The organism is Enterobacter cloacae complex sp. P6RS (assembly GCF_014982245.1).
Taxonomy (GTDB): Bacteria; Pseudomonadota; Gammaproteobacteria; order Enterobacterales; family Enterobacteriaceae; genus Enterobacter; species Enterobacter bugandensis.
The window spans coordinates 1-114,908 of the sequence record NZ_JADCLB010000020.1 but is presented as its reverse complement, the minus strand read 5'-3'; the positions used below and the strand labels follow the sequence as shown (position 1 = coordinate 114,908).

The following is a 114,908-nucleotide window of genomic DNA, read 5'->3' as shown; positions in this document are numbered from 1 at the left end:
GCGTCACTGAATACCGGGGAACACCATATTCAGGTGAGTAACGGGGTGCCGCTTGGAACACTGGGAACCGCGTATCTAAATCAAATTAGCCATCGCTGTTCTTCCTGGCAGTGCCAAATTTGGGGTGCCGGGGGAAGGCTTCGCTTAATGTTGTCCACGGAATAAGCAATTGGATCTTAATTTTAAGATTGCTTTACCTGTGTTTTCTCGGGAGTGCTACTATCGCTGCCCAGATTCATGCGTATTTGTCCTAATTCATCGGCAACGCGTTCTTTTCAGACCCGGACTGCGGGGCGAGGCTGATATACTCAACGCGTTATTTATTGCATAAAAGTTCAAAACTTGAACAGCTCAGGAGAATTTGAATGGCTGCCCTAAATTCGAAAGTCAGAAAGGCCGTCATCCCGGTAGCGGGATTGGGGACCAGGATGTTACCAGCAACTAAGGCGATTCCTAAAGAGATGCTGCCTCTGGTTGATAAGCCATTAATCCAGTATGTCGTTAATGAGTGTATCGCGGCCGGCATTACTGAAATTGTGCTGGTTACGCATTCATCTAAAAACTCTATCGAAAACCACTTCGATACAAGTTTTGAACTCGAAGCCATGCTGGAAAAACGCGTTAAGCGTCAGCTGTTAGAAGAAGTTCAGTCTATTTGCCCTCCGCACGTCACCATTATGCAGGTTCGTCAGGGGCTGGCTAAAGGTCTGGGCCACGCGGTTATGTGTGCACACCCGGTTGTGGGTGATGAGCCCGTCGCGGTTATTCTGCCTGACGTGATTCTGGATGAATACGAATCCGATCTTTCCCAGGACAACCTGGCTGAGATGATCCACCGCTTTGACGAAACGGGCTGCAGCCAGATTATGGTTGAGCCAGTTGAAGACGTGACCGCTTACGGTGTGGTTGACTGCAAGGGCGTGAACCTTGAGCCAGGCGAAAGCGTGCCAATGGTTGGTGTCGTAGAGAAGCCTAAAGCCGACGTAGCGCCGTCTAATCTTGCAGTGGTGGGTCGCTATGTCCTGAGTGCTGAAATCTGGCCTCTGCTGGCGAAAACGCCTCCAGGAGCAGGGGATGAAATCCAACTGACGGATGCCATTGATATGCTGATCGAGAAAGAGACCGTTGAGGCTTACCACATGAAAGGTAAGAGCCATGATTGCGGTAATAAGCTCGGTTATATGCAGGCGTTCGTTGAATACGGCATTCGCCATAATACGCTGGGTGAAGAATTTAAAGGCTGGCTCAAAGAGAGTATGGGTATTAAGAAATAATCCAGGCGTAAATCTATGAAACCGGTGTGGCGCTGCCCACCGGTTTTTTTATGCCCATAAAACGCCATGATCAGCCTGTTTGTAAGCGAAACTAAATAGCCGAATAACGCTTTATGACGGAGTGTAAGAGGATGTTAGTGATAAATTGCGGGCAAAAAAAATCCCACCAGAGGCGGGATTTTTCTGAATTCGGCTTGATTAATCCTTGATCAGGAAGTCATCCAGCTGTTTACCTTGCTCATCCATAGCTTTCTTGATTACAGCAGGAGTACGGCCCTGGCCGGTCCAGGTTTTAGTTTCGCCGTTCTCATCTACATAGCTATATTTAGCAGGACGGGCAGCGCGTTTTGCTTTGGTACCGGTTTTTGCAGCAGCAATGCTGTTCAGCAATTCATTTGGATCGATACCATCAGCAATCAGCATTTCACGATATTGCTGCAGTTTACGCGTACGCTCTTCGATTTCAGCTGCAGCAGCGCTTTCTTCTTCGCGACGTTCATTAACTACAACTTCTAATTTTTCCAGCATTTCTTCGAGCGTTTCAAGGGTACATTCTCTTGCCTGCGCACGAAGAGTACGGATGTTGTTCAGAATTTTAAGTGCTTCGCTCATTGTAGTAATCTCAAACTTATAATGGGGGGTGGTTTGTTGACCTAATAATAGAGCCATAAATTCAGATGTGCAATAGCCAGGAATGTAAGGAATTCAAAAAATACTAAATAAAGCCGCTATTATTAATTACGCTAACTTAAATTTCCTCTTTGGCAGTCTCGCTTGTTATCACGATAACCTGCTTAACCCCGCCGCTTGCATCTTTTTTTTGTGACATTTGCCGCAGGAATTATAGTTGCGGCGGATAAATATCAGCCTTTTGTATTAGTTCCAGGCGACGGTGTTAAGGCAGGAATAGTTAATAAATAGTGAATTTTAATGAACGCAGATTCCACTATAAAAAGAAGTGTTATGTTTGGTTAACCATATAACCTATTCACCAGCATGACCGTCATTACTCTCTGTTTTAGCGGATTATTTTTGCGAAAAGAGGGCGTTTTACACCTTTCAGCACGGCATCGTTTGTGCGGCGTGTCGCTGATGACCAGACAAAATATGGTACAATGAATCATCGGGAATATTAAACATTGATTAGGGTTTTACGGCCAATGGCACAACTTTATTTCTACTATTCGGCAATGAATGCCGGGAAATCCACCGCACTGCTGCAATCCTCATACAATTACCAGGAGCGAGGAATGCGTACCGTTGTTTATACCGCTGAAATTGACGATCGCTTCGGTGCAGGGAAGGTGAGTTCCAGAATAGGCCTCTCTTCGCCAGCCAGGCTGTTTAACCCGCAAACTGACCTGCTGGAGGATATCCGCGCTGCGCATGCGTCAGAGCCCATTCACTGCGTGCTGGTTGATGAGAGCCAGTTCCTGACGCGTGAACAGGTGCACGCGCTCTCTGAAGTGGTTGATGAGCTCGATATCCCCGTTCTGTGCTACGGGCTGCGTACGGACTTCCGCGGGGAGCTGTTTGCCGGAAGCCAGTATTTGCTTGCCTGGTCAGATAAGCTGGTTGAACTAAAAACTATCTGTTTCTGCGGACGCAAGGCCAGCATGGTGCTTCGTCTCGACCAGGCTGGAAAACCTTATGCGGACGGTGAGCAGGTGGTGATTGGTGGCAATGAACGCTATGTGTCGGTCTGTCGTAAGCATTATAAGGAAGCGTTGTCCGTAGGCTCGCTGACGGCGATCCAGCACGACAACAGAAAATAATATCCGCCGCTATTCAGACATAAAAAAACCCGCCATACAGGCGGGTTTTTTCCTCAGGCTGTCAGTTAAGCGCTTTTCTTCGCTTTCTTGTCAGCTTTAATGACAGGAGCTTCTGTTTTCACAGCTGCAACGTCACCTTCTTTGAACTCACGACCGTAGTAGGTATCCAGCAGAATCTGTTTCAGCTCGGAGATCAGTGGGTAGCGCGGGTTAGCACCAGTACACTGGTCATCGAAGGCATCTTCAGACAGCTTGTCTACGTGAGCGAGGAAGTCAGCTTCCTGAACGCCTGCTTCACGGATAGATTTAGGAATACCCAGTTCAGCTTTCAGGCTTTCCAGCCATGCCAGCAGTTTCTCAATCTTCGCAGCAGTACGGTCGCCCGGTGCGCTCAGACCAAGGTGGTCAGCGATTTCAGCATAACGACGGCGCGCTTGCGGACGGTCATACTGGCTGAACGCAGTCTGCTTGGTTGGGTTGTCGTTGGCGTTATAGCGGATAACGTTGCTGATCAACAGGGCGTTCGCCAGACCGTGAGGAATGTGGAACTGTGAACCCAGCTTGTGCGCCATAGAGTGGCAAACACCCAGGAAGGCGTTCGCAAACGCGATACCGGCGATGGTTGCTGCACTGTGGACACGTTCACGTGCTACAGGGTTTTTAGAACCTTCGTTGTAGGACGCTGGCAGGTTTTCTTTCAGCAGTTTCAGAGCCTGCAGAGCCTGACCGTCAGAGAACTCAGACGCCAGTACAGAAACGTAGGCTTCCAGCGCGTGAGTCACGGCATCCAGACCACCGAACGCACACAGAGACTTCGGCATTTCCATGACCAGGTTGGCATCAACGATAGCCATATCTGGCGTCAGCGCGTAGTCAGCCAGCGGATATTTCTGACCTGTTGCGTCATCTGTTACTACCGCGAATGGCGTCACTTCTGAGCCGGTACCGGAAGTAGTGGTGACGGCGATCATTTTCGCTTTCACGCCCATTTTCGGGAACTTGTAGATACGTTTACGGATGTCCATAAAGCGCAGCGCCAGTTCTTCGAAGTGGGTTTCCGGATGTTCGTACATAACCCACATGATTTTCGCGGCGTCCATTGGGGAACCACCACCCAGTGCGATAATCACATCTGGTTTGAAGGAGTTCGCCAGTTCAGCACCTTTGCGTACAACGCTCAGGGTTGGGTCAGCTTCAACTTCGAAGAACACTTCAGTTTCGACGCCAGCTGCTTTCAGCACAGAGGTGATCTGGTCAGCGTAGCCGTTGTTGAACAGGAAACGGTCAGTCACGATGAGCGCACGTTTGTGGCCATCAGTAATCACTTCATCCAGCGCGATTGGCAGAGAGCCACGGCGGAAGTAGATAGATTTCGGAAGTTTGTGCCACAACATGTTTTCAGCTCGCTTAGCAACGGTTTTCTTGTTGATCAGGTGTTTTGGACCAACGTTTTCAGAGATGGAGTTACCACCCCAGGAACCACAACCCAGAGTCAGGGAAGGTGCGAGTTTGAAGTTATACAGGTCACCGATACCACCCTGAGAAGCAGGGGTGTTAATCAGGATACGGGCAGTTTTCATCATCTGACCGAAGTGGGCAACACGCTCTGGCTGGTTATCCTGGTCGGTGTACAGACATGAGGTATGACCGATACCGCCCATGGCAACCAGCTTCTCGGCTTTTTCTACCGCGTCTTCGAAATCTTTCGCACGGTACATAGCAAGCGTAGGAGACAGTTTTTCGTGAGCAAACGGCTCGCTTTCGTCGACAACTTTAACTTCACCGATCAGGATCTTGGTGGTCGCCGGAACGGTAAAGCCCGCGAGTTCAGCGATTTTATAGGCTGGCTGACCTACGATGGCAGCGTTCAGCGCGCCATTTTTGAGGATGATGTCCTGAACCGCTTTCAGCTCTTTGCCCTGCAGCAGGTAGCCGCCGTGGCTGGCGAAACGCTCGCGTACTGCATCGTACACGGAATCAACAACAACTACAGACTGTTCAGATGCACAGATAACGCCGTTATCGAAGGTTTTAGACATCAGCACAGACGCAACAGCGCGTTTGATGTCAGCGGTTTCATCGATAACAACGGGGGTGTTACCTGCGCCTACACCGATTGCTGGTTTACCGGAGCTGTATGCTGCTTTAACCATACCAGGACCCCCGGTCGCCAGAATCAGGTTAATGTCCGGGTGATGCATCAGCGCGTTAGACAGTTCAACAGAAGGTTGGTCGATCCAGCCAATCAGATCTTTTGGTGCGCCCGCAGCAATTGCTGCCTGCAGAACGATGTCGGCTGCTTTATTTGTTGCGTCTTTCGCACGTGGATGTGGAGAGAAGATGATTGCGTTACGGGTCTTCAGGCTGATCAGCGATTTGAAGATAGCCGTTGAAGTAGGGTTAGTCGTTGGAACAATACCGCAAATGATGCCGATAGGTTCGGCGATGGTGATCGTCCCGAAGGTGTCGTCTTCAGACAGAACGCCACAGGTTTTCTCATCTTTATAGGCGTTGTAGATATACTCAGAAGCAAAGTGGTTTTTGATCACTTTATCTTCAACGATACCCATGCCAGATTCGGCAACGGCCATTTTAGCGAGAGGGATTCGAGCATCTGCAGCAGCCAGAGCGGCCGCGCGGAAGATTTTATCAACCTGTTCTTGGGTGAAATTGGCATATTCACGCTGGGCTTTTTTAACGCGCTCGACGAGGGCGTTCAGTTCAGCGATATTAGTAACAGCCATAATGCTCTCCTGATAATGTTTAAACTCTTTTAGTAAACCAGCGCTCGATACGTCAGACAGTATAGACAGTGCCAATACGACTTGCGTTACATAAAGTAAAACAAAGGGTTACTTTATGCTCCAGTACACTAATTTACTAAAAGAGCCTTACCTTAGCATCATCCCTTTTTGTCAGGTGACCTCCCTGGGGGCGTAATCAAGATTACTCACTTCTGAGTACGGAAATCATGATCTGCGTCAATTTTCCACCAAGCTGATACCTTTCAGCAGGGTTATTTAATGGATATATTTCCACTGTTAATTAATTAAGTAACTATTGGAAGTGACGCTATCATTGTCTCAACATATGTTTAACATTCTGAAATGCTAACGTTTTGGCACAGATTTCTGGTGAAGTATGCTAATAAAAAGCGTATCTTCAGCGCGATTTTTCCTAACAATGTAACTGTCCCGGGCATGCGCAAAAGCGGAGCAAAACGTGATCCAAACGCTCTTTGATTTTCCAACGTATTTCAAATTTTTTATTGGTCTGTTTGCCCTGGTCAACCCGGTGGGGATCATTCCTGTCTTCATTAGTATGACCAGTTACCAGACGGCGGCGGCCCGGAACAAAACCAATCTTACTGCTAACCTGTCTGTGGCGATCATTTTGCTCACCTCGCTTTTCCTGGGTGATGCCATTCTCCAGCTCTTTGGCATCTCGATTGACTCCTTCCGCATTGCGGGCGGGATCCTGGTGGTGACCATTGCCATGTCCATGATCAGCGGTAAGCTGGGTGAGGATAAGCAGAACAAGCAGGAAAAGTCAGAAACCGCCATCCGCGAAAGTATCGGCGTGGTTCCGCTGGCATTGCCCCTCATGGCCGGGCCGGGTGCCATCAGTTCAACCATTGTCTGGGGCACGCGTTACCATAGCCTCATGCATTTGATCGGTTTTTCTGTCGCGATTGCCGTTTTCGCACTCTGTTGCTGGGGCGTCTTCCGCATGGCGCCGTTGCTGGTACGCCTGCTGGGGCAGACCGGCATCAACGTTATTACGCGTATCATGGGGCTGCTGTTAATGGCGCTCGGGATCGAATTCATTGTTACGGGTATTAAAAGCATTTTCCCCGGCTTGTTACATTGATATTTCATACGAAAGAACGGCGCTTCGGCGCCGTTTTTTTTGTATCAATATCAGCAAATCATATAAATAAAGTTGAAAAGCTTACCTGTCATAATAAATTCTACTAATAATGTTCATTTCATATATTTCATAGAGTTATGAATTCATCTCAAGCCTGCCTGCACAGAAAATCTTCGAACGCACTGTTATTTTACTCACACGATAGTCTTGGGCTTGCTGCGGGATAACCGAAATGATATTAGTAATTTCAACATTTCGTTAGATGAATGTGCTAAATAATAATCAATTGTTAAATTTTCGTACAAAACTACGCGATGATAATGCAGAGACGCGCCAGAAGGGAAAATCTTCCATATTGGTTTGAATTTTAAACATTTTTTAGGGTGCTCAACGTATGGAAGGGCTGGTCAGGACGATACGGCCTGGGCCGTAAAAGAGAATTGCTTAACAAATTTGCAAAATGTATTGGCGCGTGTTTACGCCATTTGATACTTTCCGGCCTACTATTTTGCAGCCTAAAACAAGTAGATGAGAATTATTTTCATATAATCCTCTTCTCAGATATCCAGCACAGGTCTCAAACAGGGGAGGCCTGGCAAGAATCGACGCAAGACGGCCATACGAGCGGTCAGTAATAAAAAAGTCGGTGATAGCAAGCAGTAAAAAAAGAACCTGACAGCAGCAAAAAAAACTCCTGCGCTGTACAGGCCCCAACAGGGGATTAGACAGCTGGCGAAAGCCAGTAATTATAATGAGTGGAGTACCAACACAATGTCCATCATCACAAAAAAAAATCTGGTAGCGGCGGGGATTTTAACTGCGCTAATCGCGGGAAACGCTGCAATGGCTGCGGACGTTCCTGCAGGTGTTCAACTGGCGGAAAAACAGACGCTTGTACGTAACAACGGTGCGGAAGTGCAGTCTCTCGATCCGCATAAAATTGAAGGCGTTCCTGAGTCAAACGTTAACCGCGACCTGTTTGAAGGTCTGCTGGTGACTGACGTAGACGGCCACCCGGCACCGGGTGTGGCAGAAAAGTGGGAAAATAAAGATTTCAAAGTCTGGACCTTCCATCTGCGTAAAGATGCCAAATGGTCCGACGGTACACCGGTTACCGCCGAAGATTTCGTGTATAGCTGGCAGCGCCTGGCGAATCCAAATACCGCCTCTCCGTATGCGAGCTATCTGCAGTATGGCCACATCGCCAATATCGATGACATCATCGCCGGTAAAAAGCCGGTCACCGACCTGGGCGTGAAAGCGATCGATGCTAATACCTTTGAAGTGACGTTGAGCGAACCTGTTCCGTACTTCTATAAGCTGCTGGTTCACCCGTCCGTCTCGCCGGTACCAAAATCCGCCGTGGAAAAATTTGGTGAAAAATGGACGCAGCCTGCCAATATCGTAACCAACGGCGCCTATAAGCTGAAAGACTGGGTGGTCAACGAACGTATGGTGCTGGAGCGTAACCCGCAGTACTGGGATAACGCGAAGACCGTGATTAATCAGGTCACCTACCTTCCAATCTCTTCCGAAGTGACCGACGTTAACCGCTACCGCAGCGGTGAAATCGACATGACCTATAACAACATGCCGATTGAACTGTTCCAGAAGCTGAAGAAAGAGATCCCGAAAGAAGTTCACGTCGATCCATATCTGTGCACCTATTATTACGAAATCAACAACCAGAAAGCACCGTTCACCGACGTGCGCGTTCGTACCGCGCTGAAGCTGGCACTGGATCGCGATATCATCGTGAACAAAGTGAAAAACCAGGGCGATCTGCCGGCGTACAGCTACACGCCTCCGTATACCGATGGGATGAAACTGGTTGAGCCTGAGTGGTTCAAATGGTCGCAGGAAAAACGTAACGAAGAAGCGAAAAAACTGCTGGCTGAAGCAGGATACACCGCAGACAAGCCGCTGACGTTCAACCTGCTGTATAACACATCAGATCTGCATAAAAAACTGGCGATTGCCGTCGCGTCTATCTGGAAGAAAAACCTGGGCGTGAACGTTAAGCTGGAAAACCAGGAGTGGAAAACCTTCCTCGATACGCGTCATCAGGGGACCTTCGACGTGGCGCGTGCGGGCTGGTGTGCGGACTATAACGAACCGACATCATTCCTGAACACCATGCTCAGCGACAGTTCAAACAACACGGCGCACTATAAGAGCCCGGCGTTTGACAAGATCATCGCTGAAACCCTGAAAGTGTCTGACGATGCGCAGCGCGCAGAGCTGTACGCGAAATCAGAAGAACAGCTCGATAAAGACTCTGCAATTGTACCGGTTTACTACTACGTTAACGCCCGTCTGGTGAAACCATGGGTAGGGGGTTATACCGGTAAAGACCCGTTGGATAATATTTCCGTTAAGAATCTTTATATTATCAAGCATTAATGGCAATACGTGGGGCGAGCCTGGCTTGCCCCACTGTGTCTACTTTGTAACATTCATCAGGCACACGCCAGAAGGTACGGGCAATGTTGAAATTTATCCTGCGTCGCTGTTTAGAAGCGATACCAACGTTATTTATTCTAATTACGATTTCCTTCTTTATGATGCGTCTCGCGCCGGGAAGTCCATTTACCGGTGAACGTACGTTGCCGCCAGAAGTCATGGCCAACATCGAGGCGAAGTATCACTTAAACGATCCCATCACCACCCAATACTTCAACTATTTGAAGCAGCTGGCGCACGGTGATTTTGGACCGTCATTTAAATATAAAGACTATTCCGTTAACGATCTGGTGGCCTCCAGCTTCCCGGTCTCGGCAAAACTGGGTGCTGCAGCATTCATTCTGGCCGTCGTTCTCGGGGTCACCGCAGGCGTTATCGCCGCGCTCAGACAAAATACCAAATGGGATTATGCCGTAATGGGGGTGGCAATGACCGGGGTAGTCATACCCAGCTTCGTTGTCGCGCCATTGCTGGTGATGATATTTGCCATCACGCTGAAATGGCTGCCCGGGGGCGGCTGGAACGGCGGGGCATTGAAGTTCATGATTTTGCCGATGGTGGCATTATCGCTGGCGTACATCGCCAGTATCGCGCGTATTACCCGTGGTTCAATGATCGAAGTGCTGCACTCAAACTTCATCCGCACCGCGCGCGCGAAAGGGCTGCCGATGCGCCGGATCATCTTCCGCCACGCGCTTAAGCCGGCGCTGCTGCCTGTGCTCTCCTATATGGGACCGGCATTCGTCGGCATCATTACGGGTTCAATGGTTATCGAAACAATTTACGGCCTGCCGGGTATTGGTCAACTGTTCGTAAACGGGGCGCTTAACCGTGACTACTCGCTCGTTCTGAGCCTCACGATCCTCGTGGGCGCACTGACCATTCTCTTTAACGCCGTTGTCGATGTGCTGTATGCCGTTATCGACCCGAAAATTCGTTACTAACGCTGGAGCACGCCATGATGTTGAGTAAGAAAAACAGCGAGGCGCTGGAAAACTTCAGTGAAAAACTGGAAGTAGAAGGTCGTAGCCTCTGGCAGGACGCGCGCCGTCGCTTTATGCATAACCGTGCGGCGGTCGCCAGCCTGGTTGTGCTGGTGATCATCGCGTTGTTTGTCACCCTGGCGCCGATGCTGTCGCAATTTACCTATTTCGATACGGACTGGGGCATGATGTCCAGCGCGCCTGATATGGAGTCCGGCCACTATTTCGGTACCGATTCATCCGGCCGTGATTTGCTGGTGCGCGTGGCGATTGGTGGCCGTATTTCTCTGATGGTCGGTATCGCCGCCGCGCTGGTGGCGGTGATCGTGGGGACGCTTTACGGCGCGCTTTCCGGCTACCTTGGCGGCAAAGTAGACTCGGTGATGATGCGTCTCCTGGAAATCCTGAACTCCTTCCCGTTTATGTTCTTCGTGATTTTGCTGGTGACCTTCTTCGGCCAGAACATCCTGTTGATCTTCGTGGCCATCGGGATGGTTTCCTGGCTGGATATGGCGCGTATCGTGCGCGGCCAGACGCTGAGCCTCAAACGCAAAGAGTTTATCGAAGCGGCGCAGGTAGGGGGGGTATCAACCAGTAATATCGTGGTTCGCCATATCGTGCCTAACGTGCTGGGCGTGGTGGTGGTCTATGCCTCACTGCTGGTGCCAAGCATGATTCTGTTTGAATCCTTCCTCAGCTTCCTGGGGCTGGGCACGCAGGAGCCACTGAGCAGCTGGGGCGCGCTGCTGAGCGACGGCGCAAACTCGATGGAAGTTTCACCGTGGCTGCTGCTTTATCCGGCGGGTTTCCTGGTCGTTACCCTGTTTTGTTTTAACTTTATCGGCGATGGCCTGCGTGATGCCCTCGACCCGAAAGACCGTTAAGGAGCGCCGTCATGACAATTATTGAAACGGCCACCGCGCCACAGGCGCAGCAGCAGAGCAATCTTCTGCTGGATGTTAAAGACCTCCGCGTGACCTTTAAAACCCCGGACGGCGATGTTACTGCGGTCAACGATCTCAACTTTAACCTGAGCAAAGGGGAAACGCTGGGGATCGTGGGTGAATCCGGCTCCGGAAAATCCCAGACGGCATTTGCGTTAATGGGCCTGCTGGCCGCTAACGGCGTGATTGGCGGTTCGGCGAAATTCAACGGTCGCGAAATTCTTAACCTGCCGGAGCTCGAGCTGAACAAGCTTCGCGCCGAACAGATCTCAATGATTTTCCAGGATCCGATGACCTCCCTGAACCCGTATATGCGCGTCGGTGAGCAGCTGATGGAAGTCCTGATGCTGCACAAAGGTCTGGGCAAAGCGGAAGCTTTTGAGGAATCCGTTAAAATGCTGGATGCGGTAAAAATGCCGGAAGCGCGCAAGCGCATGCGCATGTTCCCGCACGAGTTCTCTGGCGGTATGCGTCAGCGCGTGATGATTGCCATGGCGCTGCTGTGCCGGCCAAAACTGCTGATTGCCGATGAACCGACTACCGCGTTGGACGTCACCGTGCAGGCGCAAATCATGACCCTGCTGAACGAGCTTAAGCGTGAGTTCAACACGGCGATTATCATGATCACCCACGATCTGGGCGTGGTTGCCGGTATCTGTGACAAAGTGCTTGTGATGTACGCCGGGCGCACCATGGAATACGGCAAAGCGCGCGACGTATTCTATCAGCCAGCCCATCCGTACTCGATTGGCCTGCTGAACGCGGTGCCGCGTCTTGATGCGGAAGGGGAGTCCCTGCTCACCATTCCGGGCAACCCGCCAAACCTGCTGCGACTGCCGAAAGGCTGTCCGTTCCAGCCGCGCTGCCCGCACGCGATGGAAATCTGTAACAGCGCGCCGCCGCTGGAAGCATTTGCCCCAGGCCGTCTGCGCGCCTGCTTTAAGCCGCAGGAGGAGCTGGTATGAACGCAGTAGATGAAAAACGCAACGTGCTGCTCGAAATCGCCGACCTCAAGGTGCATTTCGACATCAAAGACGGTAAGCAGTGGTTCTGGCAGCCGCCGAAGACCCTGAAAGCGGTAGATGGCGTCACCTTGCGTCTGTATGAGGGGGAAACCCTGGGCGTGGTGGGTGAATCCGGCTGCGGTAAATCCACCTTTGCGCGTGCGATTATCGGTCTGGTGAAAGCCACCGGCGGCAAAGTGGCCTGGCTGGGTAAAGATCTGCTGGGCATGAAGCCTGACGAGTGGCGCGACGTGCGCAGCGATATCCAGATGATTTTCCAGGATCCGCTGGCCTCATTAAACCCGCGTATGACCATCGGTGAGATTATCGCCGAACCGCTGCGCACCTATCATCCAAAGATGCCGCGTCAGGAAGTCCGCGACCGCGTGAAGGCGATGATGCTCAAAGTCGGGTTGTTGCCTAACCTCATTAACCGTTACCCGCATGAATTTTCAGGCGGCCAGTGTCAGCGTATTGGCATTGCGCGTGCGCTTATCCTTGAGCCGAAACTGATTATTTGTGATGAACCGGTCTCCGCGCTGGACGTGTCGATTCAGGCGCAGGTGGTTAACCTGCTTCAGAAACTACAGCGCGAAATGGGGCTGTCGCTAATCTTCATTGCACACGACCTGGCGGTGGTAAAACACATCTCCGACCGCGTGCTGGTGATGTATCTGGGCCATGCCGTGGAACTGGGAACCTATGACGAGGTGTACCATAACCCGCTGCACCCTTATACCAAAGCGCTGATGTCGGCTGTGCCGATCCCCGATCCGGATCTGGAAAAGAATAAAACGATTCAGCTTCTGGAAGGGGAATTGCCGTCGCCGATCAATCCGCCGTCGGGCTGCGTGTTCCGCACGCGATGCCCAATGGCCGGGCCGGAATGCGCGAAAACGCGACCGGTGCTGGAGGGCAGTTTCCGACATGCGGTTTCCTGCCTGAAAGTAGACCCGCTATAATCGCAAGGGCTGACATGATGTCAGCCCTTATTTTTTTGCGAGGTTACCGTGTCGCGTTTATTCACTTCAGCCCGTCGGCGGCTCTATCATCTTTTATTCGATCCTGAAACGGTATCGGGACGCCGTTTTGAAGGTCTGTGTGCGCTGTTTGCGCTATTGAGCGTAGTGGTCATCTTTATTGAATCGGGTGTGGGGACGCAATATCACCTGACATTTGAGGAATGGCATGCGTTTGTCTGGCTGGAACTTATTATTACCCTGGTCTTTACCGCTGAGTATATTCTGCGTGTTGTTTGCTGGCCCAACCCGGCAAAGTACGTCTTTAGCTTCTGGGGCTTTATTGATTTAGCGACGATCCTGCCGCTCTATGTGATGTGGCTGTGGCCGGAGATCAGCCTCAACTATGTTTTCGCCTGGCGAGCGATGCGCGTTATTCGGGTCTTGCGTATTCTGAAGTTACTGCGCTTTATGCCGTCGCTGCGCGTATTCTGGAGTGCGATCGTCAGCGCACGCCATCAGCTTATTCTGTTCTATTCGTTTATTGCCATCGTCATGATTGTTTTTGGCGCGCTGATGTATTTGATCGAAGGGCAGAAATATGGCTTCACGACGCTCAACGCGTCCGTCTACTGGGCGATAGTGACCGTTACGACCGTGGGGTATGGCGATATAACGCCCCATACGCCGCTGGGACGTATTGTGGCATCCGTGCTGATTCTGATTGGGTATTCGGTAATTGCCATTCCGACGGGGCTTATTACCACGCACATGAGCAGCGCGTTTCAGAACCATAAACAGCGGCGCAAATGTCCGAACTGCCACCAGGTCGATCATGAACACAGCGCGCGGTTTTGCAACCGCTGCGGAAGCGCGTTACCGGATTAAATAAAAAAGGCTGCTATCGCAGCCTTTTTTATTATTCGCGCCAGAGTATGTGGCACAGCTTGTGGTCTTTCTCACGACACAGCAGGACGCGCGCAAAAATGTCGTTAATTTCACCGCCGTCTTCATCAGCCAGCCCAATAACCACTTCGGCAAAGAAGTCAGGGTTCAGGTCGAAATCTACATGTTCGGCCCAGTCCTCTGAAGGGTCGAACAATTCGGCACCGCCGCGCTCTTCGAACTGCAGATTAAAGAGGATCACGTCTGCGGGATCGAGGTTATCAACCGCCAGTTCGAGAAAAATGTCATAGGCCTGCTCGAGCGTTTCGTCTTCGGTCAGGCGATTGTTCAGATCCATTTCCATGATGACTACCTGTTTAACATCGTTGGGCACGTTTTACAGCAACGGACTAAAGAAGTAAAACAGTCGTTCAGCTATTCGCTGCCATAACGGACGTTTTACCCACAGCCTGGCATCCAGCAGCCGCGAGCGGGAGATATAGTCATCCTGAACCGCCGCCAGGTCACCGCCAAAGCCGGCGTCATCAATCACCAGGGTGATTTCAAAGTTTAGCCACAGGCTGCGCATATCAAGGTTAACCGTGCCCACCAGGCTTAATTCGCCGTCGACCAGCACGCTCTTGGTGTGCAGGAGACCGCCTTCAAACTGGTAAATTTTCACCCCGGCGGCAAGCAGTTCGCTAAAGAAGGCACGGCTGGCCCAGCCCACCAGAAGGGAGTCATTTTTGCGTGGCAGAATGATACTGACATCGACGCCGCGCTGCGCTGCGGTACAAATCGCGTGCAGCAGATCATCGCTGGGGACAAAGTAGGGCGTCGTCATGATCAGATATTCACGCGCGGAGTAGGTTGCCGTCAGCAGCGCCTGGTGAATCAAGTCCTCCGGGAAGCCTGGTCCGGAGGCGATAGTATGAATTGTATGACCGCTGGCCTCTTCAAACGGCATAATATTGCCATCCGGCGGTGGCGGCAGGATACGCTTGCCGGTCTCTATCTCCCAGTCGCAGGAGTAAACGATGCCCATCGAGGTGGCAATCGGCCCCTCCATTCGCGCCATCAGATCCACCCATTGCCCGACGCCGGAGTCCTGTTTAAAGAAGCGCGGGTCAACCATGTTCATACTGCCGGTGTAGGCAATATAGTTATCGATCATGACCATTTTACGGTGCTGGCGAAGGTCCATCCGGCGCAGAAACACGCGCAGGAGATTCACCTTCAGTGCCTCAACCACCTCGATACCGGCGTTACGCATCATGCCCGCCCAGGGGCTACGGAAAAATGCCACGCTGCCCGCGGAGTCCAGCATCAGACGGCAGTGGATCCCCCTGCGTGCGGCCGCCATCAGGGATTCAGCGACCTGGTCAGCCATGCCGCCGGGCTGCCAGATATAAAACACCATCTCAATATTATGGCGAGCCAGCTGAATATCGCGGATTAACGCCTGCATGACATCATCGGACGACGTCAGAAGCTGGAGCTGATTGCCCTTAACGCCGCCAATCCCCTGGCGACGCTCGCAGAGCTTAAACAGCGAGGAGGCGACGCTGCTGTTCTCCTCGGCAAAGATATGCTTACAGGCTTTGAGATCGTTAAGCCACTTCGCGGTGGAAGGCCACATTGCGCGCGCCCGCTCGGCACGGCGCTTACCCAGATGAAGCTCACCGAAAGAAAGATAGGCAATAATTCCCACCAGTGGGAGGATATAAATGATCAGAAGCCAGGCCATGGCAGAGGGTACGGCTCTGCGCTTCATCAGGATGCGTAACGTCACACCCGCGATTAACAGCCAGTATCCCAGAATGACCAGCCAACTCACCACGGTGTAGAAGGTTGTCATAGATAAAAAAATCCTTTTGAAAGCGTATTGTTATGAGTGTACGCATCAGGATTCATCTGGCAAATAAAAACGCCAGGTAAAAGCGCTGGTTTGCTGTCGGGTTGGGTTTATAATGGCGGCTCTGTTTGAGAAAGAGTTGTAGACATGAAGCGCAGTAGAACAGAAGTAGGGCGCTGGCGTATGTTGCGACAGGTGAGTCGTCGCAAGGCTCGTTGGCTGGAAGCACAATCCCGCCGCAATATGCGTATCCACGCCATCAGAAAATGTGGATTGACCCGGCACCGCAATGCGTTGCTGTTCGCAGTCCAGGATATCTGAAACCCATGAGGGCACCGCAAGGTGCCCGCTGATTATATTGTGTCTTATTTTGCGAATATCGTTATTGCGGCGATATTCCGGTTATTTTTAGCAAAAGGAGGGAGAGGTGTTTGCGGAGTTTGGTGTACTGAATTTCTGGACGTATGTTGTTGGCGCATTTTTTATCGTGCTGGTTCCCGGGCCAAACACCCTGTTTGTGCTGAAAACGGGGATCGGTCACGGTGTTAAAAAAGGATATCTTGCCGCGACCGGCGTGTTTATCGGTGATGCGGTATTGATGTTCCTGGCCTGGGCGGGTGTTGCGGCATTGATCCAGACGACCCCCGTACTCTTTAATATCGTGCGCTATCTCGGGGCTTTCTATCTGCTGTGGTTGGGCGGAAAAATGCTCTGGTCGGTGATCACACGTCAGAATAATGCTCAAGAGAGCGGAACCGAGCCTGCCAGCACGATCATGAAACGCTCCCTCGTCCTGAGCCTGACCAATCCAAAAGCGATTCTGTTCTACGTTTCGTTCTTTGTGCAGTTTATCGACGTGAATGCGCAAAATACCGGTACCTCTTTCCTGATCCTCGCTACCACGCTTGAGCTGATTAGCTTTATGTACATGAGCTTCCTGATCTTCTCTGGGGCGTTTGTTACGCGTTATCTGAAAACCAAAAAGAAACTGGCAAAGCTGGGGAACGGGCTGATAGGGCTGCTGTTTGTCGGGTTTGCGGCGCGGTTAGCGTCACTACATTGATGTGAAAAAAGGCTCCTGCGGGAGCCTTTTTACCTCAGAACACTTTCTTATACGGTCGCACCGTCACTTTTGCATACACACCCGCCGCAACGTATGGGTCTGCGTCAGCCCAGGCCTGCGCCGCTTCAATAGACTCAAACTCAGCAATAACCGTGGAGCCAGAAAAACCGGCGGCTCCCGGGTCATTGCTGTCAACAGCAGGCATTGGACCCGCGGTCAGCAAACGGCCTTCGTCCTGGAGCAGCTGCAGGCGAGCCAGATGGGCAGGGCGAACAGAGAGACGTTTTTCGAGGGAATCAGCGACATCTTCAGAGTAAATCACGTAAAGCACGGTGAAGCTCCTTAAGCGTTATAAAGTGTCAGTTACGTTATGTGAAAGGGCAATTGACTGCAATGTAAAGATAAAAACAACGTTAATACCCCGATCTGGATGTCCTTTTTTTGACCACTCCTGCGCTTAAATTGCGCCAGAACAAAGCGTCTTATTGAATATGATTGCTATTTGCATTTAAAATCAGGGTCCGGTTTTTTAACGTTGATGATTATGACTTCGATGACCCTTGATTTACCTCGCCGCTTTCCCTGGCCGACGCTGTTGTCCGTCGTGATTCACGGTGCCGTCGTGGCGGGTTTGCTCTACACCTCGGTTCATCAGGTTATTGAAATGCCCGCACCCGCCCAGCCGATCTCGGTAACCATGGTCTCGCCAGCGGATCTCGAACCGCCGCAGGTTGCGCCACCACCGCCACAGCCGGTTGCTGAGCCTGAACCGGAACCCGAGCCTGTACCGGAGCCACCGAAGGAGGCACCGGTGGTGATCCACAAACCTGAACCGAAGCCAAAACCTAAGCCGAAACCGAAGCCGGTGAAGAAGGTCGAGGAGCGTCCGAAACGTGAAGAACGCCCGGTTGAACCGCGCGCGACCCAGCCGGTCGAGAATACAGCGCCTTCGCGTCCGGTCATGAATAACAGCGCACCGGCGGCGAAGCCGACGGTTGCCGCACCAGCGGGCCCACGTGCGTTGAGCCGTAATCAGCCTCAATATCCGGCGCGGGCTCAGGCCTTACGTATTGAAGGTCGCGTACGGGTGAAATTTGACGTCACTGCGGATGGCCGTGTGGATAACGTGGAAATCCTGTCTGCGCAACCTTCTAATATGTTTGAGCGCGAAGTGAAGTCGGCGATGCGCAGATGGCGCTACGAACCCGGTAAACCGGGAAGCGGACTGATCGTGAACATTGTTTTCCGCCTGAATGGCGGGGCGCAGATGGAATAATAAAAGCCTCCGAAAGGAGGCTTTTTTTTGCCTGCCATTCAGGCTGGCGGAAGCTGACGAGGTTTACCGTCGCTATCGACAGCGACATAAATAAACAGCGCTTCAGTTGCTTTATAGCGCTGTCCAATCGGTTCAGAAGAGACTTTCTTCACCCAGACTTCAATGTTGATGGAGATGGATGTATTGCCGCGCTTTACGCAGCGGGCGTAACAGCAAACCACATCACCTACCGCAACCGGACGCAGGAAGGTCATTCCATCCACCCGCACGGTCACCACGCGTCCGTGAGCAATCTCTTTTGCCAGAATTGCGCCGCCCATATCCATCTGCGACATCAGCCAGCCGCCAAAAATATCGCCATTGGCATTGGTGTCAGCGGGCATTGCCAGTGTGCGTAAAACCAGTTCGCCCTGAGGGGCGTTATTTGTTGTCATTGTTTTAACTCATAACGGAAGACTTCAGGCGGGATGCTACTATGATTTCACAGCGGAGAGAATAGACCAGAACGCCTGTCGAACACGTTCTGGTCAGTCAGCAATCAGTGCTTGTCGTCCTGCGGCATGTGGCGATAGATATAAATGCCGCTTAGCAGGGTGAATATCAGCGTCAGGGCCGTCAGGCCGAAGACCTTAAAGTTGACCCAGATATTCTGTGGCAGCCAGAAAGCGATATAGATATTGGCAAGACCGCAAAGGATAAAGAACACGGCCCAGGCGATATTCAGGCGCGACCAGACCTCCTGAGGCAGCGTCAGCTCTTTGCCGAGCATGCGCTGGATCAGCGGCTTTTTCATCACCCACTGGCTGATGAGCAGCGCACCCGCAAACAGCGCGTAGATCACCGTCACTTTCCACTTGATAAATTCATCATTGTGGAAGAAGAGGGTAAGCCCACCGAATACGGCGACCAGGACGAACGTTACCAGCGCCATTTTCTCAACTTTACGGTAGCGCACCCAGCTGTAGATCAGCACAACCGCTGTCGCAATAATCAACGCTGTGGTGGCAGCATAAATGTCATACAGTTTGTAAAACGCGAAAAAGACCACCAGCGGTAAAAAATCAAGAAACTGCTTCATTCTGTGATTCCATCTTCTCTGTTGAGCCGGGCCCTGTCATGCACCCGGCATCAGGGTTACTGACGAATTAACGTATACAGGCGGAACAGATAGACAAGCAGCACCGCTGAAATCAGGTTGCTCAGTGTATTCGCGACCACCGCGCCAACGTTCGGGGTTAATACCGCAAAATTCGGAGCAAACAGGAGCAGGAGCGTTTTTGCCAGCAGCCAGCCCATCACGGCAGGAGCAACCAGACGCATGTTCGCCCATGCCAGCCTGATGCTGCTGCGCATCGCGGTAAAAATTCCCATTTTATCCTGCACGACCATTACTGGGGCAAAAGCGAGCACAATAGCCAGTAACACGCCCGGCACCACAACCAGCATAATTCCCATCTGCACCAGCATGGTGGTTAAAAAGATCAGGATAAACAGCTTAGGTAAGACCGGCGCGCTGGCGCCAATCGCCCGCAAGGCGCTGACCCGGTGGCCCGCCGACACCAGTTGGATCATCAGCAAAACGCCGCCCGCCAGAATGGCGTTACCAATCAGGCCAGAAAACGTGGATGCGGCAGACGCCCGCAGCAGAATTTGTTGCTGCTCTGGCGTCATGTTTTGTACCAGTTCAAATAGCCCCACGCTTCCTGCAAGATGGTCGCCCTGGCTCAGGCTGGCAATCTGTTCTTCACTCGGTGAGAACGCATGACCCAGCACCACAGTGATAAAGGCGCAAAGCAACGCGATCAGTAAAAAGGTAATGAACTGATTGCGGAAAAAATTTCCCGTGTCACGGTAGACAGACTTCGCCGTGATAGACATGCACTCTCCTTGCGTATTGCAGGTGTTAATTAGCCGGCAATTGTACACCGGATGAACCTGCTGTGGCAGCATCAAGGCTTGTATGGAAAAGCATATCTTTGTAAAGCGGCGGTAATCCAAAGCGCGCGCGGGCGCGATTACAGGCTTCGTTGACCTGCCCATCTTCCCCCGACATGGCAAATTCCCGGCACGGGCTGGGGCGATCCTCATAGATCGCGCACCGGGTCGAAACCCCGGGCTCACCTTGTAAGGCCGCGCAGCGGGCCTGCTTTTGATTGGTGCCGCTCATGCAGCGCAGAAAGGGGGTTAACGGCTCAGTAAGATGAACCGGAACGGTACCGCCGCCATCGCTGGCTTCAGCCCAATAGAAAGAGACTCGAAAATACGCACAACAGGCTCCGCACGTCATGCACGGGTTAACTTCACTCATGGCACACCTGCAAAAAAGAACGCATCAAATCAACTTGTGAGAGCGATAAATTATCCAGCCGACAGAGGAAGAGCAAGAGGGGGAAAAGAGAAAATTTTGTAACTGTGAAATGCCAAAAATTGACATAGAAACAACTTATTGCTTTTCAAAGCGCCACAAAAAATTAACCCAGATCAATGAATGTTAACTTACTGGTTTTAATGTGATCTGTGGCAGATCACTTATTACTCTTTTGTGAGTATATTCTCATCCGCGATTAAAACCACAACGATGGAGCGGATATGAAAAAATTAGCGGTGGCAGCCCTTGTATTAAGCAGTCTCTCTGGCGGCGCGTATGCGCATGAAGCAGGCGAATTCTTTATTCGTGCCGGTTCGGCTACGGTTCGCCCAACTGAAGGATCGGATAACGTGCTGGGGATGGGCGGTTTTAACGTCAGTAACAACACCCAGTTAGGTTTAACATTCACCTGGATGGCGACGGATAACGTTGGGGTTGAGCTTTTGGCGGCAACCCCGTTCCGTCACCGTGTCGGTCTTGGTGCGACCGGTGATATCGCCACGGTTCACCATTTACCGCCAACGCTGATGGCGCAATGGTACTTTGGCGATGCCAGCAGCAAGGTGCGTCCATATATTGGCGCGGGTGTGAACTACACCACCTTCTTCGATGAGAAATTCAACGATACCGGTAAAGAAGCAGGACTCTCCGATCTCAGCCTGAAAGACTCGTGGGGTATGGCTGGGCAGGTTGGTCTGGACTATCTGATTAACCGCGACTGGCTGATCAACGCCTCGGTCTGGTATATGGATATTGATACGGACGTACGCTTCAAGGCGGGCGGCGAGCAGCAAAGCATCAATACGCGTCTGGATCCGTGGGTGTTCATGTTCTCTGCGGGTTATCGTTTCTGATCCCCGTCAAACTGGCCACAGGGTGGCCAGTTTGCTTTGCTCGCTTCAAAACGACGGATAAACCGGCCGCTCGTCAAGCTTTACGCAGTGCCTCAGGATCTTTTCCCCATCATATAAATAGCTGAAAGCGTCGCTGTACAGGGAATGGAAGAGAATATCACCGTTGGCAAACGGGATAATTTCGGTATCACCCACACGTTTATGACCCGCGCCGGTTTCAAAATGACCGCGCCATCGTTCCTGAGTATGGTCATAGACGTGCAGAATAACGTCGACAAGTCCTCTTTCCGGGCAATTAAGGCGCAGGAAGGTCGAAGAAAAATTCAGGGACAGCGCGTGGAAGGGAATCAATAAGGCGAAAACCAGTAAAGCTCGTAAATACATCAAACCGCGAAAACCTCCTTCAAAAGGGAAATGAGATTTTACTTAAGTCAAAAATCGCGTTTTTGCCGTGGATCAACATGGCTTATAATTCAATACGATAAAGGCCCCTTGCGAGGCCCTTAGCGATCATTTTTGAATCAGATAGCGAATGGTTGGCCCGTCCTGCTGGATATCCAGCACCGTATAACCGTGGTTTTTTGCATCCAGCGGAATGTTGTTGATGGATTGCGGACAATCGCTCACCACCTCCAGAATTTCACCTTTTTCCAGCTGCGGCAGTGCCTCAAGCGTGGCAACCGCCGGATACGGGCAGGGTTCACCGATCATATCCAGACGATAGTCGGGGACGATCTCTTTCATGCAGCGTTCTCCTGCGTTTCAGTTTTGACGACGGCACGGCGGAAGAAGCGTTTCTCCTGTGCGACAACCAGTAAAAAAGCGACCAGCAGCAGGGCATAAGTCACCAGCAGGCCGCCGAGAGGGCCGAAAGCGCTCAGCAGGTTAACCTTGTCCCAGTTTGTGGCAAGCACCGGGGACACGTCGTCCCAGAAGTATGCGAGGAGTGTGGATCCAAGGACATTCCCAAGCCCGACCCACCAGTAGTGCACCTGTCCCTCAACCGCGCGGTACATCCAGCCGGTTTCACACCCGCCCGCCAGCACAATCCCGAAGCCAAACAGCAGACCGCCAATCACCGCGTTCGGGCCAGCCCACATGATCTTCGGTTCAACACCGAGCTGAACATAGCTGAAGATGCCGATAGCGCTCACCGCCATGCCGGCAATGATTGCCTTCGCCATCATCGTCCTTCCGGTGATCCACATATCGCGAAACGCAGAGGTAAAGCAGATCTGCGCGCGTTCGATCAGCAGGCCAAAGCCGACGCCGAACAACATCGCCAGGCCAAGCTTCGGCTGATTCATCGCCGTGCAAATGGCCCATGCGATCATAGCAAAAAAGACCAGCATACCCAGGCGGAAACGGCGCTTTGCCTGCTCCGGTTTTTGGGTTAGCGGGGACGCCGCGCTGACTTTTGTCATTTTCACCGGAATGCGGAACAGCGGCAGAAGGGTGAATTTTGCTCCGAAGTAAGAGCCAATCGCCGTGGCCACGGCAAAAAACCAGGCATGAAGGGAGAACTGCGGAATCCCCGTAAAGAACGCGGCCAGATTACAGCCCATCGCCAGGCGGGCGCCAAACCCGGCAATCATACCCCCGACTACCGCCTGCATGATGCGAACGCGGCTTTTGGGCATGCGCAGCTTAACGTTGTTTGCCCACAGCGCCGCAGCGAAACAGCCGCCGAACATGCCGATAATCATCATTCCGTCGATGCGGGTAAGAGGGGTACCGTCCAGGTGAATGAGTTTGAAGTATCCCCACTCTTCGGTGTGTACGCCTGCGAGCTGCAGCAGTTGCCCACCCCAGCGGGTGAATTCACCGGTGACGGCCCAGAAGGTGCCGGTAATGCCGAAATAATAAGTAGAGAGAATGCCTGCCGCGATGACGGCCGGAACAGGTGACCAGAACTTAACCAGGTAAGTCTGTTTGAAGGATTGCCATGACATGAATAAGCCTCTGAACTCAGAAGGATTAGTGCTAAAAAGAGTCCAGATCATACGCTTACGCGAAAGTTTGAAAAGCTATTCACACCGAAAATATCGACGGGATCAATTTTGACGTAATCCTTTGGAGAGGATGGAGAAGGAGGAGTAACCGTCTGGCAGGGTTGCCAGACGGTGGAGGGGTCAGGCTTTACGCGTCGCCGCCTTCATGGCAGTCACAAACGCCTTCAGCTCGGCCAGCATCTGCTCGGGCTTGTCCACGTTCTTCTCGATGATCTTCACAATCGCGGAGCCGGAGATGGCACCCGCCGCCTTCGCCTCAATTGCCGCGGTGACCTGATCCGGAGAGGAGATCCCGAAGCCCTGCAGCGGCGGCGCGGCATGGTACTCGGCCAGCTTTTCCACCAGATGATGCAGCGGCAGGGCCGCTTTATTCTCGGCGCCGGTCACGCCCGCGCGCGAAAGCAGATAGGTATACCCGCGTCCGTAAGAGGCTATCTGGCGCAGCAGTTCATCGTCCGCGTTAGGCGGGCAGATGAAAATAGGGGCGACATTGTGACGCATCGCAGCCTGGCGGAACGGCGCGGACTCTTCCACGGGCACGTCTGCTACCAGGACCGAGTCGACACCAACTCGCGCGCATTCGGCATAGAACTCGTCAACACCACGGTTGAACACCAGGTTGGCGTACATCAGCAGGCCAATCGGAATGGTCGGGTGCTTCTGGCGGATCGCCGCCAGCATTTCAAAGCACTGGGTTGGGGTCACGCCTGCCGCAAAGGCGCGCAGGGTGGCGTTCTGGATGGTCGGGCCATCCGCCAGCGGATCGGAGAAAGGAATACCCAGCTCCAGCGCGTCGGCGCCGGCTTCAATCAGGGCGTCGATAATCTTCAGAGACTGCTCAGGGCCAGGGTCGCCCAGGGTAACGAAGGGGACGAACGCGCCTTCCTGGCGGGATTTCAGTTCTGCAAATACGTTATCGTAGCGTTCCATCAGATTTCCCCTCGTGCTTTCAAAATATCGTGAACGGTGAAGATATCTTTGTCACCGCGACCGGAAAGGTTCACCACCAGCAGTTGCTCTTTTTCCGGGTTTTCTTTCATCATTTTCAGCGCGTGCGCCAGCGCGTGAGAAGACTCCAGCGCCGGGATGATCCCTTCGCTGCGGCACAGCGCTTTGAAGGCTTCCAGCGCTTCGTCATCGGTAATGGAGACATAGTCCGCGCGGCCGGTACTGTTCAGGAACGCATGCTGTGGTCCGACTGACGGGAAGTCGAGGCCGGCAGAAATAGAGTAAGACTCTTCAATCTGGCCCTCATCGGTTTGCATCATCGGGGATTTCATGCCGAAGTAGATCCCCACGCGGCCATGCTTCAGCGGCGCGCCGTGTTCACCCGATTCAATGCCGTGACCGGCAGGCTCGACGCCAATCAGCCCAACGCGGGTGTCGTCGATAAAGTCTGCGAACATGCCGATGGCGTTAGACCCGCCGCCGACGCAGGCAATGACTGCATCCGGCAGGCGACCCTCTTTTTCAAGGATCTGCGCTTTGGTCTCTTCACCGATCATGCGCTGGAATTCGCGCACGATGGTCGGGAACGGGTGAGGACCTGCCGCGGTGCCGAGCATATAGTGCGCCGTTTCGTAGCTGCCGGACCAGTCGCGCAGCGCTTCGTTACAGGCATCTTTCAGCGTCGCAGAACCGCTGTGCACCGGGATCACTTCCGCACCCATCAGGCGCATACGGAACACGTTCGGCGACTGACGCTCAACGTCTTTAGCACCCATATAGATGCGGCACTTCAGGCCGAGCAGGGCGCTGGCGAGCGCAGAAGCCACGCCATGCTGGCCCGCGCCGGTTTCGGCGATGATTTCGGTTTTACCCATACGCTTTGCGAGCAGCGCCTGGCCCAGCACCTGGTTAGTTTTATGCGCGCCGCCGTGCAGCAGGTCTTCACGCTTAAGATACAGCGTGGTTTTGGTGCCTTCGGTCAGGTTGCGGCATTTGGTCAGCGCGGTTGGACGCCCGGCGTAGTTTTTCAGCAGGTCGGTAAACTCCGCCTGAAACGCCGGATCTTTCTGCGCGCTCACGAACGCTTCTTCCAGCTGGCGCAGCGCGGGCATCAGGATTTGCGGAACGTACATCCCGCCGAACTCGCCAAAATACGGGTTAAGTAATGTCGTCATCTTCTCTTCCTTAATATGCACGCAGAGTTTTAAACACCGAGGCCAGCTTGCTGGCATCTTTGATACCCGGTTGCGACTCTACGCCTGAATTGAAATCGAGGCCTGCGCAGCCGGTTTTCGCGGCTTCCACACAGTTATCCGGGCTTAGTCCGCCCGCCAGCAGGACGTTGTCCAGCTTTTCGCCGTTCAGCAGCGACCAGTCAAAACGTTGTCCGGTGCCGCCCTGGCCGTTGTCGAGCACGTATTTGTCAACGTGGTGAAGATTACGTGCGGGCAGGGTGGTGCCCACGCTTTGTGCTTTCCAGATTTGAACCTGCGGTGCCAGCGCGTCGCGCAGGGCATTGATATACGCCTGATCTTCATCGCCATGGAGCTGAACGGCACTCAGGGATAACGCGTCGGCTTTTGCCACAACATCCGCGACATCCGCATTGCGGAACACGCCAACATAGCTCAGCGGGGCCGCCGCGATTACCTTGCGGACCTGTTCCTCATTGACTGCACGAGGAGAGGTGTCGACGAAGATTAAACCGCCATAGATTGCTCCAGCCTCATACGCGGCCAGCGCATCCTGTTCGCGGGTTAGGCCGCAGACTTTGTTTTCACCCAGCAGCACGCGACGCACCGCCGCATTGAGGTCGTCATGTTCCATCATGGCGGAGCCAATCAGGAAACCGTTGGCGAAGTGGCTCAGCTCGCGCACCTGGGCGTAGCTGTTAATGCCGGACTCGCTGATCACCGTGACGCCCGCACCCAGACGCGGCGCCAGCTGGCGGGTACGGTTCAGGTCAATCGACAAGTCGCGAAGATCGCGGTTGTTGATGCCGACCACTTTGGCTTCCAGCGCGATGGCGCGCTCAAGCTCTTCTTCGTTACTCACTTCGGTCAGCACGCCCATTTTCAGGCTGTGCGCCACGGCAGCAAGCTGCCGATACTGTTCGTCGTCCAGTACCGAGAGCATCAGCAGGCAGGCATCGGCCTGGTAGAAACGCGCCAGCCAGATCTGATACGGGTCGATAATAAAGTCTTTGCACAGGATCGGCTGCGGTGCGATGCCGCTGACGATCGGCAGAAAATCGAAGCTGCCCTGGAAATATTTCTCATCCGTCAGCACGGAGATTGCCGACGCATGATGCTTATAAATACCGGCGATACGCGCCGGGTCGAAATCGTCACGAATAACGCCTTTTGAGGGAGAGGCCTTTTTGCACTCCAGAATAAAGGCGGTACGTGCACCCTGCAGGGCGTCATAGAAACGACGGCTGCTTGGGACGACGTCATTCTGGAAACTGGCAAGCGGCTGCTCTGCTTTGCGTGCTTCCACCCAGATGGCCTTATCGGCAACGATTTTCGCTAAAACGGTCTGCATTCTTTACCCTCTTGCCGCAAGTGCGGTAACGCGATCGTAAGCTGCACCGGAGCGCAGTACATCCAGAACTTTTTGAGCATTGGCTTTCAGGTCTTCCTCACCGTGCAAACGCATCAGCATGGCGACGTTGGCAGCCACGGCGGCCTCATGAGCGGCCTCACCTTTACCTTGTAGTAAGCGCGTCAGAATGTCACGGTTTTCTTCCGGCGTACCGCCTGCCAGCGCTTCCTGATGGTACGGCGTTAAGCCGAAATCAGACGCCTCAAGCTGATAGCTGAGTACTTCACCATCGTTAAGCTCGGCCACCAGCGTCGGCGCATGCAGCGAAACTTCATCCATTCCGCCGCTGTGCACCACGGCGGCGCGTTTGTAACCCAGCACGCGCAGCGTCTCGGCAATCGGCAGGACCAGCTCAGGGCTGTAAACGCCAATTAATGCCAGCGGCGGATGGGCCGGGTTGATCAGCGGGCCGAGCACGTTAAACAGCGTGCGGGTTTTAAGCTGCTGGCGAACCGGCATCGCGTGGCGGAAACCGGTGTGGTACTTCGGTGCAAACAGGAAGCAAACGCCCAAATCATCCAGCGCTTCACGCGAACGCTCGGCATTCATCTCCAGATTGATGCCAAACGCGGCCAGCAGATCGGACGAGCCTGAACGGCTGGAGACGCTGCGGTTACCGTGCTTGGCCACCTTCAGGCCGCAGGCCGCCGCCACAAAGGCGCTGGCGGTCGAAATATTGATGCTGTTGCTGCCGTCGCCACCGGTCCCGACGATATCCGCAAACTGATAGTCCGGACGCGGGAACGGGGCGGCATTTTCCAGCAGCGCGGTGGCCGCACCGGCGATCTCCTGCGGGCTTTCGCCGCGCACTTTCATGCTCACCAGCGCAGCGGCCAGTTGCTCAGGCTTCAGCTCGCCGCGCACCACGGCAGAAAAAAGCTGGTGGCTCTCCTGCTGGCTCAGGGTCTGGGCCTGATACAGTTTTTCCAGAATCGGCTGCAGGGTGTTGGTCTGCTCCAGCTTCTGTAACGCCCAGTCAAGGGTCTGCTCAAGCAGGCGGGCGCCATTGGATGTCAAAATAGATTCCGGGTGGAACTGCATCCCGCAGACGCGATCCGCATCGTGGCGTACCGCCATCACCATCCCTTCAAACGAGGCGTTGATGGTCAGCCCGGCCGGAATGTTGCTGCCGACCAGCGAATGATAGCGCGCGACCGGGAGCGGATTCGGCAGCCCGGCAAACATTGCCTGGCCGTCATGTTCAATGCTGGAGGCTTTACCGTGCAGGATCTCGCCCGCCTGGCCGACGTAACCGCCGTAAGCTTCCACAATTGCCTGGTGACCAAGGCAGATACCGATAATCGGCAGCTTGCCGCGCATGCGGGTCAGCAGTTCGGGCATACAGCCCGCTTCGCTCGGCGCGCCCGGCCCCGGGGAGAGCATCAGCACCGGGTTTTGCATGGTCGCCAGACGGTCAATCAGGGTCTGAGCCGGAACGTGGTTGCGGTAGATAACGACGTTGTGACCATTCGCACGCAGCTGATCTGCCAGGTTATAGGTAAAGGAGTCGATGTTATCGAGCAGCAGAATGTCAGCCATCAGAAAATCTCCTGTGCGTGGTGTGCGGTAGCGATGGCGCGCAATACCGCGCGTGCTTTACTGCGGGTTTCGTCAGCTTCAGACTGCGGAACAGAGTCAAGAACAATCCCGGCGCCGGCCTGAACGGTGGCAATACCGTCTTCGACGTAGGCGGAGCGGATCACGATGCAGGTATCAAGGTCGCCGTGTGCGGTGAAGTAACCTACCGCGCCGCCGTAGCTCCCGCGCCGACGTCCTTCCGCTTCGGCGATAAGCTGCATGGCGCGTACCTTCGGTGCGCCGCTCAGGGTGCCCATATTCATGCAGGCGCGGTAGGCGTGCAGCACGTCGAGGTCGCTGCGCAGTTCACCCACCACGCGGGAGACCAGGTGCATCACGAAGGAGTAACGGTCAACTTTGGTCAGGTCTGCCACGTAGCGGCTGCCCGGGGTGCAAATGCGCGCCAGGTCGTTACGCGCCAGGTCAACCAGCATCAGGTGTTCGGAGAGCTCCTTGTGGTCGGTTCGCATTTCAAGTTCGATGCGGCTGTCCAGATCGCGGTCCAGCGAGCCATCGGCACGACGGCCACGCGGACGGGTGCCCGCAATCGGGTAGATCTCAATCTGGCGGCTGGTGGCATCGTACTTCAGCGAGCTTTCCGGCGAGGCGCCGAACAGCGTGAAATCATTGTCCTGCATAAAGAACATATATGGGCTCGGGTTGCTTTTCTTCAGCACGTCGTAAGCCGCCAGCGGTGACGGGCAGGGCAGCGAGAAACGGCGGGACGGCACAACCTGGAAAATCTCCCCGGCGCGAATAGCCTTTTGCATCTGGCGAACCACGGCCCCGTATTGATCGTCGGTCTGGTTAACGTCGCATGTCATTTTTTCCACGTGCTGTACCGGCAGCGCAGGCGGCGCTTCCGTCATCTGCTGCCGGAGCTGAGCGATGCGATGCTCAAGGCGGTTTTTCTCAAACGCAGAGGGCGTGAACAGGCTTGCCTGGATGCGGGTATATTTTTTCTGATGGTCGATCACCAACAGGGTTTCGGCCAGGTAGAAACAGTAGTCCGGGCAGCGGTTGCCCTGCTCGGTTTCCGGCAAATCTTCAAAACCGGCGACCAGGTCGTAAGCAAACAGCCCGCCGAAGAACATTGCTTCGCGCTCATCTTCCGGCACGGTGACAAGATTTTGCAGCAGGCGGAAGGCATCGAACACGGACAGCGAGCAGAGGCGCGCGTCTTCGTCCAGCAGTTGGCTTACCGGCGGGAAATGCAGAATTCGCAGGTCCGGGTGACGTTCATTGTCGATGCCCGCGGGCAGAGCAGCATCCAGCAGCGGCAGCAGCGATGCGCCATTATCAGAGAGCGCCTTAATGGTGACGGTGTCACCTAACGCGGTAATGCGCAGCGCGCTGTCGACCAGCAGCAGGCTTTTCAGATCGTCCTTACTGTCGATATCCGCAGACTCCAGCAGCAGCGTCGCCGGACGCGCGCCGCACACCTGATGAAACAGCGCGGTCGGGTTGTGGCGATAGACCGCCTCGCAGGTCAACAGTTCGAGATGAGGTTTGGCTGTTTGCATGTTGTGATTCTCATTTATTCTGTTCAAAAAAAAGCCCGCTGGGTAGCGGGCGGGTATCTGTTTGCATTTCGCAGATGCGTGACACTGCCCGAAGATCAGGAAGTGCGCCACCAACCGTGCAGAGTGAAATGTGCTGTCATTTTCAGATACCTTTCTCGTGTGAACTTGCGTACTAGTTAACTAGTTCGATGGCGTATTGTCAACCCTTGATTTCAGAATTTCACGTTAAGTCGGTATCATGGCGTTTTCGGATGTCTCCAACCTGTTATGGGAAGTGCTTTGAGCGATACCACTTACGCGATTATTTATGATTTACACAGCCATACTCAGGCCTCTGATGGCCTGCTGACACCCGAAGCCCTGGTTCATCGCGCGGTTGAAATGCGTGTCGGCACGCTGGCGATAACCGATCACGATACCACCGACGCCATTCCGGCAGCGCGCGCCGAGATTGCCCGCAGCGGGCTGGCGCTGAATCTGGTGCCCGGCGTCGAGATCTCGACCGTCTGGGAAAACCATGAGATTCATATCGTTGGCCTGAACATTGATATAGAACATCCGGCACTTCTTGCCTTTTTGCAAGAACAAAAAACGCGCCGCAACCAGCGCGCGGAGATGATCGGCGAGCGTCTGGAGAAGGCGCATATTCCGGGCGCGCTGGAAGGTGCGCAAAAGCTGGCGAACGGCGGGGCGGTCACCCGCGGTCATTTCGCCCGCTTTCTGGTTGAAGCGGGCAAAGCGACGACCATGGCGGATGTCTTTAAAAAGTATCTGGCGCGCGGGAAAACCGGATACGTTCCGCCACAGTGGTGTACAATAAAACAAGCTATTGATGTCATTCATCATTCTGGCGGTAAGGCCGTGCTGGCCCATCCGGGACGGTATAATCTTTCTGCTAAATGGCTGAAACGGCTGCTGGCGCACTTTGCCGAATGCGGTGGCGAGGCGATGGAAGTCGCCCAGTGTCAGCAGGCGCCCAACGAGCGCGCGCAGCTCGCGACTTACGCTCGCCAGTTTGGCCTGCTAGGGTCACAGGGCTCTGATTTCCACCAGCCCTGCGCGTGGATCGAGCTGGGACGCAAGCTCTGGCTACCCGCTGGCGTTGAGCCGGTCTGGCAGCTCTGGGAGCAGCCGCAGCAAATTGAAGAGAGGGAAGTATGAGTCAGTTTTTCTATATCCATCCGGACAACCCGCAGCCACGTCTGATTAACCAGGCCGTGGAGATCGTCCGCAAAGGCGGCGTGATAGTCTACCCGACCGATTCCGGCTACGCGCTGGGCTGTAAAATTGAAGATAAAGGGGCGATGGAGCGAATATGTCGCATCCGTCAGCTGCCGGACGGCCATAACTTTACCCTGATGTGTCGCGACCTCTCTGAGCTGTCGACCTATGCGTATGTCGACAACGTGGCGTTTCGCCTGATCAAGAACAACACGCCGGGTAACTACACCTTCATTCTGAAAGGGACGAAGGAGGTGCCGCGTCGCCTGCTGCAGGAAAAGCGTAAGACTATCGGCATGCGCGTGCCGTCAAACCCGATTGCCCAGGCGCTGCTGGAAACCCTCGGCGAGCCGATGCTCTCCACCTCGCTAATGCTGCCGGGCAGCGAGTTTACCGAGTCCGATCCGGAGGAGATAAAAGATCGTCTGGAGAAGGTAGTGGAGCTGATTATTCACGGCGGTTATCTCGGCCAGCAGCCGACTACGGTTGTGGATCTGACTGAAGACGCGCCTGAAGTGATTCGTGAAGGCGTGGGTGATGTTAAGCCTTTCTTGTAAAGGTGTAAGCAGATATACTACGCGGCCATCAAAGCAGGGCTCGGCTCTGCTTTTGACCTGATTCGACGCCTGTGAAGGCGACACCTGAGGAAGCTCAATGAGCGAGAAGTTACAGAAAGTGCTGGCGCGCGCCGGCCACGGTTCACGCCGTGAAATCGAAGCCATTATTGAAGCGGGCCGCGTGAGTGTGGACGGTAAAATCGCCACGCTGGGTGACCGCGTAGAAATCGTACCGGGGCTCAAGATCCGCATTGACGGTCATCTTATCTCCATGAAAGAGTCCGCGGAACAGATCTGCCGCGTGCTGGCGTATTACAAGCCGGAAGGCGAGCTGTGTACGCGCAACGACCCGGAAGGTCGTCCAACGGTGTTTGACCGTCTGCCAAAACTGCGCGGCGCCCGCTGGATTGCGGTGGGTCGTCTGGACGTGAACACCTGCGGTCTGCTGCTGTTCACCACCGATGGTGAACTGGCAAACCGCCTCATGCACCCAAGCCGTGAAGTTGAGCGTGAATACGCCGTTCGCGTCTTCGGCCAGGTCGATGAAAATAAACTGCGCGATCTGTCGCGTGGCGTGCAGCTGGAAGACGGCCCTGCGGCGTTCAAAACCATCAAATTTACCGGTGGTGAAGGGATTAACCAGTGGTACAACGTGACCCTGACCGAAGGCCGTAATCGCGAGGTGCGTCGTCTGTGGGAAGCGGTAGGCGTGCAGGTTAGCCGCCTGATCCGCGTTCGCTACGGCGACATTCTGCTGCCGAAAGGTCTGCCACGCGGTGGTTATACCGAGCTGGATCTTACCCAGACTAACTACCTGCGCGAGCTGGTTGGCCTGACGCCGGAAACCACCTCTAAAGTGGCGGTGGAGAAAGATCGTCGTCGTATGAAGGCGAATCAGATCCGTCGTGCGGTGAAACGCCACAGCCAGGTGAACAGCAATCGTCGCTCTGGCAGCCGGAATAACAACGGTTAATTGAAAAAGCCCGGTGAACTCACCGGGCTTTTTCTTTAGTAATCAATGCCAATTTGTGCTTTGATGCCTGCATCAAACGCATGCTTGACCGGACGCAGCTCGCTGACGGTATCTGCCAGCTCCATAATCTCACGATGACACCCACGACCTGTAACGATAACCGTCTGGTGCGCAGGGCGGTTCTTCAGTGCATCCAGCACCTCCTCCAGCGGCAGGTAGTCGTAGGCGACCATATAGGTGATCTCATCCAGCAGCACCATATTTAATGTCGGGTCAGCCAGCATCCTTTTTGCGTGCTTCCACACGGCAAGGCAGGCTGCGGTATCGGTTTCCCGGTTCTGCGTATCCCACGTAAACCCGGTCGCCATCACCTGAAACTCAACGCCGTGAGGTTCAAGCAAATTACGTTCGCCGTTGGGCCATTCCCCTTTGATAAACTGGATGACCCCCACTTTTTGCCCGTGGCCGACGGCGCGCGTAGCGGTGCCAAACGCGGCAGTAGTTTTGCCTTTACCATTGCCGGTAAAAACGATGACGATCCCTCGCTCGTCCTGGGCTGCCGCGACGCGCGCGTCAACCTGTTCCTTCAGACGCTGCTGTCGCTGCTGATGACGTTCTTCACTCATTGCGAAATTCCCGGTTTGCGGCCCGGCTGGGCATCAAAGGTCATTCCGGTTTTGCGGCGGCTGTCGTCGCCCATCAGCCAGAGATAGAGCGGCATAATGTCTGCCGGGGTTTTCAGCTTCAGCGGATCTTCCGTCGGGAACGCGCTGGCGCGCATGCTGGTGCGCGTACCCCCCGGATTAATGCAGTTTACGCGCAGATGGCGGCTCTGATACTCATCCGCCAGCACCTGCATCATGCCCTCGGTCGCAAATTTTGAGACAGCATAAGCCCCCCAGTTTGCGCGACCCTCGCGGCCTACGCTGGAAGAGGTGAAGACCAGAGATCCAGACTCGGATTTGAGTAATAAAGGAAGCAAGGCCTGCGTGAGGAAAAAAGTACCGTTAACGTTAACCTGCATCACCTGCTGCCAGATTTCAGGATCCTGTTCATCCATTGGACGCACTTCACCTAACAAACCGGCGTTGTGCAGTACGCCGTCAAGACGTGGGTAGTGGGTACTGATACGGTGAGCAAGCTCCTGGCAGAGCGCTGGGGTGCATGTCAGCAAATCGAGCGTGTACCAGGGGGCTGGTGTGCCGCCTGCGGCCTCAATTTCCTGAGCGACCCCTTTGAGCTTTTCTTCGTTGCGCCCAATCAGAATTACGCTTGCGCCATATTCAGCGTACGTCAGGGCCGCTTCGCGACCAATACCATCGCTGGCGCCGGTGACAAGAATGATTCGGTTCTGCAGCAGGTTTTTTTGCGGTTGATAATGCACGGTGACTCCTCAGGCGCACGGTGTCTCAATCACGCCTTCATAATGACTTTTCGGCTTTATGCCCGAATTAGCGTGAGAATTCAATCAGTCTACAGGACGCATTGCTGCAAAATTAACAATTTGCAAATATTTAAACCGCAGCGCGGGGATTCCTGAAGACGGCTCGCAGAGGTAATGTCACGGGCGAGACGCAGGGGCAGGGCTGTTGTACACTGCCGTGAAAGATTCGTGGTTAAATCAAGGTGGAACGCGTGGAATTACTTTCTCAATATGGGTTGTTTTTGGCCAAAATCGCGACGGTGGTGATTGCCATTGCCGTGGTTGCCGTTCTGATTGTCAACCTGACGCAGCGCAAGCGTCAGCGTGGGGAGTTACGCATCACCCGCCTGAGCGAGCAGTATAAAGAGATGCAGGAAGAGATGTCCCTCTCGCTGCTCGATAGCCATCAGCAGAAGCTGTGGCTGAAAGCCCAGAAGAAAAAACACAAGCAGGAAGCCAAAGCCGCGAAGGCGAAGGCAAAGCTCGCGACGCCGCAGGGCGACGCAAAACCCCGCGTCTATGTGCTCGATTTTAAAGGCAGCATGGATGCGCATGAAGTCGCTTCGCTGCGCGAAGAGGTGACTGCGGTTCTGGCCGTGGCAACGCCGCAGGATCAGGTGGTGGTGCGTCTTGAGAGCCCGGGCGGGGTGGTTCACGGTTACGGGCTGGCCGCTTCACAGCTGCAGCGTCTGCGCGAGAAGCAGATCCCACTTACCGTGGCGGTAGATAAAGTCGCGGCGAGCGGCGGCTATATGATGGCCTGCGTGGCGGACAAAATCGTTGCGGCGCCGTTTTCCATCATAGGTTCCATTGGCGTGGTCGCACAGATCCCTAACTTTAACCGCTTCCTGAAAAATAAAGAGATTGATATCGAACTTCACACGGCGGGTCAGTACAAACGCACCCTGACGCTGCTGGGGGAAAACACGGAAGAGGGGCGCCAAAAATTCCGTGAAGACCTGAATGAAACTCACCATCTCTTTAAAGACTTCGTACATCGCATGCGTCCAACGCTGGATATTGAACAGGTGGCGACCGGGGAGCACTGGTACGGCATCCAGGCGCAGGAAAAAGGGCTGGTGGATGAAGTGGGTACCAGTGATGACCTGCTGCTCAACCTGATGGAAGGCCGGGAACTGGTAGGCGTGCGCTTTACACAGCGCAAACGGCTGATGGACCGCTTTACCAACAGTGCGGCGGAAAGCGCGGACCGCCTGCTGCTTCGCTGGCTACAGCGCGGACAAAAACCGCTGCTGTAAACAAAAACGCGAGGCATATGCCTCGCGTTTTGCATTAATCGACCAGGTGATATTTCTCTGAAAGCGTATGCGCCAGGTATTTAAACATATTAAACACGGCAGTGCTTTTCGGGGTCGGTAACCCCTGCTCGTCAAGGAAGTATTCGCCGCTGAAAACCAGCACGCCATTACGTTGCTCAACGCCGGTGGCTTCAATGCCTGCCAGCGTATCTTCATGGTCACGAATAAGCTTGTTTGCTTCGATAAGCAGAGAGGCTCGGTCAATGGGTTGGGTCGTATTCTGCATAATCCACTCCTTAAACAGTGACAATAGTCTACGCCGGGGGCGCTTTGGGGGCAAATTTTCCCTGTTATGTGAGGGGATAAGATGCAGAGGGCAGGTTGGCGGGATTTGCTTTTGCATGCTAATAAAGTTGCGTAACGAATTTTATCAGGTAGAGTGTGCGCTTTCGTCATTCTGGCAACAGAATTGCTTGACATTCGACCGGGAATTCGTCACGAATTATACGAGATGTGAGAAAAATACCCGAAAACTCAATGACCTGGATGTCGCCATTCTGACGTTCGGTAAGACATAGGGGTTGATATCCCCTGACGCAGTCGCAATATCATTGGCTCGTCGTCAGCGGAAGGGAAATCAACGTGCGGCGTATTCCTGGAAGAATTAAATTAGGTAAAGGTGAATATGGGTAAAGCTCTCGTCATCGTTGAGTCCCCGGCAAAAGCCAAAACGATCAATAAGTATCTGGGTAATGACTACGTGGTTAAGTCCAGCGTTGGTCACATCCGCGATTTGCCGACCAGTGGCTCAGCCAGCAAAAAGAGCGCAGACTCTACCTCCACCAAAGGGGCTAAAAAGCCTAAAAAGGATGAACGTAGCGCGCTTGTCAACCGCATGGGGGTTAACCCATGGCACAACTGGGATGCACAATATGAAGTGCTGCCCGGGAAAGAAAAAGTCGTTAACGAGCTGAAGCAGCTGGCTGAAAAAGCAGACCACATCTATCTCGCAACCGACCTTGACCGCGAAGGGGAAGCCATTGCGTGGCACCTGCGGGAAGTGATCGGCGGGGATGACAAACGCTACAGCCGCGTAGTGTTTAACGAAATTACAAAGAATGCGATTCGTCAGGCGTTTGAGAAGCCGGGCGAGCTGAATATCGACCGTGTGAACGCCCAGCAGGCGCGTCGCTTTATGGACCGCGTTGTGGGCTACATGGTTTCTCCACTGCTGTGGAAAAAGATTGCCCGCGGCCTGTCTGCAGGACGCGTGCAGTCTGTAGCCGTGCGTCTTGTCGTTGAGCGTGAACGCGAAATTAAAGCCTTCGTGCCGGAAGAGTTCTGGGAAGTTGACGCCAATGTCACCACCCCGGGCGGTGATGCGCTACCGCTGCAGGTAAGCCATCACAACGATAAGCCTTTCCGTCCTGAAAACCGCGATCAGACCATGGCCGCCGTGGCGCTGCTGGAAAAAGCGCGCTATCAGGTACTGGAACGCGAAGATAAGCCGACCAGCAGCAAGCCTGGCGCGCCGTTTATCACGTCCACACTGCAACAGGCGGCGAGCACCCGTCTGGGTTACGGCGTGAAGAAAACCATGATGATGGCCCAGCGCTTGTATGAAGCGGGTTACATCACCTACATGCGTACTGACTCAACGAACCTGAGCCAGGACGCGGTGAACATGGTGCGCGGCTACATCAGCGATAACTTCGGTAAAAAATACCTGCCGGAAAGCGCCAACCAGTTCGCCAGCAAAGAGAATTCTCAGGAAGCGCACGAAGCGATTCGTCCCTCTGATGTCTCTGTTTTAGCCGAGTCGCTGAAGGATATGGAAGCCGACGCCCAGAAGCTGTATCAGCTGATCTGGCGTCAGTTTGTCGCGTGTCAGATGACACCAGCGAAATATGATTCCACTACGCTGACCGTTGGCGCGGGCGACTTCCGCCTCAAGGCACGCGGTCGTATTCTGCGCTTCGACGGCTGGACGAAAGTGATGCCTGCACTGCGTAAAGGTGATGAAGACCGTACGCTGCCTGCGGTAAACAAAGGCGACGAGTTGTCGCTTGTCGACCTGGTTCCGGCCCAGCACTTCACCAAGCCGCCTGCGCGCTTTAGTGAAGCGTCGTTGGTTAAAGAGCTGGAAAAACGCGGGATTGGCCGTCCGTCAACCTACGCGTCAATCATCTCTACCATTCAGGACCGCGGTTACGTTCGCGTAGAGAACCGCCGTTTCTATGCCGAAAAAATGGGTGAGATTGTCACTGACCGTCTGGAAGCTAACTTCCGCGAATTGATGAACTACGACTTCACCGCGCAGATGGAAGACAGCCTCGACGAAGTGGCCAGTCACAAGGCGGAGTGGAAGAAGGTTCTTGATAGCTTCTTCAGCGACTTTACCAACCAGCTTGAGAAAGCGGAGAAAGATCCTGAAGAGGGCGGCATGCTGCCTAACCAGATGGTTCTGACCAGCATCGACTGCCCGACCTGCGGCCGCAAGATGGGGATCCGTACTGCGACAACGGGCGTGTTCCTTGGCTGTTCAGGCTATGCGCTGCCACCAAAAGAGCGCTGCAAAACAACCATCAACCTGGTGCCGGAGAACGAAGTTCTCAACGTGCTGGAAGGTGATGATGCGGAAACCAACGCCCTGCGCGCGAAACGCCGCTGCAAAAAATGCGGCACGGCGATGGACAGCTATCTGATCGATCCTAAACGTAAGCTGCACGTGTGTGGTAACAACCCAACGTGCGACGGGTATGAGATCGAAGAGGGTGAGTTCCGCATTAAAGGCTATGACGGCCCGATTGTGGAGTGCGAGAAGTGTGGCTCTGAGATGCACCTGAAAATGGGGCGTTTCGGTAAGTACATGGCCTGCACCAACGACGAGTGTAAGAACACGCGCAAAATTCTGCGCAATGGTGAGGTTGCTCCGCCGAAGGAAGATCCGGTTCCGCTGCCAGAATTGCCGTGTGAAAAATCCGACGCGTACTTCGTGCTGCGTGATGGTGCCGCAGGTGTCTTCCTGGCCGCCAACACCTTCCCGAAATCGCGTGAAACGCGCGCCCCGCTGGTGGAAGAGCTGCATCGCTTCCGGGATCGTCTGCCTGAGAAGCTGCGTTATCTGGCCGATGCGCCACAGCAGGATCCTGAAGGCAATAAGACGGTGGTCCGTTTTAGCCGTAAAACGAAGCAGCAGTACGTTGCGGCAGAGAAAGAGGGTAAAGCGACCGGATGGTCCGCCTTCTTTGTCGATGGCAAATGGGTTGAAGGCAAGAAATAATCTTTCTTAACCGTAGCTTACCCGTGAAAGGGCCGGACTTCCGGCCCTTTTTTATTACCTTATTATTATTTTTTGTTCCGTACTATACAGTCAGGCTATAAGTGATATAGTGGTTATAGTTAACCCTTTTTTTATTATCAAATCGTCTTAAGCGATTGACCGCGTGCGCTAAATCGGATGGTCTGGCATGAAATTACAACAGCTTCGTTATATCGTTGAGGTGGTGAATCACAACCTTAATGTCTCTTCCACCGCCGAGGGGCTATATACCTCGCAACCGGGCATCAGCAAGCAGGTTCGCATGCTGGAGGATGAATTAGGTATTCAGATTTTCGCCCGCAGTGGTAAGCACCTTACCCAGGTGACGCCAGCGGGGCAGGAAATCATCCGTATTGCGCGGGAAGTCCTTTCCAAAGTCGATGCGATTAAGTCTGTGGCGGGGGAACATACCTGGCCGGATAAAGGCTCGCTGTATATTGCCACGACGCACACCCAGGCGCGCTATGCGCTACCGGGCGTTATCAAGGGCTTTATCGAGCGTTATCCGCGCGTCTCCCTGCATATGCACCAGGGATCGCCGACGCAAATTGCGGAGGCGGTGTCGAAGGGCAATGCAGATTTTGCCATCGCGACGGAAGCGCTCCATCTCTATGACGATCTGGTCATGCTGCCGTGCTATCACTGGAACCGCTCCATTGTGGTGACCCCGGATCATCCGCTGGCGGGCAAAGGGTCGGTGTCAATCGAAGAGCTGGCGCAATATCCTCTGGTCACCTACACGTTTGGCTTCACCGGACGATCTGAGCTTGATACCGCCTTCAACCGGGCCGGGTTAACGCCGCGGATTGTCTTTACCGCCACCGATGCCGACGTTATAAAGACCTATGTACGGCTTGGCCTGGGGGTAGGGGTGATCGCCAGCATGGCGGTCGACCCGGTGTCAGACCCTGACCTGGTGCGTCTTGATGCGCATGATATTTTCAGCCACAGCACGACAAAAATTGGCTTCCGCCGCAGTACCTTCCTGCGAAGCTATATGTATGATTTTATTCAGCGCTTTGCACCGCATTTAACGCGTGACGTGGTGGATACCGCCGTGGCATTACGATCAAATGAAGATATCGAAGAGATGTTTAAAGATATCAAACTCCCTGAAAAATAATCACACCCGGTATCTTTCCCTGAGGGAAAGATACCGAAATATTGGCTTAAAGCTAAATTAGAATTATCATCATCTGCACTTCCCCTGCCATATATTGTCATTATCCTTTTAATTTGTGTGGCTTTAATGTCGTGAATTGGCGACAAAAATAGAAACTAATTAACGGCTACGCAAATTTTTCTTTTCAAATATTTATTTCTGGTCAAAAGATTGAATATTTCATGCCTCTTGATGCGTAAATTCACTGGCTTTTCGGCTAAAGTTTCTTTAGGATTTATCTCAACAGATGATTAATTGTACCAATTGTTTGGTCCTAAATGATAAGCGATATCGATTGTATGAGGTTAGCAATGCCTTCAGGAAGTGAAGAACCGCAAAGGGATCCTGCGCTCAAGCGTAAAGCCTGGCTGGCGGTCTTTCTCGTTTCCGCCCTGTTCTGGGTGATGGTTGCTCTCCTGGCCTGGAAATATTGGGGTTGAATATGGCAGTGACGGTACGTACAGAAACAGCAAAGCGGATGTGTCAGCATCATGACACTGTTCACAAGGGACGCAAAGCGCCTGCAACAGCAGTGCCAGCATCCTGGAAACTGACGCCGCAGCAGCAGGCTTTTATTGATGTGTTCGCGGAAGACGAACCCAAAAAACAATAATTTAGTTTATTGCGTAATGATGCAGTTAGTCTGAATAATGACTATGCGCCTTTGTACTCTTTAATAAATACACATCAGCAATATAGCACGAGGACCTGCCTCGGAATGTTTAATAAATAATGCCTGGTGTCCCTATGATGAATAACATGATGTCTCAAAAATACTGGTCATGGATCGGCGTTTTTACCCTGTCGATTCTGTTCTGGAGTCAGCTCATCTGGCTGGCCGTCCACTAAATCATAAAACCTCGCTGCGGCGGGGTTTTTTGTTTTACCCTCCTCTGGACCATTCCTAAATTTATCAATTTGGGTTGTTATCAAAACGTTACGACATCTTTGTGTTATCTTTAATTACGGCCCTGATGATTGTCAGGACATCTCTGTAATTAAGGAGGAGCTTATGTCGTTAACCCTACGCGAAGCCAGTAAGGACACGTTACAGGCAGAAAATAAAACCTGGCACTACTATAGCCTGCCGCTGGCTGCCAGAACGCTTGGGGACATTTCGCGTTTACCCAAGTCCTTGAAAGTTTTGCTGGAAAATCTCTTGCGCTGGCAGGACGGTGACTCCGTGACCCTTGACGATATTCAGGCGCTGGCAGGGTGGCTTAAGAATGCCCATGCCGACAGAGAAATTGCCTACCGCCCGGCAAGGGTCCTGATGCAGGACTTCACCGGCGTTCCTGCCGTGGTGGATCTCGCCGCCATGCGTGAGGCGGTTAAACGCCTCGGCGGTGATACGGCTAAAGTGAACCCGCTTTCACCCGTCGACCTCGTGATTGATCACTCCGTAACCGTTGACCACTTCGGTGATGACGATGCCTTTGGCGAGAACGTGCGTCTCGAGATGGAGCGAAATCACGAGCGTTATGTCTTCCTGAAGTGGGGTCAGCAGGCGTTCAGCCGCTTTAGCGTGGTTCCACCCGGCACCGGTATTTGTCACCAGGTTAACCTTGAATATCTCGGTAAAGCCGTCTGGAGTGAATTGCAGGACAAAGAGTGGGTGGCTTATCCGGACACGCTGGTGGGTACAGATTCCCACACCACCATGATTAACGGCCTCGGCGTGCTGGGCTGGGGTGTCGGCGGTATCGAAGCGGAAGCCGCCATGCTCGGTCAGCCGGTCTCCATGCTTATCCCTGATGTTGTGGGCTTTAAGCTCACCGGGAAGCTGTCTGAAGGCATTACCGCCACCGATCTGGTGCTCACCGTTACCCAGATGCTGCGTAAGCATGGTGTGGTGGGAAAATTTGTTGAATTTTACGGTGACGGGCTGGATTCGCTGCCGCTGGCAGACCGCGCGACCATCGCCAACATGGCGCCAGAATATGGTGCAACCTGCGGATTTTTCCCCATTGATGACGTCACGCTGGAGTACATGCGCCTGAGCGGACGCAGCGAAGAGCAGGTGGCGCTGGTGGAGGCGTACACCAAAGCGCAGGGCATGTGGCGCAATCCGGGGGATGAGCCGGTATTTACCAGCACGCTTGCGCTTGACATGGGAAGCGTTGAGGCGAGCCTCGCCGGTCCGAAACGTCCGCAGGATCGCGTAACGTTAAGCGACGTGCCAAAAGCGTTTGCCGCAAGCAACGAGCTGGAAGTTAACGTGGCGAAGAAGGACCATCGCCCAATCGACTATGTTCTGAACGGACATCAGTATCAGCTCCCGGACGGCGCGGTTGTCATAGCCGCCATTACCTCCTGCACCAACACCTCAAACCCCAGCGTATTAATGGCTGCCGGCTTGCTGGCTAAAAAAGCGGTTGAGCTGGGGCTGAAACCACAGCCCTGGGTAAAAGCCTCCCTGGCACCGGGCTCCAAAGTGGTCTCGGATTACCTGGCGCAGGCCAGGCTAACGCCTTATCTTGATGAGCTGGGCTTTAACCTCGTGGGCTATGGCTGTACCACCTGCATCGGTAACTCTGGCCCGCTGCCTGAACCTATTGAAACGGCGATCAAGCAGGGCGATCTGACGGTTGGCGCAGTCCTTTCCGGTAACCGTAACTTTGAAGGACGTATTCATCCGCTGGTGAAAACCAACTGGCTCGCTTCGCCGCCGCTGGTGGTGGCCTACGCGCTCGCCGGGAACATGAATATCAACCTGGCTACCGATCCTATTGGTCACGACCGCAAGAATGAGCCGGTCTATCTGAAAGATATCTGGCCATCCTCACGTGAAATTGCGATGGCCGTTGAAAAGGTCTCCACCGAGATGTTCCGCAAAGAGTATGCGGAAGTGTTTGAAGGCACGCCGGAATGGAAAGCCATCAACGTTGTGGGCTCGGACACCTATGACTGGCAGGACGATTCCACCTATATCCGCCTGTCGCCGTTCTTTGATGAAATGCTGGCCGAGCCTGCACCGCTTCAGGATATTCACGGGGCGCGCATACTGGCGATGCTGGGGGATTCCGTCACCACTGACCATATCTCTCCGGCGGGGAGCATCAAAGCCGACAGCCCGGCGGGCCGTTATCTGCAAAGCCGGGGCGTGGAGCGCCGCGATTTTAACTCCTACGGATCGCGCCGCGGTAACCATGAAGTAATGATGCGCGGGACGTTTGCCAACATCCGCATTCGTAACGAAATGGTTCCGGGCGTGGAAGGGGGGATGACGCGCCATCTTCCGGGGACGGAAGTCGTGTCGATTTATGACGCAGCCGTCAAATATCAGCAGGAAGGTACGCCGCTGGCGGTGATCGCCGGGAAAGAGTACGGGTCCGGCTCCAGTCGTGACTGGGCGGCGAAAGGTCCGCGACTGCTTGGCGTTCGCGTGGTCATCGCCGAGTCGTTTGAACGTATTCACCGCTCGAACCTGATTGGCATGGGGATCCTGCCGCTTGAGTTCCCGCAGGGCGTCACGCGCAAAACGCTGGGCCTGACGGGGGAAGAGCAGATTGATATTAGCGGCCTGCAAAACCTGCAGCCGGGCAAAACGGTGCCGGTGAAGCTTACGCGAGCAGACGGGAAAAGTGAGGTACTGGAATGCCGGTGTCGTATTGATACGGCAACCGAACTGACCTACTACCAGAACGACGGCATTTTACATTATGTGATTCGTAAAATGCTGGATTGATAAAAAAAGCCCGGCATCTGTGCCGGGCTTTTTACTTTCACTCTTTCAGAAGATGGCCCATTTTGGCCGCCTTGGTATCAAGATAGTGGGCATTTTTCGGGTTGCGGCCGACAATCAGCGGTACACGCTCGACGATGTTGATCCCGGCTTCGGTGAGGATTTCCACCTTTTTGGGATTATTGGTCAGCAGGCGAACCTCGTCCACGCCCAGCAGCTTGAACATATCGGCGCAGAGGGTGAAATCACGTTCATCGGCGGCAAAACCGAGCTGATGGTTGGCTTCCACCGTATCGTAGCCCTGGTCCTGCAGCGCGTAAGCGCGGATTTTATTCAGCAGACCAATGTTACGACCTTCCTGACGGTGATAGAGCAGCACGCCGCGGCCTTCTTCGGCAATATGGGTAAGGGCAGCTTCGAGCTGGAAACCGCAATCACAGCGCAGGCTGAACAACGCGTCGCCGGTCAGACACTCCGAATGGACGCGGGACAGCACCGGCGTCTGCCCTGAAATGTCGCCGTAGACCAGCGCGACATGATCCTGTCCGGTTGCCAGTTCTTCAAACCCCACCATCAGGAAATCGCCCCATGGGGTTGGCAGTTTGGCTTCTGCCACACGTTTAAGCTGCATGTGATTCTCCAGAGTAGGCTGACACGTTTCGTGCCTTGCGCCTGTTTTGCTTTCTGTATTTGTCCATTTTGCCACAAGCTCAGCACGTTCGCCTAATGGGCGCCATGCTATATGAACGTTAAACGCACGATCCGACATATCCACCCATCGAATGAATTTCAGTTATGATTGTGAGGCTTAGCGAAAAAGGAGAAGACATGCTTTCAATCGCCAGACGTACGGCAGCAGGCGCGGCCATTTTACTGATTATGCCTTTGGCCGTGTGGGTCTCCGGCTGGGTGTGGCAGCCGGGGCAGAATGCCACGTGGCTGAAAACGTTATACTGGGTAACGGAGACGGTCACGCAGCCGTGGGGAATTATTACCCACGTTATCCTCTGCGGCTGGTTCTTGTGGTGTCTGCGCTTTCGACTGCGCGCGGCGTTGATGCTCTTTGCTATCCTCGGTGGCGCGATCGTTATTGGACAGGGCGTGAAGTCCTGGGTGAAGGATCATGTTCAGGAGCCAAGACCTTTTGTCGTCTGGCTGGAAAAAGCGCACCATGTTCCGGTGGATGAGTTCTACAATTTAAAGCGTAAAGATCGCGGCGCGCTGGTGAAAGAACAGCTTTCAGAACAGGAAGATATTCCAAAGTTCCTGCGTAAGCACTGGCAAAAAGAGACGGGATTCGCGTTTCCTTCCGGCCATACGATGTTTGCAGCCAGCTGGGCGTTGCTGGGCGTTGGGCTGCTTTGGCCTAGACGTCGCACCATGACCATCGCGATTTTACTGGTTTGGGCGACAGGGGTGATGGGCAGCCGCTTGCTGCTGGGAATGCACTGGCCGCGGGATCTGGTGGTCGCTACGCTGATCTCCTGGATGCTGGTGACGCTGGCAACCTGGCTTGCAGAACGGTTCTGCGGCCCGCTCACGCCACCGCCTGAAGAGAAAGAAGAGATCGCCGAAAGGGAGCAAAGCGACGCCTGACGGTTGATATTGTGCATTTTGCCCATAAATCCATGACGTGCGCGTTACTTTTTCCGTTTCGCGCCCGTCGCTAAAATGGTAGTTTATAAGGCTGATTGCGGTGAGTTGAACACACTTTATTCGCTTGAACCACATAACGGGAAGTAATGTGAAATATTTACTCATTTTCTTACTGGTATTGGCGATTTTTGTCATTTCAGTCACATTGGGTGCACAAAACGATCAACAGGTGACGTTTAACTATCTGCTGGCGCAGGGTGAGTATCGGGTCTCCAGCCTGCTGGCGGTCTTATTTGCTGCAGGCTTTGCCATCGGCTGGCTGGTTTGCGGTCTTTTCTGGTTGAAAGTTCGTGTTTCTCTTGCGCGCGCTGAACGTAAAATTAAACGACTTGAACAGCACATTGCGCCTGCGTCCGACATGCCGGAAAGTTCAGGTGTGCCGGTCGTGAAGGAATAATCGACTATGCTGGAGTTGTTGTTTCTGCTTTTGCCTGTAGCTGCAGCCTATGGCTGGTATATGGGCCGCAGAAGTGCGCAACAAACGAAACAGGATGAGGCTAACCGACTCTCCCGCGACTACGTTGCGGGGGTGAACTTCCTCCTGAGCAATCAGCAGGACAAAGCGGTAGACCTGTTCCTCGATATGCTGAAAGAGGATACGGGGACCGTCGAAGCCCACCTCACTCTCGGTAACCTGTTCCGCTCGCGCGGCGAGGTTGACCGCGCTATCCGTATCCACCAGACCCTGATGGAAAGCGCCTCCCTGACCTACGAACAACGTCTCCTGGCGGTACAACAGCTGGGCCGAGACTATATGGCCGCGGGGCTGTACGATCGCGCTGAAGATATGTTCACACAGCTGGTGGATGAAACGGATTTCCGTATCGGCGCGTTGCAGCAGTTACTGCAGATTTACCAGGCCACCAGCGACTGGCAGAAAGCCATTGATACGGCCGAACGTCTGGTGAAGCTGGGCAAAGACAAGCAGCGCGTTGAAATTGCGCATTTCTACTGCGAGCTTGCCCTTCAGCAGATGGGCAACGACGACATGGACAAAGCCATGGCGTTGCTCAAGAAAGGCGCCGCCGCGGACCGCAATAGCGCGCGTATCTCTATCATGATGGGGCGCGTTTTTATGGCCAGCGGCGACTACGCTAAAGCCGTTGAAAGCCTGATGCGGGTGATTGACCAGGACAAAGAGCTGGTCAGCGAAACGCTTGAAATGCTGCAAACCTGCTATCAGCAGCTGGACAAGCAGGAAGAGTGGGTGGCATTTCTGCGTCGTTGCGTGGAAGAGAATACCGGCGCGACCGCTGAGCTGATGCTCTCTGACGTGGTTGAGCAGTATGAGGGGAGCGACACCGCACAGGTTTATATTACCCGTCAGCTGCAGCGTCATCCCACGATGCGCGTATTCCACAAGCTGATGGACTACCATCTGAACGATGCGGAAGAAGGGCGCGCGAAAGAGAGTCTGATGGTACTGCGCGACATGGTTGGCGAGCAGGTGCGCAGCAAGCCGCGCTACCGTTGCCAGAAGTGTGGTTTTACCGCCTACACGCTCTACTGGCATTGTCCGTCCTGCCGGGCCTGGTCCACCATCAAGCCAATTCGCGGCCTGGATGGGCAGTAATTTTTTTAAAAGCCTTCATTTTAGTTACAACATACTGATGGCTTTTACCGCTTTCTCAACAGCGTGCGGCTTGCTGGCCTGGCAGGGGCATAAATGGATTCTGTCAATTTGCGGCGACGGCAGGTAGAATGCAGGCCGTTTATCTGTTCCGCGCCGCTGCGCGCCCATAGACGAAAAGGGCTGGTCATGACGTCTGTTACTTCCTCCACTTCCCGCGTTATTACGGATTCTCCTGTTGTTGTTGCGCTTGATTACAATAAGCGTGACGCAGCGCTGGCCTTTGTCGACGGTATCGATCCTCGCGATTGTCGTCTGAAAGTTGGTAAAGAGATGTTCACGCTGTTTGGACCGCAAATCGTCCGCGATCTGCAGCAGCGCGGTTTCGATGTCTTCCTCGATCTCAAATTCCATGATATCCCGAACACCACGGCGCACGCGGTTGCCGCCGCTGCGGAACTGGGTGTATGGATGGTCAACGTCCACGCGTCGGGCGGGGCGAGAATGATGACAGCCGCTCGCGAAGCACTCCTGCCGTTCGGCAACGATGCGCCATTACTGATTGCGGTTACCGTGCTGACCAGCATGGACGACAGCGACTTGCGCGACCTTGGCGTGACGTTGTCACCTGCCGGGCACGCCGAGCGTCTCGCGCGTCTGACGCAGAGCTGTGGTCTCGATGGCGTCGTTTGCTCCGCGCAGGAAGCGGTACGCTTTAAGTCAGAGTTGGGCAAAGATTTTAAACTGGTCACGCCAGGCATTCGTCCTGCTGGCAGCGACGTGGGCGATCAGCGACGCATTATGACGCCTGAGCAGGCGCTGGCAGCAGGCGTTGACTACATGGTTATCGGCCGGCCGGTGACGCAGTCTGCGAACCCGGCAGAGACGCTTAAGGCTATCAACGCATCACTGAAAAAGGGGGCGCAATGACTGATTCCAACAGTCGGCTGGTCTACTCGACGGAAAGCGGGCGCATAGACGAACCGAAAACGAAAGCAGAACGTCCGAAAGGTGACGGTATTGTTCGTATCCAGCGTCAGACCAGCGGGCGAAAAGGAAAGGGGGTCTGCCTGATCTCCGGGATTGATCTGGATGATGCGGAGCTGAACAAGCTGGCAGCAGAGTTGAAGAAAAAATGTGGCTGCGGCGGCGCCGTGAAGGACGGCATTATCGAAATTCAGGGTGATAAACGCGATTTAATTAAATCGCTCCTTGAAGCCAAAGGCATGAAAGTTAAACTGGCAGGCGGCTAAAATAAATAAGCCACGGCAAATGCCGTGGCTCGTGTTATATACGTGCGTTAGTCAGACCTGAAATGCGATGCTAAATCGCCTTAACGGGAAGGCTGAAAGAATAATTATTTGCCAACCTGGTGACCGATAATACCACCGACAGCAGCGCCGCCTAATGTACCCAGCGTACTACCATCCGTTAATACTGCACCACCGAGCGCACCAGCACCGGCGCCAATTGCGGTGTTACGGTCACGTTTAGACCAGTTAGAGCACGCGCTCAGGGACATTGCTACAGTGATTGCCAGAACAGCGGCGGCTAATTTTTTGCTGGTTAAGGTCATAATACTTTCTCCTGAATTATCGATTCACGGAAAGATGTACACATTAAGTATAGTCAAAATGAATACTCAATTCTTTTTTCCGTGAAAGCTGGTCGCGCAGGCGTTACGTAATCACGCAGGTGATAGTCACTTCCTGTTATATCGCTAACATTAATTTTACGACTTTACGGCAGGTTAAACAGGTAAAAACTCTTAAAGGATGGATAGGAATCCTCTCAGACGAAGGGGGCATATGCGCCCGGAATACGGGCGCAAATGGACTCAGGCGGGCGTTTTAATAATATCGACAATGAGACCGTCATCTTCCAGTTTATTACGATGTTCGTCGCTTAACCTTTCGTCGGTAATTACGCGGCTAAAGCGTGAGGCTGGACCCATGGTGTAAGGATGGACGGCACCAAATTTAGAGCTGTCGGTCAGCACAATGGCTTCACACTCTTTTTCCAAAACGGCATTCACAACGTCAGAACGCATCATATCCCGGCCGGTGAAGCCTGTCTCCGGCTGCCAGCCGTCAATACCGATAAACGCCTTACTGAAATGAACCTGCTGGACATACTGCCGGGTTAGCGGGCCTACCATGCTCTCACTTTTTTTCTGGTAAATGCCGCCCAGCAAAATCACCTCACAGCGCGTCTCTTTGAGCAAATGGGCGATATAGCTACTGACGGTGATGATGGTAACGTCTTTTTGTTCGGCGAGCGTACGTGCCAGAAGAGCGTTGCTGCTGCCGTTTTCAATAAAGACCGTCTCGCCAGGGTTTACCAGCGATGCAGCAAATTCTGCCAGTTCTCGTTTAAGCGCGTAGTTATTCATCATGCGCGTCTCAACGTCGTCGCTGTCCAGCGGCACGGCATAGCCATGCGCACGGCGCAGGTAGCTCTGTTTTTCCAGCAGATTAAGATCCTGACGGATGGTGACTTCTGAAACGCCGGTGGTTTTAGCCAGCTCAACGACGCTTACGCGCCCCTGATCGATGACCATCTGCAAAATGAGTTGTTGTCGGGAATTCATAGCATCCAATTAATAAAGCGAAACGAGGTCTGAGACAGTGGGATTAGACTTCCCACGGCGCTTTAGGCTGTCGGTTTTCGGGGGCATTGTCAGCGCCATCCTGAGCGAGAAGTTCAGACTTCAGGATCTCGAGATTACGGATCGCAGAGTGATAATCACCCGCCACCAGGATATCCAGCACGGTATCAATACGTTGTGCTACAGCTTGTGGATCAATAGTAGACATCATCTCTCCCCAGGAGCGAAAAGTTAATAATTTCAATGATGCAGAAAATAGGTTCAAAAGAGAAGGGAAAAAACGCCATAACGAAATTACCTATACGAAAGTGAACCTCTGTATGACGTTAACGTTGTTGTCGCGCTTGATATCGTTTTAGCCAGCGCTCGAATGCGGCAGCGGGCATCGGCTTAGCGAAAAGAAAACCCTGCCGTTCGTTGACGCCATTCTTGGTCAGAAAGGCATCTTCTTTTGCGTTCTCCACCCCTTCGGCAATCACCTGCAGGTTTAACGCCTGCGCCACTGCGACAATGGCGCGTACCAGAGACTGGGAGACAGAGTGCTTGTGAATATCTCTGACAAAAGCCTGATCGAGTTTAATGGCATCAATAGGAAAACGCGCCAGCTGGGAAAGGGAGGAGTAGCCGGTACCGAAATCGTCCAGATGAATTTGTGCCCCGAGCCGACTGAATTGCTGGATCACCGAGAGCGCCAGCTCTTCGTTTTCGATAAGACAGCTTTCGGTTAACTCAACGTCGATAGGGCAGTACTCAAAATGCAGATCCTTAAGCGCCTGCTTTAGCTCGCTGAAAATCGTCTGGTCGGCCAACTGACGTGCAGAGACGTTCACGGCCACGCGCAGGTTAATTCCCTTGTCACGCCATTTTGCCACCTGGCGAACCACATCAAGCATCACCCAGCGACCCAGCGGCACAATCAAACCGGACTCCTCGGCATAAGAGATAAATTCCAGAGGGGGGATCAGCCCGCGCTCGGGCGACTGCCAGCGGACCAGCGCTTCAAGGCTTCTGACTTCGCCGCGCCAGGTCATTTTCGGCTGGTAGTGGATCAGGAGCTGATCGTTATCCAGCGCTTTACGCAGGTTGGTGTCCAGCCACAGGTACTCAAACACGCGCTGGTTCATCTCGGGGGAGAAGACGCAGAATTTGCCACGGCCATTCTCCTTGGCGGTGTACATGGCGATGTCGGCATTGCGAATCACGCTTTCCCGATCGTTCCCGTGCTGCGGCGCGAGGGCGATCCCCAGGGAGCAACCGGTGTAAACCTCAATCAGACCGATTCTGAACGGCTGGCGCAGGCGGGTCAGAATACGCGACGCCATCGCTTCCAGCGAGCCCTGAGAGGTATTGGTGGCCATAACGATAAACTCATCGCCGCCGAGCCGCGCTAAAACCTGCCCCTCATCCAGACAACTCAGAAGGGCAAGTGCAACCGCCTGCAGGAGCTGATCGCCGAACATATGCCCGTAGGCATCGTTAACCTTTTTGAAGTTATCGAGGTCGAGGTACACCACGCCAACCTGCGTGTCGCCGCGGCTATTGATGGCGTCTGAAATCAGCTCATGGATCGCATTGCGGTTGGGCAGGCCGGTGATGGTATCGGTATTGGCCAGCACGCGCAGGCGCTCCTGTGCCCGTCGTTCTTCGGTAATGTCGGTCCCGGAGCAGATAAGGAAAATTTCATTTTTACCGCTGCCGCTGTGAACGAATTTATTTCTGAACAGAAACAAGCGTTGCCCTTTTCGCGTTTTAATCCAGCGTTCGACTTCGTAGGAGCTGCCGTTGCGAAAGAAACCCGCAATGTTGCGCTTCGAGGCTGCCGCTTCGCTGCGGCTCATGAACAGTTCAAACACGTTTTGACCAATGACTTCATGTTCTTTCAGACCGGTATACTCTTCGCTCAGGCGGTTAAAGCGCTGGATATTGCCGTTTTGATCGAGAATGACAATGACGGAATTCGCTTCAGAAACAACCTGTTCCGCAAAGGAGAGTCCCTGAGCCAGATCGCGTGCCACGGAGGGCGTATCGTTCCAGGCGGAAGCCGTTCCGGCCCACTCGTTTCGGGTGATTTTGCGTCCGACAAGATGGACGGGAACTTGCTCGCCGTAAAGAGAGAGGTTCAGGGAAATGCTGGTGGTCATTACCGTTAGCTGACGGATCTGTGCGGCCTGTTCATCATCCAGTACGATCTCCTGAGTCACGTCAGCATTTTCGCTGGCGGCAAGGTGCAGAGCGTTGCTGTCAGCCGACAATCGCCACCACGGGCTGTGAGTACCCATGTAACGAAACAGCAAATTTTGCTCAAGTTCGTCGATCATGATTTCTCCCGCCGCGACGCATTAGCGAACAAATTATTCATTAGTCGTCGACTTTTCCGTTGAAAATAGCGGCAAAGCCGCAGTGAAGGCATTGTTTTTCGAAGCTTTTTTATAATAAAACGCATCAGGCAGATAAAAATGCTGAGCGTATAAAATCCAGGTGCCCGAACAGGGCAGCACTCTTTAACTGTAGATAATAATGGCTATTTTGGGCGGGCTGGGGCGGAAAAAGTAAGAAAAATGATGCTTTTGCGGGGGGAAAGACAGGGAGAAAATTGTCGGCCTTTCTGAACGGAAATGACCGACAATTGAGCAGGTTATCAGGCGACAGGGCGCGCAATAATACTGCGGGTTTCCATGCGAACCTCAGCGATAGTTACATCAATCACGTCAGTGACTTTGTAAACCGTCTCGCCTTTAATTTGCACGGTGCCGCTTTCCTGACTGCAGACCAGTTCGTCACGAACGGCGTGCAGGAACGGGGCAGGGATAAAGGCGACCGCACCGTTATCCACCAGACGTACGCGCATTCCCCCGCGGCTGATATCAATAATTTCAGCCGCGAAGCGGGTATCGGTACCGGCTTTATCCTGCAGGAAGCGCGCGTATAGCCAGTCTCCGACGTCACGTTCCGCCATGCGGTTCAGACGGCGTCGCTCGGCCATCTGTAGGGTCGTGTCGTCCTGAGGACGGGCAATGGTTTCGCCCTTAATAATCGCTTTCAGCAGGCGGTGGTTAACCATATCGCCATACTTACGGATCGGGGAGGTCCAGGTGGCGTAGGCTTCCAGACCGAGGCCAAAGTGCGGGCCTGGCTCGGTGCTGATTTCCGCGAAGGACTGGAAACGGCGAATACGGCTATCCAGGAAACCGGACGGCTGAGCGTCCAGCTCGCGGCGAAGCTTGCAGAAGCCCGGCAGTGTCAGCACTTCTTCCGGATCAACATGCACATCGTGATTCTTCAGCAGGGCCGCGAGCGCTTCGGTATTGGCCGGATCGAATCCGGTATGAACGTTGTAAATACCGAAGCCCAGCCTGTCGCGCAGCACGCGCGCGGCACAGATGTTGGCGGAAATCATCGCTTCTTCGACGATGCGGTTAGCAATGCGTCGCGGCTCGGCCACGATATCCAGCACTTCGCCTTTTTCACCGAGAACAAAACGATAATCCGGACGATCCTTGAAGACCAGGGCGTGAGTCTTACGCCACTCGCCGCGGTTCAGGCAGATGCGGTGCAGTAGACGAATCTGTGCCGCGATAGCATCGGATTCAGGTTTCCAGCTGCCGGTGTTTTCCAGCCAGTCGGAGACATTGTCATAGGCCAGCTTGGCTTTGGATTCGATGGTGGCGGCAAAGAATTCGATATCGTCTTCAATCGTGCCATCTGCGGCAATGGTCATGCGGCAGGCGAGAACCGGGCGCACCTCATTTGGGCGCAGCGAGCACAGGTCGTCAGACAGTTCGCGCGGCAGCATCGGGATGTTAAAGCCCGGCAGGTAGTTGGTGAACGCGCGGATTTTCGCCGTTTCGTCCAGCTTGCTGCCTTCCACAATCCAGGCTGTTGGATCGGCAATGGCGACGGTCAAATGCAGTTTGCCATCGGCGCTCTCTTCAGCGTAGAGCGCATCGTCCATATCTTCTGTGCTGGCGCTGTCGATGGTGACAAACTCCAGCGTGGTAAGATCGCGGCGCGCCAGGCCTTCATCCTGCATCTCAGTTGCCACGCCGTTCGGCGCTTCTTTTTCAAGATTATGGCGCGCCAGCGTGACCCACCACGGGACGAAATGGTCGTCGCCAAAGGTGATGAACTGGGTCAGTTCAGCATAGAAACCGCGGTCGCCTTTCAGAGGATGACGGCGCATTTCTGCCACGGCCCAGTCACCTTCTTTAAAATCATGCTCAACGCCGCGGGCGGCGCGGCAGGGAATGGCATCTTTCAGCAGGGGGTGATCCGGCACGACAGAAAGACGATCGTCCTTTCTCTGCACTTTGCCCACAAAGCGGGTCAGGAACGGCTCGATCAGTTCTTCCGGCTCGGCGGATTCACGTTCCTTCTCGGTATGAATGACGGCCATGACGCGATCGCCATGCATCACTTTCTTCATCTGCGGTGGCGGAATGAAGTAGCTTTTCTGCGCGTCAACTTCAAGGAAGCCAAAGCCCTTTTCCGTGGCTTTCACGACCCCTTCTGCACGCGGCGTCTGGGAATGCAGTTGCTGTTTAAGCTGCGCTAGCAGCGGGTTGTCCTGAAACATAATGTTCTATTTTCGTAGCCATTGAGCGGCTGACAGTTTTACGCGATTCTCACTGCTACAGCAAGCGCTCTTTGGGGAAAGAGTGTGGTTATTCCGCTTTGCCGGACGCGACTTTTAGTCGATTGAGCCAGCCCTCCAGCGCGCATTGGCTGAGCAGGTTGATCGCCTGAACGGCAGTAAGTCCTTCTTCCGTGAGCGGGGTAAATTGTGCGGCGCTGAAGCGGTCCGGCGAGCGTGTCAGCAATTCGGCTGCTGCCGAAAGCGCCGGAGGAGGCAGCGAAACCGTTTCCCGGCTGTTTATCAGGATCTCCCCCATCAGATCGAGCAAGGTCGGTTCATGGCACAGGACCGGCGTCAGCGCCTCAAGCGTGGGCTCTGCCTGCCAGCGGGAGAGGGACTCAAGCTGATGCGCACTGGCATAGCGAAGCTCGACCACGGGCAGAAGCGAGATCCACGCGTCGGAGGACGTTGGCAGGGTGTGCGGCTGAATATGATGGCCCGGCAGCCAGCGGACGGGATGGCCGAGCAGCGCCTGAAAGACGGCGACCACGCGCGCCTGAAAACCGATAAAGCCGATTATCTGGTTAATCACCACAACGTCATAGATAGACAGACCTACCTCATCAAGCTGGTTTCGCGCCTTATCATCAATGACGTCAGGTGAGCTGGCGAGCTGGCGGGCGTACTGCGTGATTTGCGCCAACCGTCGGTTACTTTCGCGGGAGGAGTCAGGACCCGGCAGCGGGGCGAGGAGGGCGGCGTAGTGATTGCACAGCCGCTGAACGCCGCAGGCCTGCGCCACCGTCAGCGCGGTACTTAACCGATCGTAGGCGCTAAGCGTTCGCAGGCGGTTTACGGGAAGTGAGAGCGGGAACAGCTGGTGACATAAGGATCTGGCAGGAGCGAGCCAGCCGGTACAGGCGGCGACAATCTCATCTGGCAGGGCTAAATCGAGCAAAAAACGATCGTCGACGTTAGCGGCTTCGGGCACCAGGGGCAGCACATCCGGCTGCGCGTGGTTAGACTGGGTTTCGTGATACCAGTGGCCTTTGCCGGAAAAACGGCGTTGTTCCATGGGCGTTCCTTGATCTCAAAATGGCGATCAATATCCTGGCGTAAGGCAGATAAAGGGAAAAATATTGTTAGGTGATAACAAATAGCAGAACGGAATAACGAAGGGGAGTGCGGAGGGGGAAAGCTCTCTTCCCATGCGGGAAGAGAGCCACAGCTTATTTAATTTCCAGCTCGTTCATTGCAGCGATGTTGAAGCCGCCGTCAACGTGAACCACTTCGCCGGAGATACCTGCGGAAAGGTCAGAGCACAGGAATGCAGCAGAGTTACCCACATCTTCAATGGTAACGGTACGACGAATCGGGGTAACCGCTTCGCAGTGTGCCAGCATTTTACGGAAATCTTTGATGCCGGACGCCGCCAGGGTGCGGATAGGGCCAGCAGAGATGGCGTTAACGCGCACGCCTTCTGGACCCATTGCGTTCGCCATGTAGCGCACGTTGGCTTCCAGAGATGCTTTCGCCAGGCCCATAACGTTGTAGTTAGGGATAGCACGCTCTGCGCCCAGGTAGGACAGGGTCAGCAGCGCTGCGCCCGGGTTCAGCATTGCGCGGCAAGATTTCGCCATTGCAACGAAGCTGTAGGAGCTGATGTCGTGCGCGATTTTAAAGCCATCACGGGTTACCGCGTTCACGTAGTCGCCGTCCAGCTGGTCGCCTGGAGCGAAGCCGATGGAGTGAACGAAACCGTCGAATTTCGGCCATGCTTTTGCCAGTTCAGCAAACATGCCGTCGATGCTTTCGTCTTGTGCAACGTCACATTCCAGAACAATGCTGGAACCCAGCTGCGCGGCAAACTCTTCAACACGGCCTTTCAGCTTGTCGTTCTGGTAGGTGAACGCCAGCTCAGCGCCTTCGCGATGCATTGCCTGTGCGATGCCGTATGCGATGGACAGTTTGCTGGCAACGCCAGTCACCAGAATGCGCTTACCGGAAAGAAAACCCATAGCTTTAATCCTTATATTCATTGCTTATTTTGCCTTGTAATTCATAGCGTTACAGGCAGTATTTCAAAATCATTCGAAATTAGCTCGAAATTATAGCCCACTCACGGCCCCTTGTGTCACGATATTTCTCGTCGATCTCCGAAGAGGAATGCCCCAAAAGGTGAGGCGCGGGCTGGCGGGGGCTCAAAATTTCAGCATTCGTCCAGTATATCACCCGGCAGCAGCTTCGCCTCATCCAACCAGCAAGGTTCCGCGATCCATCAGCGGTATTCACACTTTCCTGGCGTTCTCAACGAAACGCGCAACGACAATAAAGAATACCGGGACGAAAAAGATCGCGAGAAGCGTGCCGCTGATCATGCCGCCAAACACCCCGGTGCCGATAGCGTGCTGCGTGCTGTCACTCGCGCCACGCGCCAGCATCAGTGGCACCACGCCTAACGTAAAGGCTAACGATGTCATCAGAATAGGGCGCAGACGCTGGCTTGCGGCCTGTATTGTTGCCGCCAGCAGGGGTTGTCCTTCCCGGTGGAGCTGCCTTGCAAACTCGACAATCAGAATAGCGTTCTTGGCGGACAGGCCTATCAGGGTGATAAGGCCGACCTTAAAGAAAACATCATTCGTCATGCCCGCAACGGAGACGGCAACCACCGCACCGATAAGCCCCAGGGGAACGACCAGCATGACCGCAAAGGGAATTGACCAGCTCTCATACAGGGCGGCGAGCACCATGAACACGACCAGTATCGACAGAACGATCAGACCCGGGAGCTGAGATTCGGATTTTCTCTCCTGCAATGAGCTCCCGGCCCACTCGCCGGCCATCCCCTGCGGTAAATCCCGTGACAACGTCTCCATGGCCTTCATTGCAGTGCCGCTGGATTTGCCCGGGGCCGCACTGCCGGTAATGCGGATAGCAGAATATCCCTGATAACGCGTCAACTGCTGCGGCGCAACGTTCCAGGAAAGCGTCGCAAACGTAGATACTGGCACCATCTGCCCCATACGGTTTTTTACCGATAATTTCAGGATCTGCTCAGGCTGCATGCGGTAAGGGGCGTCGGCCTGAATAATGACCTGCTGAACGCGGCCCTTGTTCGTGTAGTCATTAACGTAGTTCGACCCCATGGTGACCGAGAGCGTCTGGTTGATTTCATCAAATGAAACGCCCAGCGCTTCCGCTTTTTCCCGGTCAATCTGAAGGGCCAGGCTTGTTCCTTCCGGCAGACCGTCTATATACACGTCACTCAGTTCAGGACGTTGATTAGCTTTCACAACCAGCGCATCGGCCGCTCTCTTTAACGCCTCGTAGCCCAGTCCCGCCCTGTCCTGCACGTACCAGGTGAAGCCCGAGGAGGTGCCCATATCCGAAATGGCCGGCGGGAGAAGGCTCATCGTGACGGCATCAGAGACGTTAGCCATGCTGGCCTGTATATAGTCGGCTTCATTCTGTGCGGTCGTACCCTGCCGATCTTTCCAGTCCTTCAGCGTGGTGAAGGCCATGGCCGAATTCGGTCCCGAGCCTGAAAACCCAAATCCCAGAATCATAATGTTGCTTTCAATATCCGGCCGGGCCGCAATTTCCTCTTCAAATTTTTTAACCACTCTCAGGGTGCGCTGCATTGTGGCATCGGAAGGCAGCTGAATTGAGGACATAAAATAGCCCTGATCTTCATCCGGAAGAAAGGACGAGGGCAGCGAAGAAAGCCCCAAACATAGCGCAGCACATAGCGCAACGTACAACAGCAGCATCCGCCCGGTACGTCTCAGCACCGCGCCCAGCCCGGATTCGTACCACGTCGTGAGGGTACGAAAGCGGGCGTTAAACCCTGCTGCGAACCTGCCACCAACGTGCTTTGCTGCGCTGTGAGGCTTGAGTAACGTTGCGCACAGGGCTGGCGTCAGCGTCAGGGCTAGAAACGCGGACAGCAGTATGGAGACCGCCATGGAAATACAAAATTGTCGGTAGATAATTCCGACCGAACCCTCAGCAAACCCCATGGGGATAAAGACGGCAGTGAGCACCAGCGTGATCCCGATAATTGCCGGCGTGATTTCATTCATGGCCTTCCGGGTCGCGTCGCGCGGAGAGAGTTGTTTTTCTTCCATCAGGCGCTCAACGTTCTCCACGACCACAATGGCGTCATCTACGATAATCCCTATCGCCAGAACCATGCCGAACATGGTCAGAATATTGATGGAGTATCCACTCAATAGCATCACCGTGAAGGTGCCAAGCAGTGCGACGGGGGCAACAATCGCCGGGATAAGCGTACAGCGTATCTTATGCAGAAACAGCAGCATTACGAGGAAGACCAGAACCATCGCTTCCACAAAGGTCTGCACCACCTTCATGATGGAGAGCTTCACAAAAGGCGCGGTATCGAAGGGAACCGTAAACGTCATTCCTTCCGGTAACACCTGAGAAAGTTCGTCGATGCGTGCGCGTACGCCTGCAGCCGTGCTCATCGCATTGGCGCCAGGCGATAGCTGGACCGCCGCAGCCGTTGCGGGAACGCCATTTTCGCGGATACCGAAAGCGTAGCTTTGCAGGCCGGACTCAATGCGCGCGACGTCGGACAGCTTCAGCCTTGCGCCGGACGCCTCTGATTTCAGAGTAATATTCCTGAAAGCCTCTACGGAAGTGAGTTGCCCCTTCACGGTGATCGGATAGGTTACGCCTTGCCCTTCAGATGCCGGTTCATCTCCCGTTTTGCCGGGCGAAACCAGGGCATTTTGTTGGCCAACGGCGGTAAGCACATCGCTCACCGAAAGTACGTAGCTATGAAGCTTCATCGGGTCCAGCCAGATGCGCAGCGCTTTTTCGCCACCAAACAGCTGAATTTTCCCTACTCCAGGTACGCGGCGAAGCTCGTCGCTGACATGCCGGGCAAAGTAATCGCTTAAATCGGCTTCCTCAAATTTACCGGTTGTGGACTTCAGCCCCACCATCATTAAAAAACCGGAATTGGCCGCCTCGACGTTGATGCCATTTTGCCTGACCGCCTGTGGCAAACGCGGCTCCACAATTTTAATCTGGTTCTGAAGGTCCATCTGCGCCAGCTTGATGTCCGTGCCGGGCTTAAACGTCACGGTAATAGACGCAGAACCGGCTGTGTCACTGGATGATTCGAAGTAAAGCAAATTATCGACGCCAGATATTTCGCGCTCAAGTAACGACACCACCGACGTATTCATAATATCGGGGCTGGCGCCCGGGTAGGTGACAGAAATAATAATCCCAGGCGGTGCCACCGCCGGATACTGCGCAACCGGCAGCCGGGGGATAGACAATACACCCGCCAGGACGATAAAAAGCGCCACGACCCAGGCGAAAATGGGACGTTCAATAAAGAAATGAGGCATTAATTTAACTTCCAGATACGTGACTATTTCAGTGAGTTATTTTGTTCAAGATGGTGTGATGGAGAGTCTACAACTCGCCTGTTTAGCGGACATGGGCGGTTTATGGAGATAGTGTGGAGCGAAACAACGCGGTTGTTTAAATCATTCTCACGATGAGGTACAACGGTGAACCGCCAAAAAAGAGAATTAAATAACACTCATAGTAAAACACCAAATCGTTGAAATCTGGCGTAGCGTTCAGCAGCACAGTGAACGTAATAATGAGATAAACAAAAATCACCATTAGCCAGAAGGCGATGAGAAGTAATTCAGTGAACGCGCCTGCTTTGTTTTGTATTATCAGAGAGACAACCGACAAGGCAATGCAGCCATAGATAATGGGGGAAGAGAGTAGCGTTGCTGCGACTTTCTCATCCATTATATGCATCAATACCAGCCAGGTATAAAGTAATCCCCACGATAGCAGCAGGAAGAGAGAAAATATGCCGATTTTTTTAGGAGAGAAGTATTTCGAAAGTTCCATGTTCATTATCTCAGCCAAATTCAGAAAGCCTTTAAGCGACAGGGGTATTTACCACGTTAAACGAAAGACGGTTTAACTCCGAATAACTATTGTGGACTGACATTGTCGAGTCTTTATTGACAGAATGTGTAGGCTGTATGGAGAAATTGCCTGGCACTTAAATTAATCCAGGAAATTTTCGCGGTCACGGCACTTTTTCCCGGAGCCTGTGTCTTATTGTGCTAAAGATATCTGATAGCGTGCTCAAAGGGATTTCACCCGCGGAGATAAAATGAACAAAAATACTCTAATCCTTGTTGTTGAAGATGAAAACGAAATTGCCGAAATATTGATGAGTTACTTAGAGCGTTCTGGGATGAAAACGCTGAGAGCCCGGCAGGGCGAGCAGGCGATAGCGCTTAATCGGCTCCATAAACCGGATCTTATCTTGCTGGATATCCATCTGCCCGTTTGCGATGGCTGGAGCGTACTCACGACGCTCCGTCAGGAAAGTTCTGTGCCCGTCATTATGGTGTCCGCACTCGATCAGGACGTAGATAAGCTGATGGGGCTGAGGCTTGGCGCGGATGATTACGTCATCAAACCTTTCAACCCTTCCGAAGTGGTCGCGCGGGTTGAAGCCGTGCTGCGCAGAACCAGACCCGCTCTTCAGCAGGCGGGTGCCGTGCCTCTCAGGACGCCTTTTATTACGGTCTACCCGGACGATTTCTACGTTGAGGTCACCGTGGGCGAAGAGGTAGTCTCCCCAGTATTAACGACGACGGAATTTAAACTTCTTACTTACCTGGTGAGATACCCGCGAAAGGTCTGTTCCCGGGAAGAGTTACTTAACGCGTGTCTGCCGGAAGGCGATACGCTCGACAGAACGGTAGACAGCCATATGAGCAAGCTGCGTAAAAAGCTGGAGCTTGCAGGCCTTTATGGCGTTCCTGAGAGCATCAGGGGGATGGGCTATCGACTCGGGGAGAAAAAATGAACAGAGATTCTGTCCTGAGTCGGCAGATCTTAACGTATATGCTGCTGCTGACGTTTATGATCATTGCAATTGCGGTACTGGGCTCATGGTTTTTTTACTCTTTTATTCTCGATCACCTCCCCGGCGGTGCCGTTGAGGGCGATGACGAGCAAATGACGATGTGGGACTGGGTGTGGATCGGGACCGCGACAACAATCAGTCTGATAATCGCGATATTTTTAACGATAAAACTTTCTTCACGAATACTCACCCCGTTAAACGCGGTAGCGTCCAGCCTGAGAAAAATTTCTCAGGGCCAGCTGGATGCCCGTGCTTATTGCGCCAGCTCCCGTCTGGGAGAGGTCAATCATCTGGTCACGGATTTCAATGAAATGGCGGAAAAACTCCAGACGCTGGATATTCAGAGGAAATCCTGGAACGCCGCCATTGCCCATGAGCTGAGAACCCCGGTCACGATTTTACGCGGGCGGCTTCAGGGGCTGGTTGACGGCGTTTTTGAGCCGGATCCGCTGCTTTTTAATAATCTTCTCAAGCAGACTGAGGGGTTAACCCGTTTGATTGAAGATCTTCGGGTGATCAGCTCTGACGGCGGGGCGGGTTATACGCTGTATAAATCCAGAACGGACCTCAAAGGCACAATCCAGGATGCGCTTGATACTTTCATGCCCGAGTTCAAGCACAATCAGTTTGGGATTAAAACAGAGTTGAGGGAACAGCGATGCGTGTTCGATCCGTTGCGCATCAATCAGTGTCTGGCCGTTCTGTTTGACAACGCATTACATTATTCAACTTCGCGAAAACTCATCGTAAAAAATGGCGTCTCTGATAAAGGCAATTATATCCTTATTGAGGATGGCGGGCCGGGCATCCCCAGGGAATTTCATGATTTCTTATTTCAACCTTTCCAGCGGGATAAAGGTGCCAGAGATGTGAATCCTGAAGGATGTGGTTTAGGGTTATCGGTGGTAAAAGCCATCATGCTGGCTCATGGTGGCGATGTAACGTATACCTTATCGAAGCAAAACCACTCCCTGTTCAAACTGACCTGGCCCGATGCCTGAGCCCTGGCGGCAGGTCAGCCCGGCCTGCCCGCCGATAGCGGCAACTGCCATATATCGCCTAACTTTGTATCCCATTCCAGAGGGGTAATTCGCAGTTTGCCCCGTTTTGGGCTTAAGGTTATTTCACTGAAGTAAATTTCATCGCTTTTCAACATGAGGTCAACGCGGCAGTAGTCAAGACCCTTCGCCAGCTCCTGAGCGGCCAGCAGAGCCTCACGGAACAATTTCGGCTCGCCGGGCGCGACCGGCGTATTAGGATATTCCATCTGGAAGGGCTGTAAATTCCAGTGTCGGTCGTAAACGTTGATAAACTCTCTGCCGCGGTCATCTGTAAAATCGGCCTCAACATAGTGTGCGACCCCGTGAAAACAGTGAATTCTCAGCATTTCCGGCGTGCTGTTCCTGTCCGCATTATTGAAAAGATCGACATAGGGCTCACACAGTATAACGGGTGTAATATTTTTGTACTGCCACTCGCGCGTGGTGTAATACAAATTCTTCTTTAATGCGAGAGTGAGCTTTTTACGGGCCTGTCGGTAATTGAACTGGTTTTTGTTTGTACAGATTATTGTGCTTCCACTGTCATGATTGCACTTAAGGACGAATTGATCGGGCAGTATTGAAAAATCGATATGCGAAAACCTGCGGTAAACCCCAATCAAAGGCACCGCTTTTACTCGCGTTGTTCTGGACGCAACGTATTCGCGGACGGCGAGTTTATCGGCAAGCATTGTGTAGAGATTATTATGGTCATAGACCAGGCGATGACATATTTTTTCACTCAACGTAGTGGGTGATTTAATGTCAGGGGTTATGCCTGATGTCTTTTTGAGTTTTGCAGTATGAAAATTGAGGTCCGTCATGAAATATGAACGGCATTTTCTGATGAGATACTCCGTATATTTTAGAACATATGTGGTGGTGTTCATTTCTTCTCCTCCGTAATGTTCCGGTATTCTGGAGAAGAACTATTGATGGATATTGCTTAAAATATGGAGCAGGGATGGAGATAAAAATAAAAGGATTAAATAGCGCACGCAGGCTATTTAATCCTTATTTGAGCGGAGCAATCCGTGTTTACCGCCGCGCTTAACGGTCTTTTCTCCACGCATCGGCGGTCAATGCTTCACCGAAATGCCCGGCAATTAGCCTTTTCGTCAGCTCATGAAGCGGGGAGGCCATCACATCCGCCGTGCTGCCGCGCTCGACGACTTCCCCCTGGTGCATGACCATCACCTGATCGCTGATGTGCTTCATCATCCCCAGATGCTGGGTGACGTAGATGTAGGAGATACCCTGCTTTTCCTGTAATTCGAGCATCAGGTTAATCAGTTGCGAACGCATCGACATATCCAGCGAGGCAAGCGCTTCGTCTGCAACGATCACTTTCGGGCGCAGAATCAACGCGCGGGCCAGACCCAGACGCTGTTTCTGACCGGGAGCAAGCATATGCGGGTAGTAGCTTTCGTGATCCGGTAACAGCCCAACCATACGCAGTGTTTCGAAGATACGCTTGCGGCGCGCCTCTGGCTCCAGTTCGGTATTCAGACGCAGAGGGAAATCAAGGATCTGCGAAATGCGCTGGCGTGGATTAAGCGAGGTAGACGGATCCTGGAAGATCATGCGGATGCGCTGGCTGCGGAAAGAGTAATCGCCAAACTGCAGAGGATGATCGTCAATCAACACTTCTCCAGCAGTGGGCTCGACCATGCCGGCAAGCATTTTCGCCAGCGTGGATTTGCCGGAGCCGTTTTCGCCGATGATCGCCAGCGTCTGTTTTTCACGCAGGGTAAAACTCAGCGGCTTAACCGCTTCGACAGTCTGACGATGAAACAGCCCCGTGCGATAGCGAAAGGTCTTACTCAGATTGCGGACTTCCAGCAAGGTTTCGACCATTTCACTCTCTCTCCATGTTCAGCGGGAAATGACAGGCGTAAAGATGATTTTTGGCGCCGGTCAGGCGAGGCGTTTCGATACATTTACGCTGAGCATACGGACAACGCGGCCCCAGACGACAGCCTATCGGCAACGATTCCAGCAGCGGAATCGCTCCGGGCAGGGTATTCAGACGGCTCTTGTGCGGCATGGCGCTGCCAAAATCAGGAATTGCGCGGATAAGCGCCTGCGTATATGGATGGTGCGGCGCGGCGATCAACTCCTCACTCGGGGCAGTTTCGACCGTTTGCCCGCAGTACATCACGTCAATTTTATCCGCCCATTTGCTGAGCATTTGCAGGTCATGGCTGATCAGCAAAATGGTGGTGTTATTGTTCTGGTTCAGGCGCGACAGCAGGCGGAAAATTTGTGCCTGGGTGGTCGGCTCCATCGCGTTGGTGGGTTCATCCGCAATCAGCAAACGCGGCTGATTAGCCAGGGCGATGGCAATCATCACCTTCTGGCATTCACCGTCGGTCAGCTCATACGGGAAGCTGCGCATCGCGTCTTTATGGTCTTTGATCCCGACGCGGTGTAATAGCTCAATGGCGCGGCGCTTGCGCCAGCCGAAACGCTGCCACCAGCGGCCTTTATAGGTCCAGCCGGGAATGTTCTGCATCAGCTGTTTGCCTACGCGCTCGGACGGATCGAGGCAGGACTGTGGCTCCTGGAAAATCATCGAGACGTTATGGCCGACCAGCTTGCGACGCTCGCGCGGAGAGAGGCGCAGCAGGTCTATATCGTCGAACCGCATGCGGTCGGCGGTCACGCGCCAGTTGTCTTTCGCAACGCCGCAGATCGCTTTGGCGATCAGGCTTTTTCCCGAACCAGATTCACCCACCAGCCCGCGAATCTCGCCCTCGGCGAGAGTAATGCTGATGCGATCGACGGCTTTAACCCAGCCTTCACCGGTTTTGAATTCAATGGTGAGGTTGCGAATATCAAGAAGCGGCATTATTGCACCCCCGCGTTAATTGCACGGCGAATACCGTCGCCCAGCAGGTTGATCAGCAACACGCTTACCATAATCGCCGCCCCCGGCAGCATAACCGTCCACGGCGCCACGTAGATCAATTCCAGCGCGTCACCGAGCATCGCACCCCATTCAGGGGACGGCAGCTGCGCGCCGAGGTCGAGGAACCCGAGCGCAGCGATGTCCAGGATCGCCATCGACAGCGCACGGGTGATCTCGGTGACCAGCCCGGCGGCGATGTTTGGCAGAACGGCAAACCACAGAATATTGAAGGTCGTCGCGCCGTCCAGACGGGCCGCAACGACATACTCTTTTTCCAGCTCGTCATGCACCATGCTGTAAACCGAGCGCACGATGCGGGGGAGGATAGCCAGCCAGACGGCGAACATGGCATGCGACAGATGCGGACCGGCAAAGGCAACCACAATGATTGCCAGCAGCAGAGACGGAATCGACAGCAGCGTGTCCAGAATGTGGTTCAGCACCGCCGAGCGCAGGCCATGCGTGGAGCCCGCGAAAATACCGAGAGCCAGTCCACAGAGCGTCGCCGCGAGCGTCACGACAAACGCGCCGCCCACCGTCGGGGCAGCCCCGCTTAACAGACGGCTCAATACGTCGCGTCCGAGATCGTCAGTGCCGAGGAAGAATGAGACTTCGCCGTAGCGTGACCAGGAAGGCGGCAGCAGCTGATAGCCAAGGAACTGCTGATCGATGCCATAAGGCGCAAACCACGAACCAAAGAGGCAAAGCAATACCAGACCGGCGCAGCCATAAAGGCCGATCATTGCCGTGGTGTCACCATAGAACTTTCGCCACACGGTACGCAGCGCACCGGGCGTGCGCTTTTCACTGTAAACGTTATCGTAAGGCATACCATTCCTTATGCTTCAATGGGTTAGCCATCGCACCCAAAATATCGGACAACACGTTAACAATAATGACCAGCGAACCAATCACCATCACACCCGCTGAGATAGCAGCATAATCCTGCTGACGGATGGCGTTAATCAGCCAGCGTCCCAGCCCGGGCCAGCTAAAGACCATCTCGGTGATCATGGCCAGCGTAAGCATGGTGGAAAACTGCAGCCCCAGGCGCGGAATTACCGGCGGCAGAGCGTTGTGCAGGACGTTGCGGCGCAATATGGTCAGGCGCGACAATCCGCGCGTGGCGGCAGCTTTGACATAGTTCTGCTCAAACACCTCGATGGTGCTCAGGCGCATCAGGCGGATCACCTCGGTTGTCGGCGCAACCGCCAGCGTCAGCACCGGCAGTACCATATGACGCAGGGCGCTGACGATCATCTCATGGCGCCAGACGGAATCGGACAGCCAGGCGTCAATGATGGCAAAACCCGTTACCGTTTTAACCGTATAGAGCAGGTCAAAACGGCCAGAGACCGGTAGCCAACCCATCGTCAGCGAGAAGAACAGCGTCAGCAGCAGCGCCAGCCAGAATACCGGGATAGAGAAGCCGAGCAGGGCAAGGGCGCTGATAAACTTATCCTGCCATTTGTTGCGGTAGATCCCGGCCAGCATGCCCACGGGAATACCTACCATCAGGGCAAAGCCGAAGGCCAGAATGCACAGCTCCATCGTGGCCGGGAAAACCTCTTTTAGCTGATCGGAGATAAGCTGCCCGTTGATGCTCGACACGCCGAAATCACAGTGCAGCAGCCCGTTAAACCAGAACAGCCAGGCATCCCACAGCGACGAGCCCTGTAGCGGGGCATGCGGCGTGAAATAGCTCAGGCTGAAGCCGACAAAGTTCAGGAAAAAGAGCGTCACCAGCAGTAAAAGGAGCCGACGCAAGGTAAAAATAATCATGGTTTTTTCACCTCTTGTTCTTTTTCACGCGATACGCCGGCGAACGAGGCGTTGCCGAACGGGCTCAGCACCAGGCCTTTAATATCATAGCGGTAGGCCTGAAGACGCAGGGAAGAGGCCAGCGGAAGCACCGGCAGTTCCTGTGCAAGGATCTTCTGCGCTTCATCGTAAGCGTCAATGCGCGAGGCCAGCTGTTGGGAAGAGAGTGCATTTTGCAGCACGGCGTCGAACTCCCGGTTACACCAGTGGGCGTAGTTGGTCTGCGAATTTATCGCAGCACAGCTCAGCAGCGGCCGGAAGAAGCTGTCCGGATCGTTACTGTCGGTAGCCCAGCCTGTCAGGGTGAGGTCGTGATTCATATCCATCAGGCGCGCCTCCTGGAAACGACCCTCAACCGGTACGATGATCACCTTGACGCCCACCTGCGCCATATCCGCCTGTAGCAGTTCAGCGGTTTTCAGCGGGCTCGGGTTCCACGCCTGGGAGCTGGTGGGCACCCAAAGCTGGAGCGTCAGGTTTTCCGCGCCCAGCGCTTTCAGTTGTTCACGCGCTTTTGCCGGATTGTATTCCGTAATTTTAGCCTCACCGTCGTAGGCCCACGAGGCGCGCGGTAAAATTGAGGCGGCGGTTTCCGCCGTGCCGTAGTAGATCGACTGCATCAGACGCTGGTTGTTGATCGCCAGCGCCAGAGCGTGACGTACGGCAGGGTTGTTCAGCGGCGGCTTATCGGTGTTAAAGGCCAGATAAGCGATGTTCATCCCCGGGCGTAACGTCAGACGCAGACGCGGATCGTCGCGCAAAATGGTGAGCTGGCTGGCAGCGGGCCAGGCGAGCACGTCGCATTCCCCGGTGAGCAGTTTCGAGAGCCGTCCCGTTCCGCCAGACCCGAGATCGACCACCACCTGCGGCATCAGCGGCGTACCGCGCCAGAAATGTTCGTGGCGCTGCAGGCGAATATATTGCCCCGCGCGGTATTCGGCCAACTGGAACGGGCCGGTACCCACCGGCTGGCGGTCGAGCAGCTCCTGACGATCTTTTTTCGTCAGCTTCGCCGCGTATTCGGCGGACATAACGGACGCATAGTGGGTCGCCAGGTGCCAGAGGAAGGAGGCATCCGGGCGCGTCAGCGTAAATTCAACCGTCCGGCTATCCAGCTTGCGCACGCTTTTAACGGTGTCGGCAAACTGCAGGCTGTCGAAATAGGGGAAATTATTCCCGTTAACGTTATGCCACGGGTGGTTACGGTTAAAGATACGCTGGAAGGTGAAGACCACGTCATCCGCGTTCAGCTTGCGCGTAGGGGTAAACCACGGCGTACGCTGAAACGCGACATCATCGCGCAGGCGAAAACGGTAGGTTGCACCGTTATCCAGGACTTCCCAGCTTTCCGCAAGTTCAGGCACCAGGCGATAGGTGTACGGGTCGACATCCAGCAGACGGTCGTAAAGCTGCGCGGCGAGCGTATCCACAATCAGGCCGCTGCCCGCTTTTTGCGGGTTGAAGGTGTCCACCTGGCCACTTACGCAATAGACGAAGCCGCTGCCACGAATGTCAGGCTGCGTAGACTGCCCGGGCGCAGCAAACGCCAGGCCGCTGAACAGACCGAGTGCAAAAAAGGACGATAAAACCAGACGCATAATTTTTAAGGTTTTTAGGTTCGATCTGCAAAGTGTATCGCACTTACGCCTGCTTCGTAAAAATGTCTGCGGGTAAGTGCCGATATTGTCAGCGCATTTGATGCTTTTTAAGCAATGCCCGTAACTGATGGTAGGTCAGGCCCAGGAGTTCGGCCGCGCGTTTCTGGTTATATTTCGCCGCCTTCAGGCTTTGCTCCAGTAGCTGTTGCTCCTGCTCGTGCTGGAACTGGCGCAAATCAAGGGGCAGCGCGGGAGTATCGCCTGATGATGACGGGGAGGAAACCGGCGGCGCATTGCGCTGAAAAGGATCGATAATGATATTGTCCAGCTCCGTCTCGCTGCTGCCGTGGCGGTAAACAGAACGCTCCACAACGTTCTTCAGTTCGCGGATATTTCCCGGCCAGCGGTAGGCCAGAAGCGTCTCCCGCGCATGATCGCTGAAGCCGGGGAAAAGGGGGAGACCGAGCTCGCGGCACATCTGAATCGCAAATTGTTGAGCAAGCAGCATGATGTCGCTTCTCCTGTCGCGCAGGGGCGGAAGCTGAACGACGTCAAAGGCCAGGCGGTCAAGCAGATCGGCACGGAATTTCTCCTCCGCGACCATATCCGGCAGATTGGCGTTGGTGGCGCAGACCAGGCGCACGTTAACCTGCAGCGGCTGGCTGCCGCCGACGCGCTCCAGTTCACCATACTCAATCACGCGCAGCAGCTTTTCCTGCACCAGCATCGGCGCGGTGGCGAGTTCATCAAGGAACAGGGTGCCGCCGTCGGCGCGCTCAAAACGTCCCGGATGGCGCTTCTGAGCGCCGGTAAACGCGCCCGCCTCGTGGCCGAACAGCTCGGTATCGAGCAGGTTTTCATTCAGCGCCGCACAGTTTAGAGAAATGAAGGGGCCGTCCCAGCGTCCGGATAAATAGTGCAGACGGTTGGCAATCAGTTCCTTACCCGTGCCGCGCTCGCCGATAATCAGCACCGGTTTGTTGAGCGGCGCAAGGCGAGAAACCTGTTCCAGTACCTCAAGAAAGCTGTTGGCTTCACCGAGTAAGTTATCTTTGTATTGAGCCATGATGAAATTAACCACTCCTTAGCGATATTCACCAGGTCAGCATAGTTCTGTAGTGAATAAAAATCAATCACACCGTGTAAAATCAATAAGATAAAAAACTGGCACGGGAATTGTATTACCAGTACAGCAGGGCATAGCCCGATAACAGAACTATGAGGATTTGATTATGGGTATTTTTTCTCGTTTTGCCGACATCGTGAACGCCAACATCAACTCACTGCTGGAGAAAGCAGAAGATCCGCAGAAGCTGGTGCGCCTGATGATTCAGGAGATGGAAGACACGCTGGTTGAAGTGCGTTCTACCTCCGCCCGTGCGCTGGCTGAGAAAAAGCAGTTAACGCGCCGTATTGAGCAGGCCACCGCTCAGCTCAATGAATGGCAGGAAAAGGCGGAACTCGCCCTGCGCAAAGATAAAGAAGATCTTGCTCGCGCGGCGTTAATTGAAAAGCAGAAGCTGGCGGACATGATCGCTACGCTGGAGCATGAAGTCACGCTGGTGGAAGACACGCTCACCCGCATGAAAAAAGAGATTGGTGAGCTCGAAAATAAACTGAGCGAAACCCGCGCGCGTCAGCAGGCGCTGACCCTGCGTCATCAGGCGGCAAGCTCTTCCCGCGACGTGCGTCGTCAGCTGGACAGCGGCAAGCTGGATGAGGCCATGGCGCGTTTTGAGTCATTCGAGCGTCGTATCGACCAGATGGAAGCGGAAGCAGAGAGCCACGGCATCGGTAAGCAAAAGTCGCTGGATCAACAGTTTGCCGATCTGAAAGCGGACGATGAAATCAGCGAGCAGCTGGCGGCATTGAAAGCCAAAATGAAGCAAGATAACCAATAATAATGTTGCGGCACCTGAGCGTGCCGCTAAGCATCCGACGACAAGGAGTACACATGAGCGCGCTTTTCCTGGCCATTCCCCTGACGATTTTCGTGCTGTTTGTTTTGCCGATTTGGCTATGGCTGCACTACAGCAACCGTTCTTCAGGGAACGATTTATCCCAGAGTGAACAACAACGTCTTGCGCAGCTTACCGACCAGGCTAACAAGATGCGCGATCGCATTCAGGCGCTGGAAGCAATCCTGGATGCAGAACATCCTAACTGGAGGGACCGTTAATGTCAGGACTGAATCTGAACAAAAAATTGTGGCGAATTCCACAGCAGGGCATGGTGCGCGGCGTTTGCGCCGGACTGGCCCATTATCTCGACGTTCCGGTAAAGCTGGTTCGTGTGGTCACGGTGCTGTCGATATTTTTCGGCCTGGCGTTTATCACTTTCGTGGCCTACATAGTGCTGTCGTTTGTACTTGACCCGATGCCGGAAGGCGAACTGGCTGCGGAAGGCGCGCCTACCAGTAACGATCTTCTCAATGCGGTTGACGATCGGCTGGCTGAAGGGGAGAAGCGGTTACGTGAAATGGAACGCTATGTCACATCCGATACCTTTACGCTGAGAAGTCGTTTTCGTCAGCTTTAAGAGAGAATATACATGAAGAAAAACTGGCAACAGGCCGGTCAGAAGGTAAAACCCGGCCTGAAAATCGCAGGTAAACTGGTTCTGATGACGGCGTTACGTTACGGCCCGGCAGGTGTGGCGGGCTGGGCGATCAAATCTGTTGCCCGCAAGCCGGTCAGAATGTTGCTGGCCGTGGCGCTTGAACCTCTGTTGCAAAAAGCGGCAAAGCGGCTGTCACGCCGCTACTTATCCCGCTAATTCACGCTCGCGTTAGCCCTTTCTCTCCCCGGAAGGGCTAACGACATTTCATCCCTTTCCCTCACTTTCTTTGCGGCAGCTCACATTACTGCACAGAGCTGCTTTGTAATTGCGTTTTTCAGCCTTCCGGTTCGTTGACAGATATTTTTCAGGGGAGTAGATTGCCCTTCGTGGGACCGCTACCATGGAAAATAATGTGAACGCAAAAATTAAAAAACTTATCAATCATATTTACGGTGAATCATTTTCTGAAGCACATTTTAAAGTGTTATTAACAAAGCTTGAACAAGCTGCTGTTGATATTACAGAAAAGCGTAAATCAGGCTGGGATGAAAAAGACGTTGTTCTGATCACCTACGCCGATCAGTTCTCCGCGAAAGGGGAGAAAGCGTTGCCGGTATTTACCCGCTTTTATAATGAGTGGCTTGCTCGCACGTTTTCCCATGTCCACCTTTTACCTTTTTATCCGTGGTCCTCTGATGACGGATTTTCCGTTATTGATTACCACAACGTTGCGCCTGAAACCGGGACCTGGCAAGACGTTGCTGATTTAAAACAGTCTGCCAGCTTAATGTTTGATTTCGTCTGCAACCATATGTCAGCAAAAAGTGAATGGTTTGCTAATTATCTTGCGCAGAAACCTGGCTACGAAGATTTCTTTATTGCTGTCGATCCTGAAACTGATTTATCTGCGGTGACGCGTCCTCGCGCATTACCGTTGCTGACGCCATTTACGCTGCATGATGGCAGCGTGCGTCATCTTTGGACCACCTTCAGCGATGACCAGATCGATCTTAACTTCGCCTCGCCTCAGGTGCTGATTGCGATGGTTGACGTGCTGCTCCATTACCTGGCGGAAGGGGCGCGTTATATCCGTCTGGACGCCGTCGGATTTATGTGGAAGATCCCTGGAACAAGCTGCATCCATCTGGAACAGACTCACTGCCTTATCCAGCTTTTCCGTGCTATTACCGAGGCCGTGGCGCCGGGTACCGTGATCATTACTGAGACGAACGTTCCGCATAAGGACAATATCTCTTATTTCGGTGACGGTGAAAATGAAGCCCAGATGGTCTACCAGTTCTCCTTGCCGCCGCTGGTGCTGCATGCTGTGCACCGTCAGGATGTTAACGCTCTCTGTCAGTGGGCGGGATCGCTGGCGCTGCCTTCAACAAAAACGACCTGGTTCAATTTCCTGGCGTCTCATGACGGTATCGGTCTGAACCCACTGCGCGGCATTCTGCCGGAATCAGAAATCCTCGCACTGGTTGAGAAACTTCAGCAGGAAGGGGCGCTGGTCAACTGGAAAAATAATCCTGACGGTACGCGCAGTCCTTACGAAATTAATGTGACCTATCTTGACGCGTTAAGCGCGCAAAACAGTTCAGATGATGAACGCATTGCGCGCTTTATTCTGGCGCATGCGGTGCTGTTAAGTTTCCCAGGTGTACCTGCCGTGTATATTCAAAGTATTCTTGGCTCCCGTAACGATTATGAAGGGGTCGAGCGCCTCGGCTATAACCGCGCGATAAACCGCAAGAAATATACCGCCGGTCAGGTTGATCTCGAACTTAATAATAAAAATAGCATTCGTCATAAAATTTATTCCCGTTTAAGCGAGTTTATTGCGATTCGTCGTGGGGAAAGTGCGTTTCACCCTGATGCCCAGGCATTTTTTGAATCACTGGATGAACAAATTCTTAAAATTGTACGCGTGGCTGAAAACGGTGAGAGAATTACAGCCCTGTTTAATTTTAGTAATAACGTTCATACCGTTTATGGGGACACGCTTACTGGTATGGAATTACTATCAGGACAAGCTGTTAGCGGTAAAAAGCTGACCCTCAATCCATGGCAGGTTATGTGGATTAAAGCAAACTAAAAAGGACCCTAAAATGAAAATGCCCAAAATTGTGCTGTTATCAGCACTGGTTTCGTGCGCCCTGTTATCAGGCTGTAAAGATGATAAAGCGTCTGCTGTGACCATTGAGTTCATGCACTCGTCAGTAGAGCAGGAGCGCCAGGCGGTTATTACGAAACTGATCGAAAAATTCGAGAAAGAAAACCCCGGCATTACGGTGAAGCAGGTGCCGGTGGAAGAAGATGCCTACAACACCAAAGTGATTACGCTCGCCAGAACGGGCGCGCTGCCTGAAGTGATTGAAGTCAGCCATGATTACGCGAAAGTCATGGATAAGGAACAACTGCTGGATCGCAAGGCTATCGGTGAAGCCATTGAAGCGGTAGGCGAAAAGACCTTCTATGACGGGATCCTGCGCGTTGTGCGTACTGAAGACGGCACAGCCTGGACAGGGGTGCCGATGAGCGCCTGGCTGTCTGGCGTCTGGTATCACAAAGATGTGCTTGCCGCTGCGGGTATTCAGGAACCGCATAACTGGGAACAGCTGCTGAAAGCCAGCCAGAAGCTTAACGACCCGGCCAACAAACATTACGGTATTGCGCTGCCCACCGCGGAAAGCGTCATGACCGAGCAGGCGTTCTCCCAGTTTGCGCTTTCCGGCGGCGCGAACGTTTTTGATGCCAACGGAAACGTTGAAATTGACACCCCTGAAATGGCGAAAGCACTGGCGTTCTATAAAGCGCTGGCCGCGACCACCATGCCGGGCTCGAACGACGTCATGGAGATCAAAGATGCCTTCATGAACGGTTCTGCACCGATGGCCGTCTATTCCACCTACATCCTGCCAGCGGTATTCCAGGATGGTAACCCTGCCAACCTTGGCTTCGTTGTCCCGACAGAAAAGTCCTCTGCCGTTTATGGCATGGTCACCTCGTTGACGATCACCAGCGGACAAACCGAAGAAGAAACGCAAGCGGCTGAAAAGTTTGTGACGTGGATGGAGCAGGCTCAAAACGCAACCGACTGGGTCATGATGTCGCCGGGCGCGGCGCTGCCGGTGAACACGCTGGTCGTAGGAACGGATACCTGGAAAAACAACGAGGTGATTAAAGCGTTTGGGCAACTGCCTTATGAACTGATCGCCCAATTCCCGAACGTACAGGTGTTTGGTGCTGTCGGCGACAAAAACTTCACGCGCATGGGCGATGTGACAGGGTCCGGCATTATCAGCTCCATGGTGCATAACGTCACCGTGGGTAAACAAGATCTCAGCGCAACGCTTAGCAAGAGCCAGACGCGACTGACTGACCTGATTTCACAACGATAGGAGCGCTCTGCGGAAGGAAATTATGAAGACGTTGTTTTCTGGTCGTTCAGATATGCCTTTCGCCATGCTGCTGTTGGCCCCCAGCCTGATTTTGCTGGGGGGCCTGGTGGCCTGGCCAATGATTTCCAATATTGAAATCAGTTTCTTACGCCTGCCGCTTAATCCGCGTATTGATGCGGTGTTTGTTGGCCTGGATAACTACATCCGCATTCTGGGGGATGCTGCGTTCTGGCACTCGCTGTGGATGACGTTCTGGTATACGGCGCTGGTCGTGCTCGGCAGCACCGGGCTGGGGCTTGCCGTCGCCATCTTCTTTAACCGTGAGTTTCGTCTCCGGAAGACGGCGCGTTCGCTGGTGATTTTATCCTACGTGACACCCTCTATTTCCCTGGTATTTGCCTGGAAATACATGTTCAACAACGGCTACGGCATTGTGAACTATCTGGGCGTCGATCTGCTGCATCTGTATGACCAGGCGCCGCTCTGGTTCGACAACCCTGGCAGCAGCTTCGTGCTGGTGGTGCTGTTCGCCATCTGGCGCTACTTCCCGTATGCCTTTATCTCATTCCTGGCAATTTTGCAGACCATTGATAAATCGCTGTATGAAGCGGCAGAGATGGACGGAGCCAACGCCTGGCAGCGTTTCCGTATCGTCACGTTGCCCGCCATTATGCCTGTACTGGCAACGGTGGTGACGCTGCGAACCATCTGGATGTTCTACATGTTTGCGGATGTTTATCTGCTGACCACGAAGGTCGATATTCTGGGTGTGTATCTCTATAAAACTGCCTTTGCATTCAACGATCTGGGCAAAGCAGCCGCCATTTCTGTTGTGCTGTTTGTGATCATCTTCGCCGTCATTCTGCTGACCAGAAAAAGGGTAAACCTCAATGGCAACAAATAAACGCATACTGGGCCGTATTGGTTTCTATCTGGGGCTGGCGGTATTTCTGATTATCACGCTGTTCCCGTTCTTCGTGATGCTGATGACGTCATTCAAGAGCGCGAAAGAGGCCATATCGCTGAATCCGACTATTTTGCCGCAGGCGTGGACGCTTCAGCATTACGTTGACATCTTTAACCCGCTAATTTTCCCGTTCGTGGATTACTTCCGCAACAGCATGGTGGTGTCGCTGACGTCATCGGTAATTGCGGTGTTTCTCGGCACGCTGGGCGCTTACGCCTTGTCCAAGCTGCGTTTTAAAGGACGTGCGACGATCAACGCGAGCTTCTACACCGTCTATATGTTCTCCGGGATTTTGCTGGTGGTGCCGCTGTTCAAAATCATCACCGCGCTCGGCATTTACGACACTGAACTGGCGCTGATTATCACCATGGTGACCCAGACGTTGCCTACGGCGGTATTCATGCTGCGCAGCTATTTCGACACCATTCCGGACGAAATAGAAGAGGCCGCGATGATGGATGGTCTGAACCGCCTGCAAATCATCTTCCGCATTACCGTGCCGCTGGCCATTTCCGGTCTCGTGTCGGTGTTTGTTTACTGCTTCATGGTGGCATGGAACGACTACCTGTTTGCCTCCATTTTCCTGTCCAGCGCCAGCAACTTTACCCTGCCGGTCGGGCTGAACACGCTCTTTAGTACGCCAGATTATATCTGGGGTCGCATGATGGCGGCATCGCTGGTGACGGCGCTTCCGGTGGTCATCATGTACGCACTCTCTGAACGTTTTATTAAAAGTGGTTTGACCGCCGGTGGCGTCAAGGGCTAAGGCGGCCAATTTTTTATCAGGAGCAAGTTATGAAGAAGTTAGTTGCGACAGCGCCACGCGTAGCGGCGCTGGTGGAGTATGAAGACCGTGCTGTGGAAGCACATGAAGTGAAAATTCGCGCCCGCTTTGGCGCCCCGAAGCACGGAACGGAAGTCGTGGATTTCCGCGCGGCAAGCCCGTTCATTGATGAAGAGTTCAACGCAGAGTGGCAGATGTTCACGCCGCGTGAAGAGGGCGCTGCGCGCGGTATCGAATTCGGTAAGTTCCAGCTGGGCAACATGATCGTTGGCGACATTATTGAATGCGGTGCAGACGTAACGGAATACCAGATCGGCGACAGCGTCTGCTGCTACGGCCCGCTGCAGGAGACGGTCATCGTTAACGCGTTGAACAACTATAAGCTGCGTAAAATGCCGCAGGGCGCGTCCTGGAAGAATGCCGTTTGCTACGATCCGGCGCAGTTCGCCATGAGCGGCGTGCGTGATGCCAATGTCCGTGTGGGTGACTTTGTTGTCGTGGTCGGTCTGGGAGCCATCGGACAGATTGCGATTCAGCTGGCGAAAAAAGCCGGTGCGTCAGTGGTTATCGGCGTTGATCCGATTGAACACCGCTGTGAGATCGCTCGCCGTCACGGCGCGGACCACTGCCTGAATCCAATCGGTACCGATGTCGGTCTGGAAATCAAAAAGCTGACCGGGAAGCAGGGCGCGGACGTGATCATCGAAACCAGCGGCTTTGCGGATGCGCTGCAGTCCGCGCTGCGCGGGCTCGCCTACGGCGGCACCATCTCCTACGTGGCCTTCGCCAAACCGTTTGCGGCAGGCTTCAACCTGGGCCGCGAAGCGCACTTCAACAACGCTAAGATTGTCTTCTCCCGTGCCTGCAGTGAACCGAACCCGGACTATCCGCGCTGGAGCCGCAAGCGTATCGAAGAGACCTGCTGGGAATTGCTGATGAACGGTTATCTGAACTGTGAAGATCTGATCGACCCGGTCGTGACCTTCACCACCAGCCCGGAAAGCTATATGAAGTATGTCGATCAGCATCCGGAACTCAGTATCAAAATGGGCGTCACTTTTTAAGCTAAGGACAGCAAATCATGAAGATCGCAACACAAAACCAGGCCTTTTTCCCGACCAACATCATGGAAAAATTCGAGTACATCAAAGCGATGGGTTTTGATGGCTACGAAATTGACGGCCGTCTGCTGGTGGAAAATCTCGATGAAGTGAAAGCCGCTATCAAAGCCACGGGCCTGCCGGTGACGACAGCATGTGGCGGGTACGATGGCTGGATCGGTGATTTCATCGAAGAACGCCGTCTGAACGGATTACAGCAGATCGAACGCATTCTGGAAGCGCTGGCGGAAGTCGGCGGAAAGGGCATTATCGTGCCTGCTGCCTGGGGCATGTTTACCTTCCGTCTGCCGCCAATGACCTCTCCACGCAGCCTGGACGGTGACCGCAAAGCCGTAAGCGCCTCGCTGCGCTGGCTGGATGAGGTGGCCGCGCGCACCGGCACCACCGTCTACCTGGAGCCGCTGAACCGCTACCAGGATCATATGATCAACACCCTGGCAGACGCGCGTCGTTATATCGAAGAGAACGGCCTGAAGCACGTGCAGATCATCGGTGATTTCTATCACATGAACATTGAAGAAGACTCGCTGACGGACGCGCTGCATCAGAACCGCGATCTGCTGGGTCATGTTCACATTGCAGATAATCATCGCTATCAGCCGGGCAGCGGCAGCCTCGATTTCGCCAGCCTGTTCGATCAGCTGCGTGCCGATAACTATCAGGGATACGTGGTGTATGAATGCCGTGTTCGCGCCGAGGATCCGGCTAAGGCTTATCAGGACTCTCTCACTTATTTGCGTGAATGCTAAGGATGACGAGCGTGATGAGTGCTTCTACACCTTCGCCTCTGCGCGTCGCCATTATTGGCGCCGGGCAGGTCGCGGACAAAGTGCATGCCTCGTATTACGCCACGCGCAGTGATGTTCAAATGGTGGCTGTCATGGACAGCCGCCTTGAGCAGGCACAGGCGTTCGCGGAACGTTATGCTATTCCATCGGCATGGCAGGACGCTCACGAGATGTTGCAGGCAATAAAACCGGATGTGGTGAGCGTCTGTTCGCCCAACCGGTTCCATTTTGAACATGTGATGGCGGCGCTCGAGGCGGGTTGCCATGTGATGTGTGAAAAGCCCCCGGCGATGACGCCGCAGCAGGCTGATGAGATGCGTATCGCGGCGCGCAAGGCAGGAAAAGTTCTGGCCTATGATTTTCACCATCGCTTTGCCCTGGATACCCAACTGCTGCGCGATGCGGTAATGAACGGAACGCTCGGTGAGGTTTACTTTACCTCAGCGCAGGCGCTGCGTCGCTGCGGTGTGCCGGGGTGGGGCGTTTTTACCAACAAATCGCTACAGGGCGGTGGACCGCTGATTGATATCGGCATTCATATGCTCGACGCCGCAATGTATGTCCTGGGTTTCCCGGCGGTAAAACGGGTGACTGCGCACAGCTTCCAGAGGCTGGGAAACCGTAAAAGCACCGGTCAGTTTGGCGAGTGGGATCCTGCGCAATTTACCGTGGAAGATGCGCTGTTTGGCACGATTGAATTCTGCAACGGCGGCATTTTGCGTCTGGACACCTCCTTTGCGCTTAACATTCGCGAGCAGTCAATCATGAACGTCTCTTTCTGCGGTGAAAAGGCGGGGGCAACGCTGTTCCCGGCGCACATCTACAACGACGAGGCCGGTGTTTTAGAAACCCTTACCCAGCGCGAAGAGGCGGACGATCAGCGCCATCTGCGCAGCATGGATGCCTTCGTACGTCACGTGCTGGGAGAGCCCGTGATGATTGCCGATGCAGAACAGGGACTGGTAATTCAGCAGCTTGTTGGCGCGCTTTATGAATCCGCAGAAACAGGGGAAAGCGTAACACTATGCTGAACGTCTCTGTATTAACCGATCCGGGCTTTTGTCCACACAGCCTGAATAAATACGCCTCCATCATGGCATGCGGCAATGGCAACATGGGCATTCGCGCCGCGCATGAAGAAGAGTACACCCAGCAGACCAGAGGCATGTATCTCGCTGGGCTGTATCATCGCGCGGGGCGCAACGAGACCACCGAGCTGGTCAATCTGCCGGATATCACCGGTATTGATGTAGAGCTGGACGGCGTCAATTTCACGCTCCTTTCAGGGGAAATTCTTGAGTGGCAGCGCGAGCTGGCCTTTGCAAACGGCGAACTGCATCGTAACGTTGTCTGGCGTTCGCCCGACGGCAAGTGCTATCGGCTGGAGAGCCGTCGTTTTGTATCGCTGGACCAGCTGCCTTTAGTGGCTATGCAGCTCGCGATCACGCCTCTTGATGGCGCCACGCAGGCTGTGCTGAAAACCGGCATCGACGCAACGCAAACGAACAGCGGCAGACAGCATCTGGATGAAATCTCGGTCAGGGTCTTTGATCAGCACTATATGCAGGGGATGTATGAAACGCAGGATCGGGCGTCGGAGGTTGTTGTTTCGGCGTTTTGTCAGCTCTCCGCTAAGAGCGACAGCTGCTTCACCGCCAAAAATCGTCGTCTCAGCGTTCACCATTCGCTGACGATTGCGCAGGGTGACACTGTCACGCTTGAGAAAATCGTCTGGCTGACGCATCGCAGTGATAAAGCACTCTCCCAGGAGTCTTTCGCGCGCAACGCGCTGGCCGATCTCAAAGTCTCTGCCGCAAGAGGCTACGACGCATTGCTTGAAAGCTCAGCGTATGCGTGGAAAAACGTCTGGCGTGACGCGCGGGTGGAAGTGACCTCCGCTGAACATCAGGATCAGATGGCGCTGGATTATGCCGTCTGGCATCTCACCGCAATGACGCCAGCCCATGATGAACGAAGCAGTATCGCCGCAAAAGGGCTGACGGGTGAGGGGTACAAGGGCCACGTCTTCTGGGATACCGAAATTTTCCTGCTGCCTTTCCATCTGTTTACCCGCCCGCAGGTTGCCCGCAGCCTGCTGCGCTATCGCTGGCTTAATCTGGCTGGCGCACGGGAAAAAGCCCGTCGTAACGGCTGGCCGGGCGCGTTGTTCCCATGGGAAAGCGCCGCAAGCGGAGAGGAAGAGACGCCGGAGTTCGCGGCAATCAACATCCGCACCGGGGTACGCCAGAAGGTGGCTTCCGCACTTGCTGAGCATCACATCGTGGCTGATATTGCCTGGGCCGTCGTCGCTTACTGGCAGGCGACGCATGATGACGCCTTTATGCGTAACGAAGGCCTGACGCTGCTGATGGAAACGGCTTTGTTCTGGATGGGACGCGCAACGGACGTCAATGGTCGTCTGGAAATCCATGACGTGATCGGACCGGACGAATACACCGAGCACGTGAACAACAACGCTTACACCAACTATCTGGCCTGGCACAACGTTGCCTGCGCGCGCCAGTTTATGGCGATGTTTGGGCGTGAGGATGAGCGTTTTACGGAGAATGCCGCGCAGTTCCTGGCGCGCTTATGGCTACCGGAGGCCGATGCAGACGGTGTGATCCCGCAGGATGATACCTTCATGGCAAAACCTGCCATCGATCTGAGCCGCTACAAAGCCAAAGCGGGTAAGCAGACGATTCTGCTCGATTATTCCCGCGCGGAAGTGAACGAGATGCAGATCCTTAAGCAGGCCGATGTGGTGATGCTTAACTACCTGCTGCCAGAACGGTTTACGCCACAGCAATGCGCCGCCAATCTGGCGTTCTATGAGCCACGCACGATCCATGATTCGTCCCTGAGCAAGGCCATTCACGGGATTGTGCTCGCACGCTGCGGTGACACGCAGGGGGCCTATGCCTTCTGGCGCGATGGCATCGCCATTGATTTGGGCGAGGATCCGCACAGCAGCGATGAGGGCATTCATGCCGCGGCAACCGGTGCGATCTGGTCTGGCGCAATTCAGGGATTTGCTGGCCTGCGGATCATTGAAGGGGAACTGCATCTCGCGCCAAAACTGCCTGCTCACTGGCAGAAGCTCGCTTTCCCGCTGCGGTGGCGGAACGCAGCAATGCACTTCACGTATGAAAACGAGGTGTTAACCATCGAAACCACGGCGCCTGCCACGCTGACGCTGTGGGGCAAAACGCTACATATCCCGGAGCGAGAAGTCTTCGCGTATAACGATTTTCTTGCGTCCGTGAATGGGACCGCTACCACGGAGGGGCAACATGACGCTTAAGGCTGTTGTATTCGATCTGGACGGTGTGATCACCGATACCGCGCATCTTCACTTTCTGGCCTGGCGTGCCGTGGCGGAGGAAATTGGCATCACCTTCGACGAAGTGTTTAACGAACAGCTGAAGGGAATAAGCCGCATGGATTCCCTCCAGCGCATTCTGAAGCACGGCGGAAAAGAGGGGATGTTTAGTGAGGAGCAATGCCTTGCACTGGCGACGAAAAAAAATGCGCTTTACGTCCAGTCGCTGGCATCACTGACGCAGGATTCTCTGCTACCGGGGATCCGCGACGTGCTGGCGGAGATCCGTGCCGCGAAGGTCAAGATTGGGCTGGCATCCGTATCGCTCAATGCCCCAGGGATTTTGCACGCGCTGGGCATTCATCAGGCCTTCGATTTTTGTGCTGATGCTTCCCGCATTTGCCGTTCAAAGCCTGACCCGGAGATCTTCCTTGCGGCCTGTGCGGGGCTGAACGTGCGTCCTGAAGAGGCGATTGGCATTGAAGATGCCGCTGCGGGTGTTGAAGCAATCAACGCCGCAGGAATGCTGTCGGTCGGGATTGGGCCTGGCCTTAACCATGCGGGATTACAACTTCATTCAACGCGGGAACTGACCTGGAAATGCCTGACAGAATTCTGGGCGTCCCGGGCGTATTGATAAGGAATAAATTATGGCTCAACTTTCTCTGAAACATATTCAGAAAATCTATGATAACCAGGTCCACGTGGTTAAGGATTTCAACCTCGAAATTGAAGACAAAGAGTTTATTGTTTTCGTCGGTCCGTCGGGCTGCGGTAAATCCACGACGCTGCGAATGATTGCCGGTCTTGAGGAGATCAGCGCGGGTGAACTGATTATCGACGGCGTATGCATGAATGACGTGCCTGCCAAATCGCGTGATATCGCGATGGTATTCCAGAACTATGCGCTTTATCCGCATATGACGGTCTACGACAACATGGCGTTTGGCCTGAAAATGCAAAAAATAGCGCCCGCGGTGATTGAAGAACGCGTGAACTGGGCGGCGCAGATTTTAGGGCTACGCGAATACCTGAAGCGTAAACCTGGCGCTTTATCGGGTGGTCAGCGCCAGCGCGTGGCGCTGGGCAGGGCGATCGTGCGCGAGGCGGGCGTCTTCCTGATGGATGAGCCGTTATCCAACCTCGATGCCAAGCTTCGCGTGCAGATGCGTGCCGAAATCAGCAAGCTGCACCAGAAGCTTAACACCACCATGATCTATGTTACGCACGACCAGACGGAAGCCATGACGATGGCGACCCGCATCGTGATCCTGAAAGACGGCATCATTCAGCAGGTGGGTGCGCCGAAGCAGGTATACAACGAGCCGGCCAATATGTTTGTCGCAGGGTTCATTGGCTCTCCGGCAATGAACTTCATTCGTGGTGCTATCGACGATCGCTATTTCGTAACGGAAACGCTGCGTCTGGAGATCCCTGAGGACAAGCTGGCCGAGTTGAATGCGCAAGGTTACCAGCGTAAAGCGGTCGTCTTCGGGATCCGTCCGGAAGACATTCTTACCCTGCAGAGCAGCGGAGAAGATATCGCGGCGAAAGTCAGTGTCGCTGAGCTTACCGGTGCCGAATTTATGCTTTATGCCACCGTGGGCGGACATGAACTGGTTGTCCGCGCAGGCGCGGCCAATGACTACGTAGCCGGAGATACTATCGGCATTCAGTTCGATATGAATAAGTGCCATTTCTTCGACGCCGATACCGAAGCGGCTATTAGATAAGAAAGGTGTTTGCCGGAAATGCAAATTTCCGGTTTTTTTTGTTTGTTAATTATAAAGGGAATATTTAATGAGTACTCTACTAAGAAGTGCTGCGCTCGTTCTGTGCGCAGGGGTTAGCTGCGCGCAAGCAACAGAACCCGCAAAGCAGTGGGCGTTTAATATCGGTGCCATGTATGAAATTGAAAACGTCGAAGGTCAGAGCGACGATAAAGATGGATTATATGAACCCTCCGTATGGTTTAATGCAACATGGGATGCCTGGACAATCTCTCTGGCAATGTATCAGGAAGGGCCGGTTGATTATAGCAGCATGACGCGTGGCACCTATTTCGATCGCCCGGAATTTGAATTGCGCTATCGCTTTATCGGCACCGATGATTTTACGTTCGGTCTGACCGGTGGCTTCCGCAATTATGGTTATCACTTTAAAGATGAACACGGTGCCAAAGACGGCAGCGCTAATATGCAGCGTTACAAAGTTCAGCCTGACTGGGATATTAAATTAACCGACGACTGGCGCTTTGGCGGCTGGTTTGCCATGTATCAGTTTGCCAACGATCTGGATAAAACCGGTTATTCTGACAGCCGCGTCGAGACCGAAACCGGTTTTACCTGGACCATCAACGAAACGTTCTCTGCGAAAGTAAATTATTATTTAGAGCGCGGCTTCAATATGGACAGCTCACGTAATAACGGCGAGTTTTCTACCCAGGAAATTCGTGCCTACCTGCCGATTTCGTTAGGCCAGACGACGTTAACGCCTTATACCCGTCTGGGACTCGATCGCTGGTCAAACTGGGACTGGCAGGACGATCCGACGCGTGAAGGACATGATTTCAACCGTCTGGGTATGCTGTACGCCTATGATTTTAACAACGGTTTATCCATGACGCTGGAATATGCCTACGAATGGGAAAACCATGATGAAGGTGAGAGCGATCGCTTCCACTACGCAGGTGTCGGCGTGAACTACGCGTTCTGATCATGATTTACCAGGGGCGATTGCCCCTGGTTTTTAGCGCAAGGACGCCGCATCCGAAAAATGCGTATCAACCAAAATCTTATGCGGCGCAGGTTTACCCGCAATACGCTTAAACAACACGTTGCAGCTCTCTTCGCCGAGCTTTCTTGTCGGAATATCAAACCCGCCTGGCGCAGGGGTTAAAACGAGAGACAGCATCGGATCGCTGTAGCCTGCCATAGCAACCTGCTCGGGAACCATCAAATTTAACTCATCCGCTGCACGATAAAGACCCAACAATTTCATACTGTCAGTAGCAAAAACGGCATTGGGCGGGTTGTCAGACGAGAGTAATTTGCAGGCTGCCTGGAGCGCGCTTTCATGGGTATATCCGCCATCAATGACCCAGTCCGGGTTTATGTCGATACCCTGCTTCTCAAGGCTGGATTTATAACCCGCAAGGCGATCGATAGAAACGTGATAATCGAGCGGGGCATGCAGACAGGCAATTTTTGTTCGCCCATGTTTAATAAACGAATCGACCAGAATAGCGCTGTCGTGAAAATTGTCCGTATCAACAGAATAAATATTCTGGAACTTTCCTTCTACTTTTCCAATAACCACTACGGGCACACCGTATTCGTCCAGCGTGGTGAAAAAAGATTCGTTTGCGGGTGAACTCAGCATGATGATCCCTTTGATCATCTTCTGCTTTATTTTTCCCACGCACTTCTGCAGATCGTCCTCACTGCTTTTCGAGGTTTGTAAAATAACGTCAAACCCTTCCTCTTCCGCTTTTGCCGTAATGGCGTGAAGAACATCGGAGAAAAAAGGGTTACCGGCAGTAGTTTTGGTCGAGCGGGTCGAAATAACCATAATGGCATCAAAGCCAGAAGAGGTCAGGGCGCGGGCCAGTTTGTTGGGCTGATAATTTAATTCGTCTATCGCCTTAAGCACTTTGTCTCGCGCTTCAGGGGAAATATTCGTTTGTTTATTCAGAACGCGGGAAACGGTTGATTTCGATACGCCCGCAACCCGTGCGATATCATAGATGGTGGGTGACATACACCTTACTCACTCCGGACTGACAGCAATGTCGTTCATCTTACTGGAGAGAAAACGGCAATAGCAATAAATAAGAATTGATAATCAACGATCTGCCCCCATTTATTGTATTCTGAAGCCATACATTCCTGGCTTCCGGGCAATGAAGGATGGCGATGAAGCGATTTAAGAACGAACTCAATTCTCTGGTGAACCGCGGCGTTGATCGACATCTGCGTCTGGCCGTCACCGGCCTGAGCCGCAGCGGTAAGACGGCGTTCATCACCGCGATGGTAAACCAGTTGCTGAATCTGCACGCCGGCGCGCGGCTGCCGTTGCTCAGCGCCGTGCGCGAGGAGCGTCTGCTGGGCGTTAAGCGCGTTCCTCAGCGTGATTTTGGCATACCGCGTTTCACCTACGACGAAGGGCTGGCGCAGCTTTACGGCGATCCGCCCGCGTGGCCGACGCCAACGCGAGGCGTCAGTGAAATTCGCCTTGCGCTGCGCTTTCGTTCTAATGAATCGCTGATACGTCACTTTAAGGATACCTCAACCCTGTATCTGGAAATCGTCGATTATCCCGGCGAATGGCTGCTCGACCTGCCGATGTTGGCGCAGGACTACCTCAGCTGGTCCCGCCAGATGACGGGCTTGTTGCAAGGGCAACGCGCAGAGTGGTCAACGAAATGGCGACAGCTGTGCGAGGGCCTTGATCCGCTGGCGCCTGCGGACGAAAACCGTCTGGCGACCATTGCTGAAGCCTGGACGGACTATCTGCATCAGTGCAAACAGGAAGGGCTGCACTTCATCCAGCCGGGCCGTTTTGTCTTGCCGGGTGATTTAGCAGGCGCGCCCGCGCTGCAGTTCTTCCCGTGGCCGGATGTGGACGGCGCAGGCGAGTCGAAGCTGGCACAGGCCGACAAACACACGAATGCCGGCATGCTGCGCGAGCGTTACAATTACTACTGCGAAAAGGTGGTCAAAGGTTTTTATAAAAACCACTTTTTACGTTTCGACCGCCAGATTGTGCTGGTGGATTGCCTGCAGCCGCTCAACAGCGGGCCGCAGGCATTTAACGATATGCGCCTCGCGCTGACGCAGCTGATGCAGAGTTTCCACTACGGGCAGCGGACGCTGTTTCGTCGTCTGTTCTCACCGGTGATCGACAAGCTGCTGTTTGCGGCCACAAAAGCCGATCACGTTACGGTCGATCAGCACGCCAACATGGTTTCTCTGCTGCAGCAGCTGGTGCAGGACGCCTGGCAAAACGCCGCGTTCGAAGGCATCAGTATGGATTGTCTTGGGCTCGCATCGGTGCAGGCGACCCAAAGCGGCCTGATTGACCTTAACGGCGAGAAAATACCAGCATTACGCGGGAATCGACTCAGTGACGGCGAGCCGCTTACCGTCTATCCCGGCGAAGTCCCCGCGCGGCTGCCGGGCCAGGCCTTCTGGCAGAGCCAGGGCTTCCAGTTTGAAGCCTTCCGCCCTCAGACCATGAGCGTCGATCGGCCGTTACCGCATATCCGTCTGGATGCGGCGCTGGAGTTTTTGATTGGAGATAAACTGCGATGACGGAACCCTTAAAACCGCGCATAGACTTTACCGGAACGCTTGAGCCCGAGCGTCAGGACGCCTTTAAAACGGCGCAGACGTTCAGCGGCGCGCAGGCGGAGAACTTTGCCCCGGCGCTGCCGGACGATCCCGCCGTCGAAGACGGTCCGGCGGAGGCGGTCGTAGAAGCCGCTCTGCGTCCTAAACGCAGCCTGTGGCGCAAGATGGTCACCGCCGGTCTGGCGCTGTTTGGCGTCAGCGTGGTCGGGCAGGGCGTCCAGTGGGCGATGAACGCCTGGCAAACCCAGGACTGGGTCGCGCTGGGCGGATGTGCCGCGGGCGCGCTCATCGTGGGGGCGGGCGTCGGGTCGGTTGCCACCGAGTGGCACCGCCTCTGGCGTTTGCGACAGCGCGCGCACGAGCGCGATGAAGCGCGGGATCTCCTCCACAGCCACGGCACTGGCAAAGGCCGCGCCTTCTGTGAAAAACTGGCCAGTCAGGCCGGTATCGATCAGTCGCATCCGGCGCTCCAGCGCTGGTACGCCGCCATCCATGAAACCCAGAACGACCGGGAGGTGGTCACGCTCTACTCCCATATGGTTCAGCCGGTACTGGATGCCCAGGCACGACGTGAGATTAGCCGCTCGGCGGCGGAATCCACGCTGATGATTGCCGTCAGCCCGCTGGCGCTGGTGGATATGGCCTTTATCGCCTGGCGTAACCTGCGCCTCATCAACCGTATCGCGAACCTTTACGGCATAGAGCTGGGTTACTACAGCCGGCTCAGGCTGTTCAAACTGGTCCTGCTCAATATCGCGTTTGCGGGCGCGAGCGAGCTGGTGCGCGAAGTGGGAATGGACTGGATGTCGCAGGATCTGGCGGCGCGTCTTTCAGCCCGTGCAGCTCAGGGCATTGGCGCGGGCTTGCTGACGGCGCGTTTGGGTATCAAAGCGATGGAGGTGTGCCGTCCGCTGCCGTGGATTGATGGCGATAAGCCGCGGCTGGGGGATTTCAGGCGTGAACTGATAGGTCAGCTGAAAGAAACGCTCAATAAAAAACCGTCTCCTTAAGGCTTTGTTTACTAATCGTGCTGGCTGTCAATATTTGTTGACAGTCATCTTCCGGTTCACCGAGTTCTGACATATCATTTTAACGTTATTGGCTTAAAACGGTGAATTTCCCATGCGTCTTGAAGTCTTCTGTGAAGACCGTCTCGGTCTGACCCGCGAATTACTCGATCTTCTTGTTTTACGTAGCATTGATTTACGTGGCATTGAGATCGATCCTGTCGGGCGAATTTACCTCAATTTTGCCGAAATTGAATTTAACACCTTCAGCAGCCTGATGGCGGAAATCCGCCGTATCGCTGGCGTTACGGATGTACGCACCATACCCTGGATGCCCTCCGAACGTGAGCACCTCGCCCTGAGCGCGCTGCTTGAAGCGATGCCCGAGCCGTTCCTCTCTTTGGATCTTAAAAGTAAAGTCGAGCGCGTTAACCACGCGAGCTGCCAGCTTTTCGCGCAGAGCCAGGAGAAGCTCAGCAGCCACCACGCCGCGCAGCTGATCCCCGGTTTTAACTTCCAGCGCTGGCTGGACAGCAACCCGCAGAATACGCACAGCGAGCATGTGGTGATTAACGGGCAGAATTTCCTGATGGAGATCACACCGGTCTATCTGAAAGGAGAAGGAAATAGTCGCGTATTGACCGGGGCGGTGATCATGCTGCGCTCGACGCTACGCATGGGGCGCCAGCTGCAAAACCTCTCCAGCCAGGACGTTGGCGCATTCAGCCAGATTATTGCCGTCAGCCCGAAAATGCGCCACGTGGTTGACCAGGCGCGCAAGCTTGCCAGTCTGACCGCGCCGCTGCTGATTACCGGCGATACCGGTACCGGGAAAGATCTGCTGGCGCACGCCGTGCACCTGGCAAGCCCGCGTGCGGCTAAACCGTATCTGGCGCTTAACTGTGCCTCTATTCCAGAAGATGCCGTCGAAAGCGAGCTGTTTGGACACGCGCCGGAAGGCAAGAAAGGGTTCTTCGAGCAGGCCAACGGCGGCTCCGTGCTGCTGGACGAGATAGGCGAAATGTCGCCGCGTATGCAGGCTAAACTGCTGCGTTTCCTGAACGACGGCACCTTCCGCCGCGTCGGTGAGGATCACGAAGTGCATGTGGACGTGCGCGTCATTTGCGCCACCCAGAAGAACCTGGTGGAGCTGGTGCAAAAGGGGATCTTCCGTGAAGATCTCTACTACCGCCTCAACGTCCTGACGCTGAACATTCCACCGCTGCGCGATTGTCCGCAGGACATCATGCCGCTAACGGAACTGTTTGTGGCCCGCTTTGCCGACGAGCAGGGCGTTCCACGTCCGAAACTGTCTGCAGATCTCGGCACGGTGTTAATGCGCTACGGCTGGCCGGGCAACATTCGTCAGCTTAAAAACGCCGTTTATCGCGCGCTGACCCAGCTGGAAGGGTATGAACTGCGCCCTCAGGACATTCTGTTGCCGGATTACGACGCCGGGACGGTATCGGTAGGCGAAGAAGCGATGGAAGGCTCGCTGGATGATATCACCAGCCGCTTCGAGCGCTCCGTGCTGACGCAGCTGTACCGCAGCTACCCCAGCACCCGCAAACTGGCAAAACGGCTTGGCGTCTCGCATACCGCGATTGCGAATAAGCTACGTGAGTATGGATTGAATCATAAGAAAGGTGACGAATAACAAAAAGCCTCTGTAAAGAGGCTTTTTTAATGTTTATTCCTTCGCCAGCGGCGTGGTCACGATCTCTGTTTTTGTCTCGCCCTGAATCGACGCAATCCTGCTTTCGACGTCCTTCACCTGCTGCGCGCTGTGTAGCAGGGTATAGGTCAGGTCAAACTGAGCGCTGGCGCCTGGTTGGAGCTGCTTAACCCGCTTCTGCTCGCGTTCAATGGTGACGGGGTAGGCATAGCTGGTGCCTGGCTCAATCCCCGTGACGTAGCCCTGTTTTGGCGTATCGGTATTTTTCCACAGGGTCAGCACGGGCAGCTGGCGGGTATCAAACTGAATTGACGCGCCTTTGTCACCGGCTTTATTCACCACCGCCGCGAGGGTTTCATGATTGCTGTCCGCAAGCGGTTTGATGTTAAAGACCATCTCATCAAAGCCTTTTGTCGGCCCGGCGTAGGTTTGCCAGTCGTTAACGCCCGCTTTCGCGTAATCATTGAACGGGCTCACGCTTGCCGCCGGGGCAAGGAAGCGCGCGCCTTCTTCGAGGACAGGCGCCCCGAAGTTGCTGTGGTAGATAATCTGATAGTCATGAGGGTAATCGGCATGGTTCGTCAGAACGTCATGCAGGCTGAACTGGTTGGTTCCTGGAACGTAACGCAGTTCGGTCATGGTTTGCAGATCCGCTTTTTTAAAGGTGCTTTCTTTGATGAGACCGCGAATACGAATTTCATGCGGGGCAGCATCCGCAATTTCTACCTCCACCTGGGATGCCGGTGTATTCCCCGCCTTGCCATGCAGGGTGTAAATCTGGCCGTCAGCGGTGACCGGGTGCCCCGTCCATTCGTAGCCACAGCGGACCATCATCTCGTTGAAACCTTCCAGCCAGCCAAGTCCGTTTCGGCTTTCCAGATTGATATACGCCGGATTAACGACCTCTTTAACGGGGGAGTTCCAGCCCAGCCTGGTGCCAAAGCCCTCCACATGCAGAAGGTTCATCCCGCGCGTCGGGCTTAAGGTGATGGTCAGGCCGTTTTTACTGCTAATAACGATCGCTTTACTGCCTTCCTGCTTGCCGCCGTGCAACACTTTTTGCTCGATGCTGAACGTTCGATCGTTAATTTTCAGCTCATCGCTGGAAATCTTCCAGTTTCCTTTTTCCACGCTGCTTTCAGCGCTTGTCAGCACCCAGGTTTTTGCTGCGGCCTGGCCCGAAACCAGTACCGAAAGGAGCGTTAAAGCCAGTTTTATTTTCATATTTATCCCTTTTTGCTGAAACGATTATTTAACTTCGTAAGCAAATCTAATGTTTTGGCGATAAGGGAAATGTGATGCGCCTCACTGAGGGTAAATTCAGGATTGTTTAACGATCAATATGCGGGTCTGATCGCTATTTTGCTGAATTCCTGAAACTTATTTGCGTTAATTTTGTGACGCAAGCTCATTATTGCTTTAACGATTCAGCGTGTAACTAATAAAAAACCCCGCCATAGCGAGGTTTTGAAAAAGCGGTATAGAATGCTAAGTAGTGATTATGCTTTCAGCTTTTCCAGCGCGGCGGTGTAATCCGGCTCGGTAGTGATTTCATTAACCAGTTCGCTGAAGACGACAGTGTCGTTTTCATCAAGAACCAGTACCGCGCGTGCTGCCAGGCCTTTCAGAGGGCCTTCGGCGATGCTGACGCCGTAGTTTTCGAGGAAATCCGGGCTGCGCAGGGTGGAGAGGGTGATAACGTTGCTCAGGCCTTCAGCACCGCAGAAGCGAGACTGGGCGAACGGCAGGTCAGCAGAAATGCACAGCACAACGGTGTTGTCCATTTCAGTTGCCAGCTGGTTGAACTTACGCACGGATGCGGCGCAAACACCGGTATCAATGCTCGGGAAAATGTTCAGCACTTTGCGTTTGCCCGCAAACTGAGCCAGTGTGACGTCAGACAGATCTTTAGCCACCAGAGTAAAAGCCTGCGCTTTGCTGCCAGCCTGCGGAATGGAACCTGCAACAGCAACCGGGTTGCCCTGGAAATGAACGAGTTGTGACATAGATATCTTCCTGTTTACATATAGTTAACGTCGGGGCTAGTGTATGCCATCCGCGGATAACACGGCAAACCAAATTTTTTCGCCTTTCCGGGCTGCAAGGAGTCAGTGATGAGAAGCGTTAAGGTCTATGAAGAAGCCTGGCCATTGCATACCCCGTTTGTGATCTCCCGCGGCAGCCGAAGCGAAGCCAGCGTGGTGGTCGTTGAAATCGAAGAGGGCGGTTTTAAAGGCGTAGGGGAGTGTACGCCTTACCCGCGCTATGGTGAAAGCCTCGCGTCAGTGATGGCGCATATCATGACGCTGGTGCCAGACCTGCAAACCGGGCTCACGCGCGAGGCATTACAGCATCGTTTGCCCGCCGGGGCCGCACGTAACGCCATTGATAGTGCGCTCTGGAGTCTGGAGGCGGCGAAACAGCAGCAACCCCTGACAACATTACTGGGCGTGGTGCTGCCGGAATCGGTGGCTACCGCGCAAACGGTAGTGATTGGCGAGCCGGAACAGATGGCCGCCAGCGCCAAAGCGCTTTATGACGCCGGGGCCCGGCTGCTGAAGGTGAAGCTCGACGATCGTCTGATTAGCGAGCGTATGGTTGCCATTCGCGCGGCGGTACCCTCAGCCACGCTGATTGTTGATGCCAATGAATCATGGCATCCAGAAGGGCTGGCCGCCCGCTGTCAGCTGCTGGCCGACCTGGGGGTGGCCATGCTGGAGCAGCCTCTGCCAGCAAAAGATGACGCGGCGCTGAAGAACTTTATCCATCCGTTGCCCGTTTGTGCGGATGAAAGCTGTCATACCCGCGCGAGCTTGAGCGAGCTGCAGGGCCGCTACGAGATGATTAATATTAAGCTCGACAAGACCGGCGGGCTGACAGAGGCGCTGGCCCTGGCGGCAGAAGCCCGGGCGCAAGGTTTTTCACTGATGCTGGGCTGTATGCTCTGTACATCCCGGGCAATCGGCGCGGCGCTACCGCTGGTCAATCAGGTCCGTTTCGCCGATCTGGACGGCCCGACGTGGCTGGCGGTTGACGTCTCTCCCGCGCTCCATTTTACCAGCGGCGTGCTTCATCTCTGAGGCTGCCAGCGTAAAAGATCCACCATGGCTTTTAAGTATTTTTCGCTGGCCTCGTCGGAGGAGATCGGCGGGAATTCAGCGGTTATGCAGGGCAGGCTCAAATCGGCGCACCAGCTACCGAACGAGCCTGGCGTTTCATAGCCCACGCTGGTCACAAGCGGCAGGGCGAATGCGTCTGCCAGCCACGCGCCAAGCTCGGAGTGACGCGGATCTTCAATACAGGCCAGCGGATCGTGGAAGGAGACCACCCACGCGGGATGGATCTTATGGATAAGCTGGCACAGCGCCTGGGTTTCCGGCTCTGAGCCCGGCTTATCTCCCGTTAGCAGAACCACATCACGCTCCTCGGCGGAGCTGTTCCAGCGATACACCGTTTCCCCGGCGCGCCAGTTTGCTGATGGAAAATTACGGTTTAAGTCAACGCCTCGCGCATTGGCGCGAAGACCCAGCTGGCAGCCGTCCGGGTTAACCGCCAGAATCACGTGATGACGCCGTAATGACGGCGTCAGCGTCCGCAGCGCGCAGGAAAGCGTCACGATGGAGGAGTTTTCATCCCCGTGCGTGCCGGCAAGAATCAAGCCGCTTTCGCGGTCTGCGTCGGGGGCGGGGAACCAGATCAGCGATGCGCCTAAAAAGGAGCGGCCATATTGCTCAGCGCCCGGCGGAAAGGCGCCGCGTTCCGCTCTCGGTCGGGTGGTTGCCATACGAAATCCTGATAAAGAAGTCACTACTGGCAGTGTTGTGCAAAACCCGCTGTTAATCAAATAGTTTCCGTAATGGCTAAGAATTGCCTTAAATCACTATTCAGGCGTAAGTTATTTGCATTTCTCTTTGTCGAAACAAATAATTACGCATCTGCTTAATACCTGAATTCATTAAAGGGGATCTTATGAAGCATCCTGTTTCGCGTCTTTTTGCCGCACTGTGCCTGTGCGGGCTCTCTTCACTTTCTTTCGCAGCTGACGTGCCGCAGGGCACTGCGCTGGCGCAAAAACAGGAGCTGGTCAGGCATATTAAAGACGAGCCGGCTTCGCTGGACCCGGCGAAAGCCGTGGGGTTGCCAGAGATTCAGGTGATTCGCGATCTCTTTGAAGGCCTGGTTAATCAGAATGAGAAAGGGGAGCTGACGCCGGGCGTGGCGACACGCTGGCAGAGCAACGATAACCGCGTCTGGATGTTTACCTTACGCGATGACGCGAAATGGTCCGACGGCTCCCCTGTCACCGCCCAGGATTTTGTCTACAGCTGGCAGCGTCTGGTTGACCCGAAAACCACCTCTCCGTTTGCCTGGTTTGCCGCGCTGGCGGGAATTAATAACGCGCAGGCCATTATTGACGGCAAAGCCGCGCCCGATACGCTGGGGGTGACGGCGGTGGACGCCAGAACGTTACGCGTTCAGCTGGACAAACCGCTGCCGTGGTTCAGCAACCTGACGGCGAACTTTGCTTTTTATCCAGTACAAAAAGCTAACGTCGAAAGCGGTAAAGAGTGGACGCGGCCGGGCGCGCTGGTGGGGAACGGGGCTTACGTTCTGAAGGACCGCGTGGTGAACGAAAAACTGGTTGTGGTGCCCAATACGCACTACTGGGACAATGCCAAAACGGTACTGCAGAAGGTGACCTTCGTGCCGATTAATCAGGAATCGTCGGCGACCAAACGCTACCTGGCAGGGGATATTGATATTACCGAATCGTTCCCAAAAAACATGTATCAGAAGCTCATGAAGGACATTCCGGGACAGGTTTATACGCCGCCTCAGTTGGGAACGTATTACTATGCCTTTAACACCCAAAAAGGCCCGACGGCGGATGCACGGGTTCGTCTGGCGCTGAGTATGAGCATCGACCGTCGTATCATGGCAGAGAAGGTGTTAGGGACGGGGGAGAAGCCCGCCTGGCACTTCACCCCAGACGTGACGGCAGGGTTTACTCCGGACGCCTCGCCGTTTGAGCAGATGTCGCAGCAGGAGCTGAACGCCCAGGCCAAAACCTTGCTGCAGGCTGCAGGATACGGTCCTCAGCGTCCGCTAAAGCTGAACCTGCTGTATAACACTTCGGAAAACCACCAGAAAATCGCGATTGCGGTGGCCTCCATGTGGAAGAAAAATCTCGGTGTGGATGTCAAACTGCAAAACCAGGAGTGGAAAACCTACATTGATAGCCGTAACACGGGCAACTTTGATGTGATCCGCGCCTCATGGGTGGGCGATTACAACGAACCATCAACGTTCCTGTCATTGTTGACCTCCACTCACAGCGGCAATATCTCCCGCTTTAATGACCCTGCCTACGATAAGATCGTCCAGCAGGCGACGCTGGAAACCACCGCGAAGGCGCGCAATGCGGACTACAACATGGCGGAGAAAATCCTTATGGAGAAGGCGCCCATCGCGCCAATTTATCAGTACACTAACGGTCGCCTGATTAAGCCCTGGGTGAAGGGCTACCCCATCAATAACCCGGAAGACGTGGCATATAGCCGGACGATATATATTGAAAAGCACTAATCGGTACTGGCTTGCTGTTAACGCAAGGTAACCACGGCTAAATCCAGAGCTGGCGCGGCTGACAGCGCCAGTTTTCATTAGCGTCCTGAAAAGAGATTTCCTCAAATGACGGTTTTTAGCCATGACGCTATATCCTGGGTCGGCAGGTTATTCTGTACATTCCAGGTATCTTTCATCGGCCACCATACACCGTCTCCCCTGGCGAAGGCCGTGCGATAGCCTGTCATCGTATCATCCGGTTTCAAACGCAGCTCACCCAGTAACGCAGAGAGGGGTAATACGTCTTTAGTGAACGTTTGGCCGGTCACACGTTCAACGGTTTCTGCCAGTTTTCCGTATGAGGTTGTTTCACCTGCGACAAATATCACTTCATTTACGATCCGCGGCTGATGCAAATAAATTTCGGTGGTGAGTCGGCCAATATCCGCAGGTGATGTCACGGTGACCTGTGTGTCCCATCCTCCGAGCGCATTAATGGTTTTTTCGGATAAATTCACCACATCAAATGCCGGTTCGAAGAGAAAACTGGTAAACATGCCGGTTGAAACAATCACCCATTCCGTCGCGTTCTGTTCCCGCAGTAGCGTCCTGACATCATACTGCTCGTCCCAGACGGGCTGACCGCTCCCTTTGCCTACCACATCGTAATTCACGCCAAACTGCCAGGGAAAATAGCGTTTAACGCCAGCCTCCAGTACCGCGCGAGTAATCTTTATCTGAGTTCCCGCGCCAGCGACAAACCCCATGCAGTTGATAACAGTATCAAAATCCGCGAAGTGGTTTTTTAACGCGTCAATCGTGCTGGCAGCGACATCGACAGAGATAAATTTGGCCCCTGCATCAGCCAGTTTTTGATGCGTTTCGGACTGAAGCTTACCCCGGCTGTCCCTGGAGCCGGGCGATACGATAACGGAGACAGCGCCGTCGCGCTGCGTGACTGCCGGAACCAGATACTCCAGCACGGCAGCGCCCAATTGTCCTGCACCAAGCACTAATACTTTTTCGCCTGTCGTGATATCACGTTCTTTCATACTGAGCCTCTCTTTGTTTAATCGCTTGATTACTTCAACTTGAGCAAGGTTATGTCAGATGGCTGCATTCGATAAGACGACAAGCATAAGTTAGACTGTTCGTAAAAATGGGATAATCGATCTTTTCGGGCGCGGTGGGAATATGGATAAACTGGAATCAATGCGGGTATACGTTTGTGTGGTCGAAACCCATAGCTTCGCCAGGGCGGCAGAAGTGCTGGGGCTACCGCGCTCAACCGTATCGCGGGTCGTTAAGGAGCTGGAGACATACCTGGGCATTCAGCTTTTACAGCGCACCACCCGGAAACTCAGCGTGACCGCAGAAGGCCGACGTTACTATGACGAGAGCAAACGGCTGCTGGCGGATATTGCGACAATGGAGTCTTCCTTTCCCGGCAGATCCGCGCAGCCAAGAGGCCGTTTTAAAGTCGGGATGCCGCAGTCTCTCGCCCGACATTGCATTCTTCCCAGTCTCCCTGAATTTCTCCGCCAGTATCCCGAGCTGGAGCTGATACTCTGTTCCAGCGATAACGTGGAGGACATTATTCAGGAAGGGTATGACTGCGTGATCCGCACCGGGAGGATCGAAGATTCAACGACGCTGGTCGCGCGCCCTCTGGCGAACTTCAGATGGGTTGTTCTGGCTTCTCCGGGCTATATAGCCGCCTGTGGTAAGCCGGAAAATCTCGACCAACTGGAAAAGCATTACGCAGTCGGCTACCTGAACCACCGCACCGGGCGTACCATTGACTGGTTTTTTACGCGTGATGACGGCGATTGTGCAATCCGCATGAAGGAGACACTGCTCGTCGATGACACCGACGCCTATATCCAGGCTGGAATTCAAGGGCTCGGATTAATTCGCGTGGCCAGCTATCTGGCTGAACCGTATCTGAAGAGCGGGGCGTTGGTTCGCTGTATGGAGGACGTCTCTTTCGATTTACCGCTTTCGCTTGTCTATCCACAAAACCGCTATCTCCCGCCTTCGGTACGCGCCTTTTATGACTGGAGCAGAGCGGTGCTACACCAACATGGTGACTGACGGGCGAAAACCCTGATTTTGCTTAATAGCCGGAAATAAAAAAAGCCCGTCAGAGAACGGGCGAAATAAGCAAATGATTTAGTGATTCGTTATCAACATTGTTGGAGGATAACGCCGCGTATCTTACGTGGCTGAGGGCAATGCAGATACCTGACAAATTCGGTAGGTGAAACAATAAATTAAACATGCACTACAGTGCGTCAAAAGTGGGGTAGAGACTGTTTTCCAGATATTCAACGAAAAACCAAATCTCACCGCTGAAAATAAACCATAAGCCAAATATAATAAGCAATAAAATAATTAAGGTGAGTATTATTTCTGTCTTTCCCATTGTTGCCACAACCCACCCGTCGTTAATTTACTTAAGCTGGGCATTGTAGCGGGGCTTTACACGATACTCCAGTTTCATGCCGCAAGGACTTTATTACGCCCGTCGTTTTTGGCGCGATAGAGCGCATCGTCGACACGTTTAAACAGCGCGTCAATACTCTCTTCCGGGTCATGCCGAGCCACGCCAATACTGACGGTAAAGCGTGGTAGGCCTGGGAGGGTAATATGGGTGACTGCCGCACGTACGGATTCGGCAATCTTCAGCGCCGTTTCGAGAGACGTACGCGGCAACAGGATGATAAACTCTTCACCGCCCCAGCGGAACACCAGGTCATCTTGTCTGCTGCAGGCTTCCAGCGTTCGGGAGAGGGCGATGAGCACCTCATCACCCTTCAGGTGACCAAAGAGGTCATTGATGTTTTTAAAATGATCGGTATCCACCAGCAGCAGGCTAAATTGCTGCTGGGCGGAGAGGTGGCTCAGGTTGGTTTGGTCGATAACGTTATAAAACTGACGTCGGTTGAGTAACCCCGTCATCGAGTCACGTAATGCAGCATTTTCCAGCTCCTGCTCAAGCCTCTTTTGCTCAGTAATATCATGGATTATGCACAGCATCAGTTTGTCGCCGTAGATCTCAATGGGCCCCGCGTAGGTCTGGACGTGGCGGGTGGTGCCATCGGCAAGGCGGTGAATAAAATTGAGCGGCTTATGTCCGCCGGGCAGCGCGGCAATCTCCGTCATGATGGGCATGACGCCTCTGCCAAGCGTGTTAATTTCCCAGGTGTGCTTCTGGCACATCTCATCATGTGAATAACCGTAAAAGCTGAGCGCGGCCAGGTTTGCATCGACAATTTGCCCGTCACGGGCAGGATCAATTAGCAACATTGGTGCGCTGTTGGTCAGGAAAAAGCGGGCGTAAAACCCCTGTTTTTTGCGTTGATAGGTTGCGGAACGGCTGGCTTTCAGGCCTGAGGGGGCGTGCGAAGAGATCCCTTCGAAAACGATAACATCACCATCCGGCGTGACGTGGGTGAGGGAGAGGCGACAGCTTATCGGTACGTCCTGCCCGCCCCGGCTAACTGTCCAGATCTCGACAATATCGTGATCGTTTTTCAGTTCGGGAACATACATCGACAGTACGGTTTGCGCACTTGCAGAACAGGACCCTTTACGCAGGTCATTCAGCGTTTTATTACCCGTTAGCTGTATTGCGGCCACATTTGCAAAAATAATCTGTTCCGAAACAGGAGAAATGAGCCACACGGGCGTTTTAATTGCATTAAGCGCATCAAAACTATTTTGCGACATAGTATTTTCCTGTTCATCGGCACGATACGCCTGGCAATCATGGCAGAACTGACCCGCATGGACTCCCTTGAAACATACTCTACTCAATCCCGTCAGGCATGATTTTTTTGTGAAATAAATTCGGGGTCCGTTTGAATTTTACTTATGGGTATAATTTGTTTGTCTGAGTTTTTTTGTAGCAGCAGCCACGGAACCTGTTCAGCGGGCAAGGGGCGGGAGAAAAGGTAGCCCTGGAGATAGTCACAGCCGAGGCTGGTCAGTATTGCCTGCTGTTCGTCCGTTTCAATCCCCTCGGCAACGACAGTCATCTCCATGGTGCGGGCAATATTAATAATGGTTTCCACCAGCTTGCGGCTTTTTTCATTTCCCAGCATAGAGGACACAAAGCTCTTGTCGATTTTAAGCTCTTTTGCCGGAAGAACGCTCAGCATCAGCAGGTTGGAATAGCCCGTGCCAAAATCATCAATAGAGACGGTGATCCCCGCATGGTTAAAGGCGTTGAGCAGCTCGATGCTGCGATCGAGATTTTTTAGCGCGGTACTCTCCGTGACCTCCAGGATCAGCCTTGAGGGCGACAGATTATATTTATCCAGCATGGACGACACGATGTGAAAGATATCCGGCTGTTCGAACTGAACAGGGGATAAATTGAGCGATAACGTCCACTGGCTGAAACCTTGTTCAGTCCAGAAATGAAGCTGCCGACACGCGGCTTCAATAGCCCAGTTGCCAACCGGAATAATCAAACCCGTTTGTTCCAGAGTGGGTAAAAACAGACCTGGCAGCAAAACGCCTTGCTCTGGATGCCGCCAGCGCAGAAGAGCCTCAAAACCGTGGATTGTCTTCTCTTTAGCATGCCAGGTTGGCTGATACCACAGTTCAAACCGATCGCTTTCCAGCGCCTGATAAAGTTCCTGCAGAAAACCCGGCTGCGCCGGAACCGCCGTTGACATCTCAGGGCGGTAAAACGCCCAGCCGTTACGACCATCTTGCTTAACGTGGTGTAAGGCGGCATCCGCCTTAAACTTCAGTTCATGCAGCGTTTCTCCATCCTGAGGATAAAGGCTTACACCCGCGCTGAGGGTGGTACTCAGCGTATGTCCGCAAAGCGAAAGCGGGCGGCGCATATCCGCAAGCAGCGTCGTGAGCAGGGTAGTGAGCTTTTCTTCGTCGTATTCGGGAACCAGCAGGATAAAGGCATCCCCACCCAGCCTGGCCAGCGTCATCTCACGGGTAAGTAGGGAGGTGATGCGCTGGGCAATGGTAATTAATAACTCATCACCGACGCTGTGACCCCAGGTATCATTCACGCGTCTGAAGCGATCGACATTCAGAAAAATCACGGCAAATTGTTTGTTACTTAACAAGGCGCTGTGCAGACAATCCTGCATTCGGATATCCATCTGCTGGCGGTTTGCGAGGCCGGTGAGAGCGTCAAAGCGAACCTGTAGCTCAAGCTGACGGTTGAGTTGGCGCAGATTGTCCGTCAGCCGGCTGGTCCGCCAGTGCGAATCGATAAGCGAAATAATTAACATCATGCCGAGCAGGGCGAGCGTGGTGACGGAAACCCAGATGGATAACCCCAGCTCGCTGACCCCGCCGGGGAGCGTATGCGCCATCTCATGGAAATGCGCGGCGCTCATGCCCGTATAGTGCATCGCGCAAATGGCGGCGCCCATGACTAACGCGGCGAGAATGCGAGTCACAAAGACCCCTTTGTGCTTATCTCTAAGGCGAAAAGCCAGCCACAGCGCCACGCCGGAGGCGACCACGGCAATCATCACGGACACACCCACAATGCGCCGATCCCAGAGGATGCTTCCTTCCAGCATCAACGCGGCCATGCCGATATAGTGCATAGCGACCACGCCAGCGCTGAGGATAACCGTGGCGAAGAACAGCCGAAAGGGAGAGAGGTGTTTGCCCGTAACGGCAATATTTATTGCTATCGTGGAGGCAACGATCGCCACGCCGAGAGACGCAAGGGTTAGCCATAGGTCATAGCTCATCATCATCGGCATTTGCATCGACAGCATACCGATGAAGTGCATTGACCAGATCCCGATGCCCAGCGTGATCCCGCCGGCAATGCGCCAGAACAGAGACGCTTTACGGCTGGAAAGGGGAATTTTCCCGGCGCTGTCCAGGGCCACAAAGGAGGCGATAAACGCCACCAGATAAGAGACAGCGATCAACACAGGGTCCCACGATATATTGAGCATTATGCAATCCCACGCCTGAGAGGGTTACCGATTTTGCCTGCCGGCACGTCTTTATCTGGCAACGAACATGCGCATTCAAACCATATTAGTTATTTATCGTGGAAAAGAGCCACTTATATAAAAGGTCAAACTTACCCGAAATATAAAATATATTCTTTATGTTAATGCATTAAGTACTGCTAAACATAGTCGATAGATTGTAGCAAAGCGTCTTAAATATGTGTGCATGTACCGCAGATAATGGTATCGCTTCAGGGGGCTTTGGACCAGCAATACAGTATATGGGGTATGACATTTCTACTAAAACACCTTTTTCATCTGACTTAAGTTAAATGTAGGGTGGGTAACGGCGAAACGAGAAACCAGCGTATTATGTGAGGACAAACGCAAAAGTGAATGCTATAAATCTAAATGCCGACCAAAATATAAGTTGTGGGTAAAATCATGCTAAGAAATATTAGTGTCAGGACCTTCATTGCCTGGTTCTTGCTGTGCCTGTTTTTAGTGAATGCAGGTATCGTTGTTCTATTTTCCAGCAATCTTCCTCTTTTCGTTTCGATTAATCTGGTCAATTTCGTTGCGTTATTTTTGCTCTGGAGTTATATGACGAAGTTTCTTGTGACGCCGATCAATACTGTGAAAAAAAGTATTGAAGAAGTGACCGCAGGCAATTTAGGCGTCTCTATCCCCGAGTTTGGCAATAACTGCGCGGGGCGATTAATTCCCGGGATTAATACTCTTTCCAGCAACATCGCTACGCTGGTGCGTGAGATCAGGGCATCATCACAAAACGCCATGGCCTTGTCGGATCAGCTCTCTTCCCGCAGTGCTCAGCTCTCGGTGAAAACAGAGCAGCAGTCTTCATCTTTGGTGCAAACTGCGGCAAGCATGGAGCAGATGGCGGCAAGTACCCGAAACAATGCCGATAATACCCGGCTGGCGAGCGAGCAGGCGAATGCCGCGACGCTGCAGGCGCGCAAGGGCGGAGATCTAATGGAACAGGTTGCCAGCAATATGCAATCCATTACCGAGTGCGCGCAGCAGATGACGGAAATTATCTCCCTGATCGACGGGATTGCATTCCAGACGAATATTCTGGCGCTTAACGCGGCCGTCGAGGCCGCGCGGGCGGGCGATCACGGGAAAGGGTTCTCCGTGGTCGCAGAGGAAGTCCGAAACCTGGCTCACCGCAGCGCCGAGGCGGCGAAAAACATCAAAACGCTGATTGACGTTACCAGCAGTAATGTCACCCAGGGTGCCAGCGTAGTGTCGGAAGCGGAGAAGAATATGCGTGACATCGTGACCGGCTCCGGCAACGTCAGCCGGTTAATGGACGAAATTTCTACCTCAACCGCAGAGCAGGAGAAGGGCATTTCCCAGATCACGCTGGCGCTGTCCGAACTGGAGCGGGTCACGCAAAGCAACGTGGCGATGGCGGAGGAGCTCAACGGTTCCTCGGATGTGCTGCGTAATCAGGTGATCGAACTGCAGACACGGACCCGAAATTTCAGGCTGGACCAGGGGCACCCCCCGTCACCAGTAGCCAGCCCTGTCTCGTTTCATCCGCGCCCCGAGCACTCTCATTGACAGCTTCCCGAAGCCTGGCATGCCAGGCTTTTTTTTTCGTGTACAATTCCTGAGCGATTTCAGCGCGATGCGAAACATAGTTGTTGCTTAACCCCTGATGGAAGCTAGACTGACATCGAAAGAGCCAAACAGGGGAGGCGCTGTGGAGAGCATTAAAGGATCCGAACTTAACGTTCCTGACGCAGTTTTTGCGTGGGTGCTGGACGGTCGCGGCGGTGCCCGACCGCTGGAAGATAATGATGTCATTGATAAAGAGCATCCCTGCTGGCTACATCTGAACTATACCCACCCGGACAGCGCTGACTGGCTGGCCTCGACTCCGCTGTTGCCTAACAACGTACGTGATGCGCTGGCGGGGGAAAGCCTGCGGCCTCGCGTAAGCAGGATGGGTGACGGGACGCTTATCACCCTGCGCTGTATAAACGGCAGCACGGATGAACGTCCCGATCAGCTGGTTGCGATGCGCGTCTATATGGACGATGGGCTGATTGTTTCCACACGTCAGCGTAAGGTTCTGGCGCTGGATGACATTGTGAACGACCTCAAAGAGGGGACCGGACCGGTTGACTGCGGCAGCTGGCTGGTGGACGTCTGTGACGCCCTGACCGATCATGCGAGCGAATTTATTGAAGAGCTGCACGATAAAATCATCGACCTGGAAGATAATCTGCTCGATCAGCAGATCCCGCCGCGCGGCTTTCTGGCGCTATTGCGCAAGCAGCTGATCGTGATGCGTCGGTATATGACGCCACAACGGGATGTGTATGCCCGTCTGGCCAGTGAAAGACTCAACTGGATGAATGACGATCAGCGCCGCCGGATGCAGGACATTGCTGACAGGCTGGGCCGCGGGCTGGATGAGATCGATTCCTGTATCGCCCGAACGGCGGTCATGGCGGATGAAATCGCACAGGTGATGCAGGAGTCGCTGGCGAGAAGAACCTACACGATGTCCCTGATGGCGATGGTCTTTTTACCCAGCACATTTTTGACAGGGCTTTTTGGCGTCAATCTGGGCGGTATACCCGGCGGCGAATATCGGTACGGCTTCACCGCGTTTTGCGTCATGTTAGTTGTTTTGATTGGTGGTGTTGCATGGTGGTTGCATCGTAGTAAATGGCTGTAAATTTACGATTTTTTCACCTTTTTCGAGGATTAAAACGCTCTTTTAATTGAGCGAAGTCAATAAACATCACCCCCGTAAGGTGCAATATTACTCCCGCAGGTGAATGCAACGTCAAGCGATGGGCGTTGCGCTCCATATTGTCTTACTTCCTTTTTTGAATTACTGCATAGCACAATTGATTCGTACGACGCCGACTTTATAGTCGGCTTTTTTTTGCCTCCTGTTTCTCAGCGTCTACCCTAAAAGGGACGACAGCAAATTCTGGAGGGAAAGATGAGCATTTTACTCGCTCTGCTACTGCAACACGCGCGTCAGTCCGATCCTGTCCCCACCGATCCCGTGCCGATGCCCGATCCCATTCCGCGTCCGCAGCCGATGCCAGACCCGCCGCCGGACGAAGAACCGATTAAATTGTCGCATCGAACCCCGAGATCTGCGAGGATACGCGCCATCTGACCGTAAAGATGACCACGAGAGATTATTGTGACCGCTTTTTCTACCCTGAATGTTCTGCCTGCCGCCCAACTCGACAACCTCAACGAGTTGGGATACCTCACGATGACGCCTGTTCAGGCGGCCGCGCTGCCCGCTATCCTTGAAGGCCGGGACGTGCGCGTGCAGGCGAAAACGGGCAGTGGGAAAACGGCCGCTTTCGGTCTTGGTCTTCTGCAGCATATTGACGCGTCGCTGTTTCAGACCCAGTCACTGGTCCTGTGCCCGACCCGCGAGCTGGCAGACCAGGTCGCGGGTGAACTGCGTCGCCTGGCGCGCTTCCTGCCCAATACCAAGATCTTAACCCTCTGCGGTGGGCAGTCGTTTGGCGCACAGCGCGATTCGCTCCAGCACGCGCCGCACATTATCGTCGCGACGCCCGGCCGCCTGCTCGATCACCTGCAAAAAGGCACCGTTTCGCTCGATGCCTTAAGCACGCTGGTGATGGACGAGGCGGACAGGATGCTGGATATGGGCTTCAGCGATGCCATTGATGAAGTGATCCGCTTCGCGCCGGCCGGGAGGCAGACGCTGCTGTTCTCTGCGACCTGGCCTGAAGCCATCGCCGCGATTAGCGGTCGCGTGCAGAATAATCCGCTAACCATTGAGATCGACAGCGTAGATGCGCTGCCGGCCATCGAACAGCAGTTCTTTGAAACCTCGCAGCAGGGAAAAATCCCGCTCCTGCAGAAACTGCTGAGCCAGCACCAGCCTGCGTCATGCGTGGTGTTCTGTAATACCAAAAAAGACTGCCAGGCGGTTTGTGATGCCCTGAATGCGGCGGGGCAGAGCGCGCTGTCGCTGCACGGCGACCTGGAACAGCGCGATCGCGATCGCACGCTGGTGCGCTTTGCTAACGGCAGCGCGCGCGTGCTGGTGGCGACCGACGTGGCCGCACGCGGCCTGGATATCAAATCCCTTGAACTGGTGGTGAACTATGAGCTGGCATGGGATCCTGAAGTGCACGTCCACCGTATTGGTCGCACTGCTCGCGCCGGAAACAGCGGTCTGGCCATCAGCTTCTGCGCGCCGGAAGAGGCGCAGCGCGCCAATATTCTCTCAGAAATGTTGCATATCAAACTGAACTGGGTGAACGCGCCGGGCAACGTCAGGCTCGTGCCGCTGGAGGCCGAAATGGCGACGCTGTGCATTGATGGCGGCAAAAAGGCCAAGATGCGGCCGGGGGATGTGCTGGGCGCACTGACCGGAGATGTGGGGCTGGAAGGGGCGGATATCGGGAAAATTGCCGTTCATCCGGCACACGTGTACGTAGCGGTTCGCCAGGCGGTTGCGCATAAGGCGTGGAAGCAGCTGCAAAACGGCAAGATTAAAGGCAAAACCTGCCGCGTACATCTGCTGAAATAAGGCATAAAGCGTCTCAGAAGGTCTTTCTGAGACGCCCATCGCTTATTTCACTTCAAGCACGTTCAGACGCAACTCTTCGAACTGATTGTCCTCGTCTTCCGGCTGCCAGCCCGCAGGCTGCATTGGGATCTCTTCCCGGTCAAACGCCAGATCGCCACCATTCACCACCTCCGAGCCGTGGTTGATACCTTTGAAGTCGAACAGCTCTACGTCCGCGAGGTGGGAAGGAACCACGTTCTGCATCGCGCTGAACATGGTCTCAATACGGCCCGGATAACGTTTGTCCCAGTCGCGCAGCATGTCGCCAATCACCTGACGCTGCAGGTTCGGCTGTGAGCCGCACAGATTGCATGGAATGATCGGGAACCCTTTCGCCTGAGAAAAACGCTCAATGTCTTTTTCCCGGCAGTAGGCAAGAGGGCGGATCACAATATGCTTGCCGTCATCGCTCATCAGCTTAGGCGGCATGCCTTTCATCTTGCCGCCGTAGAACATGTTCAGGAACAGCGTTTGCAGGATATCGTCGCGGTGATGGCCCAGCGCAATTTTGGTCGCGCCCAGTTCCGTTGCGGTGCGATAGAGAATGCCGCGGCGCAGACGGGAGCAAAGCGAGCAGGTGGTTTTCCCTTCCGGAATCTTCTCTTTCACGATGCCGTAGGTGTTTTCTTCGACGATTTTGTACTCAACGCCCAGCTGCTCCAGATATTCCGGCAGAATGTGCTCCGGGAAGCCCGGCTGTTTCTGGTCAAGGTTGACCGCCACCAGAGAAAAATTCACCGGCGCGCTTTGCTGAAGATTACGCAGGATCTCCAGCATGGTGTAGCTGTCTTTACCCCCTGACAGGCAAACCATGATGCGGTCGCCTTCCTCAATCATGTTGAAGTCCGCAATGGCCTCGCCCACGTTACGGCGCAGGCGCTTTTGCAGTTTATTCAGGTTGTATTGCTCTTTCTTTGTATTAGATTGATTTTCTTGCATTTATTACTACCTTCGGAGCCAGTAGGGGCATAATAGGGGCAAAAATTTTTCAGCGTGCCAGCTTATCGTTAAGCATCAGCACCTGTTCGCCATTCATTTCTTCAATCCACGCACCGTAGACTTCATAAACCATTTGCGCGTTTTCATGCCCCATCTGGCTGGCTATGAAAGACGGGTTAGCGCCGGCAGATAAAAGCCAGCAAGCAAAAGTATGCCGCGTATGGTACGGATTCCGGCGGCGAATACCAGCACGTTTTACAGCTGCGTTGAATCTCGCACCTATGCTCGATAAAGAGTAGTAGGCTTTCTGTTCTCCCTTGCGCATCCTGGGTATGAAAACGAATCGCAGACTTTGATGTTCTACTGCGCCATACTCGCGATGATGAAAGACAATTTCGGTTTTAGGCTGCAGCGCCGTCAGCTTGCGCTGTGCTTTCAAGGCTTCAAGTGCCGGCTCTAAAAGGGTGATAACCCGGTTACCTGCTTCGGTTTTTGGTGGGCCGAACATGCCCAAGGCATTAAGGTTGCGCTGTATATGAGCCGTACCTTTTTCCCAGTCGATATCTTCCCAGGCAAGAGCTGCAAGCTCTCCATGACGGACACCAGTATAAACTGCGAACGTCCACATATTGAGGCTTTGGCCACGCTCGGATTCCGCAAGCAAACTAAACTCCTGCTTCGTTAAAGGATCCGGTTTTACTTTCCCTTTGTGTAGTTTCTTGATCCCTTCAAAGGGTTTGCCACTGATAAAGCCAGATTTGTGTGCAAACCGAAGAAGGGAGCACAGAAGCGATATATAGTTGTTCACGGTACGCACAGTGCGTCCCTGTTTGTTACTTCTGGGATTTGCCAGGTAAAGTGTCTCACCGTTCAACAGCTCCTTCCTGTATTTCAGAATGTCGCTGTGGCGTATAGTTGAAACAGGCGTATCTCCGTTAATGATGTGCATTAACGTACCGAGTTGTGAGCGAGTCTTACGCATCGTGTTCGCGCTAATTTCGGTTTCTTTAATGCTCGTCCATAGTTCACACAGTTCTGAAAAGGTTTGAACTGAAACAGTGGTTACGGTTTTTTTTGCTCTGGATGATGAAGGAAAGCGCTGGTTGTAATCAAACTCTCCAAGGTTGATCTCACTAACGATCACAGCCCGAAGATTCCCGGCTTTTTTGATGTTCGCCGGGGTGTTAATCCAACCTTTGAGAATTTCGCGGCAACGCTTTCCCCGGTACATAAACCAGATACAAATCTTATTGTTTCTGATTTCGACACCTGTAGGCAAAGCTGCCATCTTACGCATCCCTTATTAACTGATTAATTCTCGGATAGTTGTACCAGGTTGTGCCACGCAAGGTTTTTTCTCCGGAAGGAGAAACCCGTTTAAAATGGACACCTTCCACCCAACAGCCCTGGCGATACTTCTCAATCTGTCGTTCGGTCAGGCCTGTTTTTTCTGTGAGTCTTGCGCCAACAACCCATTCTTCGTTAAAAATTACCTGCGACATGGTTCACCTCAGGTAACCGGCATGAGTATAGATATGCCGGTCTGTAGTCGTTGATATTTCAGTTTCAGTTTGCTTGGCCGGGCAGGGAACGCAGTCGGCGGATGCCGGTCATTGCTGTGGCCACGTAGCTTGCCTTGCAGTTGACAACTTCAACCCAGACCTTCACGCCTTCCACTCTCACCGTATAGGTCTCTTTCATCTTGCTGCGCCCATAGTCACCATATCTTTGCTGGTGGGAGGCGAGCGCGATTTCACATGCCTGGCGAGCCAAAGGGGATTGATAACTGCCTCGATTAATTAGTTTCATACTGCACGCTCCGCTTGTTGCGCCTGTGGATTAATCCATAAGCATTCAGTACGAACTTTTGTGCCACGCCCAGCGCTGATGCGTGCTCCTCTTGTAAGCTTTGCCCAACCGTTTAACATGTCGTTATACAGATCAGTGTCGTAGCCACTGATCATCACCATTCCGAGCATCGCTCTTGCCGCTGAGAGCAAATGCACATGCTCCTCTGTAGTCATTTCATGTCTGTAATAACGGTTACCCTGTACACGGGTTTCAAGTACATAAGGTGGATCGATGTAATGCAGTGTGGTTTCAGCATCATGAGCGTGCATTACTGCCAGAGCATCTTTATTCTCGATAATGACCCCTTGGAGGCGCTGACCTACTGCTGCCAAATTTTCCGGATAACGGACCCAAAGGTGTGCAGCTGTCGCATATTTCCTTTTGCTGTCACTACGGAAGCCGGAATTACCACCGATTCCGGCTGCTGAACCGAAGCCCATGCTGGCGCGTACAATCATGCGCCTGGCCCGTTCAATCGGCTCGTCTGTTGCATCTCGGGCTGCGCAAAATTCGTCCCGAGAATAAGGTGTTAGCATGCACGCTTCCTGCAGACGTTGGTTCATCTCGACGTCGCGCAGCACGCGAAACAGGTTAACTACCTCGCCATCCAGATCGTTATAGACTTCTGCATAGCTTCGAGGTTTTTGCAGCAGCACGCCGGCTGCGCCGCCGAAAGGTTCTACGTAGCAAACGTGCTGAGGCATCTGTGGGATAATCCATGAAGCCAGACGGAACTTACCGCCGTGGTAGCGAATTGCTGGATGTTTTACACAGTTCTGATTTTGCATTCCTTTTCCGGGAGGGCTGACCCTCCCGCCTCCATTAGCCTACGTATTCCGGTTTCATATCCGCCAGGGTGATGCTGAACTGATCGTGTAGGTCCTCTCCCAGATGGCGTTTCACAGATGCCAGCACGCGTTCAGCTTCGCCAAAGCGTTCTGCTGCACCGGGTTCATCTGGAGATGGCAGGGAGTTGATTGCCGCTTCCACCTTGTTGCGTGCGTCCACCAGGTAATAACGCTTCACAGCTTTGTTCTTCAGTTCAGTGAACAGGGCAGAACCCAGCGTTGCTTTCACGGTTTCAATATCTGCGCGCAGAGCTTTAGCGCTATCCACATCCTGAGCCGCCTCGATGCGGTCACGGAAATCATCAGCAAGTGCATCAATATTTTGAGCTGATTCCTGAGCCGTTTGAGTCGTAGTGACGTTGTCACCTGAAATGTCTGCAAGGCTAACGTGCTGCGCCGGTGCAGGGTTTATCTCTCGTTCTTCTCGGCGATCATCCAGTTCATCAGGGGTGTAAACGCCCAGAATCACATCCGGGCAGAACAGTCTGGCCCAACGTTTGACAGCCAGATATGCCAGCTGCTGGCGTGGGTCGTCAGCCCACAGGGTAGAGTTTCGGGTTCGGGCCTGAGCCAGCAGCAAATCGAGTTCCCTTGGCTGATCTTCACCTTTCAGGGTTGCGCGGATAATAATGCCGATCCCGGCTTCGTCAGCCAGGGTCCAGCCCGGGACGCGGTACTCGCCTTTGTCGCCTTTACGGATATGGAATTTTCCAACTACCTTTTCCCATGGCCCGTACCATTCATATTCAAAGCGGCTGGCCAGCACGCCGCTGCGCGAAATGACTGCATTAACCAGCTGCGCTTCATACCCGAGCACACCGTTAATCAGGTGCGTCTTTTGGGCCACGGCGAAGGGATTCATCTGCCACTGTGCCGCTTGCATCGCTACAGCCATGCAGTCGGCCTGGTTGCCCTGCAGATGTTTAGGAACAGTGGCAGTGCCCTGGGCCATAATCTGCGCGAACGTGCTGATGGCGTTCAGATACTGGGAATCGAACAAAGCCACGTTGGAGTTAATAACGGTGTTCTGGTCAGCAACGGTAACGTTAGTGTTATGCATAAATCCCCCTTAAGCCTGAGCGCGCAGCGCTTCGAGGCGGCGCAGGTCGAAGTCGTTCAGTTCATCGGTGTAATCGGTAGTGATCGGCGCTGGCCATTCGCCCGTGTCGAATCCGGTTGCGATGGCGCGCATCGTTTTGCGGTACTCGAGCATGCCCAGTTCAAGCAGTTCGGTGGACGCCTCGATGATGGCGATCCAGTGGTAGTTCTCGTCTTTGTTGACGAAAATCCAGAAGAACTGATCCAGCGCCGCGGTCTCGCAATACATAGCCGCACTGAGGTGGTAGTCCCGATCAATGATTTCCCGGTGCAGCCTGGCGCGCAGGCTTTCCTGCTTCACATTCCACATGCTGATGGTTTTCAGGTCAGCACCGATGCGCACGCCGTCCAGTTCAATCTCGAGATCGGGGCGTACACGTACTTCTAATCCGGTTTCGTCGTCAAAACCGAAGTAGCTCACTTCAACGGCGCGGCTTGGATGTGTCAGCAGCATGCCGGCGGTCGGGTGCCCCAGGAGTGCAGACTGAATTGCCCGCGCTGTGGCCAACTGCTGGCGGGTAACCAGAATCTTTTCGCCAGGGTTGTTGCGCCAGGCATCCAGCAGTTCGTCGGCGAAGATGGCATCGGGCTTAACTGATTTAACTGCCTGGATCATGTCTGCTTTGGTACCGGACACTTTCAGCGGTGTCGGTTTCTGCGCTTCCTGCGCCACCAGGTCTGGATTGATGATTGCTAATTGCTCAAGTAACGCATCACGGCTGCCGCTGGTTTTAACCGGCGTCTGCAGAGTCGCGTTGAACTCTTTAATGCATGCCTTCATTGCCGTTGCTGTTTGCTTCTGGCCTTCTTCAATACGCTGGTACTCAGCTGGGAGAGCCATATAGCTTTGACCCGTTTCTTCCACGCTCGCGCCAAGCGGCACTGGAGCGGGAAGGGCTGCGTTATGTTCATCAAGCAACGCTTTAATCTCGTCAGCGCTCAGCAGTGCCGGCAGGCTGGCGTTGTACCCGTCGATGAACTCACGCAGAGTCGCGGTGGTGGTGAAAGCACCCTCCGGGATCTCAGGTTCTACGCTGAACTCTTCTTCGAGGTTTTCAGGCTGCAGTGCAAGGGCATGCACCAGGTTCCCCATGTCCAGCACTTTGGATGCTGTGCGCGGTATTGTTTTAGCCACATGGCGCGCGTTGAAGTACATCAGGCTGACGCGGGCATCTTTTACCTGGGTTGAGCTAATACCGTTTGCTGCGTGATAAACATCATTCGGCAGACCTTCGTAGCGGCCAGGCTCGAAGTAAGCCGGGTATTCGATTGCTGGCTCTGACTGCTGCTCTTCTGGCGCTATGGAATCTGTCTGCGAATTAGCTGCATCAGTGCTTTCGCCCGGTGGTACCGAACCAACATCTTCGTCTTTCTCTGGCTTAGCCGTTTCCATCTGCACATCGCTGGTGGTCTCCGCTGTGTTTTCCGTTTTTTCGACTTCATTTGAGGGGATATCGATGACCGGGGCGGTATTTCCACCCATCAGGCCATCGATGGAGAACACGCCGCTGCCGAGATTTTCAACCTGCGGTTGTTCACCTGGGGCTTCAGTCTCAACTGCAGGAGTAGGCAACGGCAGTAACTCCACAGCAGAGATAAACTCAGCCGTCATGGTTTTATTAATAAACTCAAGATGAGCCGCTGGCGTGTGGTGGATGTTTTCCGGCGCTATGCGGATCAGATTGAAGATTGCCGCACGGTTCACCGCCAGTACGCCGGGCTGATTACGCAGGATGGCGCTCCATGATTTCCATGGTTCTTCTTTCTTCGCCACGATTTCTTTGGCTCGTCGTAACACGCTCGAAGGAATTTCGAAGTGGTGGAAGTCCATAGGCAGTAGGGCGCATGCGATCTCAAGATCGAGGGTGTCCAGAGTATGATGCGCGCCTTCGCCGCGATCCGTTACATGGCCGCCGTCTGCATTGGTACCAGAATCAGTACGCTGAACATTACTGATGCGATTTCCGGTTGCCCATTCGCGAACGAGAATGCCGCGGTCAATGTAATCAGTCGCAGCCCAGATTCTGGTGAAACGGAGAACCAAAGCGAGTTCGTGACGCTTCTCCTGGCTGAACACCTTGCGAATGGCGTCGGTATAGCGCCAAAGGTCTTTGGTATCGTAACCCTTCACCTCTTCGCAGTTTTCTGCCGCCAGCAGCAGGTTCTGGACATAGCTGTTGTCAGTGTCCATCTCCAGCGCGCAGATACCTTCGTATTCTTCGCGGGTTAAGTGGTGGCGCAGTTCGTCGGCGGTGAACTGGGCGAGTAGCTGCTTGCGGAAGGGCATACGAACGACTGGATAACGAGTGGTTTCGTCATCATTCTCGTCAATCTGAATACCGTTTTCAGGTTCTGGAACCTGAACGGCTGTAACATCGGTATCGCTGGTGCTTTCTGATTTGAGAAGAGAAAGCTTTCCGCTTCTCCACTCTTCAATTAACTGATTGCGATCGCTGACATCTGCTCTCGCCCAGTCAGCCATGAATGCAGCGATAACTTCAGCTTCGTGCGTTTCATCTTGCGCGAAGACCTGCTTTATCGCCTGAACGAGTTTCCACTCAGCGTTCAGGCTGAGTTCGGCAATTTCAGGGATGTCGTTCTTCGCCAGCAGCAGGTTCTGGAGATATGTGTTGCCTTCATCCAGTGACATTTCGCTGGCAGCCAGCTGCTGCCCTTTACTGATGTGTGACTGGTATTTGTCGTAGGTCAGGTGAACGGCAAAACGGACCGCTGGAGTGCGGTTTTCAAGCGGGACACTCTCCACGGTAGTTTCGACTTTAACAGTCGGCTCCGGTGCGGCAGTTTTGTCCACGACCCCAGTAGACTCAGCACCAGCCTTTGGCAGCCAGGTGCGTCCATCGTCCTGCAGTTCGTAGCGTTTGCACCAGGTGTAATCCACTGTGCTTTCTTCCGGCAGGTCGTTGTAAACAGGGAAATCGGTGCGAACCGGTTTGGCATAATCCTTACCGCGGCCGGTTTCAATACCGGCATCTTCCAGCTCAACATCGAGCTGCAGGTTTGCACGGGCTTCAGATTTCGCGGTGAACCAAATCACGGCGTCTTCTTTGCCAGATTTCTGCGTAGCCTTAACTACAAAGAAAAATTCCATGTGAGATCCTCTTTTTTGGATGTAAGATCCCCGGGCCAGAGATAGCGCCCATTGGGTGAACTTTGGTTTTTTAAGTAGTTTTCCGGTGTAACTTTGGTCGGGAGCACCGGACGTACGGGCCGCCTTGCGCGGCTTTTACGTTATGCCTCGTGTGCCATCTGGTCGTACGAAGCACAACGTTCAGAGCAGTATTCTTTTTCTTTGCGCGCCAGCTGTGCGCCGTTGCGATAGAGAAGGGTACTTTTTACTACTTTCTCCGGTTCAACCGGCTTGCCGCAGTACCCGCATTTCGTTGAGTTACACATCTGGATTCCCCTTTTGCGCCAGCAGGTAGCACAGGCGGCGAAGAATCACCTCGAAGAAGTTCAGCTTTACGGCCTGCTGCCGTCCTGGTTTGCGTGCGAAATCAATCATTCTCACCCTCGTTTGCCTTATCGCCGGCCAGCGGAACATTTACACCTGATGCGCGTTAATCTCTCCACCTCATCCGACTGTTCGTATGCCGTCGGCGGCTACTTCGTGGGCGTCCTGCCTTGGTGGTTTACAGTGTCATCTAACAACTCAAGCATAAGTCTGGGGCTTAGCTAATGTCAAGCCTTGGGCGTAAAGGGGTTGTAATTCAAACTTTTTTCGTGATGTATGCAGCGATATACAGCTGAAAATTTTCTTTCAAGAAGAGCGAGGGGATGAGATGTAAGTACAGAACAATGAGGGAGGTCGTAAGAATCCTAGCAGGTAAACGCGTTTAGTTTTTGAGCTACCACGAGTCTGCGTATGAAGGGCTAGAGATTAAAATGTATTTATGTTAGTTGCTTATTTAGATCTCAGAAAGCAGTTTTAATGCAATTAACAAGATGAGTGTTCTACGGAAACTTATTGAATTAAAAGAAAAAAACCCGGCTTTACGCCGGGTTTTTCTTAGTTATTGGTCTGTTTTAAAACTACCTGTTGAGCCTGGGTATTGCCTTGCACAGTAAAATGCGCTGCTGCCAATGCCTTGTATGCGTTCTGAACTACTTGTTGTAAACTCATTAATCACCCTCTAGTTTCGACTAAAAAACCTATAATTCAAGTCCTTATCAAAATAGTGCTTTCTCTTTAACCACACGAATCCATCTCCTTTAGATAATACAGCAACATCTATAGGCCCGCCAACACTATCGCTGTCATTTGAGACTTTGCGCTTGAAGGCTGTGAGGTTTACAAGCGACTCTGCCATATAACCCAAATCGACTTTGGCTAATGAATCCAATATTGATAAAACTTTTTGTATATGGTTTTGCGCTGCATGAGTATCAATCATTGCTTTGGTATAAGCTAATTGATTCGGAATTACAGAATCAAAAGCAGTCTCAACAATTGTTCTTGTTAAGCTTGGATTTTGACTTGTTAAGATA

110 protein-coding genes, 2 pseudogenes and 1 other annotated feature (1 of these 113 running past the window's edge) are annotated in these 114,908 nt (G+C 53.8%); of the genes and pseudogenes, 57 read left to right on the top strand and 55 right to left on the bottom strand.

Annotated features, from left to right (window positions below; all coding sequences use genetic code 11):
* A protein-coding gene (rssB, locus tag INF73_RS14325; protein WP_193541868.1) for a two-component system response regulator RssB crosses the window boundary here: on the top strand, positions 1–165 show its final stretch. The gene continues 849 nt to the left of window position 1, outside the view; the window shows 165 of its 1,014 coding nt (coding positions 850–1,014); the start codon falls outside the window, past its left edge; its stop codon occupies positions 163–165.
* Between the two features lie 200 nt (positions 166–365).
* A complete protein-coding gene (gene galU, locus INF73_RS14320; protein WP_028013435.1) occupies positions 366–1,274 on the top strand; it encodes a UTP--glucose-1-phosphate uridylyltransferase GalU in 909 nt (302 codons plus the stop codon).
* Between the two features lie 198 nt (positions 1,275–1,472).
* On the opposite strand, the gene hns is transcribed toward galU, so the two are convergent.
* Complete coding sequence (hns, locus tag INF73_RS14315; protein ID WP_028013434.1) at positions 1,473–1,886, bottom strand: histone-like nucleoid-structuring protein H-NS; 414 nt, start codon at positions 1,884–1,886, stop codon at positions 1,473–1,475.
* Positions 1,887–2,434: 548 nt separating this feature from the next.
* On the opposite strand from hns, the gene tdk reads away from it, so the two are divergent.
* The gene (tdk, locus tag INF73_RS14310) at positions 2,435–3,049 is read left to right on the top strand and encodes a thymidine kinase (protein WP_028013433.1); all 615 of its coding nucleotides are present in this window, start codon (positions 2,435–2,437) and stop codon (positions 3,047–3,049) included.
* Between the two features lie 65 nt (positions 3,050–3,114).
* Here tdk and adhE read toward each other — a convergent pair whose 3' ends face one another.
* The gene (adhE, locus tag INF73_RS14305; protein ID WP_028013432.1) at positions 3,115–5,793 is read right to left on the bottom strand and encodes a bifunctional acetaldehyde-CoA/alcohol dehydrogenase; all 2,679 of its coding nucleotides are present in this window, start codon (positions 5,791–5,793) and stop codon (positions 3,115–3,117) included.
* Positions 5,794–6,271: 478 nt separating this feature from the next.
* Here adhE and INF73_RS14300 point away from each other — a divergent pair, with 478 nt between their 5' ends.
* The 7 genes from INF73_RS14300 to INF73_RS14270 all read left to right on the top strand — a co-directional run bounded on the left by INF73_RS14300 (position 6,272) and on the right by INF73_RS14270 (position 14,160).
* Positions 6,272–6,919 (top strand): YchE family NAAT transporter, encoded by a 648-nt coding sequence (locus INF73_RS14300; RefSeq protein ID WP_041909604.1) that lies wholly within the window; start codon positions 6,272–6,274, stop codon positions 6,917–6,919.
* A gap of 771 nt (positions 6,920–7,690) precedes the next feature.
* Positions 7,691–9,322, top strand: coding sequence for an oligopeptide ABC transporter substrate-binding protein OppA (gene oppA, locus INF73_RS14295; protein WP_028013430.1), 1,632 nt, complete (start codon positions 7,691–7,693; stop codon positions 9,320–9,322).
* An 83-nt stretch (positions 9,323–9,405) separates the two neighbouring features.
* Positions 9,406–10,326 carry an oligopeptide ABC transporter permease OppB gene (oppB, locus tag INF73_RS14290; protein WP_028013429.1) on the top strand — a complete coding sequence of 307 codons (921 nt, stop codon included), beginning with the start codon at positions 9,406–9,408 and terminating at the stop codon, positions 10,324–10,326.
* Positions 10,327–10,340: 14 nt separating this feature from the next.
* The gene (gene oppC / locus INF73_RS14285) at positions 10,341–11,249 is read left to right on the top strand and encodes an oligopeptide ABC transporter permease OppC (RefSeq protein ID WP_028013428.1); all 909 of its coding nucleotides are present in this window, start codon (positions 10,341–10,343) and stop codon (positions 11,247–11,249) included.
* Positions 11,250–11,260: 11 nt separating this feature from the next.
* Positions 11,261–12,274: an ABC transporter ATP-binding protein gene (locus tag INF73_RS14280; RefSeq protein WP_136485590.1), complete on the top strand. Its 1,014-nt coding sequence runs from the start codon at positions 11,261–11,263 to the stop codon at positions 12,272–12,274.
* Positions 12,271–13,275 (top strand): murein tripeptide/oligopeptide ABC transporter ATP-binding protein OppF, encoded by a 1,005-nt coding sequence (gene oppF / locus INF73_RS14275; RefSeq protein WP_041909608.1) that lies wholly within the window; start codon positions 12,271–12,273, stop codon positions 13,273–13,275. The genes INF73_RS14280 and oppF overlap by 4 nt, the downstream gene beginning before the upstream one ends.
* Before the next feature lie 48 nt (positions 13,276–13,323).
* Entirely contained in the window at positions 13,324–14,160 is an 837-nt protein-coding gene (locus INF73_RS14270; protein WP_193542348.1) for an ion transporter, read from the top strand.
* 31 nt (positions 14,161–14,191) lie between these two features.
* Here the strand turns inward: INF73_RS14270 and INF73_RS14265 are convergent, their stop codons facing one another.
* A complete protein-coding gene (locus INF73_RS14265; protein ID WP_006810881.1) occupies positions 14,192–14,521 on the bottom strand; it encodes an HI1450 family dsDNA-mimic protein in 330 nt (109 codons plus the stop codon).
* Positions 14,522–14,554: 33 nt separating this feature from the next.
* A complete protein-coding gene (gene cls, locus INF73_RS14260) occupies positions 14,555–16,015 on the bottom strand; it encodes a cardiolipin synthase (RefSeq protein WP_028013424.1) in 1,461 nt (486 codons plus the stop codon).
* 144 nt (positions 16,016–16,159) lie between these two features.
* On the opposite strand from cls, the gene INF73_RS14255 reads away from it, so the two are divergent.
* Entirely contained in the window at positions 16,160–16,333 is a 174-nt protein-coding gene (locus INF73_RS14255; protein ID WP_086379783.1) for a YciY family protein, read from the top strand.
* Positions 16,334–16,439: 106 nt separating this feature from the next.
* Positions 16,440–17,075 (top strand): leucine efflux protein LeuE, encoded by a 636-nt coding sequence (leuE, locus tag INF73_RS14250; protein WP_028013423.1) that lies wholly within the window; start codon positions 16,440–16,442, stop codon positions 17,073–17,075.
* 34 nt (positions 17,076–17,109) lie between these two features.
* Here leuE and INF73_RS14245 read toward each other — a convergent pair whose 3' ends face one another.
* Positions 17,110–17,406 carry a YciI family protein gene (locus tag INF73_RS14245; RefSeq protein WP_069732833.1) on the bottom strand — a complete coding sequence of 99 codons (297 nt, stop codon included), beginning with the start codon at positions 17,404–17,406 and terminating at the stop codon, positions 17,110–17,112.
* A 222-nt stretch (positions 17,407–17,628) separates the two neighbouring features.
* Between INF73_RS14245 and tonB the strand changes: the two genes are divergently transcribed.
* The gene (gene tonB / locus INF73_RS14240; protein WP_049138284.1) at positions 17,629–18,351 is read left to right on the top strand and encodes a TonB system transport protein TonB; all 723 of its coding nucleotides are present in this window, start codon (positions 17,629–17,631) and stop codon (positions 18,349–18,351) included.
* A gap of 38 nt (positions 18,352–18,389) precedes the next feature.
* Here tonB and yciA read toward each other — a convergent pair whose 3' ends face one another.
* The 4 genes from yciA to INF73_RS14220 all read right to left on the bottom strand — a co-directional run bounded on the left by yciA (position 18,390) and on the right by INF73_RS14220 (position 20,659).
* The gene (gene yciA, locus INF73_RS14235) at positions 18,390–18,785 is read right to left on the bottom strand and encodes an acyl-CoA thioester hydrolase YciA (protein WP_041909616.1); all 396 of its coding nucleotides are present in this window, start codon (positions 18,783–18,785) and stop codon (positions 18,390–18,392) included.
* Positions 18,786–18,889: 104 nt separating this feature from the next.
* Entirely contained in the window at positions 18,890–19,429 is a 540-nt protein-coding gene (locus INF73_RS14230) for a septation protein A (RefSeq protein WP_028013419.1), read from the bottom strand.
* Between the two features lie 56 nt (positions 19,430–19,485).
* Positions 19,486–20,229 carry a YciC family protein gene (locus INF73_RS14225; RefSeq protein ID WP_193542345.1) on the bottom strand — a complete coding sequence of 248 codons (744 nt, stop codon included), beginning with the start codon at positions 20,227–20,229 and terminating at the stop codon, positions 19,486–19,488.
* Positions 20,230–20,254: 25 nt separating this feature from the next.
* Positions 20,255–20,659 carry a YkgJ family cysteine cluster protein gene (locus INF73_RS14220; protein ID WP_052682991.1) on the bottom strand — a complete coding sequence of 135 codons (405 nt, stop codon included), beginning with the start codon at positions 20,657–20,659 and terminating at the stop codon, positions 20,255–20,257.
* Between the two features lie 281 nt (positions 20,660–20,940).
* Here INF73_RS14220 and ompW point away from each other — a divergent pair, with 281 nt between their 5' ends.
* Together ompW and INF73_RS14210 are read left to right on the top strand one after the other, a co-directional pair.
* Positions 20,941–21,573 (top strand): outer membrane protein OmpW, encoded by a 633-nt coding sequence (ompW, locus tag INF73_RS14215; protein WP_045260668.1) that lies wholly within the window; start codon positions 20,941–20,943, stop codon positions 21,571–21,573.
* A 144-nt stretch (positions 21,574–21,717) separates the two neighbouring features.
* Positions 21,718–21,927, top strand: coding sequence for a hypothetical protein (locus INF73_RS14210; RefSeq protein WP_028013416.1), 210 nt, complete (start codon positions 21,718–21,720; stop codon positions 21,925–21,927).
* Positions 21,928–22,083: 156 nt separating this feature from the next.
* On the opposite strand, the gene yedF is transcribed toward INF73_RS14210, so the two are convergent.
* The 8 genes from yedF to trpL all read right to left on the bottom strand — a co-directional run bounded on the left by yedF (position 22,084) and on the right by trpL (position 30,378).
* Positions 22,084–22,317: a sulfurtransferase-like selenium metabolism protein YedF gene (gene yedF, locus INF73_RS14205; protein ID WP_088205590.1), complete on the bottom strand. Its 234-nt coding sequence runs from the start codon at positions 22,315–22,317 to the stop codon at positions 22,084–22,086.
* Positions 22,314–23,525, bottom strand: a complete 1,212-nt coding sequence (gene yedE, locus INF73_RS14200) for a selenium metabolism membrane protein YedE/FdhT (RefSeq protein ID WP_048960531.1) — start codon at positions 23,523–23,525, stop codon at positions 22,314–22,316. Before yedE ends, yedF begins: the two co-directional genes overlap by 4 nt.
* A gap of 180 nt (positions 23,526–23,705) precedes the next feature.
* Entirely contained in the window at positions 23,706–24,515 is an 810-nt protein-coding gene (gene trpA / locus INF73_RS14195; protein WP_153655730.1) for a tryptophan synthase subunit alpha, read from the bottom strand.
* On the bottom strand, positions 24,515–25,708 hold the full coding sequence (gene trpB, locus INF73_RS14190; RefSeq protein WP_193542343.1) for a tryptophan synthase subunit beta: 1,194 nt from the start codon (positions 25,706–25,708) through the stop codon (positions 24,515–24,517). The genes trpA and trpB overlap by 1 nt, the downstream gene beginning before the upstream one ends.
* Positions 25,709–25,718: 10 nt before the next feature.
* Entirely contained in the window at positions 25,719–27,077 is a 1,359-nt protein-coding gene (trpCF, locus tag INF73_RS14185; RefSeq protein ID WP_193542341.1) for a bifunctional indole-3-glycerol-phosphate synthase TrpC/phosphoribosylanthranilate isomerase TrpF, read from the bottom strand.
* 3 nt (positions 27,078–27,080) lie between these two features.
* Positions 27,081–28,676 (bottom strand): bifunctional anthranilate synthase glutamate amidotransferase component TrpG/anthranilate phosphoribosyltransferase TrpD, encoded by a 1,596-nt coding sequence (gene trpD, locus INF73_RS14180; protein WP_028013411.1) that lies wholly within the window; start codon positions 28,674–28,676, stop codon positions 27,081–27,083.
* Positions 28,676–30,238, bottom strand: a complete 1,563-nt coding sequence (locus INF73_RS14175; RefSeq protein WP_045260663.1) for an anthranilate synthase component 1 — start codon at positions 30,236–30,238, stop codon at positions 28,676–28,678. The genes trpD and INF73_RS14175 overlap by 1 nt, the downstream gene beginning before the upstream one ends.
* A gap of 25 nt (positions 30,239–30,263) precedes the next feature.
* Positions 30,264–30,357, bottom strand: a sequence feature (Trp leader region).
* Positions 30,334–30,378, bottom strand: a complete 45-nt coding sequence (gene trpL, locus INF73_RS22290) for a trp operon leader peptide (RefSeq protein WP_106993556.1) — start codon at positions 30,376–30,378, stop codon at positions 30,334–30,336. It overlaps the preceding feature by 24 nt.
* A gap of 139 nt (positions 30,379–30,517) precedes the next feature.
* Between trpL and rnm the strand changes: the two genes are divergently transcribed.
* The 3 genes from rnm (at position 30,518) to rluB (ending at position 32,989) form a co-directional block, all read left to right on the top strand.
* Positions 30,518–31,399 (top strand): RNase AM, encoded by an 882-nt coding sequence (gene rnm / locus INF73_RS14165; protein WP_028013409.1) that lies wholly within the window; start codon positions 30,518–30,520, stop codon positions 31,397–31,399.
* Positions 31,396–32,016, top strand: a complete 621-nt coding sequence (locus tag INF73_RS14160) for an L-threonylcarbamoyladenylate synthase (protein ID WP_003856793.1) — start codon at positions 31,396–31,398, stop codon at positions 32,014–32,016. The genes rnm and INF73_RS14160 overlap by 4 nt, the downstream gene beginning before the upstream one ends.
* 97 nt (positions 32,017–32,113) lie before the next feature.
* Positions 32,114–32,989, top strand: a complete 876-nt coding sequence (gene rluB / locus INF73_RS14155; protein ID WP_193542339.1) for a 23S rRNA pseudouridine(2605) synthase RluB — start codon at positions 32,114–32,116, stop codon at positions 32,987–32,989.
* A gap of 35 nt (positions 32,990–33,024) precedes the next feature.
* On the opposite strand, the gene cobO is transcribed toward rluB, so the two are convergent.
* Positions 33,025–33,615: a cob(I)yrinic acid a,c-diamide adenosyltransferase gene (gene cobO, locus INF73_RS14150; protein ID WP_193532754.1), complete on the bottom strand. Its 591-nt coding sequence runs from the start codon at positions 33,613–33,615 to the stop codon at positions 33,025–33,027.
* Positions 33,612–34,373, bottom strand: a complete 762-nt coding sequence (locus INF73_RS14145) for a YciK family oxidoreductase (protein WP_028013406.1) — start codon at positions 34,371–34,373, stop codon at positions 33,612–33,614. Before INF73_RS14145 ends, cobO begins: the two co-directional genes overlap by 4 nt.
* A 251-nt stretch (positions 34,374–34,624) precedes the next feature.
* Here INF73_RS14145 and sohB point away from each other — a divergent pair, with 251 nt between their 5' ends.
* Positions 34,625–35,671, top strand: a complete 1,047-nt coding sequence (gene sohB / locus INF73_RS14140; RefSeq protein ID WP_041909637.1) for a protease SohB — start codon at positions 34,625–34,627, stop codon at positions 35,669–35,671.
* Between the two features lie 34 nt (positions 35,672–35,705).
* On the opposite strand, the gene INF73_RS14135 is transcribed toward sohB, so the two are convergent.
* A complete protein-coding gene (locus tag INF73_RS14135) occupies positions 35,706–35,957 on the bottom strand; it encodes a YciN family protein (RefSeq protein WP_003856804.1) in 252 nt (83 codons plus the stop codon).
* A gap of 399 nt (positions 35,958–36,356) precedes the next feature.
* On the opposite strand from INF73_RS14135, the gene topA reads away from it, so the two are divergent.
* The 6 genes from topA (at position 36,357) to acnA (ending at position 43,843) form a co-directional block, all read left to right on the top strand.
* Entirely contained in the window at positions 36,357–38,954 is a 2,598-nt protein-coding gene (gene topA / locus INF73_RS14130) for a type I DNA topoisomerase (protein ID WP_041909639.1), read from the top strand.
* Between the two features lie 187 nt (positions 38,955–39,141).
* A complete protein-coding gene (cysB, locus tag INF73_RS14125) occupies positions 39,142–40,116 on the top strand; it encodes an HTH-type transcriptional regulator CysB (RefSeq protein ID WP_028013403.1) in 975 nt (324 codons plus the stop codon).
* Positions 40,117–40,454: 338 nt separating this feature from the next.
* The gene (locus INF73_RS14120; protein WP_213743510.1) at positions 40,455–40,595 is read left to right on the top strand and encodes a YmiA family putative membrane protein; all 141 of its coding nucleotides are present in this window, start codon (positions 40,455–40,457) and stop codon (positions 40,593–40,595) included.
* Positions 40,596–40,597: 2 nt separating this feature from the next.
* Entirely contained in the window at positions 40,598–40,768 is a 171-nt protein-coding gene (locus INF73_RS14115; RefSeq protein ID WP_032644881.1) for a hypothetical protein, read from the top strand.
* Positions 40,769–40,905: 137 nt separating this feature from the next.
* Entirely contained in the window at positions 40,906–41,004 is a 99-nt protein-coding gene (ymiC, locus tag INF73_RS22095; RefSeq protein WP_032644994.1) for a small membrane protein YmiC, read from the top strand.
* A 163-nt stretch (positions 41,005–41,167) separates the two neighbouring features.
* The gene (gene acnA, locus INF73_RS14110; protein ID WP_063154362.1) at positions 41,168–43,843 is read left to right on the top strand and encodes an aconitate hydratase AcnA; all 2,676 of its coding nucleotides are present in this window, start codon (positions 41,168–41,170) and stop codon (positions 43,841–43,843) included.
* Positions 43,844–43,880: 37 nt separating this feature from the next.
* On the opposite strand, the gene ribA is transcribed toward acnA, so the two are convergent.
* Positions 43,881–44,471, bottom strand: coding sequence for a GTP cyclohydrolase II (gene ribA, locus INF73_RS14105; RefSeq protein WP_028013401.1), 591 nt, complete (start codon positions 44,469–44,471; stop codon positions 43,881–43,883).
* A gap of 197 nt (positions 44,472–44,668) precedes the next feature.
* Here ribA and pgpB point away from each other — a divergent pair, with 197 nt between their 5' ends.
* The 5 genes from pgpB (at position 44,669) to yciH (ending at position 48,319) form a co-directional block, all read left to right on the top strand.
* Positions 44,669–45,436 (top strand): phosphatidylglycerophosphatase B, encoded by a 768-nt coding sequence (pgpB, locus tag INF73_RS14100; RefSeq protein ID WP_088205584.1) that lies wholly within the window; start codon positions 44,669–44,671, stop codon positions 45,434–45,436.
* 148 nt (positions 45,437–45,584) lie between these two features.
* Complete coding sequence (locus INF73_RS14095) at positions 45,585–45,893, top strand: LapA family protein (protein ID WP_028013399.1); 309 nt, start codon at positions 45,585–45,587, stop codon at positions 45,891–45,893.
* A 6-nt stretch (positions 45,894–45,899) separates the two neighbouring features.
* Positions 45,900–47,069 (top strand): lipopolysaccharide assembly protein LapB, encoded by a 1,170-nt coding sequence (gene lapB / locus INF73_RS14090; protein WP_041909646.1) that lies wholly within the window; start codon positions 45,900–45,902, stop codon positions 47,067–47,069.
* Between the two features lie 186 nt (positions 47,070–47,255).
* Positions 47,256–47,996 carry an orotidine-5'-phosphate decarboxylase gene (pyrF, locus tag INF73_RS14085; protein WP_045260660.1) on the top strand — a complete coding sequence of 247 codons (741 nt, stop codon included), beginning with the start codon at positions 47,256–47,258 and terminating at the stop codon, positions 47,994–47,996.
* Positions 47,993–48,319, top strand: a complete 327-nt coding sequence (gene yciH, locus INF73_RS14080) for a stress response translation initiation inhibitor YciH (RefSeq protein ID WP_045630534.1) — start codon at positions 47,993–47,995, stop codon at positions 48,317–48,319. Before pyrF ends, yciH begins: the two co-directional genes overlap by 4 nt.
* 104 nt (positions 48,320–48,423) lie before the next feature.
* Here yciH and osmB read toward each other — a convergent pair whose 3' ends face one another.
* The 9 genes from osmB to INF73_RS14035 all read right to left on the bottom strand — a co-directional run bounded on the left by osmB (position 48,424) and on the right by INF73_RS14035 (position 60,154).
* Complete coding sequence (osmB, locus tag INF73_RS14075) at positions 48,424–48,642, bottom strand: osmotically-inducible lipoprotein OsmB (protein WP_008501216.1); 219 nt, start codon at positions 48,640–48,642, stop codon at positions 48,424–48,426.
* Positions 48,643–48,903: 261 nt separating this feature from the next.
* Complete coding sequence (locus tag INF73_RS14070; RefSeq protein WP_041909650.1) at positions 48,904–49,656, bottom strand: DNA-binding transcriptional regulator YciT; 753 nt, start codon at positions 49,654–49,656, stop codon at positions 48,904–48,906.
* A gap of 43 nt (positions 49,657–49,699) precedes the next feature.
* Positions 49,700–49,882, bottom strand: coding sequence for a hypothetical protein (locus tag INF73_RS14065; protein ID WP_041909652.1), 183 nt, complete (start codon positions 49,880–49,882; stop codon positions 49,700–49,702).
* Positions 49,883–50,000: 118 nt separating this feature from the next.
* Entirely contained in the window at positions 50,001–51,992 is a 1,992-nt protein-coding gene (gene pdeR, locus INF73_RS14060; RefSeq protein WP_028013393.1) for a cyclic di-GMP phosphodiesterase, read from the bottom strand.
* A gap of 320 nt (positions 51,993–52,312) precedes the next feature.
* The gene (locus INF73_RS14055; protein WP_193542337.1) at positions 52,313–54,247 is read right to left on the bottom strand and encodes an exoribonuclease II; all 1,935 of its coding nucleotides are present in this window, start codon (positions 54,245–54,247) and stop codon (positions 52,313–52,315) included.
* 88 nt (positions 54,248–54,335) lie between these two features.
* On the bottom strand, positions 54,336–55,322 hold the full coding sequence (locus INF73_RS14050) for an oxidoreductase (protein ID WP_069732849.1): 987 nt from the start codon (positions 55,320–55,322) through the stop codon (positions 54,336–54,338).
* A 154-nt stretch (positions 55,323–55,476) separates the two neighbouring features.
* A complete protein-coding gene (fabI, locus tag INF73_RS14045; protein WP_003856831.1) occupies positions 55,477–56,265 on the bottom strand; it encodes an enoyl-ACP reductase FabI in 789 nt (262 codons plus the stop codon).
* A 270-nt stretch (positions 56,266–56,535) separates the two neighbouring features.
* Complete coding sequence (locus tag INF73_RS14040; protein ID WP_193542335.1) at positions 56,536–59,631, bottom strand: multidrug efflux RND transporter permease subunit; 3,096 nt, start codon at positions 59,629–59,631, stop codon at positions 56,536–56,538.
* 136 nt (positions 59,632–59,767) lie between these two features.
* Complete coding sequence (locus tag INF73_RS14035) at positions 59,768–60,154, bottom strand: hypothetical protein (protein ID WP_049138292.1); 387 nt, start codon at positions 60,152–60,154, stop codon at positions 59,768–59,770.
* Between the two features lie 271 nt (positions 60,155–60,425).
* On the opposite strand from INF73_RS14035, the gene INF73_RS14030 reads away from it, so the two are divergent.
* Both INF73_RS14030 and INF73_RS14025 read left to right on the top strand, forming a co-directional pair.
* A complete protein-coding gene (locus INF73_RS14030; RefSeq protein WP_063154355.1) occupies positions 60,426–61,130 on the top strand; it encodes a response regulator in 705 nt (234 codons plus the stop codon).
* On the top strand, positions 61,127–62,191 hold the full coding sequence (locus tag INF73_RS14025) for an ATP-binding protein (protein ID WP_193542331.1): 1,065 nt from the start codon (positions 61,127–61,129) through the stop codon (positions 62,189–62,191). The genes INF73_RS14030 and INF73_RS14025 overlap by 4 nt, the downstream gene beginning before the upstream one ends.
* 14 nt (positions 62,192–62,205) lie before the next feature.
* On the opposite strand, the gene INF73_RS14020 is transcribed toward INF73_RS14025, so the two are convergent.
* The 7 genes from INF73_RS14020 to pspF all read right to left on the bottom strand — a co-directional run bounded on the left by INF73_RS14020 (position 62,206) and on the right by pspF (position 69,641).
* Positions 62,206–63,120 carry an ATP-grasp fold amidoligase family protein gene (locus tag INF73_RS14020; protein WP_193542329.1) on the bottom strand — a complete coding sequence of 305 codons (915 nt, stop codon included), beginning with the start codon at positions 63,118–63,120 and terminating at the stop codon, positions 62,206–62,208.
* A gap of 160 nt (positions 63,121–63,280) precedes the next feature.
* Entirely contained in the window at positions 63,281–64,087 is an 807-nt protein-coding gene (gene sapF, locus INF73_RS14015; protein WP_028013385.1) for a putrescine export ABC transporter ATP-binding protein SapF, read from the bottom strand.
* A 1-nt stretch (position 64,088) separates the two neighbouring features.
* On the bottom strand, positions 64,089–65,081 hold the full coding sequence (gene sapD, locus INF73_RS14010) for a putrescine export ABC transporter ATP-binding protein SapD (protein ID WP_028013384.1): 993 nt from the start codon (positions 65,079–65,081) through the stop codon (positions 64,089–64,091).
* Positions 65,081–65,971: a putrescine export ABC transporter permease SapC gene (gene sapC / locus INF73_RS14005; protein ID WP_028013383.1), complete on the bottom strand. Its 891-nt coding sequence runs from the start codon at positions 65,969–65,971 to the stop codon at positions 65,081–65,083. Before sapC ends, sapD begins: the two co-directional genes overlap by 1 nt.
* Positions 65,958–66,923, bottom strand: a complete 966-nt coding sequence (gene sapB, locus INF73_RS14000) for a putrescine export ABC transporter permease SapB (RefSeq protein WP_193542327.1) — start codon at positions 66,921–66,923, stop codon at positions 65,958–65,960. The genes sapC and sapB overlap by 14 nt, the downstream gene beginning before the upstream one ends.
* Positions 66,920–68,560, bottom strand: a complete 1,641-nt coding sequence (sapA, locus tag INF73_RS13995) for an ABC transporter substrate-binding protein SapA (protein ID WP_193542325.1) — start codon at positions 68,558–68,560, stop codon at positions 66,920–66,922. The genes sapB and sapA overlap by 4 nt, the downstream gene beginning before the upstream one ends.
* An 88-nt stretch (positions 68,561–68,648) precedes the next feature.
* Positions 68,649–69,641, bottom strand: coding sequence for a phage shock protein operon transcriptional activator (pspF, locus tag INF73_RS13990; protein WP_162269366.1), 993 nt, complete (start codon positions 69,639–69,641; stop codon positions 68,649–68,651).
* Between the two features lie 151 nt (positions 69,642–69,792).
* On the opposite strand from pspF, the gene pspA reads away from it, so the two are divergent.
* The 15 genes from pspA to INF73_RS13915 all read left to right on the top strand — a co-directional run bounded on the left by pspA (position 69,793) and on the right by INF73_RS13915 (position 84,220).
* Positions 69,793–70,461, top strand: coding sequence for a phage shock protein PspA (gene pspA, locus INF73_RS13985; RefSeq protein ID WP_028013379.1), 669 nt, complete (start codon positions 69,793–69,795; stop codon positions 70,459–70,461).
* A gap of 53 nt (positions 70,462–70,514) precedes the next feature.
* Complete coding sequence (gene pspB, locus INF73_RS13980; RefSeq protein WP_028013378.1) at positions 70,515–70,739, top strand: envelope stress response membrane protein PspB; 225 nt, start codon at positions 70,515–70,517, stop codon at positions 70,737–70,739.
* Positions 70,739–71,098 (top strand): envelope stress response membrane protein PspC, encoded by a 360-nt coding sequence (gene pspC, locus INF73_RS13975; protein WP_028013377.1) that lies wholly within the window; start codon positions 70,739–70,741, stop codon positions 71,096–71,098. The genes pspB and pspC overlap by 1 nt, the downstream gene beginning before the upstream one ends.
* A 12-nt stretch (positions 71,099–71,110) precedes the next feature.
* The gene (gene pspD / locus INF73_RS13970; RefSeq protein WP_028013376.1) at positions 71,111–71,335 is read left to right on the top strand and encodes a phage shock protein PspD; all 225 of its coding nucleotides are present in this window, start codon (positions 71,111–71,113) and stop codon (positions 71,333–71,335) included.
* A gap of 184 nt (positions 71,336–71,519) precedes the next feature.
* Positions 71,520–73,217 carry a sugar phosphorylase gene (locus INF73_RS13965; RefSeq protein WP_193542323.1) on the top strand — a complete coding sequence of 566 codons (1,698 nt, stop codon included), beginning with the start codon at positions 71,520–71,522 and terminating at the stop codon, positions 73,215–73,217.
* 13 nt (positions 73,218–73,230) lie between these two features.
* The gene (locus tag INF73_RS13960; RefSeq protein WP_047368688.1) at positions 73,231–74,523 is read left to right on the top strand and encodes an ABC transporter substrate-binding protein; all 1,293 of its coding nucleotides are present in this window, start codon (positions 73,231–73,233) and stop codon (positions 74,521–74,523) included.
* A gap of 22 nt (positions 74,524–74,545) precedes the next feature.
* Complete coding sequence (locus INF73_RS13955; protein WP_028013373.1) at positions 74,546–75,427, top strand: carbohydrate ABC transporter permease; 882 nt, start codon at positions 74,546–74,548, stop codon at positions 75,425–75,427.
* Positions 75,414–76,256, top strand: a complete 843-nt coding sequence (locus INF73_RS13950) for a carbohydrate ABC transporter permease (RefSeq protein WP_028013372.1) — start codon at positions 75,414–75,416, stop codon at positions 76,254–76,256. The genes INF73_RS13955 and INF73_RS13950 overlap by 14 nt, the downstream gene beginning before the upstream one ends.
* Before the next feature lie 29 nt (positions 76,257–76,285).
* Positions 76,286–77,338 carry a zinc-binding alcohol dehydrogenase gene (locus tag INF73_RS13945; RefSeq protein WP_193542321.1) on the top strand — a complete coding sequence of 351 codons (1,053 nt, stop codon included), beginning with the start codon at positions 76,286–76,288 and terminating at the stop codon, positions 77,336–77,338.
* A 17-nt stretch (positions 77,339–77,355) separates the two neighbouring features.
* Positions 77,356–78,144 (top strand): sugar phosphate isomerase/epimerase, encoded by a 789-nt coding sequence (locus INF73_RS13940; RefSeq protein ID WP_045260650.1) that lies wholly within the window; start codon positions 77,356–77,358, stop codon positions 78,142–78,144.
* 11 nt (positions 78,145–78,155) lie between these two features.
* The gene (locus tag INF73_RS13935) at positions 78,156–79,214 is read left to right on the top strand and encodes a Gfo/Idh/MocA family protein (RefSeq protein ID WP_193542319.1); all 1,059 of its coding nucleotides are present in this window, start codon (positions 78,156–78,158) and stop codon (positions 79,212–79,214) included.
* Positions 79,208–81,487 carry a glycoside hydrolase family 65 protein gene (locus INF73_RS13930; protein ID WP_193542317.1) on the top strand — a complete coding sequence of 760 codons (2,280 nt, stop codon included), beginning with the start codon at positions 79,208–79,210 and terminating at the stop codon, positions 81,485–81,487. Before INF73_RS13935 ends, INF73_RS13930 begins: the two co-directional genes overlap by 7 nt.
* Entirely contained in the window at positions 81,477–82,142 is a 666-nt protein-coding gene (pgmB, locus tag INF73_RS13925) for a beta-phosphoglucomutase (protein WP_048956152.1), read from the top strand. The genes INF73_RS13930 and pgmB overlap by 11 nt, the downstream gene beginning before the upstream one ends.
* A 13-nt stretch (positions 82,143–82,155) precedes the next feature.
* The gene (locus tag INF73_RS13920; protein WP_041909689.1) at positions 82,156–83,238 is read left to right on the top strand and encodes an ABC transporter ATP-binding protein; all 1,083 of its coding nucleotides are present in this window, start codon (positions 82,156–82,158) and stop codon (positions 83,236–83,238) included.
* 67 nt (positions 83,239–83,305) lie between these two features.
* Complete coding sequence (locus INF73_RS13915) at positions 83,306–84,220, top strand: OmpG family monomeric porin (RefSeq protein ID WP_028013365.1); 915 nt, start codon at positions 83,306–83,308, stop codon at positions 84,218–84,220.
* Between the two features lie 33 nt (positions 84,221–84,253).
* Here the strand turns inward: INF73_RS13915 and INF73_RS13910 are convergent, their stop codons facing one another.
* Positions 84,254–85,264: a LacI family DNA-binding transcriptional regulator gene (locus INF73_RS13910; protein WP_028013364.1), complete on the bottom strand. Its 1,011-nt coding sequence runs from the start codon at positions 85,262–85,264 to the stop codon at positions 84,254–84,256.
* 155 nt (positions 85,265–85,419) lie between these two features.
* Here INF73_RS13910 and INF73_RS13905 point away from each other — a divergent pair, with 155 nt between their 5' ends.
* The 3 genes from INF73_RS13905 to tyrR all read left to right on the top strand — a co-directional run bounded on the left by INF73_RS13905 (position 85,420) and on the right by tyrR (position 89,520).
* Entirely contained in the window at positions 85,420–86,817 is a 1,398-nt protein-coding gene (locus INF73_RS13905) for a YcjX family protein (RefSeq protein ID WP_045260646.1), read from the top strand.
* Positions 86,814–87,866 carry a YcjF family protein gene (locus tag INF73_RS13900; RefSeq protein WP_193542315.1) on the top strand — a complete coding sequence of 351 codons (1,053 nt, stop codon included), beginning with the start codon at positions 86,814–86,816 and terminating at the stop codon, positions 87,864–87,866. The genes INF73_RS13905 and INF73_RS13900 overlap by 4 nt, the downstream gene beginning before the upstream one ends.
* Before the next feature lie 112 nt (positions 87,867–87,978).
* Positions 87,979–89,520 carry a transcriptional regulator TyrR gene (gene tyrR, locus INF73_RS13895; RefSeq protein WP_028013361.1) on the top strand — a complete coding sequence of 514 codons (1,542 nt, stop codon included), beginning with the start codon at positions 87,979–87,981 and terminating at the stop codon, positions 89,518–89,520.
* A 33-nt stretch (positions 89,521–89,553) separates the two neighbouring features.
* Here the strand turns inward: tyrR and INF73_RS13890 are convergent, their stop codons facing one another.
* Complete coding sequence (locus INF73_RS13890; RefSeq protein ID WP_045260643.1) at positions 89,554–90,762, bottom strand: aldose 1-epimerase family protein; 1,209 nt, start codon at positions 90,760–90,762, stop codon at positions 89,554–89,556.
* A gap of 275 nt (positions 90,763–91,037) precedes the next feature.
* On the bottom strand, positions 91,038–91,544 hold the full coding sequence (gene tpx / locus INF73_RS13885; RefSeq protein ID WP_041909703.1) for a thiol peroxidase: 507 nt from the start codon (positions 91,542–91,544) through the stop codon (positions 91,038–91,040).
* A gap of 108 nt (positions 91,545–91,652) precedes the next feature.
* On the opposite strand from tpx, the gene ycjG reads away from it, so the two are divergent.
* Entirely contained in the window at positions 91,653–92,618 is a 966-nt protein-coding gene (gene ycjG, locus INF73_RS13880; RefSeq protein WP_193542313.1) for an L-Ala-D/L-Glu epimerase, read from the top strand.
* Here the strand turns inward: ycjG and mpaA are convergent.
* Positions 92,609–93,322: a murein tripeptide amidase MpaA gene (gene mpaA / locus INF73_RS13875; RefSeq protein ID WP_028013357.1), complete on the bottom strand. Its 714-nt coding sequence runs from the start codon at positions 93,320–93,322 to the stop codon at positions 92,609–92,611. The genes ycjG and mpaA overlap by 10 nt on opposite strands.
* Positions 93,323–93,507: 185 nt before the next feature.
* Between mpaA and INF73_RS13870 the strand changes: the two genes are divergently transcribed.
* Positions 93,508–95,124 (top strand): ABC transporter substrate-binding protein, encoded by a 1,617-nt coding sequence (locus INF73_RS13870; RefSeq protein ID WP_047368679.1) that lies wholly within the window; start codon positions 93,508–93,510, stop codon positions 95,122–95,124.
* A gap of 101 nt (positions 95,125–95,225) precedes the next feature.
* On the opposite strand, the gene INF73_RS13865 is transcribed toward INF73_RS13870, so the two are convergent.
* Positions 95,226–96,155: an aromatic alcohol reductase gene (locus INF73_RS13865; RefSeq protein ID WP_193542311.1), complete on the bottom strand. Its 930-nt coding sequence runs from the start codon at positions 96,153–96,155 to the stop codon at positions 95,226–95,228.
* 142 nt (positions 96,156–96,297) lie between these two features.
* On the opposite strand from INF73_RS13865, the gene INF73_RS13860 reads away from it, so the two are divergent.
* Positions 96,298–97,197: a LysR family transcriptional regulator gene (locus tag INF73_RS13860; RefSeq protein ID WP_193542309.1), complete on the top strand. Its 900-nt coding sequence runs from the start codon at positions 96,298–96,300 to the stop codon at positions 97,195–97,197.
* A gap of 190 nt (positions 97,198–97,387) precedes the next feature.
* Here INF73_RS13860 and INF73_RS13855 read toward each other — a convergent pair whose 3' ends face one another.
* The 3 genes from INF73_RS13855 to INF73_RS13845 all read right to left on the bottom strand — a co-directional run bounded on the left by INF73_RS13855 (position 97,388) and on the right by INF73_RS13845 (position 101,057).
* Complete coding sequence (locus INF73_RS13855; RefSeq protein WP_032644880.1) at positions 97,388–97,528, bottom strand: Ecr family regulatory small membrane protein; 141 nt, start codon at positions 97,526–97,528, stop codon at positions 97,388–97,390.
* Between the two features lie 74 nt (positions 97,529–97,602).
* Positions 97,603–98,835: a sensor domain-containing diguanylate cyclase gene (locus tag INF73_RS13850; RefSeq protein WP_193542307.1), complete on the bottom strand. Its 1,233-nt coding sequence runs from the start codon at positions 98,833–98,835 to the stop codon at positions 97,603–97,605.
* A 92-nt stretch (positions 98,836–98,927) separates the two neighbouring features.
* Complete coding sequence (locus tag INF73_RS13845; protein ID WP_193542305.1) at positions 98,928–101,057, bottom strand: bifunctional diguanylate cyclase/phosphodiesterase; 2,130 nt, start codon at positions 101,055–101,057, stop codon at positions 98,928–98,930.
* A gap of 444 nt (positions 101,058–101,501) precedes the next feature.
* Between INF73_RS13845 and INF73_RS13840 the strand changes: the two genes are divergently transcribed.
* From INF73_RS13840 to dbpA, 4 genes are all read left to right on the top strand, one after another.
* Positions 101,502–102,644, top strand: a complete 1,143-nt coding sequence (locus tag INF73_RS13840; RefSeq protein ID WP_193542350.1) for a methyl-accepting chemotaxis protein — start codon at positions 101,502–101,504, stop codon at positions 102,642–102,644.
* A gap of 142 nt (positions 102,645–102,786) precedes the next feature.
* A complete protein-coding gene (zntB, locus tag INF73_RS13835) occupies positions 102,787–103,770 on the top strand; it encodes a zinc transporter ZntB (RefSeq protein WP_047368662.1) in 984 nt (327 codons plus the stop codon).
* 291 nt (positions 103,771–104,061) lie between these two features.
* A complete protein-coding gene (locus INF73_RS22090; protein WP_305143948.1) occupies positions 104,062–104,226 on the top strand; it encodes a hypothetical protein in 165 nt (54 codons plus the stop codon).
* 27 nt (positions 104,227–104,253) lie between these two features.
* Positions 104,254–105,627, top strand: coding sequence for an ATP-dependent RNA helicase DbpA (gene dbpA, locus INF73_RS13830; RefSeq protein ID WP_193542303.1), 1,374 nt, complete (start codon positions 104,254–104,256; stop codon positions 105,625–105,627).
* 42 nt (positions 105,628–105,669) lie between these two features.
* On the opposite strand, the gene ttcA is transcribed toward dbpA, so the two are convergent.
* From ttcA to INF73_RS13785, 10 genes and pseudogenes are all read right to left on the bottom strand, one after another.
* Positions 105,670–106,605 carry a tRNA 2-thiocytidine(32) synthetase TtcA gene (gene ttcA / locus INF73_RS13825; RefSeq protein WP_028013348.1) on the bottom strand — a complete coding sequence of 312 codons (936 nt, stop codon included), beginning with the start codon at positions 106,603–106,605 and terminating at the stop codon, positions 105,670–105,672.
* Between the two features lie 49 nt (positions 106,606–106,654).
* Positions 106,655–107,893 (bottom strand): site-specific integrase, encoded by a 1,239-nt coding sequence (locus INF73_RS13820; protein ID WP_193542301.1) that lies wholly within the window; start codon positions 107,891–107,893, stop codon positions 106,655–106,657.
* Between the two features lies 1 nt (position 107,894).
* On the bottom strand, positions 107,895–108,107 hold the full coding sequence (xisR, locus tag INF73_RS13815; protein ID WP_014884030.1) for an excisionase family protein: 213 nt from the start codon (positions 108,105–108,107) through the stop codon (positions 107,895–107,897).
* A 64-nt stretch (positions 108,108–108,171) separates the two neighbouring features.
* Positions 108,172–108,414: a DUF4060 family protein gene (locus INF73_RS13810; protein WP_193542299.1), complete on the bottom strand. Its 243-nt coding sequence runs from the start codon at positions 108,412–108,414 to the stop codon at positions 108,172–108,174.
* Positions 108,411–109,244 carry a DNA adenine methylase gene (locus tag INF73_RS13805; RefSeq protein ID WP_193542297.1) on the bottom strand — a complete coding sequence of 278 codons (834 nt, stop codon included), beginning with the start codon at positions 109,242–109,244 and terminating at the stop codon, positions 108,411–108,413. The genes INF73_RS13810 and INF73_RS13805 overlap by 4 nt, the downstream gene beginning before the upstream one ends.
* Before the next feature lie 34 nt (positions 109,245–109,278).
* On the bottom strand, positions 109,279–110,364 hold the full coding sequence (locus INF73_RS13800; protein ID WP_193542295.1) for a RecT family recombinase: 1,086 nt from the start codon (positions 110,362–110,364) through the stop codon (positions 109,279–109,281).
* Between the two features lie 9 nt (positions 110,365–110,373).
* A complete protein-coding gene (locus tag INF73_RS13795) occupies positions 110,374–113,511 on the bottom strand; it encodes a RecE family exodeoxyribonuclease (RefSeq protein WP_193542293.1) in 3,138 nt (1,045 codons plus the stop codon).
* Positions 113,512–113,651: 140 nt separating this feature from the next.
* Positions 113,652–113,816 (bottom strand): YdaE family protein, encoded by a 165-nt coding sequence (locus tag INF73_RS13790; protein ID WP_047651444.1) that lies wholly within the window; start codon positions 113,814–113,816, stop codon positions 113,652–113,654.
* A pseudogene (locus INF73_RS22085) lies at positions 113,809–113,961 on the bottom strand (hypothetical protein); the annotation flags it as partial. The gene INF73_RS13790 and the pseudogene INF73_RS22085, both read right to left, overlap by 8 nt.
* 592 nt (positions 113,962–114,553) lie before the next feature.
* A pseudogene (locus INF73_RS13785) lies at positions 114,554–114,908 on the bottom strand (hypothetical protein); the annotation flags it as partial.

Excerpts from the sequence above, each read along its gene's own strand:
- pspC (WP_028013377.1), top strand. The coding sequence starts at position 70,739 with ATGTCAGGACTGAATCTGAACAAAAAATTGTGGCGAATTCCACAGCAG.
- INF73_RS13920 (WP_041909689.1), top strand. The coding sequence starts at position 82,156 with ATGGCTCAACTTTCTCTGAAACATATTCAGAAAATCTATGATAACCAG.
- INF73_RS14035 (WP_049138292.1), bottom strand. The coding sequence starts at position 60,154 with ATGGAACTTTCGAAATACTTCTCTCCTAAAAAAATCGGCATATTTTCT.
- INF73_RS14160 (WP_003856793.1), top strand. The coding sequence starts at position 31,396 with ATGAGTCAGTTTTTCTATATCCATCCGGACAACCCGCAGCCACGTCTG.
- pspD (WP_028013376.1), top strand. The coding sequence starts at position 71,111 with ATGAAGAAAAACTGGCAACAGGCCGGTCAGAAGGTAAAACCCGGCCTG.
- INF73_RS14050 (WP_069732849.1), bottom strand. The coding sequence starts at position 55,322 with ATGGAACAACGCCGTTTTTCCGGCAAAGGCCACTGGTATCACGAAACC.
- INF73_RS13905 (WP_045260646.1), top strand. The coding sequence starts at position 85,420 with ATGAAGCGATTTAAGAACGAACTCAATTCTCTGGTGAACCGCGGCGTT.
- INF73_RS13940 (WP_045260650.1), top strand. The coding sequence starts at position 77,356 with ATGAAGATCGCAACACAAAACCAGGCCTTTTTCCCGACCAACATCATG.
- xisR (WP_014884030.1), bottom strand. The coding sequence starts at position 108,107 with ATGTCGCAGGTAATTTTTAACGAAGAATGGGTTGTTGGCGCAAGACTC.
- INF73_RS14225 (WP_193542345.1), bottom strand. The coding sequence starts at position 20,229 with ATGTCTATCACGGCGAAGTCTGTCTACCGTGACACGGGAAATTTTTTC.
- lapB (WP_041909646.1), top strand. The coding sequence starts at position 45,900 with ATGCTGGAGTTGTTGTTTCTGCTTTTGCCTGTAGCTGCAGCCTATGGC.
- cls (WP_028013424.1), bottom strand. The coding sequence starts at position 16,015 with ATGACAACCTTCTACACCGTGGTGAGTTGGCTGGTCATTCTGGGATAC.
- tyrR (WP_028013361.1), top strand. The coding sequence starts at position 87,979 with ATGCGTCTTGAAGTCTTCTGTGAAGACCGTCTCGGTCTGACCCGCGAA.
- tpx (WP_041909703.1), bottom strand. The coding sequence starts at position 91,544 with ATGTCACAACTCGTTCATTTCCAGGGCAACCCGGTTGCTGTTGCAGGT.
- topA (WP_041909639.1), top strand. The coding sequence starts at position 36,357 with ATGGGTAAAGCTCTCGTCATCGTTGAGTCCCCGGCAAAAGCCAAAACG.
- INF73_RS13840 (WP_193542350.1), top strand. The coding sequence starts at position 101,502 with ATGCTAAGAAATATTAGTGTCAGGACCTTCATTGCCTGGTTCTTGCTG.
- trpD (WP_028013411.1), bottom strand. The coding sequence starts at position 28,676 with ATGGCTGACATTCTGCTGCTCGATAACATCGACTCCTTTACCTATAAC.
- INF73_RS13910 (WP_028013364.1), bottom strand. The coding sequence starts at position 85,264 with ATGTCACCCACCATCTATGATATCGCACGGGTTGCGGGCGTATCGAAA.
- INF73_RS14280 (WP_136485590.1), top strand. The coding sequence starts at position 11,261 with ATGACAATTATTGAAACGGCCACCGCGCCACAGGCGCAGCAGCAGAGC.
- yedE (WP_048960531.1), bottom strand. The coding sequence starts at position 23,525 with ATGTCATGGCAATCCTTCAAACAGACTTACCTGGTTAAGTTCTGGTCA.
- INF73_RS13865 (WP_193542311.1), bottom strand. The coding sequence starts at position 96,155 with ATGAAAGAACGTGATATCACGACAGGCGAAAAAGTATTAGTGCTTGGT.
- INF73_RS14255 (WP_086379783.1), top strand. The coding sequence starts at position 16,160 with ATGAAGCGCAGTAGAACAGAAGTAGGGCGCTGGCGTATGTTGCGACAG.
- rluB (WP_193542339.1), top strand. The coding sequence starts at position 32,114 with ATGAGCGAGAAGTTACAGAAAGTGCTGGCGCGCGCCGGCCACGGTTCA.
- yedF (WP_088205590.1), bottom strand. The coding sequence starts at position 22,317 with ATGAAAGAGATCGTCCCCGACTATCGTCTGGATATGATCGGTGAACCC.
- INF73_RS13930 (WP_193542317.1), top strand. The coding sequence starts at position 79,208 with ATGCTGAACGTCTCTGTATTAACCGATCCGGGCTTTTGTCCACACAGC.
- pspA (WP_028013379.1), top strand. The coding sequence starts at position 69,793 with ATGGGTATTTTTTCTCGTTTTGCCGACATCGTGAACGCCAACATCAAC.
- fabI (WP_003856831.1), bottom strand. The coding sequence starts at position 56,265 with ATGGGTTTTCTTTCCGGTAAGCGCATTCTGGTGACTGGCGTTGCCAGC.
- INF73_RS13800 (WP_193542295.1), bottom strand. The coding sequence starts at position 110,364 with ATGCATAACACTAACGTTACCGTTGCTGACCAGAACACCGTTATTAAC.
- INF73_RS13850 (WP_193542307.1), bottom strand. The coding sequence starts at position 98,835 with ATGTCGCAAAATAGTTTTGATGCGCTTAATGCAATTAAAACGCCCGTG.
- INF73_RS13890 (WP_045260643.1), bottom strand. The coding sequence starts at position 90,762 with ATGAAAATAAAACTGGCTTTAACGCTCCTTTCGGTACTGGTTTCGGGC.
- INF73_RS13945 (WP_193542321.1), top strand. The coding sequence starts at position 76,286 with ATGAAGAAGTTAGTTGCGACAGCGCCACGCGTAGCGGCGCTGGTGGAG.
- INF73_RS14055 (WP_193542337.1), bottom strand. The coding sequence starts at position 54,247 with ATGTTTCAGGACAACCCGCTGCTAGCGCAGCTTAAACAGCAACTGCAT.
- INF73_RS14220 (WP_052682991.1), bottom strand. The coding sequence starts at position 20,659 with ATGAGTGAAGTTAACCCGTGCATGACGTGCGGAGCCTGTTGTGCGTAT.
- sapC (WP_028013383.1), bottom strand. The coding sequence starts at position 65,971 with ATGCCTTACGATAACGTTTACAGTGAAAAGCGCACGCCCGGTGCGCTG.
- yciH (WP_045630534.1), top strand. The coding sequence starts at position 47,993 with ATGACTGATTCCAACAGTCGGCTGGTCTACTCGACGGAAAGCGGGCGC.
- pgpB (WP_088205584.1), top strand. The coding sequence starts at position 44,669 with ATGCTTTCAATCGCCAGACGTACGGCAGCAGGCGCGGCCATTTTACTG.
- oppA (WP_028013430.1), top strand. The coding sequence starts at position 7,691 with ATGTCCATCATCACAAAAAAAAATCTGGTAGCGGCGGGGATTTTAACT.
- cysB (WP_028013403.1), top strand. The coding sequence starts at position 39,142 with ATGAAATTACAACAGCTTCGTTATATCGTTGAGGTGGTGAATCACAAC.
- INF73_RS14230 (WP_028013419.1), bottom strand. The coding sequence starts at position 19,429 with ATGAAGCAGTTTCTTGATTTTTTACCGCTGGTGGTCTTTTTCGCGTTT.
- trpA (WP_153655730.1), bottom strand. The coding sequence starts at position 24,515 with ATGGAACGCTACGATAACGTATTTGCAGAACTGAAATCCCGCCAGGAA.
- ymiC (WP_032644994.1), top strand. The coding sequence starts at position 40,906 with ATGAATAACATGATGTCTCAAAAATACTGGTCATGGATCGGCGTTTTT.
- pgmB (WP_048956152.1), top strand. The coding sequence starts at position 81,477 with ATGACGCTTAAGGCTGTTGTATTCGATCTGGACGGTGTGATCACCGAT.
- acnA (WP_063154362.1), top strand. The coding sequence starts at position 41,168 with ATGTCGTTAACCCTACGCGAAGCCAGTAAGGACACGTTACAGGCAGAA.
- cobO (WP_193532754.1), bottom strand. The coding sequence starts at position 33,615 with ATGAGTGAAGAACGTCATCAGCAGCGACAGCAGCGTCTGAAGGAACAG.
- INF73_RS13950 (WP_028013372.1), top strand. The coding sequence starts at position 75,414 with ATGGCAACAAATAAACGCATACTGGGCCGTATTGGTTTCTATCTGGGG.
- pdeR (WP_028013393.1), bottom strand. The coding sequence starts at position 51,992 with ATGATCGACGAACTTGAGCAAAATTTGCTGTTTCGTTACATGGGTACT.
- oppC (WP_028013428.1), top strand. The coding sequence starts at position 10,341 with ATGATGTTGAGTAAGAAAAACAGCGAGGCGCTGGAAAACTTCAGTGAA.
- INF73_RS14265 (WP_006810881.1), bottom strand. The coding sequence starts at position 14,521 with ATGGAAATGGATCTGAACAATCGCCTGACCGAAGACGAAACGCTCGAG.
- INF73_RS13845 (WP_193542305.1), bottom strand. The coding sequence starts at position 101,057 with ATGCTCAATATATCGTGGGACCCTGTGTTGATCGCTGTCTCTTATCTG.
- INF73_RS14065 (WP_041909652.1), bottom strand. The coding sequence starts at position 49,882 with ATGTCTACTATTGATCCACAAGCTGTAGCACAACGTATTGATACCGTG.
- INF73_RS14210 (WP_028013416.1), top strand. The coding sequence starts at position 21,718 with ATGGAAGAGAATATCACCGTTGGCAAACGGGATAATTTCGGTATCACC.
- trpCF (WP_193542341.1), bottom strand. The coding sequence starts at position 27,077 with ATGCAGACCGTTTTAGCGAAAATCGTTGCCGATAAGGCCATCTGGGTG.
- oppB (WP_028013429.1), top strand. The coding sequence starts at position 9,406 with ATGTTGAAATTTATCCTGCGTCGCTGTTTAGAAGCGATACCAACGTTA.
- INF73_RS13855 (WP_032644880.1), bottom strand. The coding sequence starts at position 97,528 with ATGGGAAAGACAGAAATAATACTCACCTTAATTATTTTATTGCTTATT.
- INF73_RS14025 (WP_193542331.1), top strand. The coding sequence starts at position 61,127 with ATGAACAGAGATTCTGTCCTGAGTCGGCAGATCTTAACGTATATGCTG.
- ttcA (WP_028013348.1), bottom strand. The coding sequence starts at position 106,605 with ATGCAAGAAAATCAATCTAATACAAAGAAAGAGCAATACAACCTGAAT.
- tonB (WP_049138284.1), top strand. The coding sequence starts at position 17,629 with ATGACCCTTGATTTACCTCGCCGCTTTCCCTGGCCGACGCTGTTGTCC.
- sapA (WP_193542325.1), bottom strand. The coding sequence starts at position 68,560 with ATGCGTCTGGTTTTATCGTCCTTTTTTGCACTCGGTCTGTTCAGCGGC.
- INF73_RS14020 (WP_193542329.1), bottom strand. The coding sequence starts at position 63,120 with ATGAACACCACCACATATGTTCTAAAATATACGGAGTATCTCATCAGA.
- INF73_RS14070 (WP_041909650.1), bottom strand. The coding sequence starts at position 49,656 with ATGAATTCCCGACAACAACTCATTTTGCAGATGGTCATCGATCAGGGG.
- INF73_RS13900 (WP_193542315.1), top strand. The coding sequence starts at position 86,814 with ATGACGGAACCCTTAAAACCGCGCATAGACTTTACCGGAACGCTTGAG.
- INF73_RS14135 (WP_003856804.1), bottom strand. The coding sequence starts at position 35,957 with ATGCAGAATACGACCCAACCCATTGACCGAGCCTCTCTGCTTATCGAA.
- INF73_RS14040 (WP_193542335.1), bottom strand. The coding sequence starts at position 59,631 with ATGCCTCATTTCTTTATTGAACGTCCCATTTTCGCCTGGGTCGTGGCG.
- tdk (WP_028013433.1), top strand. The coding sequence starts at position 2,435 with ATGGCACAACTTTATTTCTACTATTCGGCAATGAATGCCGGGAAATCC.
- yciA (WP_041909616.1), bottom strand. The coding sequence starts at position 18,785 with ATGACAACAAATAACGCCCCTCAGGGCGAACTGGTTTTACGCACACTG.
- INF73_RS13955 (WP_028013373.1), top strand. The coding sequence starts at position 74,546 with ATGAAGACGTTGTTTTCTGGTCGTTCAGATATGCCTTTCGCCATGCTG.
- INF73_RS13960 (WP_047368688.1), top strand. The coding sequence starts at position 73,231 with ATGAAAATGCCCAAAATTGTGCTGTTATCAGCACTGGTTTCGTGCGCC.
- INF73_RS14120 (WP_213743510.1), top strand. The coding sequence starts at position 40,455 with ATGAGGTTAGCAATGCCTTCAGGAAGTGAAGAACCGCAAAGGGATCCT.
- INF73_RS13805 (WP_193542297.1), bottom strand. The coding sequence starts at position 109,244 with ATGCAAAATCAGAACTGTGTAAAACATCCAGCAATTCGCTACCACGGC.
- INF73_RS14115 (WP_032644881.1), top strand. The coding sequence starts at position 40,598 with ATGGCAGTGACGGTACGTACAGAAACAGCAAAGCGGATGTGTCAGCAT.
- ompW (WP_045260668.1), top strand. The coding sequence starts at position 20,941 with ATGAAAAAATTAGCGGTGGCAGCCCTTGTATTAAGCAGTCTCTCTGGC.
- ycjG (WP_193542313.1), top strand. The coding sequence starts at position 91,653 with ATGAGAAGCGTTAAGGTCTATGAAGAAGCCTGGCCATTGCATACCCCG.
- INF73_RS13915 (WP_028013365.1), top strand. The coding sequence starts at position 83,306 with ATGAGTACTCTACTAAGAAGTGCTGCGCTCGTTCTGTGCGCAGGGGTT.
- hns (WP_028013434.1), bottom strand. The coding sequence starts at position 1,886 with ATGAGCGAAGCACTTAAAATTCTGAACAACATCCGTACTCTTCGTGCG.
- INF73_RS13870 (WP_047368679.1), top strand. The coding sequence starts at position 93,508 with ATGAAGCATCCTGTTTCGCGTCTTTTTGCCGCACTGTGCCTGTGCGGG.
- sapD (WP_028013384.1), bottom strand. The coding sequence starts at position 65,081 with ATGCCGCTTCTTGATATTCGCAACCTCACCATTGAATTCAAAACCGGT.
- INF73_RS14030 (WP_063154355.1), top strand. The coding sequence starts at position 60,426 with ATGAACAAAAATACTCTAATCCTTGTTGTTGAAGATGAAAACGAAATT.
- pspB (WP_028013378.1), top strand. The coding sequence starts at position 70,515 with ATGAGCGCGCTTTTCCTGGCCATTCCCCTGACGATTTTCGTGCTGTTT.
- INF73_RS14175 (WP_045260663.1), bottom strand. The coding sequence starts at position 30,238 with ATGCAAACAGCCAAACCTCATCTCGAACTGTTGACCTGCGAGGCGGTC.
- osmB (WP_008501216.1), bottom strand. The coding sequence starts at position 48,642 with ATGACCTTAACCAGCAAAAAATTAGCCGCCGCTGTTCTGGCAATCACT.
- adhE (WP_028013432.1), bottom strand. The coding sequence starts at position 5,793 with ATGGCTGTTACTAATATCGCTGAACTGAACGCCCTCGTCGAGCGCGTT.
- sapB (WP_193542327.1), bottom strand. The coding sequence starts at position 66,923 with ATGATTATTTTTACCTTGCGTCGGCTCCTTTTACTGCTGGTGACGCTC.
- INF73_RS13810 (WP_193542299.1), bottom strand. The coding sequence starts at position 108,414 with ATGAAACTAATTAATCGAGGCAGTTATCAATCCCCTTTGGCTCGCCAG.
- mpaA (WP_028013357.1), bottom strand. The coding sequence starts at position 93,322 with ATGGCAACCACCCGACCGAGAGCGGAACGCGGCGCCTTTCCGCCGGGC.
- ribA (WP_028013401.1), bottom strand. The coding sequence starts at position 44,471 with ATGCAGCTTAAACGTGTGGCAGAAGCCAAACTGCCAACCCCATGGGGC.
- oppF (WP_041909608.1), top strand. The coding sequence starts at position 12,271 with ATGAACGCAGTAGATGAAAAACGCAACGTGCTGCTCGAAATCGCCGAC.
- trpB (WP_193542343.1), bottom strand. The coding sequence starts at position 25,708 with ATGACGACATTACTTAACCCGTATTTTGGCGAGTTCGGCGGGATGTAC.
- INF73_RS13795 (WP_193542293.1), bottom strand. The coding sequence starts at position 113,511 with ATGGAATTTTTCTTTGTAGTTAAGGCTACGCAGAAATCTGGCAAAGAA.
- INF73_RS13820 (WP_193542301.1), bottom strand. The coding sequence starts at position 107,893 with ATGGCAGCTTTGCCTACAGGTGTCGAAATCAGAAACAATAAGATTTGT.
- galU (WP_028013435.1), top strand. The coding sequence starts at position 366 with ATGGCTGCCCTAAATTCGAAAGTCAGAAAGGCCGTCATCCCGGTAGCG.
- INF73_RS13790 (WP_047651444.1), bottom strand. The coding sequence starts at position 113,816 with ATGTGTAACTCAACGAAATGCGGGTACTGCGGCAAGCCGGTTGAACCG.
- sapF (WP_028013385.1), bottom strand. The coding sequence starts at position 64,087 with ATGGTCGAAACCTTGCTGGAAGTCCGCAATCTGAGTAAGACCTTTCGC.
- pyrF (WP_045260660.1), top strand. The coding sequence starts at position 47,256 with ATGACGTCTGTTACTTCCTCCACTTCCCGCGTTATTACGGATTCTCCT.
- INF73_RS13860 (WP_193542309.1), top strand. The coding sequence starts at position 96,298 with ATGGATAAACTGGAATCAATGCGGGTATACGTTTGTGTGGTCGAAACC.
- INF73_RS13965 (WP_193542323.1), top strand. The coding sequence starts at position 71,520 with ATGGAAAATAATGTGAACGCAAAAATTAAAAAACTTATCAATCATATT.